The 110,245-nt window shown below is 51.8% G+C and carries 122 protein-coding genes, 2 pseudogenes and 3 riboswitches (2 of these 127 running past the window's edge); of the genes and pseudogenes, 68 read left to right on the plus strand and 56 right to left on the minus strand.

Going from position 1 to position 110,245, the window contains the following annotated elements:
* Nucleotides 1-497: the 3' portion of an IS3 family transposase gene (locus JNE38_RS04160; RefSeq protein WP_203354636.1), read on the plus strand. 388 nt of this gene lie to the left of the window's left edge; only the last 497 of its 885 coding nucleotides appear in the window; the start codon falls outside the window, past its left edge; its stop codon occupies nucleotides 495-497.
* An 80-nt stretch (nucleotides 498-577) separates the two neighbouring features.
* Here the strand turns inward: JNE38_RS04160 and solA are convergent, their stop codons facing one another.
* On the minus strand, nucleotides 578-1,708 hold the full coding sequence (gene solA, locus JNE38_RS04165; RefSeq protein WP_203355379.1) for an N-methyl-L-tryptophan oxidase: 1,131 nt from the start codon (nucleotides 1,706-1,708) through the stop codon (nucleotides 578-580).
* A 188-nt stretch (nucleotides 1,709-1,896) separates the two neighbouring features.
* Between solA and JNE38_RS04170 the strand changes: the two genes are divergently transcribed.
* From JNE38_RS04170 to motB, 4 genes are all read left to right on the plus strand, one after another.
* Nucleotides 1,897-2,499 (plus strand): flavin reductase family protein, encoded by a 603-nt coding sequence (locus tag JNE38_RS04170; RefSeq protein WP_203355380.1) that lies wholly within the window; start codon nucleotides 1,897-1,899, stop codon nucleotides 2,497-2,499.
* Between the two features lie 146 nt (nucleotides 2,500-2,645).
* Complete coding sequence (locus tag JNE38_RS04175; RefSeq protein WP_203355381.1) at nucleotides 2,646-3,377, plus strand: ZIP family metal transporter; 732 nt, start codon at nucleotides 2,646-2,648, stop codon at nucleotides 3,375-3,377.
* Between the two features lie 134 nt (nucleotides 3,378-3,511).
* Nucleotides 3,512-4,315 (plus strand): flagellar motor stator protein MotA, encoded by an 804-nt coding sequence (motA, locus tag JNE38_RS04180; protein WP_203355382.1) that lies wholly within the window; start codon nucleotides 3,512-3,514, stop codon nucleotides 4,313-4,315.
* Complete coding sequence (gene motB, locus JNE38_RS04185; protein WP_203355383.1) at nucleotides 4,308-5,117, plus strand: flagellar motor protein MotB; 810 nt, start codon at nucleotides 4,308-4,310, stop codon at nucleotides 5,115-5,117. The genes motA and motB overlap by 8 nt, the downstream gene beginning before the upstream one ends.
* 27 nt (nucleotides 5,118-5,144) lie before the next feature.
* On the opposite strand, the gene JNE38_RS04190 is transcribed toward motB, so the two are convergent.
* A complete protein-coding gene (locus tag JNE38_RS04190) occupies nucleotides 5,145-5,558 on the minus strand; it encodes a winged helix-turn-helix transcriptional regulator (protein WP_203355384.1) in 414 nt (137 codons plus the stop codon).
* Between the two features lie 148 nt (nucleotides 5,559-5,706).
* Between JNE38_RS04190 and JNE38_RS04195 the strand changes: the two genes are divergently transcribed.
* The 3 genes from JNE38_RS04195 (at nucleotide 5,707) to JNE38_RS04205 (ending at nucleotide 9,149) form a co-directional block, all read left to right on the plus strand.
* Nucleotides 5,707-6,267 carry a DJ-1/PfpI family protein gene (locus JNE38_RS04195; RefSeq protein ID WP_203355385.1) on the plus strand — a complete coding sequence of 187 codons (561 nt, stop codon included), beginning with the start codon at nucleotides 5,707-5,709 and terminating at the stop codon, nucleotides 6,265-6,267.
* A 166-nt stretch (nucleotides 6,268-6,433) separates the two neighbouring features.
* Nucleotides 6,434-7,180, plus strand: a complete 747-nt coding sequence (locus tag JNE38_RS04200) for a class I SAM-dependent methyltransferase (protein WP_203355386.1) — start codon at nucleotides 6,434-6,436, stop codon at nucleotides 7,178-7,180.
* A gap of 1,159 nt (nucleotides 7,181-8,339) precedes the next feature.
* A complete protein-coding gene (locus tag JNE38_RS04205; protein WP_203355387.1) occupies nucleotides 8,340-9,149 on the plus strand; it encodes an alpha/beta hydrolase in 810 nt (269 codons plus the stop codon).
* 40 nt (nucleotides 9,150-9,189) lie between these two features.
* Here the strand turns inward: JNE38_RS04205 and JNE38_RS04210 are convergent, their stop codons facing one another.
* Nucleotides 9,190-9,651 (minus strand): low molecular weight protein-tyrosine-phosphatase, encoded by a 462-nt coding sequence (locus JNE38_RS04210; RefSeq protein ID WP_203355388.1) that lies wholly within the window; start codon nucleotides 9,649-9,651, stop codon nucleotides 9,190-9,192.
* Between the two features lie 87 nt (nucleotides 9,652-9,738).
* Here JNE38_RS04210 and atoS point away from each other — a divergent pair, with 87 nt between their 5' ends.
* The 6 genes from atoS to JNE38_RS04240 all read left to right on the plus strand — a co-directional run bounded on the left by atoS (nucleotide 9,739) and on the right by JNE38_RS04240 (nucleotide 16,548).
* A complete protein-coding gene (gene atoS, locus JNE38_RS04215; RefSeq protein WP_203355389.1) occupies nucleotides 9,739-11,565 on the plus strand; it encodes a two-component system sensor histidine kinase AtoS in 1,827 nt (608 codons plus the stop codon).
* On the plus strand, nucleotides 11,562-12,950 hold the full coding sequence (locus tag JNE38_RS04220) for a sigma-54-dependent transcriptional regulator (protein WP_203355390.1): 1,389 nt from the start codon (nucleotides 11,562-11,564) through the stop codon (nucleotides 12,948-12,950). Before atoS ends, JNE38_RS04220 begins: the two co-directional genes overlap by 4 nt.
* 168 nt (nucleotides 12,951-13,118) lie before the next feature.
* The gene (locus tag JNE38_RS04225; RefSeq protein ID WP_203355391.1) at nucleotides 13,119-14,447 is read left to right on the plus strand and encodes a TIGR00366 family protein; all 1,329 of its coding nucleotides are present in this window, start codon (nucleotides 13,119-13,121) and stop codon (nucleotides 14,445-14,447) included.
* A gap of 83 nt (nucleotides 14,448-14,530) precedes the next feature.
* A riboswitch (guanidine-I (ykkC/yxkD leader) is annotated at nucleotides 14,531-14,634 on the plus strand.
* 114 nt (nucleotides 14,635-14,748) lie between these two features.
* Complete coding sequence (locus JNE38_RS04230; RefSeq protein ID WP_203355392.1) at nucleotides 14,749-15,102, plus strand: DMT family transporter; 354 nt, start codon at nucleotides 14,749-14,751, stop codon at nucleotides 15,100-15,102.
* The gene (locus JNE38_RS04235) at nucleotides 15,099-15,413 is read left to right on the plus strand and encodes a DMT family transporter (RefSeq protein ID WP_203355393.1); all 315 of its coding nucleotides are present in this window, start codon (nucleotides 15,099-15,101) and stop codon (nucleotides 15,411-15,413) included. The genes JNE38_RS04230 and JNE38_RS04235 overlap by 4 nt, the downstream gene beginning before the upstream one ends.
* A gap of 157 nt (nucleotides 15,414-15,570) precedes the next feature.
* Nucleotides 15,571-16,548 carry a cation diffusion facilitator family transporter gene (locus JNE38_RS04240; RefSeq protein ID WP_203355394.1) on the plus strand — a complete coding sequence of 326 codons (978 nt, stop codon included), beginning with the start codon at nucleotides 15,571-15,573 and terminating at the stop codon, nucleotides 16,546-16,548.
* A 66-nt stretch (nucleotides 16,549-16,614) separates the two neighbouring features.
* On the opposite strand, the gene JNE38_RS04245 is transcribed toward JNE38_RS04240, so the two are convergent.
* From JNE38_RS04245 to JNE38_RS04260, 4 genes are all read right to left on the minus strand, one after another.
* Nucleotides 16,615-17,955: a hemolysin family protein gene (locus JNE38_RS04245; RefSeq protein WP_203355395.1), complete on the minus strand. Its 1,341-nt coding sequence runs from the start codon at nucleotides 17,953-17,955 to the stop codon at nucleotides 16,615-16,617.
* A 227-nt stretch (nucleotides 17,956-18,182) separates the two neighbouring features.
* Nucleotides 18,183-19,298: a site-2 protease family protein gene (locus JNE38_RS04250; RefSeq protein ID WP_203355396.1), complete on the minus strand. Its 1,116-nt coding sequence runs from the start codon at nucleotides 19,296-19,298 to the stop codon at nucleotides 18,183-18,185.
* 93 nt (nucleotides 19,299-19,391) lie between these two features.
* The gene (locus JNE38_RS04255; protein WP_203355397.1) at nucleotides 19,392-19,691 is read right to left on the minus strand and encodes an iron-sulfur cluster biosynthesis family protein; all 300 of its coding nucleotides are present in this window, start codon (nucleotides 19,689-19,691) and stop codon (nucleotides 19,392-19,394) included.
* A 103-nt stretch (nucleotides 19,692-19,794) separates the two neighbouring features.
* A complete protein-coding gene (locus JNE38_RS04260; RefSeq protein WP_203355398.1) occupies nucleotides 19,795-20,148 on the minus strand; it encodes a DUF3905 domain-containing protein in 354 nt (117 codons plus the stop codon).
* 123 nt (nucleotides 20,149-20,271) lie between these two features.
* On the opposite strand from JNE38_RS04260, the gene JNE38_RS04265 reads away from it, so the two are divergent.
* Nucleotides 20,272-21,108 carry a glycosyltransferase family 2 protein gene (locus tag JNE38_RS04265; protein ID WP_203355399.1) on the plus strand — a complete coding sequence of 279 codons (837 nt, stop codon included), beginning with the start codon at nucleotides 20,272-20,274 and terminating at the stop codon, nucleotides 21,106-21,108.
* A gap of 29 nt (nucleotides 21,109-21,137) precedes the next feature.
* Here JNE38_RS04265 and sspK read toward each other — a convergent pair whose 3' ends face one another.
* Nucleotides 21,138-21,269, minus strand: coding sequence for a small acid-soluble spore protein K (sspK, locus tag JNE38_RS04270; RefSeq protein ID WP_003391014.1), 132 nt, complete (start codon nucleotides 21,267-21,269; stop codon nucleotides 21,138-21,140).
* Between the two features lie 102 nt (nucleotides 21,270-21,371).
* On the opposite strand from sspK, the gene JNE38_RS04275 reads away from it, so the two are divergent.
* From JNE38_RS04275 to JNE38_RS04285, 3 genes are read left to right on the plus strand one after another with little or no spacing between them, the layout of a single operon-like run.
* Nucleotides 21,372-21,647 (plus strand): YqkE family protein, encoded by a 276-nt coding sequence (locus tag JNE38_RS04275; protein WP_203355400.1) that lies wholly within the window; start codon nucleotides 21,372-21,374, stop codon nucleotides 21,645-21,647.
* Nucleotides 21,647-21,796, plus strand: a complete 150-nt coding sequence (locus JNE38_RS04280; RefSeq protein ID WP_203355401.1) for a hypothetical protein — start codon at nucleotides 21,647-21,649, stop codon at nucleotides 21,794-21,796. Before JNE38_RS04275 ends, JNE38_RS04280 begins: the two co-directional genes overlap by 1 nt.
* A 50-nt stretch (nucleotides 21,797-21,846) precedes the next feature.
* On the plus strand, nucleotides 21,847-22,023 hold the full coding sequence (locus JNE38_RS04285; RefSeq protein ID WP_203355402.1) for a hypothetical protein: 177 nt from the start codon (nucleotides 21,847-21,849) through the stop codon (nucleotides 22,021-22,023).
* Nucleotides 22,024-22,074: 51 nt separating this feature from the next.
* On the opposite strand, the gene JNE38_RS04290 is transcribed toward JNE38_RS04285, so the two are convergent.
* The 3 genes from JNE38_RS04290 to JNE38_RS04300 are packed head-to-tail and all read right to left on the minus strand — an operon-like array spanning nucleotide 22,075 to nucleotide 25,290.
* Nucleotides 22,075-23,265 (minus strand): ABC transporter permease, encoded by a 1,191-nt coding sequence (locus JNE38_RS04290; RefSeq protein ID WP_203355403.1) that lies wholly within the window; start codon nucleotides 23,263-23,265, stop codon nucleotides 22,075-22,077.
* Complete coding sequence (locus JNE38_RS04295) at nucleotides 23,262-23,981, minus strand: ABC transporter ATP-binding protein (RefSeq protein ID WP_203355404.1); 720 nt, start codon at nucleotides 23,979-23,981, stop codon at nucleotides 23,262-23,264. Before JNE38_RS04295 ends, JNE38_RS04290 begins: the two co-directional genes overlap by 4 nt.
* Nucleotides 23,982-24,012: 31 nt before the next feature.
* Nucleotides 24,013-25,290: an efflux RND transporter periplasmic adaptor subunit gene (locus JNE38_RS04300; protein ID WP_203355405.1), complete on the minus strand. Its 1,278-nt coding sequence runs from the start codon at nucleotides 25,288-25,290 to the stop codon at nucleotides 24,013-24,015.
* Nucleotides 25,291-25,487: 197 nt separating this feature from the next.
* On the opposite strand from JNE38_RS04300, the pseudogene JNE38_RS04305 reads away from it, so the two are divergent.
* The 9 genes and pseudogenes from JNE38_RS04305 to JNE38_RS04340 all read left to right on the plus strand — a co-directional run.
* Nucleotides 25,488-26,837, plus strand: a pseudogene (locus JNE38_RS04305) (glucose-6-phosphate isomerase); the annotation flags it as partial.
* A gap of 15 nt (nucleotides 26,838-26,852) precedes the next feature.
* Nucleotides 26,853-27,077 carry an excisionase family DNA-binding protein gene (locus tag JNE38_RS31050; RefSeq protein ID WP_343071686.1) on the plus strand — a complete coding sequence of 75 codons (225 nt, stop codon included), beginning with the start codon at nucleotides 26,853-26,855 and terminating at the stop codon, nucleotides 27,075-27,077.
* A 74-nt stretch (nucleotides 27,078-27,151) separates the two neighbouring features.
* Nucleotides 27,152-27,264, plus strand: a riboswitch (TPP riboswitch).
* Nucleotides 27,265-27,396: 132 nt separating this feature from the next.
* Nucleotides 27,397-28,500 carry a glycine oxidase ThiO gene (gene thiO, locus JNE38_RS04310; RefSeq protein ID WP_203355407.1) on the plus strand — a complete coding sequence of 368 codons (1,104 nt, stop codon included), beginning with the start codon at nucleotides 27,397-27,399 and terminating at the stop codon, nucleotides 28,498-28,500.
* A gap of 115 nt (nucleotides 28,501-28,615) precedes the next feature.
* Entirely contained in the window at nucleotides 28,616-29,602 is a 987-nt protein-coding gene (locus tag JNE38_RS04315) for a hypothetical protein (RefSeq protein ID WP_203355408.1), read from the plus strand.
* Nucleotides 29,603-29,790: 188 nt separating this feature from the next.
* Entirely contained in the window at nucleotides 29,791-30,189 is a 399-nt protein-coding gene (locus JNE38_RS04320) for a YugN family protein (protein WP_203355409.1), read from the plus strand.
* Nucleotides 30,190-30,342: 153 nt separating this feature from the next.
* A complete protein-coding gene (locus tag JNE38_RS04325) occupies nucleotides 30,343-30,795 on the plus strand; it encodes an NUDIX domain-containing protein (protein WP_203355410.1) in 453 nt (150 codons plus the stop codon).
* Between the two features lie 100 nt (nucleotides 30,796-30,895).
* Entirely contained in the window at nucleotides 30,896-31,687 is a 792-nt protein-coding gene (locus tag JNE38_RS04330) for an NAD kinase (protein WP_203355411.1), read from the plus strand.
* Nucleotides 31,688-31,713: 26 nt separating this feature from the next.
* On the plus strand, nucleotides 31,714-32,433 hold the full coding sequence (locus JNE38_RS04335) for an MOSC domain-containing protein (RefSeq protein WP_203355412.1): 720 nt from the start codon (nucleotides 31,714-31,716) through the stop codon (nucleotides 32,431-32,433).
* Between the two features lie 69 nt (nucleotides 32,434-32,502).
* Nucleotides 32,503-32,979: a YbaK/EbsC family protein gene (locus JNE38_RS04340; RefSeq protein ID WP_203355413.1), complete on the plus strand. Its 477-nt coding sequence runs from the start codon at nucleotides 32,503-32,505 to the stop codon at nucleotides 32,977-32,979.
* Between the two features lie 21 nt (nucleotides 32,980-33,000).
* Here the strand turns inward: JNE38_RS04340 and JNE38_RS04345 are convergent, their stop codons facing one another.
* The 9 genes from JNE38_RS04345 to JNE38_RS04385 form a co-directional block, all read right to left on the minus strand.
* On the minus strand, nucleotides 33,001-34,014 hold the full coding sequence (locus tag JNE38_RS04345; RefSeq protein WP_203355414.1) for a GNAT family N-acetyltransferase: 1,014 nt from the start codon (nucleotides 34,012-34,014) through the stop codon (nucleotides 33,001-33,003).
* Between the two features lie 110 nt (nucleotides 34,015-34,124).
* Complete coding sequence (locus tag JNE38_RS04350; RefSeq protein ID WP_203355415.1) at nucleotides 34,125-34,631, minus strand: GNAT family N-acetyltransferase; 507 nt, start codon at nucleotides 34,629-34,631, stop codon at nucleotides 34,125-34,127.
* Nucleotides 34,632-34,668: 37 nt separating this feature from the next.
* Nucleotides 34,669-35,403, minus strand: a complete 735-nt coding sequence (locus tag JNE38_RS04355) for an exonuclease domain-containing protein (RefSeq protein ID WP_203355416.1) — start codon at nucleotides 35,401-35,403, stop codon at nucleotides 34,669-34,671.
* A 12-nt stretch (nucleotides 35,404-35,415) separates the two neighbouring features.
* A complete protein-coding gene (locus tag JNE38_RS04360; RefSeq protein WP_238933552.1) occupies nucleotides 35,416-36,585 on the minus strand; it encodes a DUF294 nucleotidyltransferase-like domain-containing protein in 1,170 nt (389 codons plus the stop codon).
* The gene (locus tag JNE38_RS04365; protein WP_203355417.1) at nucleotides 36,479-37,813 is read right to left on the minus strand and encodes an ammonium transporter; all 1,335 of its coding nucleotides are present in this window, start codon (nucleotides 37,811-37,813) and stop codon (nucleotides 36,479-36,481) included. Before JNE38_RS04365 ends, JNE38_RS04360 begins: the two co-directional genes overlap by 107 nt.
* 132 nt (nucleotides 37,814-37,945) lie before the next feature.
* On the minus strand, nucleotides 37,946-39,187 hold the full coding sequence (locus JNE38_RS04370) for an MFS transporter (protein WP_238933553.1): 1,242 nt from the start codon (nucleotides 39,185-39,187) through the stop codon (nucleotides 37,946-37,948).
* 80 nt (nucleotides 39,188-39,267) lie between these two features.
* Nucleotides 39,268-40,452, minus strand: coding sequence for an MFS transporter (locus tag JNE38_RS04375; RefSeq protein WP_203355418.1), 1,185 nt, complete (start codon nucleotides 40,450-40,452; stop codon nucleotides 39,268-39,270).
* An 82-nt stretch (nucleotides 40,453-40,534) separates the two neighbouring features.
* Entirely contained in the window at nucleotides 40,535-40,834 is a 300-nt protein-coding gene (locus JNE38_RS04380) for an ArsR/SmtB family transcription factor (RefSeq protein ID WP_203355419.1), read from the minus strand.
* A gap of 90 nt (nucleotides 40,835-40,924) precedes the next feature.
* Nucleotides 40,925-41,086: a hypothetical protein gene (locus tag JNE38_RS04385; protein ID WP_203355420.1), complete on the minus strand. Its 162-nt coding sequence runs from the start codon at nucleotides 41,084-41,086 to the stop codon at nucleotides 40,925-40,927.
* Nucleotides 41,087-41,225: 139 nt separating this feature from the next.
* Here JNE38_RS04385 and JNE38_RS04390 point away from each other — a divergent pair, with 139 nt between their 5' ends.
* Nucleotides 41,226-41,573 carry a toprim domain-containing protein gene (locus JNE38_RS04390; RefSeq protein ID WP_203355421.1) on the plus strand — a complete coding sequence of 116 codons (348 nt, stop codon included), beginning with the start codon at nucleotides 41,226-41,228 and terminating at the stop codon, nucleotides 41,571-41,573.
* Between the two features lie 59 nt (nucleotides 41,574-41,632).
* Nucleotides 41,633-41,851, plus strand: a complete 219-nt coding sequence (locus tag JNE38_RS04395) for a hypothetical protein (RefSeq protein WP_238933554.1) — start codon at nucleotides 41,633-41,635, stop codon at nucleotides 41,849-41,851.
* Between the two features lie 40 nt (nucleotides 41,852-41,891).
* Here the strand turns inward: JNE38_RS04395 and JNE38_RS04400 are convergent, their stop codons facing one another.
* Nucleotides 41,892-42,671: an undecaprenyl-diphosphate phosphatase gene (locus tag JNE38_RS04400; RefSeq protein ID WP_203355422.1), complete on the minus strand. Its 780-nt coding sequence runs from the start codon at nucleotides 42,669-42,671 to the stop codon at nucleotides 41,892-41,894.
* A gap of 210 nt (nucleotides 42,672-42,881) precedes the next feature.
* Here JNE38_RS04400 and JNE38_RS04405 point away from each other — a divergent pair, with 210 nt between their 5' ends.
* The gene (locus tag JNE38_RS04405; protein WP_203355423.1) at nucleotides 42,882-43,784 is read left to right on the plus strand and encodes a CvfB family protein; all 903 of its coding nucleotides are present in this window, start codon (nucleotides 42,882-42,884) and stop codon (nucleotides 43,782-43,784) included.
* Nucleotides 43,785-43,860: 76 nt separating this feature from the next.
* Here the strand turns inward: JNE38_RS04405 and JNE38_RS04410 are convergent, their stop codons facing one another.
* From JNE38_RS04410 to JNE38_RS04420, 3 genes are read right to left on the minus strand one after another with little or no spacing between them, the layout of a single operon-like run.
* Entirely contained in the window at nucleotides 43,861-45,813 is a 1,953-nt protein-coding gene (locus tag JNE38_RS04410) for a TRAP transporter permease (protein WP_203355424.1), read from the minus strand.
* Nucleotides 45,814-46,335 (minus strand): DUF1850 domain-containing protein, encoded by a 522-nt coding sequence (locus tag JNE38_RS04415; RefSeq protein WP_203355425.1) that lies wholly within the window; start codon nucleotides 46,333-46,335, stop codon nucleotides 45,814-45,816.
* Between the two features lie 5 nt (nucleotides 46,336-46,340).
* Entirely contained in the window at nucleotides 46,341-47,339 is a 999-nt protein-coding gene (locus tag JNE38_RS04420; protein WP_203355426.1) for a TAXI family TRAP transporter solute-binding subunit, read from the minus strand.
* A gap of 219 nt (nucleotides 47,340-47,558) precedes the next feature.
* Here JNE38_RS04420 and JNE38_RS04425 point away from each other — a divergent pair, with 219 nt between their 5' ends.
* The 3 genes from JNE38_RS04425 (at nucleotide 47,559) to JNE38_RS04435 (ending at nucleotide 50,888) form a co-directional block, all read left to right on the plus strand.
* Nucleotides 47,559-48,839: an ATP-binding protein gene (locus JNE38_RS04425; protein WP_203355427.1), complete on the plus strand. Its 1,281-nt coding sequence runs from the start codon at nucleotides 47,559-47,561 to the stop codon at nucleotides 48,837-48,839.
* A gap of 4 nt (nucleotides 48,840-48,843) precedes the next feature.
* A complete protein-coding gene (locus tag JNE38_RS04430; protein WP_203355428.1) occupies nucleotides 48,844-49,761 on the plus strand; it encodes a response regulator in 918 nt (305 codons plus the stop codon).
* A gap of 71 nt (nucleotides 49,762-49,832) precedes the next feature.
* Nucleotides 49,833-50,888: a tetraprenyl-beta-curcumene synthase family protein gene (locus tag JNE38_RS04435; RefSeq protein WP_203355429.1), complete on the plus strand. Its 1,056-nt coding sequence runs from the start codon at nucleotides 49,833-49,835 to the stop codon at nucleotides 50,886-50,888.
* 11 nt (nucleotides 50,889-50,899) lie between these two features.
* Here JNE38_RS04435 and JNE38_RS04440 read toward each other — a convergent pair whose 3' ends face one another.
* On the minus strand, nucleotides 50,900-51,073 hold the full coding sequence (locus JNE38_RS04440; protein WP_203355430.1) for a DUF5325 family protein: 174 nt from the start codon (nucleotides 51,071-51,073) through the stop codon (nucleotides 50,900-50,902).
* A gap of 117 nt (nucleotides 51,074-51,190) precedes the next feature.
* On the opposite strand from JNE38_RS04440, the gene JNE38_RS04445 reads away from it, so the two are divergent.
* From JNE38_RS04445 to JNE38_RS04460, 4 genes are all read left to right on the plus strand, one after another.
* Nucleotides 51,191-51,811 (plus strand): PilZ domain-containing protein, encoded by a 621-nt coding sequence (locus JNE38_RS04445; RefSeq protein ID WP_203355431.1) that lies wholly within the window; start codon nucleotides 51,191-51,193, stop codon nucleotides 51,809-51,811.
* Between the two features lie 123 nt (nucleotides 51,812-51,934).
* A complete protein-coding gene (locus JNE38_RS04450) occupies nucleotides 51,935-52,822 on the plus strand; it encodes an AEC family transporter (protein ID WP_203355432.1) in 888 nt (295 codons plus the stop codon).
* Nucleotides 52,823-52,865: 43 nt separating this feature from the next.
* Nucleotides 52,866-53,705, plus strand: a complete 840-nt coding sequence (locus JNE38_RS04455; protein WP_203355433.1) for a TrmB family transcriptional regulator — start codon at nucleotides 52,866-52,868, stop codon at nucleotides 53,703-53,705.
* A complete protein-coding gene (locus JNE38_RS04460; protein ID WP_203355434.1) occupies nucleotides 53,706-54,818 on the plus strand; it encodes a PQQ-dependent sugar dehydrogenase in 1,113 nt (370 codons plus the stop codon). It abuts the gene before it with no gap.
* On the opposite strand, the gene JNE38_RS04465 is transcribed toward JNE38_RS04460, so the two are convergent.
* The 3 genes from JNE38_RS04465 to JNE38_RS04475 are packed head-to-tail and all read right to left on the minus strand — an operon-like array spanning nucleotide 54,790 to nucleotide 58,939.
* The gene (locus JNE38_RS04465; RefSeq protein ID WP_203355435.1) at nucleotides 54,790-56,037 is read right to left on the minus strand and encodes an MFS transporter; all 1,248 of its coding nucleotides are present in this window, start codon (nucleotides 56,035-56,037) and stop codon (nucleotides 54,790-54,792) included. The two genes, JNE38_RS04460 and JNE38_RS04465, sit on opposite strands and share 29 nt — an antisense overlap.
* 59 nt (nucleotides 56,038-56,096) lie before the next feature.
* On the minus strand, nucleotides 56,097-57,239 hold the full coding sequence (locus JNE38_RS04470; protein WP_203355436.1) for a winged helix-turn-helix domain-containing protein: 1,143 nt from the start codon (nucleotides 57,237-57,239) through the stop codon (nucleotides 56,097-56,099).
* Nucleotides 57,230-58,939, minus strand: a complete 1,710-nt coding sequence (locus JNE38_RS04475; RefSeq protein WP_203355437.1) for a sigma 54-interacting transcriptional regulator — start codon at nucleotides 58,937-58,939, stop codon at nucleotides 57,230-57,232. Before JNE38_RS04475 ends, JNE38_RS04470 begins: the two co-directional genes overlap by 10 nt.
* A gap of 226 nt (nucleotides 58,940-59,165) precedes the next feature.
* Here JNE38_RS04475 and JNE38_RS04480 point away from each other — a divergent pair, with 226 nt between their 5' ends.
* From JNE38_RS04480 to JNE38_RS04505, 6 genes are all read left to right on the plus strand, one after another.
* Nucleotides 59,166-60,086: a proline dehydrogenase family protein gene (locus JNE38_RS04480; RefSeq protein ID WP_203355438.1), complete on the plus strand. Its 921-nt coding sequence runs from the start codon at nucleotides 59,166-59,168 to the stop codon at nucleotides 60,084-60,086.
* 117 nt (nucleotides 60,087-60,203) lie between these two features.
* Nucleotides 60,204-61,130 carry a DNA-3-methyladenine glycosylase family protein gene (locus tag JNE38_RS04485; protein ID WP_203355439.1) on the plus strand — a complete coding sequence of 309 codons (927 nt, stop codon included), beginning with the start codon at nucleotides 60,204-60,206 and terminating at the stop codon, nucleotides 61,128-61,130.
* Between the two features lie 319 nt (nucleotides 61,131-61,449).
* On the plus strand, nucleotides 61,450-62,805 hold the full coding sequence (brnQ, locus tag JNE38_RS04490; protein ID WP_203355440.1) for a branched-chain amino acid transport system II carrier protein: 1,356 nt from the start codon (nucleotides 61,450-61,452) through the stop codon (nucleotides 62,803-62,805).
* 178 nt (nucleotides 62,806-62,983) lie between these two features.
* The gene (locus JNE38_RS04495) at nucleotides 62,984-63,679 is read left to right on the plus strand and encodes a response regulator transcription factor (RefSeq protein ID WP_203355441.1); all 696 of its coding nucleotides are present in this window, start codon (nucleotides 62,984-62,986) and stop codon (nucleotides 63,677-63,679) included.
* Nucleotides 63,679-65,124, plus strand: a complete 1,446-nt coding sequence (locus JNE38_RS04500; RefSeq protein WP_203355442.1) for a sensor histidine kinase — start codon at nucleotides 63,679-63,681, stop codon at nucleotides 65,122-65,124. Before JNE38_RS04495 ends, JNE38_RS04500 begins: the two co-directional genes overlap by 1 nt.
* A 142-nt stretch (nucleotides 65,125-65,266) precedes the next feature.
* A complete protein-coding gene (locus JNE38_RS04505; protein WP_203355443.1) occupies nucleotides 65,267-65,674 on the plus strand; it encodes a hypothetical protein in 408 nt (135 codons plus the stop codon).
* Nucleotides 65,675-65,899: 225 nt separating this feature from the next.
* Here JNE38_RS04505 and JNE38_RS04510 read toward each other — a convergent pair whose 3' ends face one another.
* The 9 genes from JNE38_RS04510 to JNE38_RS04550 all read right to left on the minus strand — a co-directional run bounded on the left by JNE38_RS04510 (nucleotide 65,900) and on the right by JNE38_RS04550 (nucleotide 73,746).
* Entirely contained in the window at nucleotides 65,900-66,367 is a 468-nt protein-coding gene (locus JNE38_RS04510; protein ID WP_203355444.1) for a GNAT family N-acetyltransferase, read from the minus strand.
* Nucleotides 66,368-66,551: 184 nt separating this feature from the next.
* Nucleotides 66,552-67,343 carry an ABC transporter ATP-binding protein gene (locus JNE38_RS04515; protein ID WP_203355445.1) on the minus strand — a complete coding sequence of 264 codons (792 nt, stop codon included), beginning with the start codon at nucleotides 67,341-67,343 and terminating at the stop codon, nucleotides 66,552-66,554.
* A 1-nt stretch (nucleotide 67,344) separates the two neighbouring features.
* Entirely contained in the window at nucleotides 67,345-68,142 is a 798-nt protein-coding gene (locus JNE38_RS04520) for an ABC transporter permease (RefSeq protein ID WP_203355446.1), read from the minus strand.
* A gap of 84 nt (nucleotides 68,143-68,226) precedes the next feature.
* A complete protein-coding gene (locus tag JNE38_RS04525) occupies nucleotides 68,227-69,249 on the minus strand; it encodes an ABC transporter substrate-binding protein (protein ID WP_203355447.1) in 1,023 nt (340 codons plus the stop codon).
* A gap of 23 nt (nucleotides 69,250-69,272) precedes the next feature.
* A complete protein-coding gene (hisC, locus tag JNE38_RS04530; RefSeq protein WP_203355448.1) occupies nucleotides 69,273-70,382 on the minus strand; it encodes a histidinol-phosphate transaminase in 1,110 nt (369 codons plus the stop codon).
* Nucleotides 70,379-71,473, minus strand: coding sequence for an iron-containing alcohol dehydrogenase family protein (locus JNE38_RS04535; RefSeq protein ID WP_203355449.1), 1,095 nt, complete (start codon nucleotides 71,471-71,473; stop codon nucleotides 70,379-70,381). Before JNE38_RS04535 ends, hisC begins: the two co-directional genes overlap by 4 nt.
* Nucleotides 71,474-71,711: 238 nt before the next feature.
* Entirely contained in the window at nucleotides 71,712-72,629 is a 918-nt protein-coding gene (locus JNE38_RS04540) for a DMT family transporter (protein WP_203355450.1), read from the minus strand.
* Between the two features lie 146 nt (nucleotides 72,630-72,775).
* On the minus strand, nucleotides 72,776-73,294 hold the full coding sequence (locus JNE38_RS04545; protein WP_203355451.1) for a GNAT family N-acetyltransferase: 519 nt from the start codon (nucleotides 73,292-73,294) through the stop codon (nucleotides 72,776-72,778).
* The gene (locus JNE38_RS04550) at nucleotides 73,291-73,746 is read right to left on the minus strand and encodes a DinB family protein (RefSeq protein WP_203355452.1); all 456 of its coding nucleotides are present in this window, start codon (nucleotides 73,744-73,746) and stop codon (nucleotides 73,291-73,293) included. Before JNE38_RS04550 ends, JNE38_RS04545 begins: the two co-directional genes overlap by 4 nt.
* Before the next feature lie 155 nt (nucleotides 73,747-73,901).
* Between JNE38_RS04550 and JNE38_RS04555 the strand changes: the two genes are divergently transcribed.
* Together JNE38_RS04555 and JNE38_RS04560 are read left to right on the plus strand one after the other, a co-directional pair.
* A complete protein-coding gene (locus tag JNE38_RS04555) occupies nucleotides 73,902-74,312 on the plus strand; it encodes an acyl-CoA thioesterase (RefSeq protein ID WP_203355453.1) in 411 nt (136 codons plus the stop codon).
* A gap of 82 nt (nucleotides 74,313-74,394) precedes the next feature.
* Nucleotides 74,395-75,099, plus strand: coding sequence for an HAD family hydrolase (locus tag JNE38_RS04560; protein WP_203355454.1), 705 nt, complete (start codon nucleotides 74,395-74,397; stop codon nucleotides 75,097-75,099).
* A 43-nt stretch (nucleotides 75,100-75,142) separates the two neighbouring features.
* Here JNE38_RS04560 and JNE38_RS04565 read toward each other — a convergent pair whose 3' ends face one another.
* A complete protein-coding gene (locus JNE38_RS04565; protein ID WP_203355455.1) occupies nucleotides 75,143-76,024 on the minus strand; it encodes a YitT family protein in 882 nt (293 codons plus the stop codon).
* A gap of 203 nt (nucleotides 76,025-76,227) precedes the next feature.
* Between JNE38_RS04565 and JNE38_RS04570 the strand changes: the two genes are divergently transcribed.
* Nucleotides 76,228-76,710, plus strand: coding sequence for an SRPBCC family protein (locus JNE38_RS04570; RefSeq protein ID WP_203355456.1), 483 nt, complete (start codon nucleotides 76,228-76,230; stop codon nucleotides 76,708-76,710).
* A 191-nt stretch (nucleotides 76,711-76,901) separates the two neighbouring features.
* On the opposite strand, the gene eutH is transcribed toward JNE38_RS04570, so the two are convergent.
* Both eutH and JNE38_RS04580 read right to left on the minus strand, forming a co-directional pair.
* Nucleotides 76,902-78,176, minus strand: coding sequence for an ethanolamine utilization protein EutH (gene eutH, locus JNE38_RS04575; protein ID WP_203355457.1), 1,275 nt, complete (start codon nucleotides 78,174-78,176; stop codon nucleotides 76,902-76,904).
* Between the two features lie 367 nt (nucleotides 78,177-78,543).
* Nucleotides 78,544-78,744 carry a cold-shock protein gene (locus tag JNE38_RS04580; protein ID WP_023556290.1) on the minus strand — a complete coding sequence of 67 codons (201 nt, stop codon included), beginning with the start codon at nucleotides 78,742-78,744 and terminating at the stop codon, nucleotides 78,544-78,546.
* 367 nt (nucleotides 78,745-79,111) lie between these two features.
* Between JNE38_RS04580 and JNE38_RS04585 the strand changes: the two genes are divergently transcribed.
* The 3 genes from JNE38_RS04585 (at nucleotide 79,112) to JNE38_RS04595 (ending at nucleotide 81,176) form a co-directional block, all read left to right on the plus strand.
* Nucleotides 79,112-79,474 carry a VOC family protein gene (locus JNE38_RS04585; protein WP_203355458.1) on the plus strand — a complete coding sequence of 121 codons (363 nt, stop codon included), beginning with the start codon at nucleotides 79,112-79,114 and terminating at the stop codon, nucleotides 79,472-79,474.
* 209 nt (nucleotides 79,475-79,683) lie between these two features.
* Nucleotides 79,684-80,349, plus strand: a complete 666-nt coding sequence (locus JNE38_RS04590; RefSeq protein ID WP_203355459.1) for a futalosine hydrolase — start codon at nucleotides 79,684-79,686, stop codon at nucleotides 80,347-80,349.
* A complete protein-coding gene (locus JNE38_RS04595) occupies nucleotides 80,346-81,176 on the plus strand; it encodes a 1,4-dihydroxy-6-naphtoate synthase (protein ID WP_203355460.1) in 831 nt (276 codons plus the stop codon). Before JNE38_RS04590 ends, JNE38_RS04595 begins: the two co-directional genes overlap by 4 nt.
* A gap of 59 nt (nucleotides 81,177-81,235) precedes the next feature.
* Here JNE38_RS04595 and JNE38_RS04600 read toward each other — a convergent pair whose 3' ends face one another.
* Together JNE38_RS04600 and JNE38_RS04605 are read right to left on the minus strand one after the other, a co-directional pair.
* Nucleotides 81,236-81,760, minus strand: coding sequence for a superoxide dismutase family protein (locus JNE38_RS04600; protein ID WP_203355461.1), 525 nt, complete (start codon nucleotides 81,758-81,760; stop codon nucleotides 81,236-81,238).
* Nucleotides 81,761-81,834: 74 nt separating this feature from the next.
* Nucleotides 81,835-83,205, minus strand: a complete 1,371-nt coding sequence (locus JNE38_RS04605; RefSeq protein WP_203355462.1) for an MDR family MFS transporter — start codon at nucleotides 83,203-83,205, stop codon at nucleotides 81,835-81,837.
* Between the two features lie 277 nt (nucleotides 83,206-83,482).
* On the opposite strand from JNE38_RS04605, the gene JNE38_RS04610 reads away from it, so the two are divergent.
* The 3 genes from JNE38_RS04610 (at nucleotide 83,483) to JNE38_RS30905 (ending at nucleotide 85,211) form a co-directional block, all read left to right on the plus strand.
* Nucleotides 83,483-84,679 carry a serine hydrolase domain-containing protein gene (locus JNE38_RS04610; protein ID WP_203355463.1) on the plus strand — a complete coding sequence of 399 codons (1,197 nt, stop codon included), beginning with the start codon at nucleotides 83,483-83,485 and terminating at the stop codon, nucleotides 84,677-84,679.
* 85 nt (nucleotides 84,680-84,764) lie between these two features.
* A complete protein-coding gene (locus JNE38_RS04615; RefSeq protein WP_203355464.1) occupies nucleotides 84,765-85,094 on the plus strand; it encodes an antibiotic biosynthesis monooxygenase family protein in 330 nt (109 codons plus the stop codon).
* On the plus strand, nucleotides 85,095-85,211 hold the full coding sequence (locus tag JNE38_RS30905) for a DUF2992 family protein (RefSeq protein ID WP_275296680.1): 117 nt from the start codon (nucleotides 85,095-85,097) through the stop codon (nucleotides 85,209-85,211).
* Nucleotides 85,212-85,303: 92 nt separating this feature from the next.
* Here JNE38_RS30905 and JNE38_RS04620 read toward each other — a convergent pair whose 3' ends face one another.
* Nucleotides 85,304-85,618, minus strand: a complete 315-nt coding sequence (locus tag JNE38_RS04620; RefSeq protein ID WP_203355465.1) for a DUF2834 domain-containing protein — start codon at nucleotides 85,616-85,618, stop codon at nucleotides 85,304-85,306.
* 335 nt (nucleotides 85,619-85,953) lie between these two features.
* Here JNE38_RS04620 and ppsA point away from each other — a divergent pair, with 335 nt between their 5' ends.
* Entirely contained in the window at nucleotides 85,954-88,554 is a 2,601-nt protein-coding gene (ppsA, locus tag JNE38_RS04625) for a phosphoenolpyruvate synthase (protein WP_203355466.1), read from the plus strand.
* A gap of 174 nt (nucleotides 88,555-88,728) precedes the next feature.
* Nucleotides 88,729-89,112 carry a VOC family protein gene (locus JNE38_RS04630; RefSeq protein WP_203355467.1) on the plus strand — a complete coding sequence of 128 codons (384 nt, stop codon included), beginning with the start codon at nucleotides 88,729-88,731 and terminating at the stop codon, nucleotides 89,110-89,112.
* Nucleotides 89,113-89,266: 154 nt separating this feature from the next.
* On the opposite strand, the gene JNE38_RS04635 is transcribed toward JNE38_RS04630, so the two are convergent.
* The 7 genes and pseudogenes from JNE38_RS04635 to JNE38_RS04660 form a co-directional block, all read right to left on the minus strand.
* Complete coding sequence (locus JNE38_RS04635) at nucleotides 89,267-89,809, minus strand: histidine phosphatase family protein (protein WP_203355468.1); 543 nt, start codon at nucleotides 89,807-89,809, stop codon at nucleotides 89,267-89,269.
* 62 nt (nucleotides 89,810-89,871) lie between these two features.
* Complete coding sequence (locus JNE38_RS04640) at nucleotides 89,872-90,381, minus strand: SDR family NAD(P)-dependent oxidoreductase (RefSeq protein WP_238933555.1); 510 nt, start codon at nucleotides 90,379-90,381, stop codon at nucleotides 89,872-89,874.
* 70 nt (nucleotides 90,382-90,451) lie between these two features.
* Nucleotides 90,452-90,601, minus strand: a pseudogene (locus JNE38_RS30515) (SDR family NAD(P)-dependent oxidoreductase); the annotation flags it as partial.
* Nucleotides 90,591-90,998: a MerR family transcriptional regulator gene (locus JNE38_RS04645; protein WP_343071519.1), complete on the minus strand. Its 408-nt coding sequence runs from the start codon at nucleotides 90,996-90,998 to the stop codon at nucleotides 90,591-90,593. The pseudogene JNE38_RS30515 and the gene JNE38_RS04645, both read right to left, overlap by 11 nt.
* Nucleotides 90,999-91,109: 111 nt before the next feature.
* Nucleotides 91,110-91,766 carry a bacillithiol biosynthesis deacetylase BshB2 gene (bshB2, locus tag JNE38_RS04650; protein WP_203357416.1) on the minus strand — a complete coding sequence of 219 codons (657 nt, stop codon included), beginning with the start codon at nucleotides 91,764-91,766 and terminating at the stop codon, nucleotides 91,110-91,112.
* Nucleotides 91,767-91,789: 23 nt separating this feature from the next.
* Entirely contained in the window at nucleotides 91,790-92,134 is a 345-nt protein-coding gene (locus tag JNE38_RS04655; protein ID WP_203355469.1) for a YojF family protein, read from the minus strand.
* Between the two features lie 52 nt (nucleotides 92,135-92,186).
* Nucleotides 92,187-93,125 carry a LysR family transcriptional regulator gene (locus tag JNE38_RS04660; RefSeq protein WP_203355470.1) on the minus strand — a complete coding sequence of 313 codons (939 nt, stop codon included), beginning with the start codon at nucleotides 93,123-93,125 and terminating at the stop codon, nucleotides 92,187-92,189.
* A gap of 144 nt (nucleotides 93,126-93,269) precedes the next feature.
* Between JNE38_RS04660 and JNE38_RS04665 the strand changes: the two genes are divergently transcribed.
* The gene (locus JNE38_RS04665; RefSeq protein WP_203355471.1) at nucleotides 93,270-93,827 is read left to right on the plus strand and encodes a flavodoxin family protein; all 558 of its coding nucleotides are present in this window, start codon (nucleotides 93,270-93,272) and stop codon (nucleotides 93,825-93,827) included.
* Nucleotides 93,811-94,029 carry a hypothetical protein gene (locus JNE38_RS04670; RefSeq protein ID WP_203355472.1) on the plus strand — a complete coding sequence of 73 codons (219 nt, stop codon included), beginning with the start codon at nucleotides 93,811-93,813 and terminating at the stop codon, nucleotides 94,027-94,029. The genes JNE38_RS04665 and JNE38_RS04670 overlap by 17 nt, the downstream gene beginning before the upstream one ends.
* A gap of 166 nt (nucleotides 94,030-94,195) precedes the next feature.
* Here the strand turns inward: JNE38_RS04670 and JNE38_RS04675 are convergent, their stop codons facing one another.
* Nucleotides 94,196-95,218, minus strand: a complete 1,023-nt coding sequence (locus JNE38_RS04675; protein WP_203355473.1) for a DUF3231 family protein — start codon at nucleotides 95,216-95,218, stop codon at nucleotides 94,196-94,198.
* 183 nt (nucleotides 95,219-95,401) lie between these two features.
* On the opposite strand from JNE38_RS04675, the gene JNE38_RS04680 reads away from it, so the two are divergent.
* A complete protein-coding gene (locus tag JNE38_RS04680) occupies nucleotides 95,402-95,983 on the plus strand; it encodes a type 1 glutamine amidotransferase family protein (protein ID WP_203355474.1) in 582 nt (193 codons plus the stop codon).
* A 67-nt stretch (nucleotides 95,984-96,050) separates the two neighbouring features.
* Here the strand turns inward: JNE38_RS04680 and rlmD are convergent, their stop codons facing one another.
* A complete protein-coding gene (gene rlmD, locus JNE38_RS04685) occupies nucleotides 96,051-97,433 on the minus strand; it encodes a 23S rRNA (uracil(1939)-C(5))-methyltransferase RlmD (protein ID WP_203355475.1) in 1,383 nt (460 codons plus the stop codon).
* Between the two features lie 171 nt (nucleotides 97,434-97,604).
* On the opposite strand from rlmD, the gene JNE38_RS04690 reads away from it, so the two are divergent.
* The 5 genes from JNE38_RS04690 to JNE38_RS04710 all read left to right on the plus strand — a co-directional run bounded on the left by JNE38_RS04690 (nucleotide 97,605) and on the right by JNE38_RS04710 (nucleotide 101,787).
* Nucleotides 97,605-97,946, plus strand: a complete 342-nt coding sequence (locus JNE38_RS04690) for a KH domain-containing protein (RefSeq protein ID WP_203355476.1) — start codon at nucleotides 97,605-97,607, stop codon at nucleotides 97,944-97,946.
* Nucleotides 97,947-98,489: 543 nt separating this feature from the next.
* Nucleotides 98,490-99,746, plus strand: a complete 1,257-nt coding sequence (ilvA, locus tag JNE38_RS04695; protein WP_203355477.1) for a threonine ammonia-lyase IlvA — start codon at nucleotides 98,490-98,492, stop codon at nucleotides 99,744-99,746.
* Between the two features lie 183 nt (nucleotides 99,747-99,929).
* On the plus strand, nucleotides 99,930-100,091 hold the full coding sequence (yhfH, locus tag JNE38_RS04700; protein ID WP_203355478.1) for a protein YhfH: 162 nt from the start codon (nucleotides 99,930-99,932) through the stop codon (nucleotides 100,089-100,091).
* 150 nt (nucleotides 100,092-100,241) lie between these two features.
* Nucleotides 100,242-101,240 (plus strand): GNAT family N-acetyltransferase, encoded by a 999-nt coding sequence (locus JNE38_RS04705; RefSeq protein ID WP_203355479.1) that lies wholly within the window; start codon nucleotides 100,242-100,244, stop codon nucleotides 101,238-101,240.
* A 37-nt stretch (nucleotides 101,241-101,277) separates the two neighbouring features.
* On the plus strand, nucleotides 101,278-101,787 hold the full coding sequence (locus JNE38_RS04710) for an ankyrin repeat domain-containing protein (protein WP_343071520.1): 510 nt from the start codon (nucleotides 101,278-101,280) through the stop codon (nucleotides 101,785-101,787).
* Between the two features lie 65 nt (nucleotides 101,788-101,852).
* Here the strand turns inward: JNE38_RS04710 and JNE38_RS04715 are convergent, their stop codons facing one another.
* A complete protein-coding gene (locus JNE38_RS04715; protein WP_203355481.1) occupies nucleotides 101,853-102,164 on the minus strand; it encodes a hypothetical protein in 312 nt (103 codons plus the stop codon).
* Nucleotides 102,165-102,301: 137 nt separating this feature from the next.
* On the opposite strand from JNE38_RS04715, the gene JNE38_RS04720 reads away from it, so the two are divergent.
* The 3 genes from JNE38_RS04720 to JNE38_RS04730 all read left to right on the plus strand — a co-directional run bounded on the left by JNE38_RS04720 (nucleotide 102,302) and on the right by JNE38_RS04730 (nucleotide 104,974).
* The gene (locus JNE38_RS04720; RefSeq protein WP_203355482.1) at nucleotides 102,302-102,862 is read left to right on the plus strand and encodes a hypothetical protein; all 561 of its coding nucleotides are present in this window, start codon (nucleotides 102,302-102,304) and stop codon (nucleotides 102,860-102,862) included.
* Nucleotides 102,863-102,960: 98 nt separating this feature from the next.
* On the plus strand, nucleotides 102,961-103,527 hold the full coding sequence (locus tag JNE38_RS04725; RefSeq protein ID WP_203355483.1) for a biotin transporter BioY: 567 nt from the start codon (nucleotides 102,961-102,963) through the stop codon (nucleotides 103,525-103,527).
* A gap of 106 nt (nucleotides 103,528-103,633) precedes the next feature.
* Complete coding sequence (locus JNE38_RS04730) at nucleotides 103,634-104,974, plus strand: cytochrome P450 (RefSeq protein ID WP_203355484.1); 1,341 nt, start codon at nucleotides 103,634-103,636, stop codon at nucleotides 104,972-104,974.
* A gap of 164 nt (nucleotides 104,975-105,138) precedes the next feature.
* On the opposite strand, the gene JNE38_RS04735 is transcribed toward JNE38_RS04730, so the two are convergent.
* The 3 genes from JNE38_RS04735 to JNE38_RS04745 form a co-directional block, all read right to left on the minus strand.
* Nucleotides 105,139-106,521, minus strand: a complete 1,383-nt coding sequence (locus tag JNE38_RS04735) for a sensor histidine kinase (RefSeq protein WP_203355485.1) — start codon at nucleotides 106,519-106,521, stop codon at nucleotides 105,139-105,141.
* Nucleotides 106,522-107,244, minus strand: a complete 723-nt coding sequence (locus JNE38_RS04740; protein WP_203355486.1) for a response regulator transcription factor — start codon at nucleotides 107,242-107,244, stop codon at nucleotides 106,522-106,524.
* A gap of 233 nt (nucleotides 107,245-107,477) precedes the next feature.
* Nucleotides 107,478-108,005, minus strand: coding sequence for a C40 family peptidase (locus tag JNE38_RS04745; RefSeq protein WP_203355487.1), 528 nt, complete (start codon nucleotides 108,003-108,005; stop codon nucleotides 107,478-107,480).
* A 5-nt stretch (nucleotides 108,006-108,010) separates the two neighbouring features.
* A riboswitch (cyclic di-AMP (ydaO/yuaA leader) is annotated at nucleotides 108,011-108,151 on the minus strand.
* A gap of 304 nt (nucleotides 108,152-108,455) precedes the next feature.
* Here JNE38_RS04745 and JNE38_RS04750 point away from each other — a divergent pair.
* The 3 genes from JNE38_RS04750 to JNE38_RS04760 form a co-directional block, all read left to right on the plus strand.
* Complete coding sequence (locus tag JNE38_RS04750; protein ID WP_203355488.1) at nucleotides 108,456-108,860, plus strand: LiaF transmembrane domain-containing protein; 405 nt, start codon at nucleotides 108,456-108,458, stop codon at nucleotides 108,858-108,860.
* Nucleotides 108,861-108,926: 66 nt separating this feature from the next.
* Nucleotides 108,927-109,622: a PspA/IM30 family protein gene (locus JNE38_RS04755; protein ID WP_203355489.1), complete on the plus strand. Its 696-nt coding sequence runs from the start codon at nucleotides 108,927-108,929 to the stop codon at nucleotides 109,620-109,622.
* Nucleotides 109,623-109,715: 93 nt separating this feature from the next.
* Nucleotides 109,716-110,245 carry the 5' portion of a class I SAM-dependent methyltransferase gene (locus JNE38_RS04760; protein ID WP_203355490.1) on the plus strand. Its footprint extends 28 nt past the window's final position, so 530 of the gene's 558 nt are visible here — the first part of the coding sequence; its start codon is at nucleotides 109,716-109,718; the stop codon falls past the right edge of the window.

Genomic DNA, 110,245 nt, shown 5'->3' on the forward strand with positions numbered 1-110,245 from the left:
TCAAAGCATGTGCACCGAATCAAAAATGGGTAACGGATATCACACAATATCGTGTTGCGGATACTTGGCTCTACCTATCTGCTATTAAGGATTTGTTTAATAACGAGATTGTAGCCTACCACATGGGAGTTCGTAACGACAATGAACTGGTCCTGCGGACCTTTGAGAAAGCTTTTGAAAAAACGAAAGACGTGACTGGACTGATCGTTCACAGCGATCAAGGATTCCAGTACACGTCCTACGCTTACCACGACATGCTGCCGAAGGTTGGCGCCCAAATCAGCATGTCTCGGAGAGGCAATTGTTATGATAACGCCTCGATGGAGAGCTTCTTCTCGCATCTCAAAACGGAAGGGCTCTACCCCTATGATATCCGAAGTGTAGATGAGGCACAAAGGCGAATTGAAGAATATATTCAATTCTACAATCAAAGTCGACCACAACGAAGATTAAAAAAGCTGACGCCTGTTGAATTCAGACGTCAGCTGTCGGCCTAGCGACCGGGGTTTTTCATACTGTCCACTAAATGGGGTCTTGACCACAGCGATGTGGGAACGAGGCTGATTTATTTTTCCTCTTAAAAACGTCCAAGGGAAAACACGGAGAGGTCGTGAGTGGAGGTGCCTGTCGTGAGCAGCTCGCTGGCGGCCTCTCCGACAGCGCTCGAAAACTTGAAGCCATGGCCAGAGAAGCCGGCTGCAATCACGATCTGTGCGTGCTCTGGATGGCGGTCGATCACGAAATGCTCATCAGGGGTCATCGTGTAGATGCACACGCGTCCTTGGCGCAATGGTCCAGCGGCCTGCGGCATGTACGTCTCCAGAAAGCAGCGCACATCTCCTTCATCCGAGAGGAAAGCGCCGAACGTCCGCTCCAGCCGATCAGGGTCGATCGCCAGTCCGCCATCGTGCCGGCCGATTTTGACCCCAGCCTGACCGATGCTCGGGAATCCGTAATACATGGAATCCTCCAGATTGAAGATGAACGCGGGGAAGTGCTCTGCCCCGTACAGCTTCTCGTCCGCTCCGAACCAGGCCACGGTCTTACGGGTCGGGACAAGCGGCAGGTTCAATCCGAGAGATGTGATCAGGGAAGGGTTCCAGGCTCCTGCGCTGAGCAGCACTTTGTCTGCCCGATACGCCTGCGCCCCTGTATGAACGATGACGCCATCGCCATCCGGCAGCAGACCCGTGACGGGTGTATGGGTCAGAAGCGTGGCACCTGCGGCAATTGCCAGCTCGCGATAGGCCCTGATGCATTCCTCCGCATACAAAACGCCGGAGGTAGGCTCCAGGCACGCGTAGTAATCGTTTGGCAAAAGAATGCCGGGCCAACGGGTGTGTACCTCTTCGGCCTTCATGACCGTAAGCGGGAGGGAATAGGTCTCGGCACTTTCGCGAAGCTCTTTCAAGAACCTGCAGTCCTCTCTTCCCGCGCTGAGGACACCTGTCTGCTCAAACAGCTTTTTCCCGGATGCCTCCTCCAGCGCGAGCCACAGCTGCTGCGCGCGTAAGGCGAATGGAACGTACTCTTTGCCTTCCCCGTAGGCATGCCGAATGATGCGCGTATCCCCATGATGGCTGCCCATCGTGTGCGGTGGGTCGTAAGCATCCAAGAGCAGCGTGCGTACGCCTTGCTTTGCCAAATAATAACCGGCCGCCATCCCCATGGAGCCTGCCCCGACAATGATCACTTCGTAGTTTTCCATCCGGATCCCCCTAACATCGTCTATGGTATACACGTCCGCAAATCATACCTTCATTATCCTACAAGGATGGTTGGAAATCGAGATGCAGGTCAGCAAAATTTCGAACATCCATACTTCGAGCCAGATGGAACTAACGGCGGGGTAAAATGAGCGGGAAAAGTTCATTAATGACAAAAGGAGACTTGAATATGAGCTCACACGTTACCATTCAGCCCAAAATCCTGTATTACGGAGCGCCTGTTGTCCTGCTGACAACAGAGAATCCAGACGGCACCACGAACATTAGCCCGATCTCCTCCTCCTGGGCGCTAGGTGAATATATCATTCTCGGGTTGGGGACAGGCTCTCAGGGACTGGAGAATCTCAGAGAACGCCCTGGATGCGTCATCAATCTCCCCGATGCAGGCATGTGGCGCCAGGTGGAGGCACTGGCATCCTTGACGGGAAAGGATCCCGTACCACCCAATAAACAGGCGATCGGCTTTCGCTATGAAAAAGATAAGTTCGCAGCAGGAGCGTTGACCCGCTTGGCATCGGAAACGGTGAGACCAGAGCGCATTGCAGAATGTCCTCTCCAGCTGGAGGCAGAAGTCCGCCAGATTCGGACTCCGGAGTACGCAGAGGGATTTGCCATTGTCGAGACACATGTGCGACGGGTGCATGCCGAAGAGCATATGGTCGTCAGGGAACGGTATGTAAATCCCCAGGCCTGGAATCCGCTCATTTACAACTTTCGTCATTACTTTGGCTTGAGTGAAGAATTGGGTAAAACTTATCGGTCTGAGACATAAGATAAACGTAAGGCACGCCATGACATATGGCGTTTTTTCTTTTCGTCCGGAAAGGAGATGAAGCCAAGTTCACACGCGATGCAATATATTCCATACACGCAAAATGATATGATGGAAGAAGTGCATGCACGAGGTGGAGGGACCATATGGAGCAACTATTGATGGGTAGTTTTCTCTCGGCGATGGCCACAGGAGCTGGCGCGCTGCCGATTTTATTTTTCAAGACCGTGACGCATCGCTGGCGTGACATTTTGCTCGCATTTACAGCCGGGATCATGGTGGCTGCAGCTACCTTCAGTCTGATTCCGCAAGCGATGGCGAACGCCCCTTTCTACGTCATCTGCATGGGCGTATTGACGGGGACGCTGGCGCTTACCGTGCTGGAGAGCTTCATCCCGCATATTGATCTGGAGCATAAGCGGGTCAATATTTCCATGGATTCACAAGCGATACTCATCCTGGCGGCCATTACTTTGCACAACATCCCGGAAGGCCTGTCTGTAGGGGTAAGCTATTCCAGCGAACAGCCGGGCCTGGGTGGTCTGATCGCCTTTGCCATCGGCCTGCAGAATGCGCCGGAGGGCTTTCTGGTGGCTCTGTTTCTGATCAATCAGCAAGTGAGCCGATTCAAGGCGTTTCTTTTGGCGACCATGACTGGAGCGGTCGAAATTGTGTCTGCCATCATCGGGTACTATTTAACGGCATTCGTAGAAGGGCTGGTCCCCTACGGACTCTCGTTTGCGGCAGGGGCCATGCTGTTCATCGTCTACAAGGAGCTGATCCCGGAGAGCCACGGTGACGGGCATGCGCGATCGGCCACGTTTTCGTTCATCGTCGGCTTGCTGGTGATGATCGGAATGGTGCAGCAGTTTGGATAACACGATTTTTCTTGTTCTTTTTTCGTTTTTCACAAAAGTGTTCCTTTTTTCGGCAACTTTCACTCACAATCAAGGCGAATTTTACCGAAACCATATATAGATAGATTTCGATTATGGAAGTAGGGAGTGTCACGATGGAAAAGTCGACCTTGATAGGTTTAGTACTAGGAGTTGTCGCAGTAGTCGTGGGGATGATCTTGAAGCACGCCAGCCCTTCTGCATTACTGAATCCAGCAGCATTCATGATCATCATGGTGGGGACGGCTGCAGCGATATTCAACGCATTTCCCATGTCGGAAGTCAAAAAGATTCCCGCCCTTTTCAAGGTTCTTTTTAAAGAGCAAAAACTCCCTGCCAAACGGGAACTGATTGGTCAATTTATGAACTGGGCGTCCATCGCTCGTCGTGAAGGATTGCTGGCCCTGGAAAATACGTCGGATGAAATCGAGGATCCTTTCCTGCGAAACGGTATGAAGATGATCATCGATGGCGGAGAGCCAGATTTTGTCCGCGATGTGCTGAACGAAGAGATTCATGCTATCGAAGAGCGTCACCAAATGGGTGCGCTGATTTTCAGCCAGGCCGGCAGCTATGCGCCAACGCTGGGGGTGTTGGGTGCGGTGGTTGGCTTGATCGCGGCACTTGGCAACCTGAGCGATATCGATGCGCTGGGAATATCGATTGCCGCCGCGTTCGTTGCGACATTGCTCGGGATTTTTACCGGCTACGTTTTGTGGAATCCATTTTCCAACAAGCTGAAGCGCAAGTCGAAGCAGGAAATTGAAATCAAAAAGATCATGGTAGAAGGTCTTCTGTCCATTCAGGCAGGGGTTTCGCCAGCTGCGATCGAACAAAAGCTGCTCGTGTACATTCCGTACAAGGACCGTGCCGAGGTGAAGGAAGAGAAGAAGGAGGAAGGAGCTGCGGTAAATGGCTAAGCGACCGAAAAGACATGCTCACCATGAAGAGCATATGGACGAGACTTGGCTCATTCCGTACGCAGACCTGCTCACGCTTTTGCTTGCCTTGTTTATCGTGCTGTTTGCATCCAGCGAGATGGATGCGAAAAAGTTCGACCAGCTGGTGAAGTCCTTCAATGTTGCGCTCAATGGAGGAGTGGGGGTTCTGAACCAGCCGAGCCCGGTGCCGCTTGATCCAAACATGGCTCAGCAAACGATCCATAAAGGGGCGCAGGAGTCGGAAAAGCCAAAGACGGAAGAGGAGAAAAAGCTGGAGGAAGCGGTGCGGAAAGAGACCGAGGACCTGAAAAAGCTGCAGTCACAGCTGGAAGGCTACATTCAGCAAAACAAGCTGCAGGACAAGCTGCAGACCAAGCTGACCGAAGAAGGCCTGCTCATTACCATCCTCGACAACGCGCTGTTTGATTCCGGCAGAGCGGACCTCAAACCGGAGGCTCGCAAGCTCGCGGCCGAGATGGCTTCGATGCTGGTGCCGCATCCGAAAAAAGTCACGGTGACGGGACATACGGACAACGTACCGATTCACCGCGCCGAATTCCCGTCCAACTGGGACTTGAGCGCAAAGCGTTCGGTTAACTTCCTCAAGGTATTGCTGGAAAACCCGAATCTGGACCCGACCAAATTCAGCGCGACAGGCATGGGTGAGTACCATCCGGTTGCATCGAATTCTACAGCAGAAGGTCGTGCCAAGAATCGCCGGGTAGAAGTCGCGATTCTGCGCGATCTGGCTGCACCCCCGAAAAATACGATGACACCGTAATAGAGAAAAAGGATAGCACATGGGGTGCTATCCTTTTTCATTAGCTTCTTCCGCTTCACTGTCGCTGGCTTTCGGGTGGATAGTCAGCTTGAGCTGCGCCATGCGCTTTTCGCCCCAGTCGTACATCATCTCAACGATCGGCAGCAGTGTCATCCCGAGCTCGGTCATGGAGTACTCGACCCGTGGCGGCACCTCGGGATAGACTTCACGGTGCACGATGCCATCCTCGATCAGCTCTTTTAGCTGGCTCGTCAACATTTTATGCGTGATCTTCGGGAAGAGCCGTTGCAGCTCGCTGAATCGATGAGGTCCCTCCACACCCAGATGCCAGAGGATGACCACCTTCCACTTCCCGCTAAACATGGAGAGGGTCAGTTCCTTGGAGCATGTAAAGTCACCATTGCGGATCTTTTCCAGCGTTTCTTTGCGAATATCAGACATCTATGATTTCTCCTTACGATTCATTTCCAATAGTACCTTTTTGGTAACCTCCGCACAAAAAAGTGCATTCTTATGCTGCTGGCCTATCCTTTTTATAATAGACCTTGTCAGATCACGATGTACTTAATTGTAAAGGAGAGAGGGCACCATGTCTAAAAAAGTATTGATTCTAACCGGCGATGCCGTTGAAGCTTTGGAAGCTTATTATCCGTATTACCGTTGTTTGGAGGAAGGGTATGACGTGACGATCGCTTCCCCGACGGACAAGAAAGTGCTGCACACCGTCGTGCACGATTTCGAAGACTGGCAGACATTTACCGAGAAACGCGGTTACCAGATTGAGGCCCACGCTTCTTTTGAAGAAATTGACCCTGCGCAGTTCGACGCCCTGATCATCCCGGGTGGACGTGCTCCCGAACATATTCGCCTGCACAAGGATTTCGGCAAAATCGCCAGCCACTTCTTCCAGCAAGATAAGCCGATCATGATCCTGTGCCACGCGAGCGTAGCGCTGACCGTCATCGCAGAAGACATCAAAGGACGCGAAATGACTGCATACTTTGCGTGCCGTCCAGAGGTAGAAGCCGCGGGAGCGAAATACATGGAGACCCGCTTCCACGTAGACCGCAACCTCATCTCCGGCCACGCATGGAACGACCTGCCCGTCCAGATGAAGGAATTCGTCAAACAAGTAAACGCACAGGCGTAATAAGAGAATCGACAGAGGGATAGCGTAAATGCGCTGTCCCTTTTTGCGTTATTCATAGGTACTGGAAGTTATAACCAATTGCCCTGATCCTTGCAAATGTCAAGTAGGTAAAAAATGGATGGGGAGCGAAGTTACGTCCTGACAAAAGTTTGGGGGGCGTGAAAACGTGAATGCAGAAACCTTGAAGATGAACAAGAACAGCTGGAACGAGGCAGCACCGCGGTTTTTTGGGAGAAACCCTCTGCCGGAGTACGGACCTCTCGCGCCGAGAGAGGACGAGTTGAACCTGTTTGGGGATGTTGCGCAGGCAAAGGTTTTGGAGATCGGTTGTGGAAGCGGTCATTCCCTGCTCTATCTGCATCAGAAAAAGGCAGGAGAGCTGTGGGGAGTAGACCTGTCTTCCGTGCAAATCGAGACGGCACGATCCGTCTTAAAAGACATCCAGCCGGAAGCGCGGCTATTCGAATCCCCCATGGAGCTCGATCCCGGCTTGCCCCATGGCTATTTCGATATCGTGTTCTCCATTTTTGCCATCGGTTGGACGACTGATCTGGAAAAGACGCTATCCAATGTCCATCGCTATCTGAAGCAGGGGGGAATATTTCTCTTCAGTTGGGAGCATCCCCTGTACAACCGAATCAAGGCTGCGGAGGGGAGATGCACGGTGGTAAAATCGTACCTCGAAGAAGGCCCGTATGTACACGAAGCCTGGCGAGAGCCCGCCATCATGCAGCAGTACAAGCTCAGCACCTACATCAATACGCTGATCCAAACCGGCTTCCAAATCGAGAAGATCATCGAAGACGTCTGCACGGACGAGGCTATCCTTCATCAACACGTAAACGGCTGGTACTCGCTAGAAAAAGCAAAGCTTGTCCCGACAACCATGATCATCAAGTGCCGGAAAGGGTAAGCGCCTCAGGCAATAGATGAAAGACCTCGGACTCCCGAGGTTTTTTGCTACGCAAACGCAGTAAAAGCCCCCCCCCAACCAAACCAGCCGTCCAGGAAAAAGGAGAAAAAAGCGAAGGTATTAGGGACACAGCCCAGGCGCAGTGGAAAAAGCGGAACCTGCCATTAGCGTCCACCTAAGAAAATGCTCCCGGAAGCCGCCACTTGGACGCGGGTTCCGCTTTTGGAACGGAGCCGTGCAGGAATGCCCCAAGCAGTGTCCCTACGAACTGGAGCGTTTTCTCCTTTTTCCGCTCAACCAAACCAGCTGTTCCAGGAAAAAGGAGAAAAAAGCGAAGGTATTAGGGACACAGCCCAGGCGCAGTGGAAAAAGCGGGACCTGCCTTTAGCGTCCACCTAAGAAAATGCTCCCGGAAGCCGCTACTTGGACGCGGGTTCCGCTTTTGGAGCGGAGCCGAACAGGGATGCCCCCCCAAGCAGTGTCCCTACGAACTGGAGCGTTTTCTCCTTTTTCCGCCCCGCCACAAGAGTTGGCCAGAGCGGCAGTTCCACGAAGCATTCCTCGCATAAACGCTCTCAAAAAGAAATCGGTAAAAGCCCGCCCAACCAAACCAGCTGTCCAGGAAAAAGGAGAAAAAAGCGAAGGTATTAGGGACACAGCCCAGGCGCAGTCTCCTTTTTCCGCCCCGCCACGAGAGTTGGCCAGAAAGGCAGTTCCACAGAGCATTCCCCGATAAACGCTCTTAAATAGAATTCAGTAAAAGCCAGCCCAACCAAACCAGCTGTTCCAGGAAAAAGGAGAAAAAAGCGAAGGTATTAGGGACACAGCCCAGGCGCAGTGGAAAAAGCGGAACCTGCCTTTAGCGTCCACCTAAGAAAATGCTCCCGGAAGCCGCTACTCGGACGCGGGTTCCGCTTTTGGAGCGGAGCCGTGCAGGGATGACCCCCAAGCAGTGTCCCTACTAACCGGAGCGTTTTCTCCTTTTTCCGCCCCGCCACGAGAGTTGGCCAGAAAGGCAGTTCCACAGAGCATTCCCCGCACTAACTGTGGTATATAGTCATCCTGGCAATCTTCCTTGACATTCCCCCAGATAAAGGAGATAATGCATATAACAAAGTAAACAACTCGGATTACTGAAAATAAATGAGGTGAATGTTCAATGGAACGGACTTTACGAATACCTAGCGGGGACATCTTCTTGGCAGCTACCCTTCACGAACCTGTGGGAAATGCGCTTCAAACAAGTGAAAAGCATCCACTCGTCATCATCTGCCACGGATTCATCGGCAGCCGCATCGGGGTCGACCGCTTGTTCGTCAAAGCTGCCAGAGAACTGACTGAAAACGGCTTTGCCGTCTTGCGCTTCGACTACGGGGGATGCGGGGAGAGCGATGGCGATTACGGAGCCGGAGGATTGGATGTCCTCCTCAGCCAGACCCGCGACGTCCTCGACTACGCATTTGCCCTGGAAAGCATCGACCCGAATCGCGTCAGCCTGATCGGCCACAGCCTTGGCGGAGCTGTATCCATGCTGACCGCAAGCCAGGATAAACGCATTTCCTCGCTCGTGCTATGGGCGGCTGTGGCTAGGCCTTACGATGATATCGTGCGAATCGTAGGCGAAAAGGAGTACCAGGAAGCCTTGCTGACCGGAAAAACCGATCACCACGGCTACTTGCTTCAGGATCGCTTTTTCCAGTCCCTGAACGGGTCTCTCCCTTTGCGTCAAACCAAGCAGTTTGAGGGAGACGTCCTGCTGCTGCACGGCAATCGGGACGACGTCATCTCCGTGGATGCCATGTTCCATTATGAAAGAGAGCTGCGCTTGCGCAGACGCGGCCGCTCTGAGACCGAGATCGTCATCGGCGGCGACCATACCTTTTCGGCAGCAGACAGCTATCAGCGTCTGATCGGCAGTACGGTAAAATGGCTGAGAAATCAAACCGAACAAGAAACAGTCGCGGTTTGACCGCCTGGTAAAAAAGCAAAAGGGATAGCCCACTCTGCGGCTATCCCTTGTTTGTTTGGATGTGATTCAGCAGCCCTTTGCAGCCGTTTTCCACGAGATCGTAGACGTAGCCGAAGCGCCCGGTATAATACGGATCCTCCACGTTTTGCTCGGCGATGCCAGCGGCAAAGTCAAGCAGGCGATACACCTTCTTGCCCGAGGGAGCCATCCGCTGCAAGGCGGACAGATTTTCTTCGTCCATGCATACGACGTAATCGTAGGAGGTGAAGTCGTCAGGGGAGATTTGGCGCGCCCGCAGCGTATCGTGGGCAATGCCCTTCTCGTCTAACACCTTCTGGGTGCCCGCATGGGGGCGTTCTCCGGCATGCCAGCCGCCGATTCCTGCCGAATCTATCGAGATTTGTTCAGACAAGCCCTTTTGAATGACGAGATTACGAAAAACTGCTTCAGCCATAGGAGACCGACAAATATTCCCTAAACAAACAAATAAGACACGGGTCATACGTACGCTCCTTTTTCCAATCCAAAATAAGTGGGTTCTCTATGTTAGAATAACATAGAAGAGGAAGCGAAGAGCGAGGAATGACGAGTGAAAGCATATTTTTATCGGATACGTCTGGTGGCTTCCGTGGTCGCGGTGACGATCCTGCCCATCTTGCTTACGGGAATGGTCCTGCTGCATGCGGCAGAACAAGCGCTATTGGAAGAAAAGAAGCAAAAGCTGATTGCCATCACACAGCAGCTGGACTTTGCGCTGCCCAAAGACTATGACGATCTGACCAAAAGACTCGGAGTAGTGGAAGCAACGCGGGAACAAAAGATCGAGTTTATTAACCAAGCCTTGCAACCGCTTACAGATCGGATCGCCGCCGAGCATCCGGGCATCGGTGTCGGGTATTACGCAGCCGATCTGGATGCGATCGTTACATACGGACCAAGCCAAGAGATGAAATTTCATGTGGGGGAGTCGATTTCTCCGACGCATTTCGGGCGCATGGTCATGGAGAGCGGGAAGCCGGAGATCGCCATTGGCGAACAGGTCAGAGGCAATATCATGAACGCCATGTACCCGCTGAAAAGAGACGGAAAGACGATCGGCTATACGTGGGCGAACGAGCTGATGAGCAATATCGATGTGCAGCTGGCCGGAATGCGCAGAAGCATCTATGCGATTTCTGGACTCGGCTGCCTGATCGCTGCCGTGGCGAGTGGATTGATGGTTCATCGGCTGGAAGCGGTCCTGGAAGAGATCAAGGCCGGGCTGCGCAGGCTCAGTCTGGATTTATCGTTTCGAATGAGGAGGTTGGCAGGAGAGCCTGGTGAAATATCGGAGGCGATCAACAAAATGGCGGGAGAGCTGCAGGCCAGTCGCACGCGTACGGAGACGATCATGCAAAGCATGGACAGCGGAGTATTCGCGCTGGATGGCGGCGGGAAAATCACATCATGGAATGAAGCTGCGACGAAAGTAACCGGACTGTCTGCCGAGCAGGTCATGGAAAGAGCGTACACGGATGTATTCGCCGATAGCCAGCCGTTCGTGGAGATGCTGTCAGAGACGCTCGCGCATGGAAAAACGATCCGGGATGCGGAGTGGGAATATCAGCACGCCGAGCTGGGACTCCGCTACGTGAAGGTAGGAACCTCCATCTGGATCAGTCCGATGGAGCAGGTGCTGGGGGCCATTGTGGTGCTGGATGAACGGACAGAGTGGAAGCGGATGGAGAGTCGGTTGGCCCAAGCGGAGCGTCTGGCTGTCATCGGGGAATGGGCGGCGAGCATCGCTCACGAGGTGCGCAACCCGCTGACATCCATCAAAGCCTTTGCCCAAATCATCGAGGAAGAATTGCCGGAAGATCACGACAATAGAGAGTATACGGAAATAATCGTCGAGGAGGTGGAGAGGCTCAATCGTTTCGCTGACGAGCTGCTGCTCTTTTCCAAGCCGAACGAGGAGGCCAATGTCTACATCCATGTATGGGATGTGATCAACCAGACTGTCATGCTGATGGAACGCAGCGCTGCTGACAAAGGCATTCAGGTGGAGCGGTGCTTTGGGGATCACGCGCCCTTCGTCCTGGCTTCCCCCGACTTATTGAAGCAGGTGTTCCTGAACATCCTGATCAATGCGATCCAGGCGATGCCGAATGGGGGAACGGTCGAGATTCGGACGGAAAAGGATGGAGAGCATGCCTGTGTCCACGTAACCAATGATGGCCAGCATATCGCAGAAGAGCATTTGCTCTCCGTGTTCGAGCCTTTCTATTCCACAAAAACTTCCGGCACCGGTCTGGGGCTGGCAATCTCCCAGCGAATTGTCCACGCGTATGGAGGTCACATCATAGCACAAAACGTACCGAGCGGTGTCCGGTTTACCGTGGCGCTGCCTGGAAGATGGGAGGAGGCAGACAGATGAAAAGACGTATTCTGTTGGTCGACGATGAGGCAAACGTGAGAAAAGCGCTCTCCACAAGCTTGCGGAAGGCAGGGTACGAAACGAAGGAAGCAGCGAGCGGGGAAGAAGCATTGGCACAGCTGGAAGAATACCAGCCACAGGTCATGCTGCTGGACCTGCGGATGCCCCAGCTCGACGGCATGGAGACGCTTCGCCGATTGAAGCAGAGAAAGGGTCCGGCTCCCAGCGTCGTCATGATGACTGCCTACGGATCCGCGAACGATGTGATGGAAGCGATGCGCTTGGGTGCCTTTGATTACGTGCAAAAGCCGTTTGACCTCACGCAGGTGAAGCAGGTGGTCGCCAAAGCCATGCAACAGCCCGACTCAGGAGAAGAGGATGGAAGCATGCACCCGTCACCAGAGGAAAAGACCGATCGCCCGGGGTTTCTGGTGGGATTGAGCCCCGCCATGCAGGAAGTGTACAAGCTGGTAGGCAAAGTCAGCATGTCCAGAGCGACCGTATTGATTCAAGGGGAAAGCGGGACAGGCAAGGAGCTGATTGCGCGAGCGATTCACACGAATAGTCCGCGAGCAGAGCAGCCTTTGATCCCCGTCAATTGCGGAGCGATTCCGGAGAAACTTTTGGAGAGCGAGCTGTTCGGGTACGAGAAGGGGGCTTTTACTGGAGCAGTCGCACGCAAGCAAGGTCTGTTTGAAGCGGCAGACGGAGGTACCTTGTTCCTCGATGAAGTGGGGGAGCTGACGCCTTCGCTGCAAGTAAAGCTGCTGCGTGTCTTGCAGGAGAGAACGATTGTCAGGCTGGGAGGAGTAGATCCCATACCGGTGGATGTTCGCATCATCGCAGCCACCAACCGCGATCTGCGGGAGCGGATCCGGCAGGAGCTGTTTCGCGAGGATCTGTACTATCGTCTCAACGTCGTTCCGATCCAGATGCCGCCGCTGCGGGAGAGAAAAGAGGATATCCCGCTGTTGATTCGCCACTTCCTCGCCAAGTACGGGCGCGAGACGGGAAAGGAGGGCTGCTACCTGTCCCCTGCTTCTGTAGAAATCCTGCATGCCTATGACTGGCCAGGGAATGTGAGGCAACTGGAAAATACGATCGAACGGGCAGTTGTCTTAGCCAGCGGCCCTGCCATTCTTCCCGAGCACGTTCAGGCGTTTCTGGAGGAGCTGCAAGCAGAGCCAGAGGCAGAAAAGAGCGGCATCCGCTTTGAGGATCGTCCCATGAAAGACATCATTCAGGAAGTGGAAAAGGAGGCGATCACCCGGGCATTGCAGCGGGAAAAGGGAAACCGGCTGCGGACTGCCAAACGGCTGGGCATCTCTCGCAGTGCACTGCTGTACAAAATGGACATGTACGAGATCGATGTGTCTGAAGAATAAGCAAAGTGTGTAAAAAGTAGGCAAAGGGTTTACTTTTTACACACTTTTTTTGTTTCCTAATTGGGCTAAACACCAGAAGAAAGCCATTTTGCCACGAAAAAAACAGTTGGCATGATTCTTGAATTAGAAGGAAGTGATGGAAAGCAAAGCATCGTAAGGAGGACTTTCATGAAAGCGTTGTCACGTTTTTTCTCGACTCTGGTTCAGAAGTACTTGCCAGATCCGTTTGTTTTCGCCCTCATTCTCACCATCATTTTGTTTGCAAGCGGCCTTATCTTTACGGATCATGGTCCCATCGAGATGGTTCAATTCTGGGGAAGTGGCTTCTGGAACCTGCTCGCCTTTGCCATGCAAATGGCTCTCGTCCTGGTAACCGGTCACGCGCTGGCCAGTTCGCCGCTCGTCAGCAGAAGTCTGACACGACTGGCAGGCATCGCTAAAACACCCGTGCAAGGGGTGATTCTCGTCACGCTTGGCTCTGCCATTGCCTGTCTGATCAACTGGGGCTTCGGCTTGATCGTAGGCGCGCTGTTTGCCAAAGAAGTGGCGAAACGAGTTCCTGGTTCTGATTATCGCTTTTTGATCGCTTGTGCGTACATCGGCTTTTTGACTTGGCATGGAGGACTCTCCGGCTCGGTTCCGTTGACGGCTGCGACGCCAGGCAATCCAATGGAAAAATCAGCTGGACTGATCCCGCTGACGGATACGATCTTTACGGGCTACAATCTGTTCATCACGATCGCCCTCTTGATCGCATTGCCGATCATGACCCGACTGATGATGCCGACAGGGAAAGAAGTCGTGGAGATCGATCCGCACCTGTTCGCAAAAGAAGAAGTGGCTGCAACAGCAGAAGTTTCTGCCCCATCGGAAAGAACGTTTGCCACCATCATGGAGAACAGCCGGATTTTGACTGTTATCATTTGCGCGTTGGGCTTCTCGTACCTGATCTATTACTTTGCAAACAAAGGGTTTAAAGTAGACATTAATACGGTCAATCTGCTCTTCTTCATTACAGGATTGCTTCTGCATGGAACACCGCTTTCCTACATGAAGGCTGTTGGCAACGCGGCGAAAGGGACAGCGGGCATTTTGATTCAATTCCCGTTTTATGCAGGAATCCAGGGCATGATGGAACAATCTGGGCTTGGTGGAATGATGACGAATGCCTTCATCTCCATCTCCACACCGGAGACTTTCCCGTTCCTCGCGTTTCTGAGCTCCGGCTTCGTCAACTTCTTCGTCCCATCCGGGGGCGGACACTGGGTGGTCCAAGGGCCATTCATCATGCCAGCGGCCCAGCAGCTCGGCGTGGACTCCGGCATTGCCGCCATGGCTATCGCCTATGGAGAAGCATGGATGAACATGGCACAGCCGTTTTGGGCTTTGCCTGCGCTGGCCATCGCAGGGCTCGGCGTGCGGGACATCATGGGCTACTGCGTCACCACGCTGCTAGTCTCCGGCATCATCTTCGCCGTCGGATTGTCTTTTTTCTAGAAATCATCCAGCAACAGCCATTGAGCCAGTGAATGTTTTGTGATAAAGTATAGGGAATCAAAACAAAGACACCTACTATCATACCCAAAGTTTTCTAGGGTTCCGCGGATGCAATAGAGCACCGGTCTGGTCCGAGAGAAAACACACGGCTTGGCCGTGTACACGGAGGGATAAAAGCCCGGGAGAATATCGAATGGTATTCGACCGCGGCTTTTTTTGCGTGGAAAAAAAGCCGCTGCCCGATTCGATGATCCAAACGAGTAGGGGAATGATACGGGTAAAGAGAGGAGAGCATGTCGCTATGGGAAAAAATTGGCTTCTTGTCGTCATCGCTGGTATGTTTGAGGTGGGTTGGGTAGCCGGGCTCAAGCATGCAGACAGCATCTTGACGTGGGCCTTTACCGTTATCGCTCTGGTGGTCAGCTTTGCTGTCCTGATCTATTCTGGGAAGAAATTGCCGACCAGTACGGTCTATGCCGTGTTCGTGGGATTGGGGACGGCTGGTACGGTCATCAGTGAGATGGTCTTTTTCGGCGAGCCGTTCAGCTGGGCAAAGATCGGGCTGATTGCACTCCTGCTGATCGGCATTATCGGCTTGAAACTGGTGACGCATGATCACGAAGATCATCCAAGAAAGGAAGGGGAAGCAGCATGACATGGGTAGCCTTGATTTTGGCAGGGTGTTTTGAGGTGGTAGGAGTCATGGGGATTACCATGGTCAACCAAAAACCATCGCTTCGCTCCTATCTGGTGCTCATCGGTGGCTTTGCACTGAGCTTTATCCTGTTGACCTTTGCGATGAAAGAAATCGCGATGGGAACGGCCTATGCCGTATGGACTGGGATCGGGACCGTAGGCAGTGCCCTGGTGGGGATGCTGGTGTACGGGGAGCCCAGGGACAAGGTGCGCATCACCTGCATTGCCCTTGTCATCGTGTCGGTAGCCGGACTGAAATTGATCGCATAAGAATAGGAACATCGAGGAGACAGTCGTTTTTTGCACTGTCTCTTTTTCAATTATTTTCCTTTTGTGTAAAAAGCACCATCCGCAACCGCACAGGGAATAGTATAATGAAACGTGCATAATCAGAACTTGATCTGTCATGAGGAGGATACATAAAAGGATGGGCTCTCTTTGGGCAACGTTAAAAAAGGGTAACATGTCTTCGGCTACCGCAGCCTTGGGCAATACGGGGCTCGCGATCGTCAAAGGATTGGCAGCAGCTTACAGCGGCAGTGGGGCCATGTTTGCCTCAGCGATGCACTCCGTTGCAGATGCTGTCAATCAAGGCTTTGTTTTCGTGGGCAGTGTTTTGGCCGAGAAAAAGCCGACACCGCGGTTTCCCACCGGTTTTGGCCGCGTCATCAATCTCTTTTGCATGATCGCAGTCATCGTCGTCACCGTGATGGCATATGAGACGATCATGGAAGGGATACACCTCATCAAGGAGCCGGCTCACGCGAGTCATTTCTGGATCAACTTTTGGATTTTGTTTCTGGCGATCGTCGTCGACGGCTATGTCTTAATCAAAGCGATGAAGGAGATTGTCCATGAGACGCGGGTCGACGCCAAAGGATGGGCGATCGTTCCGGCTGCTTTCCGCAATGTCGGACGTGCGGCACCTCCGACACGCCTGGTGTTTTACGAGGATATTGTAGCGACGTCGGGAGCACTGCTGGCTTTGATTGCGGTTGTTGTGACCCAATTTTCCACCTTTGCCCTGCTGGATGGAATCGCTACGATGCTGATCGGCGTGCTGATGATCGGTGTAGCGTTCAAGGTAGGCTACGATAACATGGTCGGCCTGATCGGTGTGGCAGCCCCCAAAGAAATCGAGGATCGCGTCGCCAAGATCATTTTCGCCGATCCGGATGTGACCGATATCAATCGTCTGCGGATTGTTCAGGAAGGCCGTTTTTACCATGTCGAGTGCTACGTGGAGCTGCGGCCAGGGATGACGCTTGCTGTGGCTGACGATATCAAGTACCGGATACGCGACAGTGTGCTGACAGACCCGGACATAAGCGACGTGACGATGGGAATTCTCGAAGACAACGGCATTCGCGATTGGGAGCCGACCCAAGCAATCGAGGGAACCTGATAAAAAGCGCCCCACTCCGAAGCCATGGCGGCTGGAATGGGGCGCTGCTGTTTATTCAGATAGGGATCAGGAAACGGTCTGCAGCTCTTCGGCAGCCACTTCTTCTGCCTGTGGCAGCTCCGTGATCAAGACGCGCGTCACGCGGTGATTGTCCATCTGTTTGACGGTGAACAAGTGATTCTCCCACTCGACAGAAGCTCCGACGGCGATTTCTTCTTCCAACTGGCTGTACAACCAGCCGCCAATCGTGTCCACATCCTCGGATTCGAGCTCGAACGGGATATGGTCATTCAGGTCGGCGAGGGTGAGCATGCCGGAGACAGAGAGGCCGTTCTCGGCTTTTTCGATCTCAGGTCGTTCTTCGTCAAATTCGTCCTGAATATCGCCGACGATTTCCTCCAGGATGTCTTCCATCGTCACCAGACCGGCAGTACCGCCATACTCGTCGATGACGATTGCCAGCTGCGAACGCTTTTTCTGCATGAGGCGCAATACCGTACTGATCTCCATGGTTTCCGGAACAGTCAGTACCGGACGGAGCAGCTCAGCCAATTCGACTCGGCCGTCTTGCAGGGCGGACAGGTAGAAATCGGTAGCGTGGACAAAACCGATGATATTGTCTTTGTCCTCATCCGCTACAGGGAAGCGAGTGTGCTTTTGAGTGCGGATGATCTCCAGATTCTCTTCAAACGTGTTCGAGGTATATAAGCAAACCATGTCGATGCGCGGGATCATTGTCTCCCGTGCCAAGGTTTCGGAGAAGTCAAAAACGTGTTCCACCAGCGACAGCTCGGTTTGGTCGATATGGCCGCTTTGATGGCTTTGGTTTACGAGAATGCGAATTTCTTCTTCCGTATGCGCGGCTTCATGTTCGGACACGGGTTCCATACCCAGTCGCTTCATGAGCGCGTTGGCCGTCCCGTTCAAGAACCAGATAGCCGGATAAAGCAATTTGTAGAAGAACATTAATGGCGCAGCAACCCACAGCGAAGTCGCTTCCGCTTTCTGAATCGCCATTGACTTTGGTGCCAGCTCACCCAGTACGATGTGCAAGAACGTGATGATCGCAAATGCTACACCGAACGAGATGGCAGAGATCGCGTAATCAGGAAGTCCTGTCGAGCCAAGCAAAGGTTCCACAATCATGTGAGCGATGGCCGGTTCCCCGACCCAACCGAGACCCAGTGAGGCAAGCGTAATACCTACCTGGCAGGCGGACAAGTATCCGTCCAGCTTTTGGGTAACCTTTTGGGCGTAGGTAGCTCGTTTGTTTCCTTCATTGACTAACTGCGTCAGGCGCGTTTGCCGCACCTTAACGAGAGCAAACTCTGCGGCTACGAAAAAGCCGTTCAGAAAGACTAGAAAAATGACAAGCAGTAGGTTGAGCACTATCGGAACGCTATCCAAGCAAATAGTCATCCTCTCTGGAATTTTGTGAAAGTACACTTTCTATTTTACAAATTAATCGATGACCCGACAAAGCCGATAAACCTCCGTACTGGGCGCTGGGGACCTGTTGACTCACAAGAGCGACGGTCAGATAACCGTATCGCACGTTTTTGCGCTCAGAGAAGGTCATAGATAGTCAAACGTCCGGTTGCAATAACCGGACGTTTTTGTACATGTATGCGACTTTAGCGCCCCAGCAAATGCTGACCGTATACGAAGAATCCGGACAGGACGGCTGCGAGAGCGAGATAGGCAATCAAGACTTTCCATTTGGTAGAAGCAGGAGCGGTGTAGTACGTGGTCAGCCGGTGCATCTGTTCGTCGACCTCCCCCAGTCGCTGAACAGCTTTGTGTTCGGCTTCCTGCAAGGCAGCGGAAGGAGCTGGTTGGAAGGGGTCTCCGTCAATAAACATGACGGGCTCGCGCTCCCATTGCTTGAACAGCTCCCATTTTCGGTACAGATATACCTTATCTAACCGCAGCTGATCGCGCTTGAAACGTTTTTCATCCTGCAAAAAAGGAATAAGGAAGCCTTTTGGCGGTTCTTTCTTTTCCAGGAAGTCGATTTCCTGGCCGAGCTCCACGCGTTTGTTCCAGGACGATTCGAGGTGCGGCCATTGCTCAATTTCATTCAGGAAGCCATTCAGGTGCTCCCTTTCGTAATGGAGGACTTGATGCAGGTAGCCTTCACGCAATCGGCTCCACCAGGTAATCAGCCCGATGATGAAGATGAAGACCATCAACGGTCCGGGATTCGCAAACAGCATCACGCCCAGGCCGACCAGTCCGATGAACCAGATCTTGGTGGAGAGGACGGAGACAATGCGTCCGCCATCCAGAGGCGATATCGGCATGAGATTAAACAGGTTGAGCAAGGCGCCGAGATAAATCACCAGGGCCCAGTACGGATCGTGTGTCCACCAATAGAGGGGCAGAGCAGGCAAAAAGGCAATCATTCCGGCAAGCGGACCGCCATAGGCGAGATACGCCTCTGTGCTGGCATCACGGGGAGTATCCTTCATGGAGATAAACGCGCCAGCAAACGGAATAAAGACCGCTGGGGACGTGGCGATCCCTTTTCGTTTGGCAGCGATCACATGCCCCATTTCATGAACAAAAATGAGATAGACCAGTGCAACAGCAAATTTCCATCCGTAAAAAACAGCATAAGCCCACAAGCTGATGATCATGGACAGCAGGGTTGTGCCGAATTTGGAAAACTTCAGAATTCCAAGCAGCCATTTTAAATTGGTCAATAAAAAGGCACCGATGGCCAAGAGGACCGAACGGCTTTTTTTCATCAGTGTGTTCCTCCCATACGTCATCGCAGTCACTGATGTATACGATTATCTCGCGGAATAGTTTCTTTGGTGAGTTCGCGTCGAGGTCAGAAGCTAGTCTTCCAAGCGAGGATTGGAAAAGGAAAAGCCGTATTCGCCATACGAGGGGTTATAGCTGAGCTTGCCTCCGTCGAAGTACCAAAAATCGGTCGAGCGGATGACAAATCGCAATCCCTCCACTTCAAAAACGGCATCGTCCTGCATGACTTCATCTTTTTCAATGGCATAAAACATGCCCCCAGTTCCAGGGCCACTCGTTCGAACGTACAGACGCAAAACGTCACCTGGCTGAAATTCGGCGTAGCGCCTATAGGCGAGAGCGAATGCCGGCTCGATAGTAAGTGTGATACTCATGGGTATGCTCCTCTCATCTCGTTATCGCCCATTGTATCACAAACGAATAACCCATCCGGCAATGGGACTGCACGGGATGGGTTATTTCCATAGGAAGGACAGGTCAGTCTTTGCCCTTGCTCACGTCGAGTGTCGGGTGCATGAAACGGGCTCTGTTTGGCGGCTTGTCCTCCAGCAGCTCTCTATTTTCAATCGTGTTCCAGCCAATATCGTTGGTAGGATGTACCCACTGATCCCCAGCCATGATGTTGGGATCCGTTTCGGTGCTCCAGTTGTTGAGGGGAGACTCCTGCGAATCGTACAAACTGTCCCCGATCACGACGCCAAATTCGTTGACGAACGGCTTTTGGATCGAGCGGCTCGAGTTTTTGAAATCAGGGGCGCTGATTTGATGCGGCAGCGTACCGTCGATGGCGATATTTTCGGTTTCTTTGGATTCCCGCTTGTCTTTGTCCATCAGTAGGACCTCCTTTGGGGGAAGGCTTCTTTCAATAAGATGCATCAAGGGCAATCCCCTTATACCTGAGAGCCCAGCCCAAATGCGGTTCTTCGGCATACGTTATAAAAAGGGGGAGATCCGATGCTCACCAGTGTCGTCATTCCAATCAGAGACGCAGCTGATCAGCTCCTGTACACCTTGTTTAGCCTGAATCTGCAATTCACGGCATTTGAAGAATTCGAAGTGATTGTGCTCGACAATGCTTCCTGCGACGGGGTAGCGGAGCGAGTCGAGCGCTTTGACGCCCACTATCCGGTGCGAGTCATCCGATTTCGCAGAAGAATGCCGTACTACCACTTGATCAATGCCGGGATCGCCCGTGCTAGCGGAGATCTGGTCATCCTGCTGTCCTGCAACATGATGGTTCCACGCGAGTTTATCGGTGTACATCGGCATGCCCATGAGCTCTCGGATAAGCTGGTGCTGCTTGGGCTTGGGACCACACGCATTTATTCCGTCTACGAACCCGATTTCAGCCCGATCCAGCAGCAGGAGTGCAGGGAGTGGCTGGAACTGTATCCACATATCAAACGGCCTCATACGATGCATAGCACGGTACCTCTGCTGGAGGAGAGCCAGATTGTCAGTGGACAGCTCTTTCACATCGGGTTGCCGTGCCCGGAGGCTGAGAAACGCCAAGCGATCCGACAAAAATATGGTCCGCGGCTGGAGCAGCACCGATCGCCATGGACGTTATTTCAGACACAGCATGTCTCCGTTCTTCGCGAAAATCTTTTGCGTGCAGGAGGCTGCAAGGAGTTGCCAAAGCTCGAGATGGAACGGGATCTCGCCAAGCGGCTGCTTCGCAAAGGGTGTCAGTTCCAATTTGCCGACAAGCTAACTTTGATCAAGCAGGAACGAGCGATCAGGAAGGTAAGGGCACAGAGCGTGTCCAAGAAAAACCGCCGAGCCCAGTAGGAACGGCGGTTTGGTCTGTTTCACCAGGATCAACGGTTTTCTTTTAACCTCTCTTGTGGTTCACTATTAATGGAGCCGTCCGAACGAACAGCTTCCGATTGGGCTTTTGGCCCGCGAATTTCAGCGGTTTTGCCAAAGTCCTTCGCTTTGTTGCGTACCATTGTCATGACCTCCTCTTTCATGTCGGAATAACAGATAGTATGACCAGACCCATGGCATTGAATGAGGGCATTATAAGGATAGAAGAAGGGAAGGGGAAGAAGATGGCAAAAAAACAGCAAAAAAGACCGCAGCGTCCATCTCAGGAAGCGGCAGCAGTCAAAGAGGAAAAAAATGGATTGAACCTGAAAGAAATGCTGAGTGAAGCTGCGCTTGGCAAATTGAAGCAGCTGGAAAAAGATATGAAAGCCGAAACCGAGCGACAAGCACAGGAAGCGGCCGAAAAAAAGCGCCGCGAGCAGGAAGAGCGCGAAAAGAACAAGAGCTTTGGCGAGCTGCTGGATGAGTACGAGAAAAAAGGCAAAGGCAAGTACAGCTGATGCGTCAGGAGCGCCGAAACGACCGACCGGATACTTCCAAAAACGGCATGATGAAAAAGCGCGAGCTCACCGTATCGGACGAGTCGATCAAACAAAGAGGACGAGCTGTCCTGAACCGTCTGGGAAAAAAGGATGTGCCGAAAGAGTGATTTTTTTCCCCGCCCTCCCATATAGCTAGGAGAGGGAAGGGAGGGAGATCATGGGGACAATCCTGCTCCTGATCAGTCTCCTCTGTGTGGCCGTGGGCACCTGGAAGCTGATCGGCATTTACAAGACGGGTAACATGGATAGCAAACCGCTTTGGTGGACGGTGGCAGTCGCGGGGATTGCGCTGTTTTTTCTTTTGAAGCTGATGACGGATACATTCCCGACATAAACAAGCACCTGCAGCGCTTTCTCAGCAGGTGCTTGTTTTTGTTGGATCTGTTTACTCGTAACGCAATGCTTCAATCGGATCGAGCTTGGCAGCTTTATTCGCCGGATAGAGGCCGAAGAAGATGCCGATCGCGCTGGAAAAGGCGAAGGCGATGATGACGCTGTTCCAGGACAGGAGAGGCGGCAAATTCGCAAAGTGGGAAATCAGGGCGGCGATCCCCAGGCCGAACAGGACGCCGATCAGTCCCCCGATGAGACAGACGATGACGGATTCGATCAAGAACTGGATGAGGATATCCTGCCTTCGCGCCCCCAATGCCTTGCGAATCCCTATCTCCCGGGTCCGCTCGGTGACAGAGACAAGCATGATGTTCATGACACCCACTCCGCCGACCACGAGCGAGATTCCGGCAATGACGCTGAAGATCATCGTCAGTGTGCCTGTCAGCTGGTTGAACTGATCCATGGACTCCTGCATGCTGTTTGCCCGGTAGTGATCCTGCTTCTGGTGCTTGCGTGCCAGATACTGTGTCGTCTGCTGCATGGCAGGCTGGATGGACGCTTTGTCCTTGGCTTTCCCCATGAACATTTGCACGGACGGCTCTTCCATCAGGCTCAAATGATAGCGAATGGGTACAAAGGCACCAAAGGATTGCTGGCCCATGTCAAATTTGAATTTTTCTTCCGTATACGTGCCGATGACGACGAGAGAGTGGTTCCCCCAGCGCACACGCTGACCGATCGGATTCATTTGCCCGAACAGCTTTTGGCCCAGTGCTTCCTCGAGGATGATGACGGCGCGCTGTTCTTTGTCGTCTGTAGCATTGAAAAAGCGTCCCTTGGCTACCTTCATCGTTGTTTGCATGGCAAAGTAATCAGGCGTAGTAGCCGTCAGATTGACCCGTTCTTCCTTTTTGGGACCCTTCATCTCAATGGTGCTGGAGTTGTACGGGACGATATAGTCGATGGCAGGGCTGATTTTGCCAAGCACCTCGGCATCTTCTACCGTCAGGTCATCAGGGGAGTATTCCTCCTTGCTCTCCCAGCTCGTATAGACGTTGAAGGTGAATTGGCCAAACTTCTCCATTTCTTGATTAATGGCCCTCTGGCCGCCTTCCCCGAGAGTGGTGACGGCAATCACGGAGGTAATCCCGATGATAATGCCGAGCATGGTCAGGCCGGATCGCATCTTGTTGGCCCAAATGCCTTCGATCGCGGTGTAAAAGCTCTCCAGTAGATTCATGTCACAATCACCTCGTCTGACGGCGTGGCAAACAACCGATCCGTTACCTTCTCGTCCCGGATGATGACACCGTCTTTAAAGGTCACGATCCGCTGGGCGTGCTGCGCGATGTCCAGCTCGTGCGTGACCAGGATGATCGTGACCCCTTGCTCATGCAGCTCCTGAAACATCGCCATGATCTCTGTACCGGAGCGGCTGTCGAGGTTCCCGGTCGGTTCGTCTGCCAGCAAGATAGCCGGACGATTAACGAGAGCGCGCGCGATCGCGACCCGCTGCTTTTGTCCCCCCGAGAGCTGAGTGGGCTTGTGGTGAATGCGCTCCGCCAGTCCGACCCGTTTCAGTGCCTCCATCGCACGGTTGCGCCGCTCAGAACGGCTGATGTTCGCGTACATCATCGGAAGCTCTACGTTGTGCAGAGAGGTGGAGCGAGCCAATAAATTGAAGGATTGAAAGACGAAGCCGATCTTCTGATTGCGCACGTGCGCCAATTGCTTGTCCTTGAGACTGCTGATTTCGATTCCATCGAGTGCATACGTCCCGCTATCCGGGCGATCCAGACAGCCGAGCATGTTCATGAACGTCGATTTTCCCGAACCGGATGGTCCCATGATGGCGACGAACTCCCCTTTTTCCACCAGCAAGGAGACGCCTTTTAAGATGGGCAGCGTCGAATCCCCCGTCATGTATGATTTCGTCAAGCCTTCTACGAGTAGCATAATCGGCTGACCTCCTTTCCTCGCAAAGTGGTTACAAGCCCATCGAAGCGGAGCCTGACAACGGCATGACAGGGGTTCCTTCTGCCATTCCTTCGACCGGGCTCAGGATGATTTGCTCGTCGCCGTTCAGACCGCTGCGAATATGGGAAAAGAGTTCGTTTTCCATGCCGGTTTCGACTTTCTGCTTTTTGGCCAGGCCATTTGCAGCCACCCAAACAAAGGTGCTGCCATCCGTGTCCTGCTGGATAGATTCGATCGGGACCTGCAGTGCGTTATCGATTTTCTCTACGGTGATGTTGATGTCTACGTGAAAGCCCGGCTTCAGGGCAGCGATATCAGTCGAGGTAGGCTCCAGTGTCACTTTGACACGTGTTTTTTCTCCCTGACCGGAGCCGCTTTGCGTCGTCGTCGCGATCGGTGCGATGCGGGAGACCTTCGCGCCCAGCTTATGCTTGCCCAGGGTGGTTCCTTCGATGACCGCGCTCTGTCCGAGCCCCAGCTTGCTTACATCCGATTCATTAATATCCGCTTCGATCAACAAATGGTCCAAATTGGCGAGCGTGAGGATTTCCGTTCCCTTATTGACGTATTGGCCGTTGTCTGCAGCCCGTGCGATCACCGTGCCGTCTGTTGGAGCCACAACGACGCTTTGGATGCGTTCTTTATCGAGCTGTCCCTTTTCCACCAGCAGCTTGTTGATTTGCGCCTGCTGGGAAGCGATCTCTTCCTTGCGAGGTCCCTTTTGCCGAAGCGCAAGCTGTTGTTTGGCGACATTCAAGGTCGAGAGGGACGAATCTACTGCCGATTTGGCTTTGTCCAATTCCTGCTCCGTGGCGGCACCCGAGACGTGCAGTTGGCTGATCCGGTCGTACTCTCGTTTGTTCATATCGTACTCCCGTTCGGCTTGCGACAGGCGTTCTCGCTCCTGCGCCACTTCTTCCGGTTCGTTTCCTGCCTGGACTTTGGCGAGGTTGGCCCTAGCCAGCTCCAGCTGCGCTTCCAGATCCAGAATCCTGCTTTCGACATCGGAGGTATCTATTTTTCCGATGATCTGTCCCTTTTTGACCTTGTCGCCTTCCTTGACGGAAAATTCGTGCAAGGTACCCGTGACGTTTGCGAACAGCTTTTGCTTGTCCTCTACAGCGACGACCCCCGACGTCAGGATTTTGCTTTCCAATGCTGATTTGGTCGCGGATCCGATGGTCACTGGCAAACCCATTGCCTGTTTGGAGCCCATCAGGTTCATCAGGGCGACTCCCGCGACCAAAACCACAGCGGCGGAACCGATGATCCACCAACGTTTTTTCATAGTCATTCTCCTTGGGTGTTTTTTCAATTTCTGGTTATTTCGTTTCCCGAAGGTTTTACGGAATCGCAGGCGAAAGGTAACGGACATGCCGAAACGTTCACATTCCAGTCACATTTTGTTATGTTTTGGCGGAATGTACTTTCTGCCGATTTTGCGTGATAAGATAGGAAATAGATGACGTTCCTGGGAGGGGAGCCATGAACCAAGCGATTCGTTTTGACTATTCCAACGCTCTTGCTTTTGTCAGACCACATGAATGGGAGCTGCTCGCTCCAGCGATTGGACAAGCGCATGAGATGCTGCACAAAAAGACAGGACCAGGCAGAGATTTTCTAGGGTGGGTAGATTTACCCGAACAGTACGACCGCATCGAATTCAACCGGATTCGGCAAGCGGCAGCACGCATTCAGTCTGATTCAGATGTGCTTTTGGTGATAGGAATCGGTGGTTCTTACTTGGGGGCCAAGGCGGTGCTGGATATTTTGGGACACAGCTTTTACAATCTGCTGCCCAAGTCCAAGCGGCGCGCCCCGGAAATATATTTTGTCGGAAACAACATCAGTCCCGTCTACATTTCCCACTTGATGGACGTCCTGGAAGACAAGCAAGTCTCGATCAACGTCATTTCCAAATCAGGCACGACGACAGAGCCTGCAATCGCTTTTCGCCTGCTGCGCGACTGGCTGGTCGGGAAGTACGGACGGGACGAAGCGAAAAAGCGGATCTACATCACCACGGATAAGGCAAAGGGTGCCTTGAAAAAGCTGGCCGACGAAGAAGGGTATGAGAGCTTTGTGATCCCGGACGACGTCGGAGGCAGGTATTCCGTGCTGACGGCTGTGGGCTTGCTCCCCATCGCTGTGAGTGGAGCCGACCTGGATGCGCTCATGCAAGGAGCTGCGGATGCGAGGGCGCAGTACATGGTGAACGATCTGCTGGAAAATCCATGCTATCAGTATGCGGCGATACGCAACGCCCTGTATCGAAAAGGGAAGACGGTGGAGCTGTTGGTCAGCTACGAGCCGCAATTCCGCTATTTCTCCGAGTGGTGGAAACAGCTTTTCGGAGAGTCCGAGGGCAAGGACGGGAAGGGGATTTTTCCTGCTTCTGCGGAATTCTCAACGGACCTTCATTCGATGGGCCAGTACATACAGGATGGCATGCGGCAATTGTTTGAAACAGTCATTTCCGTAACGACGCCATCTGTCGATGTAACCGTGCAGGAAGATCCCGCGGATGCCGATGGACTTAACTTCCTGACGGGCAAACAGATGGGGTATGTCAATAAAAAGGCTTTCGAAGGTACAGTATTGGCACACGTGGATGGAGGCGTGCCCAACCTTTTGGTGGAAATACCGAAAGCGACGGCGTACTATCTGGGCGCTCTGATCTACTTTTTTGAAAAAGCGTGCGGGATCAGTGGCTATTTACTGGGCGTCAATCCGTTCGACCAACCCGGGGTGGAGGCTTACAAGGCCAACATGTTTGCTTTGCTAGGCAAGCCGGGCTACGAACGGCAGAAAGCGGAACTGGAGGCTAGATTGAAAGAGAACAAGACGTATTTGACCGTATCCGAAACGGCGGAATATCTGGAGCTGCCGGAGGCGTTCATTCAGGAAAAAATCAAGGAAGGCCGGATTCGGACGGTTCATGACGGGAATGAATATTTGATCAACAAAGAACAGTTCAGGCATCATCTGGAGGAGCTGCGCCGCTTGCGGGAGTGGGAGGAAGCATCTCGCCACGAGCCGATTCCGGAAAGCTATGATGTCAAGGACGAGGATTAACGGACTTTCAGACCGATTTTTACTTGTCAGATCAGTAGATAGAAGTCTATACTGGTCAGTGAAAATGACATAACGAAAGCAACTTGGGGAGTCCTTCACGCGGGGCTGAGAGGATGGCAGCGACGACCATCGACCCATTGCACCTGATCCGGATCATGCCGGCGCAGGGATGTGGTTGCGAGCGAACAACGCTATTGTATTTTTTGTATTGCGTATGAGCCCACCTTTTCCTGCGAGGAAAATCGGTGGGCTTTTTCACTTTCGGGATGTTTAGGTTCACATTCGGCGATAGGGCAGCAAGAGAGAAGGGGAGAGGAATATGAGTGATTGTCTGGTAGTGGGCGGAGGAATTATTGGGCTGAGCGTCGCGTATGAGCTGTCGAAACGGGGGCTGTCGGTCACGCTGGTCGAGCAGGGAGAGTGGGGCGGTCAGGCTTCTTCAGCTGCAGCTGGCATGCTGGCCCCATTAAAAGAATTTGCATCCATGGGCCCGATGCTCGATCTCGGGATGGAGTCTTTGCGGCTGTATCCGCAGTGGGCGCAGGAGCTGGAGGAGCGGGCAGCAGGAGATGTGCAGCTGAGTTTGGAGGGGCTCGTCACCGTTGCTTTGAATGATGCGGAGAGTGAACAGCTAAAGGCCAAGTTTCACTGGCAAAAGGAAGCGGGTCATGATGTCCGCTGGCTGGATGGCAAAGAGCTGCGAGAAGTCGAACCGCTTTTGAGCGAGCAAGTCGTGGCGGGGATCCACTCTCCAGGGGAAGGCCACATCAACAACCGCCTTTTGTTGCGTTCGCTGGTGACTGCCTGCCGGATCCAGGGCGTGCAGCTTTTATCGGGATGCGTCGTCAGTGGGATCGCGGTAAAAGCCGGTCGTGTCATCGGGGTAGAGACGACCTCTGGACCTATTCGGGCAGAGCATACCATCATCGCCTCTGGAGCTTGGGCGGGAATCATGATGCAGATGCTCGACCTTGCCATTCCGGTCAGACCCGTACGAGGACAGATTGCGGCTGTCTCTTCTGTAGGAATTCCTCTGCGAACCGTGATCTTTGGCACATCCGGCTACATCACGCCGAAAAAGGACGGAAAGATCGTCATCGGGGCGACGGAGGATGAGAGCGGCTTCCAACGAGAAGTGACACTGGCAGGGCTCGCGAGTGTTCTAAATGGCGTCATGCCTTATGTGCCAGCCTTGCATGCAGCGGCGTTCCTGGAGGCGTGGGGAGGCTTGCGTCCAGCTACTGCTGACGGAAAACCGCTGCTCGGCCCTGTACCTGGCTGGGAAGGACTCTCGCTCGCCGGGGGCCATTTCCGCAATGGCATTTTGCTCTCCCCTATCACCGCCAAGCGAATGGCCGATTACGTCGAGAGCGGACGAGTGGATCGATTGGAAGCTTTCTTGCCCAGTCGCTTCCTCCCTTGATCCTTCCTTCAGCCCGGCATTCATAAAATGGGCTGGTCTGCATTCGAAAACGGAACACCTCCCCATGGGCACTTGTATATGGTAATAAAGAAACACCAGAAGGGGAGGAGTTTCCATGCAGTCTGAGGACGACAAAAACCTTTATCAGATTGACTTTCAGACAGTCAGCATGATAAAGGATATACGCCATAATGTGCACAACATCGTCAAAGAACACTTGGAGCAAAAAGTGCGCATTGAAGCGATCGACGGACAAATATTTGAAGGCGTGATCGTAGATTTTGACGACCAGAACGTCTATGTCGAAGTGGATGATCCAGACTACGATCCAGACGCAGACTTCATAGATGACGATCAGGTAGAGGAAGTCGCCGGCCGAGAAAGCTACCCGGAGCAGTATCCGTATATGGATGTAGGCATGACGTTCCCGGGCACTCCCTACCAAGGATTCGGTGGATTCGGCAGCAGCAGCAATCCTTACGGCGGCATGGGACCGTTCGGGGGGATGGGGTCTTTTGGGCCGATGGGACCCTATGGACAGATGGGCCCCTATGGACAGATGGGTCCCTATGGACAGATGGGCCCCTACGGACAGATGGGACCCTATGGGCCGATGAGCCCGTTCGGCAGCAGCAGTAATCCATATGGACAGGTCAGTCCTTACGGCAGCAGCAGCTACCCAGGCTATCCCTATGGGAATGAAAATGCGCCCTTTAGTCAAGTCAGTCCATACCATGCAGAGAATGCGCCATTTGGCCAAGTCAGTCCATACCATGCAGAGAATGCCCCATTTGGCCAGGTCAGTCCATACCATTCGGATAAAGGTCAAGTCAGCCCGTACACCGATCATAACTATCCATATGGTCCGGTGAGCCCTTACAGTCAGGTGAGTCCGTTTGGCGGTCCAAATCCCTTTCTCTCTCCGTATGGGCCATTCCCGCAGCCGATGCCATGCTTCCCCGTGGTACCTCCACCACCTCCACCGCCCCCGCCACGGGCAGCCGTCGTAGTTACACCGAAAAGAAGAAGACGCGCGTGTGGAAACGGACGCAAGATCATTCCGCTTGCGCTGTTCACGCTGCTTACCATCGCCCTGCTCTAAAAACTCAAGCGACCTAACAAGTCTCTGCCCATCGATTTGGGTTCAGGGACTTGTTGATTTTTCGGCAATAAACATATCCAACATCTTCAGCACCCGGTGTCATTTCGTTTCGGCTGCTTGATTGGGTGAGTACAACCGCGTGCTTTGTCACACACTACAATCAGAATCTGGAAAGGCAGGGATGGGTGATGAGACCGATTCAAAGCAGCTTGCCGGGAACCAAGGGGACATTTGGCTATTTTCGCGAAACACTCCAGCCAAACTTTACTCTGTCCAATTGGGACTATGAGCAAGGTTATTTTGACCGAGCGTTGGATGATCAAAATATGGTCTATCTGCGCTTGCCGATCAAAGTTCTGCAGGGCGAGCTCGACAGTGCAGATGCGTGGATTGAGCTGGGGAATCCCTTTGTGCTCAAGCATGTCTATCAAACGGGCGTGGAGCAGGATATTGGCTATTACGAGCCGATAGCTTCTTCGGCCATGAACCAGTTTCAGGAGCCGCTGGACAAGGATGCAGACGTGGACTCCCGATGGGTCCGTAAGGCAGAGGCTATCGTCAAAGAGCTGGAAAATCGCCTGGCGTAAAGGGCGGGCCTTATGATAGGCCCGTCTTTCTCTTTTTACCTGGCAGGGATGCAGGATGGCCATCTGACTCTGGCGCGGGATCGTGCATCCGTGCTTATATTATCAATCAGAGAGACTTTCATACAAAAAAAGAAACACAGGAGACGAGAAAACATGGCATGGTACCATTCCTTGCAGAGATGGTATTGGAAAATTCGCAAGCCAATCACCCTCGGAGTCAGGGTGATCGTGACGGATGAGCAAAAGGGCGTCCTGTTAATTCGCCACACCTACGTGAATGGATGGTATCTGCCAGGCGGAGGGGTGGAGAAGGGCGAGTCGTTCTTTGACGCGGCACGCCGGGAGGTGCAGGAGGAATGCGGGCTTCTGGGTGGACAAATCCGGTTGTGCCATCTCTTTTACAGTGAACGGGAAGGCAAGCGTGACCATATCGCACTCTTTCATGTCACGGATGGACGCATGGACGAGAAGTGGTCGCGAAATGATGGGGAAGTGGCGGAAAAGATGTTTTTTCAGTGGGATCAGCTCCCTGAGGACCTGTCTCCGGCCACGCACCGACGGCTGGAAGAGTTTAGGGAACGCACCTTTCTGGATGATCGATGGTAGAAAAAGGGAGTTTCCATGCAACTGGCAATTTCCTGTGGTATAGTGAGAAAAAAGAAAAGCGGTTTTGGAGCTGCAAGGAGTAAAGTGAGGGCAGATCGGCATGAAGATTGCGACTGTACTGCGAAATGACGATTATACGAGGGAAGTGGAACAAGCTTTGAAAGATAAGCTGGCTTCCACCCCATGCGAATTTGTGGAAGGCCCGGATGACCATCCCGACATGGTGCTCTCGATTGGCGGTGACGGGACACTGCTGGAAGCTGTTCATCAATATGGTGTCGAGCCTTCCTACGTCGGCGTTCATACCGGCCATTTGGGATTTTATGCAGACTGGAGACCAGAGGAGCTCGATGAATTCGTACAGCGGTTGCAGCAAGACCGGCCGGCCATCGTGGAATACCCGATCGTGGATTGCCGTATCACGATGCGGGATGGTGCGGTCCATCGCAAGTGGGCATTGAATGAGCTCGTTCTGCGAAATGCATCGTTATCTACACTGGTGACATGCGTCTACATAAACGGGGACGAACTGGAGACGTTTCGCGGAGATGGATTGATCGTCTCCTCCCCATCTGGCAGCACGGCATACAACAAGGCGGTAGATGGAGCCATCGTGCACCCGTCGATCGAAGCGATACAGCTATCCGAAATCGCCTCCATCAACAATCAGGCGTATCGGACCATCAACAGCTCACTGGTTTTGCCAAAGCATCATGAGGTCGAGCTCATCGTCATGAACCCGGAGATTATGATCGGGCTGGATCGTGAGCAGGACATCTGGAGGGATGTTCGCTCCATCTCCTGCAGGGTCGGGCAGGAAAAGGTGAAATTCGCCCGGTACAAGCGACTTACCTTTTGGAGCCGCGTACGCAATTCGTTCATCAAAGGATAAAGAAAGCGAAAAGGGGAGAGGTACCCGTGAAGCAAGTGGGGAGACTGCAAAGCATTTTCCGGCATCCGGTCAAGGCGATGCGTGGGGAGCAGCTGACGCATTGTCAGGTGGATGCCTTCGGACTGTACGGAGACCGCGGCTATTATTTTCTGGATGAATCCCGCAATGGAAAATACCTCAGCGCCGACGTGGTACCGGCTCTACTCGGTTACGCTGCGACTTTTACGGAGCAGTCAGCAGACGAGCAATATCCGGAGATACGCGTCGTGGCAAAAGACGGGAGCGTACATACGTGGGGCGATTCGCTGTTTGATCACGTGGCTCAGACAGCCAAGCGGCCCATTTTGCCAAAGAGAAGTACCCCGCTGGAAGGCGGCAAGAACTGGGAGGACCATATTCTGCTGGTGACCGATGCATCTTTGCGGGAGATCGCTCGCTTGATCGGGGAAGAGCAGCTGGATCCGAGAAGATTCCGGGGAAATCTGGTCGTGGTGCTGGAGGAGGATGAGCCGTTCGCAGAGGATCGTTGGATGGGCAAGCAGATCCGCATAGGCGATGTCGTCTTGCAAGTGAACCGCCATTGCGAGCGCTGCATGTACGTGAACATTGATCCGGATACGCTGGAGATGAATCCGGCGGTGTTGAAGGCTTGTGTGAAGAGACACGACAATCACTTTGGCGTGTATGCTTCGGTCATCACCCCTGGTGAAGTGGCAGAAGGGGACGCCGTGTTCGTATCGGAGTAAGGAAGCGGGTTGTCCTATAATGGGGCAACCCGTTATTTTAGTGGATCAAATAGATGTGGAGGATCTCCAATGAATACGAGTCCGTTAGAGAGAGTCGAGCGTTTTGTACAGGAATTCGATCCCGCCATCGTGCCGCTGCTTTATCCAGAGCCGATGAAAACCTCGGAGGCAGCAGCGACGGCATTGGGGGTAGAAATCGGCCAAATAGCCAAATCCATCTTGTTTCGTTCGGGCGATGAGTACGCCATGTTTGTAGCTGCTGGCGATGTGCGTATCCACGCCAAGCAGGTCAAGGCAGCCTTCCATGGGGCAAAGGCGAAAATGGCTACGCCAGAGGAGGTAGAGGCTGTAACCGGATTTCAGGTGGGAGCGGTATGCCCGTTTGCACTGCTTCGGGAAGTGCCGATCTATGTGGATTCATCCCTGCAGCGCTTTCCCCTCGTGTATACTGCGGCTGGGCTAGCAGAATCACTGCTGCCAGTTTCCTATGAACAGCTGCTGCAAATGACGAACGGTCGAGTGATAGACGCGGCCTCTGACCAGTAAAGAAGCCTGAGCGGGGCTGCCTTAAGAGCGAGTGTCTCTTGTTGCGTGTAAATGTTTGACGACACGATAATGCCCTTTGCCCGGCACGTAGCCGAGTTTTCGGTTGACGGCCTGCATTGGGCTGTTTTTCGCTTCTGTCTCGGTGGATAAGGTATGGGCTCCCCGCTTTTTGGCGGATTGTATGGAGAGCAGCTTGAGTGCTGTGGCGATGCCCTGTCCCCGATAGTTCTGATCGACGCCTGTATAATCGGTGTATTTGATACCGGGCTGATCCGTGTGAAAGACCGTTGTTACGCCTACAAATCGCTCACCGTCTGCTGCGATAAACACGAGCTCGGGATCGAAGGCATGGGAGGGAAAGGCTTCACGCCGCCACTCGTCCAAGTCAGGCAGTTCACCGACATGGCCAGGATTGTCTCGCAGGGTCTGAGCGTACAAGCGGTACAGCTTTTCCTCGGCTTGCTCCCGGGCGGCAGCGATGTCTCCGAGTGTGCAAAACGTAATGCCGCGCTGTTTCAGAGAGGAGAGCGCAGCTTCCCCTGCCGATTCATCAAACGCATTCACGTCCAAATGCAGCTCAAAGATATGCGCATCCAACGCAAAGCCTTGTTTGAGCGCAAAATCCAGCGAGTGGGGGACCCAGTCCTTGAGCTCGGACATGACGGTATCTGCCTGCTTTTGCTTCGCCCATGCGAGGAGGTGAGTGAGAAGGGCAGTACCGACTCCCTGTCCCCGATGTGCGGGGGCGACATAAAACAAGGTCGCAAGGCACCCGGGAGGAGTCCAGGGAGCTCTCCAGATTTGGGCGTAGCCGATACTCTCACCAGTGTCGGCAGATTCGGCTACGATGCGCTCTCTGCCAAAGCCGCCTAGCTGCTGGTTCTCATCCAGAAAGAGGCGTGACTGGGCGGGGATTTGCTTGTCCTTTGCAGCTAGGTCTTCTGGCGAAGAAGATCCGGGTTGGAGCTGGTTGTAAAAGGCTGAGAGAGCGACGTAGTCGTTTGGTTCCTGAAACGGTCGCAATTGAAAGGGCATGGAGACACTCCTTGTTGGGTGGATGAGTGATTTTTCCATATTGTAGCAAAAGAAAAAAGAGATTGAATACAAAAAATCCGTCCAGCAGCCTTGCGGACGGATTTTGCTTGTTACGAAATGTGCTCTTCCCCGACCATCCATTCATAGTAATGGACGTCATGCCATTCCCCGAATTTGTAACCGACCTCCCGCAGCTTCCCGACGAGGGTGAACCCAAACTTCTCGTGGAGTCGGACACTCGCTTCGTTTCCTCCTGTGATCCCGCTGATTACGACGTGAAACCCCAGCTCTCGCGTGCGCTTCTGGATGTCTCGCATCAGGGCAGAGCCAACACTCTTCCCGCGCTGATTCTCTGCGATGTAGATGGATAGCTCTGCGGTGTTTCCGTACGCTGGTTTTTCACGAAAAGCAGAAAGACAGCAGTAGCCGATGACTTCATCACCGTCTTCTGCGACGATCAGTGGATAGCGGCCTCCGTGCTTGTGAAACCAGACTTCCCGTTGCTCCAGAGTCTGCTCTTCCAGATCAAAGGTGGCGACAAGCGTGTTCACTGCGTGATTGTAAATGGCCAGCATGGCCGGCAAATCGCTTATTTGTGCGTCTCGGATGCTTACCATACCATTATTCCCTCGTTCTCCAGTTGATTTCCTTGCTCTACCTCAGGGCTTCATAAACCTGACGCAAGTCTTTGTAGCCGGCTTCTTGCGCCTTGAGAAGGTACATTCCCCACAAGGTGCCCGCGGCAACGGCATCGCAATAGGCATGATGGCGGCGAGAAATCGGGATGTCATGCTGGGCGCATAGCGCGTCCAACGAACCGTTACCGATTGGATTGCTCAGCAGCCGGATCAATAGCATCGTATCGAGCATGCGATGCGTCAGGGGACGGCGACTGGTCTTCCACAGCCCTGCCCGAAAAAACTCGCGTTCATGGCGAGAGTGGTGAGCCACCAGCGGACGATCGCCCACAAAACGGAAGAACCGTGACATGGCCGGCAATAGGTCAGGGGCAGTGGCGACCATCTCGTTGGATATTCCCGTGAGCGAGCTGACATGGGGCGGGATGGAGCGGCTGGGATTGACCAGCGTATAAAAGGAATCTCCCAATAACAGCTTATCACCTTTCATCGCCACTGCCCCAATCGAGATGATGGCATCGCCATGGTCTGGGTAAAAGCCAGTCGTCTCGATATCCACGACGACCACCTCGAGGTCTTCCAGCGGCATGTCCGCTCCGGAATCAGCCTGCCGCCTTTCTTTATTCAATGAACGAAGATAGGCGGCGTGATGCTTGTCACCTTCGTTGTGTCCGAAATTCCATTCACCTTGGGCTCCTGCGATCTCGCGGTTCATATGCCACAATCGTCCAAATAAATCCCATTTTGCCAAAGATGTTCCCTCCTACCCTTTGGAGACGGAAGGGAGCTTTGCTGTCATTCGCTGCAGGCGAATGGCGAGCTTCATAGCCCCACGTGCCATGACGGTGGTGTCGGATGACAGTTCCCTTAGTTTGATGTAGCTGTTGCTGGTGTATTGTCCGTCCTCCCAGTGGAGGGGAGCAACCAGGCGCAAGCCGAGTACTTGTCGGAAATGATTTTCCAAGTCATCGCAAAAGCTTTTCTCCCAGATGCCCTTCTCACGCAGCAGCGACAGTCGTTCGAGTGTCGAGCTGCAGAAGATTCCATTGGCGAGGGCAAAGTGGCGAATGCAATTGACGATGGGCAAATAGACGCCGTATTTCAGGTTAATGGCTCCCCGAAAGCGGCCGTTGACCTCCGGCAGGATGCGGCCAAACAAGCCGAGAGGGACGCGGTAATGCAAAGTATTGCTCGCCAGGCGGCTCATCAAAAAGGCATTGTCCGCAAGCAGGCGTCGGAAGTGATCCAGCACGGGCTGGAAAATAGCCGACTCGCCCCAAAGGACGCGGGCGTCGCTGGCGAGCAGCAGGTAGCGGGCGTTTTCCCAAATGGGGTGGGAGGCAAGGCCGTCCAGACGGTCGATCCATTGCTCGACACTGCCGCGCCATCTTTGGGAAACGCAAGTCACATTTCCTTGGCAAGGAGGATAGCCTGCCTCCTCCAAACCTTGTACGATCGTCGCCCCCAGCAGATGAAAATAGCTGTGCACTTTTTCTGCCTGGGCCTGATCCAGATGATCGGGGAGCTGATAGACGAGACCGTTGTCCTGATCGCTGATGAGTGCCTGTTCGTGGCGTCCGCCGCTCCCAAACTGGAGAAACGCAAAAGGGACGGGAGGTGTTCCCACTCCCCTTTTCGCCAGTTCGCCTACGGATAGGAGCACGCTATGCCGAATGATGCTGTCATGAATCAAATTCACCACGATCGCAAAGGGAGCCAGCTCCCCTGCGCGGGTCAAGGTGCGCAGAGGAGTGGCGTCCAGCAATTCCTGACGGATGGAAGACAGCTCGCGAAAGGACTCCGCTCGGCTGATCCGCTCCAGCTGCTCAGGAGAGAGTGTGAGAGGCACTTGCTTTGACTGCTGCTGCGGGTTGTACGCGTTCAGGTTGGAGAAGTTCGGGATAGCCGTATCCCCCATGTTCGCTAAGGTCAAGACCAACCACCTCTTCTTCTTCAGTTACTCGCAGACCGATCGTTGCCTTCAGGGCAGACAGAATGATGTACGAAACGACGAATACGTAGACAATCGCTCCCACCAATCCCAGCGCCTGCACCCCGAGCTGGTGGAAGCCGCCGCCGTAGAACAATCCAGGTGCGCCCACCCCTACTTTTTCCGTGAGCTCTGGAGTCGCGAACAGACCGGTGGACAATGTACCCCAGATCCCGGCCACACCGTGGACAGAGAAGGCAAAGATCGGGTCGTCGATGCCGATGCGGTCAAACCAGATGGAAGTGTAGAATGTTAAAATACCTGACACTGCACCGATCACGACAGCTGCCCAAGGATCGACGAATGCGCAAGAAGCAGTGATGGCTACCAGTGCGGCCAATACGCCATTCAGCATGCTTGGAATGTCAGCTTTGCCCATGACGATCCAGGAAATCGCCAGAGCGGCGACTGCACCGGCTGCTGTTGCGAGGTTGGTCGTCATCGCGATGTAACCGAAAAATCCAGAGGTGCTGCCGAGGGTGGAGCCTGCGTTGAAACCGAACCAGCCGATCCACAGGAACAGCACGCCGAGAACGGAATACACCTGGTTGTGCCCGGGAATCAGGTTGGAACTGCCATCACGATTGTATTTGCCGAGACGTGGCTTCAAGAGGATGGTAGCGACCAGAGCTACGATGGCACCTTGCAAGTGGACGACCGTCGAACCGGCGAAATCTTGCATGCCGAGCTGGGCGAGCCAACCGCCGCCCCAGACCCAGTGACCGACAACAGGGTAGATGAGGACCGTAAACAATACGCTGAAGATGAAATAAATAGACAGCTTGGCACGCTCTGCAAAACCGCCCCAGGCGATGGCGAGAGAAACGGCGCAAAAGGCTAACTGGAACAAAAAGAGAATCGAGATAGGGATTGTTGCTGCGGAAAAAGCGGAGAAAGAATCGGTAGAAGTGCCGTCAAAGAAAAATCCGGATAGACCGAGGAAGGAGTTTCCGTCTCCAAAGGTCAGCCCGAAGCCGAACGCCCAAAATGCGATGGAGCAGATCCCGAAAGTGAGCACGGTCTTGCCGGCAACGTGACCTGCGTTTTTCATGCGGGTCGATCCAGCCTCTAAGAGTGCGAAGCCTACTTGCATGAGGATGACCAGAATCGCGGATACCATGACCCACGTGGCATCAATGGCAGAAGAGAGTTGCGCTAGAGTCGGTTCCATTCAATCCACTCCTTTTTGTGTTAGGTATCCTAACACTTCATTTATTTATGTCAGATTATATGACATGAAAAATGGCATTGCAATTCTTTTTTTCAAGTTTTCGCACAGATAATAAAACACCAATCCTTCCGACTACGCGTCAAAGGATTGGTGCTTCATGGTTCGATTTCGTTTTTCCACCATCAGTCCGGTGATTGTCAGAGCGGTTAAAAACAAGCCGCTAATCAGGAAGAGCTGCTCAACCGGAAGCTTTCCGAGCCAAATGGCCCCCAGACTGCTCGAGAGCATGCCGAAAAATGTAAACATCAGCATGTTGATGGCGTACACTTTTCCGACGTTTGCGTCCGTCGCTTTGACCTGGATAGCGGTAACGGTCGGAATCCCGATGAGTGGACCCCCGACTCCGGCAAGTGCAGCCCCCAGAAAGGCAATCCAGTGAAGCGAAGCGCCAGCGGTCAAAAGCAAAAATCCGCATGCCTGCATCAGCCAGCCGATCAAGATCACGAGCAAATATCTCGTGTAGTAAGCACGCGACATATAGAGACTGCCCAGCAGATTGCCGATGCCGTAGAAGCCCATCAGCATGGCGAGCGTACTGCCGTTGCCTTGCTCCATACTCTCCGCAAGAAAAGGGAAACCGACGTTGTAGGTGACCAGCCATACGAGATAACCCAGATTGCCGAAAAGCAAAACTTGGAACAGGTAGCGATTGGCGCGGAGCTCTTTCACGCCTGTCCCGATATCACGCCTGTATTGCGCAGCGGTCAGCTTGCTGGTCGAATCGTTCGTTTGCCTCTGCATGGAGTGACGAATCGTGAAGAGGAACAAGACCGAGATCAGATAGCTGCCCGCATTGACGAAAAAGAGCGTAGACAGCGGGACGGCTGCAGCCAGTAAACCGATCGTCATCGGGGCCAAGATTCGGACTGTCCGAAAGGTTGTGTCCAGGATTCCGTTGGCTCTGCTCAGCTGCTCCATGGGAAGGATGCTTTTGAGTGCCACTGTTCGAGCAGGCTGAAAAAGGCTGGAAAAGACGCCGAGAAAAAATTGGGCAGCCAAAAAGAAAGCGAATTGTTCGATCCCCCACACAGCCATGACGCCGACAAAAATGACCACGGCGATGCGAGCGATATCCGCACCCACCATCAAGAGCCGGGGGCTGTATCTGTCAGCAAGCACACCCCCGATTAAGTAGAACAGCAATCCTGCCACCATTTCCGGAATGGCGAGCAAGCTGAGGGCGGTTCCTGATTTCGTCGCCTGCAGCAAGTACCAGAGCAGGGCGAAGCTGTAGCATTGATCTCCGATATTGGCTGTCATTTGCGCCAGCCACAGCTTCAGGAACGAGCTGTTCTTCCATAAAGACGCTTCCACACTTGATCTCCCCGTCCTGCAAATTTTCGAAAAAATTATTTTTATCTAGCGTAGCAAGGGTGACGGGGAAAGTAAAGCCATCATACGGAAGCGCCGATGCGTTTTTTCTCCAGTCTAGGAACGTACATGAAATAGGCAGCGAGCATACCTGCGCTGGTAATAAGGGTAATGGCGATGAAACCAAAGGAGTGGTACAGCATTCCTGAAAGAGCGGAGCCAGTCAAGGTGCCCGCGTACATGCAGGCATTCGCCAAACTGGAGATCGTGCCGCGTGAGCTGGTGGAAAGTGTTTGCAATAGTCCCATCACGATGGGGACGAGCATACCGCCAAAGAAGAACGTAAAGGAGATCACTACTTGTACAAAGCCAAGCGACGGCACGTGTGGCAACGCGGAGAAAAGAAGAGCATTTGCCATAAATCCTACCGTGAGCACATTTCTTCTCCCCCACTTCTCCAGCAGCCAGCCGCTGATCAGGCTGCCCACGGTGTTTCCGAGGCCCGCATAAACGGTCGTGATCCCGATCTGGGAAACGGATTGAGCGTATTGATCGGCAAGCCACATGCCAAAGAAGGAAAAGAAAGCGTAGAAACCTGTCATGAAGCAAAAATAGGCAAGAAAATAGCGGGCTGCGCCAGGCAGTGTCAGCAGGTCGCGATAACGTGGCCAGATAGATCCCAGACGATTTTTTGTGCCTGTGTCAGAGGGGGGGGCAGCCGGCTTCAAATCAGGCATGCAGCAGAGGATCAAACCCCAAGCGAGGAGAGAGGCGGCTCCGACTGCAAGAAAAGGAAAGGAAATATCGACTGCTGCGAGAAAGCTGCCGAGAGGAACCCCTACGAACTGAGAGACTGTAAGACCGGTCATCACAATGCCCATAGCCTTGCCGATCCGGACGGGAGGGAACAAGGCAGGGATGGCAGCCCATATTTGAGGGCCGATGAAGGCGGAGCAAATCCCCGCAAGAAAACGAAAGACGAGCATCGTGGCGTAATGCTCAGCAAACCCGCAAGCCATCGTGCTCAGGGCAAAGCCCAGCATTCCCAGAGACATCACCCGTTTGCGGTTCCAGCCGTCGGAGAGTGGACCGACGAATAGGGCAAACAAGGCGTAGCCCAGCGCATAGGAACCTACCAGCCAACCGGTTTGTGTCGGATCGGTATGGTACAGCTCGCGCAAGGTGGGCAGCAGCGGACTGATGATAAACGTATCCGTTCCAATCAAAAACATGGTGTAAAAAAAGATGGCGAGATATCGGCGTTCCATTCGTTGACTCTCCTTTTTCAATGATTATATATTTGTATAGTTAAATAACTTTTGAAATAAAAGACAAAAAAGATGATACCGCTCACAGGGTATCCAAGAAGCCAGGCAAGAATTGCTGGAACGTATCTGTCTGGATGCACATAAAACGAATTTGTCCCTCCTTCCTCACTTTGATCAATCCCGCCTCGCGCAGTGTGCGGAAGTGATAAGAGGCGTTTGACTTGGAAGCCTCACAGATGTCTCCCACTTCTCCGCAGTTCATTTCCCTGCCCGATTGGTACAGCGTTTTGACGATGGCAAGTCTCGTTTCATCAGCTAGGGCTTTGAAAATTTTGATCCGTTGCTCGTTGAGAAGCTGCTGGTTTTGTTGTTCAATAATCATGGAAATATATTACTAACTCTCTTCACAGATGGCAATACCGAAATGTGCAAAGAGCAAGCGAAAGAGAAAAGAAGCCGGAAGCCGGCTTCTTTAAGAGTTCGTGGAAGAAGTCTGGTTTTGCCTGTTTTGCTGCTGCTGGGACGATCCCTGGTTGTTTTCCGTTTGGGTATCATCCGCAACCGTGCTGCTAGTCAAACCGGCCACTGCCAGCCCTTTTTGGTTCAAGTTTTTCGCACTTTTGAATTTGGACATGTTCATCGCTCCTTTTTGGCGGGTCTCCCTTTACCATGCCATACTACGAACAGCGCTACTCATCCACTTCTTGCCCGGGATGTAAAGGGGGGAGTGGAAAGGTATACTAAAGAGAACAGCAAAAGCAGGGGGATGGAGAATGGATGGATGCGTGATCATCGTGGAAGGAAAAACGGACAGGGAGCGGCTGCTGCGGGTTTTGGCAGAGCCTGTCACGATTCTTTGCACGTGGGGGACGTACAGCCCTGAAAAGGGAGAGGAGCTCGCCATGCAGACACAAGATGCAGACGAGGTCTATCTGTTCACGGATGAAGACGACAGCGGAAAAAAACTGCGCGCACACTTGATGGAGGATTTGCCGCATGCTGCCCATTTGCACACCCAGAAAATGTACGGAGAAGTTGCCAATACTCCCCTGAACGTATTGGCGGATATCCTCGAGCGGGCAGGCTTTGCGATCGATCCATCCCACCTCGAACTTGGCTGATCGCGAGGGGGATAAAACACCAGTTCATCGGCTATAACATAGATAGATGGATGGTGGAGGTGCAAGTCGAATTGCGTAGTCTGATGAGCTTTTTCAATCGAATGAATGTCCTTGCGTGGCTGGCGGGAATTTGGATCGCCCACGCCTTGTTGTATTTGGCTTTGGGAACAGCCACGTGGCTAGGAACCTCTATACTGGCAGCCGCGTTTTACGGACTTTTGATTTTGGTCGGAAAACTCGTGGCGAGCCGCTACCCGGATAAGGAAGAAAGCAAATGAAAAAGCCGGCTCTTTGAAGCCGGCTTTATCTATATCAGCCCTACCAGCCCCACCATTGAAGGGCGAGGATGGCGAGCCCCAAGATCCACACATAGATGGCAAAGCCTTTCATCGAACCGGTGCTGATGATTTTCAGCATCCAGCGAATGGCGAAATAGCCGGCGATGGCGGAAAACATCGTCCCGACGATCATCGGGATCAGCAGGGAGGTCTCCATGGGGGCATCGGCGAGCTTGGCCGTTTGCAGGACGCAGGCCCCAAGAATCGCGGGCAATGAGAGCAGAAACGAGAAGCGGGCCGCATCCCCTCGTTCGATCCCGCGCATGAGCGACCCGGCTATGGTCAGTCCAGAGCGGGAAATGGCTGGCAGGATAGCTGCGCCCTGCAAGGTTCCGATGATCAGAGCGTCGGTATAAGTGATTTGGTCAAAGGTACGTCTGCCGCGACGCATGGATTCCACGCCCCAGAGAATGACGCCTGTCGCGAGAAATTCCCACCCGATCGTGATGCCCGTCCGTGAGATTTCTTCAAAGTAATCCTCAAAGGCGATGCCGATCACAGCTGTCGGAATCGTACCGACAATCAGCAATCTTGTGAGCTTGCTGAAGGGATGCGTGAGGATGTACTGAATCTGCGGCCAAAAGACGATGACCACCGCGATGAGCGTCCCCAGGTGCAGCATGGTGTCGAATAGCAGGCCAGCTTCCTGCAGGCCAAACAGCTTGCGAAACAGGACGAGATGACCTGTGCTGGAAATCGGTAAAAATTCGGTCAAGCCTTGCACGATTCCCAGAAAAATATGTTCGAGCAAAAGCAGCATACAGTCCATTCAACTCCTAACATCAAAAGGTTAGAAAAGGATAAAGCTCCCATGCCATTCGCTTACTGTCATATGTATGTCCGCTTGTACGAGACTTGCCTGTTTTGCGATCTTTGCATAGTGAAGCATGGAAAAAAGTTGTGGTATTTTCCCCTGCGGGATGGGTATATTTAGTGTGCATGATTGGACGAGAGTGAGGAATTAGCAGGAATGTACAAACAGAAAAAACAAGTACGGACGTATAAGCAGCCCAGCCAATTAGACTCGGGAATGACCCTTTTGATGACGGTGTCCCGAAAAACCGACATTGGTTACTTTTTGCAATCAGGCAAGGACGAAGTGTTTCTGCATAAGAATGAAGCGCATGGACCATTGGATGTGGACGAAGAGGTAGAAGTGTTTTTGTACCACGACCACGAGAATCGTCTGGCTGCCACCATGGACCTCCCTTATGTAGCGATGGGGGAATATGGCTGGCTGGAGGTGGTCGACCTCTCGTCGCGTATGGGCGTATTTTTGGACAACGGGATCAACAAGCACCTGCTCGTATTCATCGATGACCTGCCAAAGCTCAGAGACGAATGGCCGCGTCCAGGGGATCGCTTGCTGGTGACCTTGAAGAAGGACAAGCAGGGCAGGCTTTTGGCGCAGCCGGTGACGGAGCAGGAAGTGCTGCAGTTCTCGGTCCAGGCGGATGCTGGCATGAAAAACAAAAACGTAGAAGCCACCGTGTACAAGGTCATCGCAGCTGGCGCGTTTTTGCTGACAGAGGATGAGCATGTCATGTTCATTCACCGCGATGAGATGACTGAACGGATGAGACTCGGTCAAACGGTGCGCTGCCGTGTAAGCTTTGTGCGTGAGGATGGCAGACTGAACGGCTCCATGCGTGAACGCAAGGAAGTCCAGTACGGCGAAGATGCCGAAAAGCTGCTTCGCTATCTGAACAACCGGGATGGCGCGATGCCGTATACGGACAAGACCGATGCGGATGTCATCCAGGAAAAATTCCAGATGAGCAAGTTCAGCTTCAAGCGGGCGCTGGGCAAGCTGATGAAGGAACGAAGAGTCGAGCAAGTCGATGGCTGGACAAAAGTCATCAAACAAGAGTAGCCGAAACAAAAAGAATCCCTCCTGTAACGCTGTTCGCAAAGGAACGAGCGTACGGGAGGGATTTTTCGTGTTTGCATTAGGCAGAGGCTTGGAGTTGTTGCTTTTGCTTGCGTGCTTTGTACAAGGACAGACCGAATGTGAGTGCAAGCAGAGCAATACCGGCGATATCTGTCTCGATTCCCGGGATTACTGCCAGAATACCCCCGGCTATTGCGAGAATGCGCTCCAGCGGATTGAGTTTTGCCATCCAGAAGCCAATCAAACCGGCGCCAACCCCGATCATTCCCAGGATGGAAGTGAACATGACCCAGATCGATTCCATAAAAGTCGTGTTGATCAAAAGCAAAGCAGGTGAGACGACAAAGATGTAAGGAGCCATGAAGGCTGCGATCGATAGCCTGGTTGACTCCACTCCCGTTCGCATCGGCTTCGACTTGGCTATACCGGCTGCGGCAAATGCGGCGAGAGCAACCGGTGGCGTAATGTCAGCGACGATACCGAAGTAGAACGTGAACATGTGTGCAGCAATCTCTGGCACACCCAGCTGGACTAAGGCAGGAGCAGCGATCGTGGACGTAATGATGTAGTTCGCCGTGGTTGGCGTACCCATTCCCAGGATCAGAGAAGCGATCATCGTGAAGAACAGAGTCAGGAACAGCTGTCCACCTGCCAGGTCAATCAGACCGTTAGCGAGCTTCAGACCAATTCCAGTCAAGGTAATCGTACCTACGATGATACCTGCGCATGCTGTCGCGGCTACGACGCCAAGGGCCATTTTGGCACCGGAAGCGAGCGCTTCGAGAATGTCAGCCAAAGACATGCGTGTTTCTTTACGGAACGCACCCACGACGATGGTAGACAGAATCCCGATGATGGCTGAGCGTTCAGCGGAGATATTCATCATCAGAGCCGTGATGATAATGACGATAGGCAAAAGCAGGTACATCTTCTTCAGTACTTCTTTCTTGTCTGGCAGCTCCTCTTTGGTCAGACCACGAAGACCGAGTCGTTTGGCTTCAAAGTGCGTCATGATCCAGATCCCGACAAAGAACAGGATGGCAGGCAATGTAGCAGACTTGGCGATATCCAGATAAGGCACGCCGATGAATTCAGCCATCAGGAAGGCAGCCGCTCCCATTACCGGTGGCATGATCTGTCCACCCGTAGAGGAAGAAGCTTCTACGGCTGCAGCGAACTCAGGGCGGTAGCCGAGGCGCTTCATCATGGGAATAGTGAAGGCTCCGGAGGTAACGACGTTGGCAACGGAGCTTCCGCTGATGGTTCCTTGCAGGGCACTGGAGAAGACCGCTACTTTGGCCGGTCCGCCAATGCGGCGCCCAGCAATGACCAAAGACAGGTCGTTAAAATATTCGCCAACACCCGTTTTTTCCAGAAACGCACCAAACAGGACAAACAAAAAGATAAAGGTCGAAGAAACACCAAGTGGAGTTCCAAGAATCCCTTCCAGCGTGTAGTAGCTGTGTCCGATAATCCGGTCTACATCACTGCCTCGATGCTCCAGGAATCCTGGCATGTATGGTCCGAAATAAGTGTAAAGCAGGAACAGGGTGGCAATCAGGGTGATAGGGACGCCTACTACGCGGCGAGCTGCCTCCAGAACGAGCAGGATGGCGACTCCGCCGACAACCATATCCAGCGTCGTGTAGTTTCCTGTACGTGTGACCAGTCCTTCGTAATCAAAAACCCAGTACATACAGACGCTGACACCGAACAATGCGAGGATAATGTTCACAATCCCTACTTTGTTTTTGTTGCCTTTGCTGCTTCCTGCGTAAAGCAGGTAGACCAGGCCGAGCCCGAATGCCAAGTGAATAGGCCGATGGATTTGCGGGGGCAGAGTGAGAAAGAGCGTACTTGAAAGCTGATAAAGGGAAAAGAGGACGAGAAGGATGAAAGAGATCCATTTCATCGGTCCTGTGAATTGGCGGACAGCAGATTCTTTGTCGTATTGGGCAATCAGTTGATCCATCTCTTGCTGACTCATGTTCGTTGTGTTGGTTGTGCTCATCTAATAGCCTCCTATCTCGCTCAATATGGATCGCTTTTCGGCCTGAATGGTAATGGCAGCGCCCGGCTTGTCGATCGTGCTGAGCGGAATCTCATTACCGGCAAAAAGCAGCGTATGGTTAGCCCTGACCTGTCCGATAAACAGGTGGAGGGCGGGAAAGACACGGTTCATGTGACGAATGCGGAATACTCCATCCGAGATGACCAACTCTTCACCAGGGGACAACTCGTTTTCCATGCCGATACCGTAGTCATGGAAGGACATTTCCGACAAAATGATCTGTCCGCCCTGGATGCGGTATTGCTCTTCGATTAAGGAGCGATGAATGGAATGAGTCCAACGAATGCCAAATGCAGTATCATCAGTAATCTTGCTGCTCCACATGAGCTCATGGGACAGCGTATCGCGAATCACTAAAGAAGGAACCAAGGGGATCGAGCAAAAAACGGTGACCGCCGCCAGCAGGAGCAGTAAGGAGAAAAGGCGGAACGCGGTCCGCCCTTTCTGTGTTCTCACAAACATGAAGCTTACTTCACGCCTTTTTCATCAAAGAACTTTTTCGCTCCTGGGTGTATAGGGAGGCTCACACCAGCCAGTACGCTTTCCAGCTTGATTTCTTTTGCTTTCGCGTGACCCAGTTTGTCTGTGTTTTCGAAGATGGCTTTCGTGATTTTATATACGAGGTCCTCGCTCAGATCAGCACGAACCACCAGCATGGATTTTACAGAAACAGTGGTAACCTCTTCTGGAACGGTTTGATAGGTGTTAGCTGGAACGGTTGTTTTTACATAGAAAGGATATTTGGCGATGATCGCGTCAATTTTGTCTGCATCGATCGGGATGATTTTTACGCCTTTGGTAGCCGCGAGTTCAGTGATTGCTGCAGTAGGTGTACCTGCTGTTTGGAAAGCAGCGTCCAGCTGACCGTCTTGGATTGCTTTAGCAGAGTCTGCAAAGGAGAGGCGTTGCAGCTGCGTGTCTTCGAATTTCAGGCCGTACGCTTCCATGATTTGCTGCGCATTTACTTCAGTACCGCTGCCCGGAGCCCCGACAGATACGCGCTTGCCTTTCAGATCCGCTACGCTCTTGATGTTGCTGTCAGCGGAAACGACGATTTGGATGGTCTCATCATAAAGGGCACCCAATGCTTGGAAGGCTTCGATTTTTCCGTCTTGTTGGAACATGTTTGTGCCTTTTGCTGCGTATTCGGCGATGTCGTTTTGTGTAAAGGCGATATCGGCTTTTTTGTCGCGCAGCAGGCGGATATTCTCAGCAGAAGCCCCAGTCGCTTGTGCAGTCGCGGTGATGCCAGCGTTTTTGGTGATGTGATCGGCCATACCGCCGCCCAGCGGATAATAGGTTCCGCCAGTACCACCCGTTGCGATGATCAATTGAGAAGGATCGTTGCTGCCGCCTCCGGAGCCGCTTTGGCCACCTGGAGCTGCGGTTCCGCCACCGCCACATGCCGTTACGAGCGACATGGTCAAGAGCAGGGACAGAGAGAAAAGAAGACTGCGTTTTTTCATGTGAATTCCCCCTTATCTAATTGTTTACCGTATAAATATAGTGCCGAGATTGAATAATCAGACGCATTACTGCAGGCGATTGGACACTATACTCTGGAATTGTAAGCGCATACCTATAAAAAACTACAAAAAACTATATGAGAATATAGTAAAATAGGTGTCGAAACTTGTATGGGAAAAAAGACTAGTCTGGGGTGTTGAAAGATCGCTCAGTCATCAATGAGAGAAAACCTCTATATTTTGCTGGTCATGCTGCTCACCGTGCCGATCGCGGGAGAATTGAAGTTTCATCCCTTCCAGGACGATTTTCGCATCAGCTTCGGTACTACTGCCTTTTTCTTTTTGCTGCTCTGGCTCAGACCGTCCTTTATGGCAGGTCTGCTGACGGGTGCGACGGTTGTCTTGTTTCGCATCATGCTCGATTGGATGTCAAAAGACCTGTTTGATTTCGTTCTATCCTTTCATATGCATTTGCCGGCTTTCTTTTTCTACGCCACCTTTGCTGGATTGTTTTCCCTCTTCCGCGTCAATCGGTTTCATCATTTGCCCCTATGGGTAGGCTTGCTTGGCACGGCCGCTGAGATTGGAGCCAATCTGGTCGAGCTGTCTTTTCGTTCTCCTTCGTGGGAGAATGTCCTGCACCTTTCCGTCATCGGTCCCATCACAGCCATCGCACTGATCCGCAGTTTTTTTGTCCTCAGCTTCTTTAACATCATTCAGCTCAGGCAGGCGAATTGGATGGAGAAACAACAGCGCAGCAGAAATGAGCGAATGCTCATGCTGATTTCCAATCTGTATGAAGAATCCATTCATTTGAAAAAGACGTTGCAGCAGGTCGAGGATATCACGCGAGCGTGCTACGATCTCTACCGGAACATGAAAGAACAGGGAGCGGACGTTTGGAGGGACCGCTACTCCAAACAGGCTCTGTCTATCGCAGGGCAAGTGCATGAGGTGAAAAAGGACAATCAGCGCATTTACGCCGGCCTCTCCAAGCTGATCTCTGACCAGAATGAACGAGACTACATGCCGATGGGGGAGTTAGTCTCCATCATCGTCCGTGCGCATGAAAAGTACGCGCGCCTGCTGGAGAAAAGCATCCGATTTCAAACGGATGTAACAGCTCCGTATCTGGCTTGCCATATTTATACGACCTTGTCCCTCATCAACAATCTGGTCGCAAATGCAGTAGAGGCTATACAAGACAAAGGAACGGTGACCATCTCGGCATCATTATCAGAATCGCGTCAATGGATACAATTTTCTGTGGAGGATGATGGGCCAGGGATTCAAGTGAAGGACAAACAGCTGTTATTCATGCCTGGATTTACCACCAAATACGACGTTTCCGGCAAACCATCAACAGGCATCGGTCTCTGCTATGTAAAGGAAGTCATCGACAACTTGCAGGGACAAATCGAAATCTCGGAAGAGCGGGATGCAGAAGGTACTCGATTTATCATTAGATTACCGATCGCCAGTCTTGTACAGAAAGGGTGAAAATATGCGTTATTTCATTACGGACGATGATCCGGCTATCCGCTCCATGCTCACCCATATAATAGAAGATGCCGATTTGGGGGAAGTTTGTGGAGAAGCGGAAGATGGTTCGCTGATTGACACCGATTATCTGATGTGGAAACGCGCCGATATTCTCCTGATTGATCTGTTGATGCCAAACCGTGACGGGATTGAGACGGTGCGCCAGCTGCAAAACTACCAAGGAAAGATCGTCATGATTTCTCAGATCGAATCCAAGGAGATGATCGCAGAAGCCTATTCGCTGGGGATCGAGTATTACATCACCAAGCCTATCAATCGCTTGGAAGTGATCAGTGTGCTGCAAAAGGTGCGGGAGCGAATCCTGCTTCAGCAGTCGATTGAGGGCATCCAGCGCTCGCTCAGCGTCCTTTCAGGCAATGCTGGGCAGGTCAAAAAAGAACAAGTGTATTCGGAGCAAAGCATCACGTCATCGGCGCGCTTTTTGCTTACGGAGCTCGGGATGATCAGTGAATCCGGGACGAGAGACTTGATCGACATGCTCGAATATTTGCATCGGTGGGAAAAAGAGAAGTCGGGTGATGAAAATTTCCCCTCCCTGAAAGAGATTTATTGGAGAGTAGCGGTAAACAAGCTGGGGACGGATGAAGCCTCCCTCGTGCAAAAAGAGATAAAGGCAGCCGAGCAGCGAATTCGCCGGGCGATCTATCAGGCGCTGACGCATCTTGCCTCGCTCGGGCTGACGGACTACACCAATCCCAGGTTTGAATCGTACGCCTCTACCTTCTTCGATTTTACCGAGGTTCGCAAGCGAATGAGAGAGCTGGAATCCCATAGGGAAACAGTCATGTCGTCCACCAAGATCAACACGAAGAAATTCATGTTCGTGCTGTATATGGAGTCCAAGCGGAGGATCGGATAGTACAGTTGCTTTTTGGTGCGAGACAGCAAATGTGGTAAGATATCACTATTGTTGTGTTGGGAGGGAAGCAAGTGAGCGAACTGCGTAATCCATGGCAGCTACTATATAGAGTCTATCGCCATGTTCAACCTGTTCTGGAACGGGAGTTTGCGGCTTGGCGTGAGCGGGCGCAGAGCATTCCCAATCCGGAATTGAGAAAACAGGCATTAGATAGCATGAACACGAAGAAATTTCATTGCCAGGGAGGATCGGTGTACGCTGCCCAGGTGATTCCTTATGTAGATACGGTCGTGCCGCTGATTGTCGCGTACCAAACCATCAGTGATTATTTGGACAACCTGTGCGATCGCAGCACATCGTTGGATCCTGAGGATTTTCGGCAGCTTCACGTTTCCATGCAGGATGCACTCACACCGGGTGCAGCACTCCGGGACTACTATCTCTATCGGGAAGATAAAGACGATGGCGGGTATTTGGCCTCACTGGTTCAGACCTGTCAGCGATACGCAGCGCAATTGCCTGCTTATGGAAAAATACAGAGACAGGTCGTGGAACTCTCCAGCCTGTACAGCGACCTTCAGGTGTATAAGCACATCGCTCCGCATTTGCGGGAAGCTGAGCTTTTGAAGTGGTGGGGAAAATATGAGGGAACATACAGGGATCTTTACTGGCAGGAGTTTGCGGCGGTAACAGGATCGACGATCGGGATTTTTGCCCTGTTCTGCCTGGCGACAGAAGAGGACGTACCTGATGAGCAAATCCATGCAGTGACGGAGGCTTACTTCCCGTGGCTGTGCGGCTTACATATTCTGCTCGACTATTTGATAGACCTGGAAGAAGACAGATTGGGCGGGGATTTGAACTTCGTCAGTTATTACGACTCGGAGCAGGACGCAACGGATCGATTGCAATACTTCATCAAACAAGCAAAGGCAAGCGTTAGACGCTTGCCAAATCCTTCATTTCACCGTATGATCGTGGACGGGCTCATCGCATTTTATCTGGCAGATCGAAAAGTAAATCGAAGCCAGCCACGGATTTACACCATTGCCAAACAGCTGTTAAAGCAGGCGAAAGGCTTGCCGTCGCTGCTGTTTTATGTGAATAGCTTGCTTGTAAGAAGGTAACGGAGAAGGGGTTAGCGCATGTTCTTGCGCTTGTACGAAAAGCCAAATCCCATCAACGAGAAGGCAACGACGATACAGCCAAGGATACCAAGGGGGCTTTTTTCCCCGATGGAAATGCCAACTCCGATGAGACAGGCGGTTACGCAAAATGCCAAAGCTAATGTTACCATTTGATAACGATTCATCGGACTGTAACCTCCTATCTGTCAATGTTCCCATTATACCTTATTTTCCGCGAAATACATCCAGGTAAAGAATATGAAAACCCGGTAAAATATTGTGCGAAGTGGTGGAGACCGCAGATGGAAAGCATATTACAAATTAAAAAAGGCAATCGGATGCTGGAAGGCAGCGTGACCTATGAAGAGGGGGATCTGATCGAGGCCGTCTTTTCCAGTCAGGTGGATGTGACGGTCGGGGATCAGCTCCCTTGCCTGCTGACGATTGACTATGAATCGGTGCATACCTTTGAGGCTGTGGTCGTGGCCAAGGAAAGCAATCGGCTCTTTCTGTTCCATTCGCCGACCGCTGTTGAATTTCGTGAGCAGCGACGCCGCTATCCTCGGTTCGACATGGACCTGAAAGGGTGGATTCAATACCCCTCAAAAGAGCCAGACTCGCTTTTTTCCGTCCATAGTCAAATGGTGGATTTAGTCAATCTGAGTCTGGGAGGGTTGGCCTTCCGAACAGACAAGCCGCTGCCTGAAGAACAGCCTATCCTGTTTTCGGCAGAGCTGCATGGGCGAAATCGACCAGACGGGGTCATCAAAGCCGAACTGATGGTCATCCACGAGCGGATCGAGGGACCCCATCATTTGTTTGGCTGTACGATCAAAGGGATCAATGCTCGTCACTTTCATAATCTGCGCAAGTATATTTTGCAACGACAAATCGAGGAGCGCAGAAAGGTCAAAATTGAATAGAACATGTAGAGGAATTGGTTCGTACTGGGCCAATTTTTTTGTTTGCCAAAATCGAGTATTTCTCATTGTCAAATCACACGTTGATTAGTTACTATCAAAGTAGTGACTAAAGAGAGTGGTTGTATGCTACAGGCAATGGTAGTCGTTTTCGGCTTTATGGCTTTGGGATATTTCGCGCAGCGCAAAGAGGAACAAAATCGTTCGCTGGCGAAGCTTTGTCTTTATTACCTCATTCCGATTCTGATCTTTCAGTCTTTTGTGCATACGGGTGTATCTGTGCAGTCGCTCGCGATCATCGTGTTGCATTTCTTTGCGACGACGATATTGGTCTACTTCTTGCTGATGTACATGGTAGGGCGTCTGTTTGGCTGGCAGCAGGATACGTTAAAGTGGAATGCACTGGCAGCGACGCTGGCAAACGTGGGTTACTTTGGTTTGGCTGTCATCCGGTATGCTGTCGGTGAGCATGCGGTGCCCTATGCCGTGGCGGTTTCATTGGCTTTTAATCTGTACATGGCCCTGTTCGGCTTTTCGCAGGTAGGGGACGAGCGGGAATGGAGTGGGCGGATTCGACGCGTATTTCAAAATCCGTACCTGTACGCTGTCTTGGCAGGCCTATCGTGGCAGTGGATGGGATGGACCATGCCGGGGACGGTCGATGCCTTTTTAAATCTCGCGGCAAGTGCCACGCTGCCTTTGACCCTGCTCTTGACAGGAGCGGAAATGCGCAAAAACAAATACGCACGCACAGGACTTTGGGAGGCTGCAAAAGTGAGCGTGCTCAAGCTGGTGCTGCCTGTTCTGATCGCATGGCCACTGGCGTTCCTGATGACCGAGGATCCCGTGGAGAGAAGCGTCATGATTCTCATGTTCGGGATGCCCACCTCCTTAAACCTGCTTTTGCTGGCCAAGGACCAGGAGCGCGATACGTCCGCACTTGCCATGGTGATTCTGCTGACGACCGTGTTGAGCCCTTTTAGCTTGATGGTCGTGATGAATCAACTGCCCTGATGGACGGGGAAGAAATCATTTTTGGAGCAGAAGGAGAATTGACGTGAGTACACTTTGGGAGCAATTGCAGCTGTTTGGATTTAATCAGTACGAAGCCAAGGCTTATACGGCGCTGGTCAGCCTGGGCAAATCCAATGCGTATCAGATCAGCAAAGAGTCCGGGATTCCCCGAGCCAGAATTTACGACACTTTGGAGACGCTTGTCTCGCGTGGGCTCGTCATGCTCGAAGAGGCGGGGGATGGGGCAAAGAGCTACTCGCCTTTGCCAGTCGAGGTGTTTCTCGAGCAAGCCAAGCGATCCTTTGAGGAATCGTGGAGTCAGGTCGGTGATGAGCTGCGCACGCTGGAGAAGCGGGAGCCAAAGACGGACGTCTCGCTCACGACTGTGCGGGGAGAAGAAAGCATCCTTTCCTTTTGCAGAATCATGATGCGCCGGTCAAAGGAACAGGTCCTTTTGTCCATGTGGCAGCCGATGTACGACAAGCTGCTGCCGGAGCTTCAGGAAAAGGCGGAGCAAGGCTGTCCGATCAAGGGTATCCTGTTTGATGTCGACCAGCCGATGGAAGGGCTGCACAAGCATCGAATCAATGAATATATCAACAAATGGACCGAGGAGAGGTGGTTTGTCCTATCCGTGGATGGCAAAGAATTGTTATATGGACATTCTGCCGAAAGAGGCGGCAATGCTTACTACACGGATGATCCTGTGCATATCTTTTTGCTGGAGGATTACATCTGGCACGATATTTTGGTGAACAAGCTGGTGGAAGCGGGCAGCCAGGAGCAGCTGGACAGCTGGATTCTCCCGGAAATGGAACGTTTTTTCGGACGCAAAATGCTGCCTGAATCGTACTGGGAAAAACTCGAGGGGAGGAAGGAATAGGTGTGGAAAAAATGGGGCATCAGTCTGCTGGCGCTTGCACTCCTGGTTCCCGCCGCTGCATGTGAAGCGACAGACACGGAAGGAGCCGCTGCGCAGGAGCTTCCGTATGTCACGGAAGTGGTGGCGGATCATCTGGACGTTCCATGGGCCATCGATATCGCTGCGGATGGCCGCATCTTTTTTACGGAAAGACCGGGGAGAGTGCGAGTGATCCAAGAGGGGAAGCTTCAAGCTGAACCGTTGATTGCCTTTCCTGCTCCGTTTGCCGCTGAAGGAGAAGGAGGGCTGCTGGGTCTGGTTCTCGATCCGAAATTTGCGGAAAACCACTACTTGTACGTTTATCACACGTACAGGGAGGGAGAAAAAGTATTCAATCGGGTCCTGCGTATGCATGAAGAAAACAACCGGGCGCAAGTCGACAAGGTGCTCCTGGATCAGGTACCTGGAAGCGGGATCCACAATGGCGGTCGCTTGAAAATCGGTCCCGACCAGCTGCTCTACATCACGGCGGGAGATGCCCGGATACCGGAGCTTGCCCAAGACCGAGAGAGCCTCGCAGGAAAGATCTTGCGGATCCATTTGGATGGCTCGCTCCCCGCAGACAATCCGTATCCCGGCTCTCCGGTGTACAGCTTTGGACACCGGAATCCGCAGGGTATCGCATGGCATCCGGCGAATGGCTTGTTGTACAGCTCGGAGCACGGCCAGTCTGCGCATGACGAGATCAACCGAATCCAAAAAGGGGAGAACTACGGCTGGCCTCTCATCCAAGGAGACCAGCAAAAGGAAGGGATGATCCCTCCCATTTTGCACAGTGGAGACACGACGTGGGCGCCGTCAGGAATGAGCTTCGTGACGAGTGGTCCATGGGCCGGACAGCTGCTTGTTGCCAATCTCCGGGGAATGCAGCTGCAAAAAGTGAAGCTGGATCCGCAGAAGCCGGACAGCGTGCTGGAAGCGACAGCCCTTCTGCAAGGCGAATACGGGCGACTGCGCGATGTGTTTGCAGCGAGGGACGGTTCCCTCTATGTGTTGACAAACAACCGGGATGGCAGAGGAACGCCGCAAGAGAATGACGATCGCATTATCCGGCTTGCTCCGAGACAACCGTAGCTTCCACCTTTCGTTTTCCCCAGACCACACGCTGGAGGAAGAGCGCCCCGAGACCTATCGCCGCAATCCCTGCTCCGACCCGCAAAAAGGCGAGGCTGGGTCCCCAGACCGTCATGAGCCAGCCTCCCAAAAGAGGGGCGATGATAAACGTGGCGCTGGTGAGCGAGTCGATGATTCCCCGCACTCTGCCCAGTGCTTCGCGCGGAGTTTCCTTTTGGACGAGGTAGTTGGTTCCCACGGTCGTAAGTCCAGTACCGACCCCTGCGAACAGAGCGGCAGCGAGCAGCCAGTAGCGATTGCTCTCGGGCTGGTGCAGGGCGATCCAGGAAAAGCAGATCCCGATCAGGAAAACGCCTCCGCCCAGAATCCATCCATACGAGCGGATTTCCTTTTGACGATGCAGCCAGGTCACTGTAAGCAAGGCCCCCAGTCCGATCGCACTGACGACGTAGCCGACCATTTCCGGATGAAGCGGGACCTTTTCCCGAAAGATGATCGTCAGCTGTGCATCGGCCAGCTGAATGGCCATCATGGCCAAGAGAGAGAAGATGGTGCTGAACAGCAGGATACGGTTTTGCAAAAAGATGCCCCAGCCTTCCCGCCACGCCAGGTGAAGCGGCACGGATTTTTTCTGAGAGCGGACGGGAGAAGAAGCGATGCTCTTCTCGGCATGGCGAATGGACAGGAGCAGCAGAGCGGACAAGAAAAAGCTGCATGCATTGACGATAAGACAGATAGCCGGGGCCACAAAAGCGGCGACGGCCCCGCCGATCAAAGGTCCGATCAGCTTCCCCATCTGAAAGACAGCCCCGTTGAGCGAGGTTGCCTGCAAGAGCTGATGCTCAGGCACGATCTGACGCGTCAGTGTTTGCTGAGCGGGATCGTTGAATACAGATGCGCATGAACGCAGCGCAATGACGAGCAAGAATGACAAGGGATCTGGCATGGCCAGGAGCAAAAACGTCGCTCCTGCTTGAATGACAGCCATGATCATCATCATCCTGACCTTGTTCACACGGTCAGCGAGAACCCCCGCAAATTGACCCAGTGCGATGCCGGGTGCTGCATAGGCGATCGGGAGCAAAGCCATCGTCATCGGATCGGCCTTCCACACAAACGCCAGCATGATCGACACCGCTATAAAATCAAACCAGTCTCCCAGCGTTGACAGTCCATAGGAAAAGAACAGAATGCGAAACGTCTTGTTTTCTCGTAGCAAGCCAATCCCTCCATCTAAACAATTCCCTATGATCGTAAGCGAGAAATGTCAGAGGCGTATCAGACGATTCTGGAAAGAATGGAGAGGATCGATTTTTTCAGCTTGTCTAATTCGTATTCAGTCGCCAGCTCCTCCCCCAGCCTGTTGTATTTCCGCAGCCACTCTGGATCGCAGTCGAAGGTCCTGAGGAAAAACTGAATGCAGTGCACGGCATAGAACAAATGCGGAATAAATTTAGTCGAGCGAACCACTTCGACGCCCTCATCGACCAGTTGACGGGCTTTTGTCCGTTCGCCGCGCAGGTACAGCCCAATCCCGCGGCAAATCGTGACACTCCCCAACTCTCGCTGCATGGGAACCGTTTGCAGGATTTCAGCCGATTGACGAAGGATCTCCTCCGCCTCGTCCAGGCGATTGCGCAAGAAGGCGAGCATCATTTTCTGCGTGTTCAGGAACAGAGTAAAGCTCTTGGAGTCCATGCCATCGACGATCTGCTGCGCCTTTGACAGCTGCTGCTCCGCCTCGGCCATCAGACCCGCAGTCGCATGCATCCCGACAGCGGCTATCTGCAAATCATCTTGAAACGTCTGCGGCATCTGAGCTTGAAGCGACTTTAGCTGATGAAACAGATGCACGGTTTTTCGGTGGTCGGTCTCCGCCATATAGTAGATGTGAAAGAGATAAAACAGCTTTTCCGGCAACGGGTAGGAGGTCGTCTCTAAAAACCAGGCAAAATCACCGCGGATGAAGTGCAGGTACATATTGTAAAAAGGATCCATGGAGAATCCGAGGACTTCTTGATGGGTGGATAAGGTCTGCATGGCCGCTCCCATTCCCATCCCATGATACGTTTCCATCAGATTGCGGATCGAATCGGAAAAGTCGCGGTTGAGCACGGATGGCTTTGGCGGTTGATGCTGTTTCCACGTCAGTCGGTAGCCGACACCCCGCACCGTGTCGATGGTAAAGAGATGCGACCACCTTTGCAGCTTGCGTCGCAGCCGGTAGATGTGGTCGTCGACAGTCCGATCAGTGGGATCTTCCAGCGGCCACACTCGATCGAGCAGCTCCTCGCGGCTGAAGGTCCGATTTCTCCATGTAAACAAATATTGAAAGAGGGCAAATTCCTTGGGCAAAAGCGTGACGGTCTCATCGGCGTAATGAACCTGGAACTGCTCATCTGACCATGAAATCATTCCCATCTAAATGACTCCTCGTCTAAGCCGTATTTTTTCATTTTGTTGTACAGCGTCCCTCGGGAAATGCCGAGCAGCTCGGCGGCTGCCTTTTTATTGCCGTAAGTCCGCGCCAAAGCTGCAACGATCCTCTCCCGTTCCGTACCTGCGGGACTGGCAGCTGGCGAGAACATGACTTGCGGGGCAGGACGAGAGAGAACGGGTGGCGCATAGCTGCTCACAGGCTCTATCGCATGCTGCGAACGAATCGCCGAGGGCAGATGCTCGGGCGAGATGACGCCATTTTCCTGCAGAATGGACAAGCGCTCGATGACATTGCGGAGCTGCCGGATGTTGCCTGGCCAGCTGTAATCGAACAACGATTGCATGACCTCAGGGGCGATGCGGGGCACAGGCTGTTCATGAACAACCGAGTATTCCTGAATGAAAATCTGCACCAGCTCGGGCAGATCCTCCCGGCGCTCCCTGAGGGGCGGAATTTCGAGAGAGAATACATTCAGTCGGTAGTACAAGTCTTCACGGAACCGCCCATCCGCCACCATCTGCTCCAGCTGGCGATTGGTTGCCGCCACGATCCGGGTGTTGACGGTAATGGGCTCTGTCCCGCCGACTCGATAAAACTGTCGCTCCTGCAGAGCGCGCAGCAGCTTGACCTGCAGCTCGAGCGGAAGCTCTCCGATTTCATCCAGGAAAAGCGTCCCGCCGTGCGCCAATTCCAGTTTGCCGGGTTTCCCTTTTTTTTCAGCTCCTGTAAAAGCTCCTCCTTGGTATCCGAACAGCTCGCTTTCAAACAAGGCTGCCGGGATGGCTCCGCAGTTGATCGCGATGAACGGCTTCTCCCGGCGGCGGCTCGCCTGGTGGATGGCTTTGGCGAACAGCTCCTTGCCCACGCCGCTCTCGCCATAGATCAGGACGGTAGCATCTGTTTGGGCGACCTTTTGCGCAGAGGTAATTGCCGACTGGATCGAAGCGGAATGCCCCTTGATGGCATAAAAAGGATCATCTGCGCCATGGAATCGGCTCATCTCTTGCTGCAGCGTGTGCAGATGGGCAGTCGTGTGTGCGAGCTCTTCATTCAGGCGAACGAGCTCAGTGATATCCTGCTCGATGGAGATGGCTCCGATAATGTCCCCCTCGAGTCTGATGGGAGCGGCGTTGATGAGCACATGGCTATCCGGACGAGGAATGTGATACACCCGCTGGACTGAGGTTCCCTGGCGAAGGGCATCCAGCAGCCGAATCGACTCGCTGGCAAAGTGTTCATCCAAAGACGTGCCGATCACTTGCGCCCGGTCGATTTCATAAATATTTTCAGCCGCGCGATTCCAGTACTGTACGACATTGCGGGAATCTACGATGGTCGTCGCTTCACTCATCGTGTCCATCAAGGTTCGCAGCAGCACAGACTGATTCTGGATCAAGGTGAGATAAGAGACGAGCAATTGGCTGGGCGAGATGAGGCCGGTTGGCGTTCCCTCGTCATCGACCGTGACCAGTGCGGGCAGAGTGGTTTCGCAGAGTACAGCACGGAGCAGCTTGGTGACTTCCTCCAAGGAGTCCGTTTCTTTTACCGTCAGGACGGGAATGCCGTGCTCTCCGTTCTGCCATACACCTTCTTTTTCGCCAGCGCGTATTCTGATGTCGTCAGGATTGACAGGAGCGGCTAGAGACAAAATAGCACTATCCAGTGAGAATAACGGTTTCAAATCATCACATCCTAGATTTTTCTTGTCGCGTACGAAACAATGTCTAATCAAAAGTGTACAAGAATAGACACAACTTGTACATATGTGTCGAAAAAAGTGTGCGCTAATCCGTATCCCAGCCATACACATTTCCGAAACCTGAGCAAGGTTCGTGGGAGGTTTATTGTTTGGCATGATTCGTGCTAAGAACAGTAGGCAGAGTACGTTGAGGAGGAGACAGTCAACGATGGAACAAGCAATGAAGGACTTTTTTCTATTTTTATCCAAAAATAAAACGATGAACGCAGCCGCGAAAAAATGGGGTTTGCGCTTTGGAGCAAGCCGCTTCGTATCGGGTCAAACCATTGCAGAAGCAATCAAAGCCGTTCGCGAATTGAATCAAAAAGGTCTCGTTTGCACACTCGACCACTTGGGTGAATTCGTTTTCAGTGTGGAAGAAGCAAACGAATCCGCCGACTACTGCATCAAAACCATTGAGGCCATTCATCAGTCCGGCGTAGATTGCAACCTGTCGCTGAAGATGACGTCGCTCGGCCTCGACATCAGCTGCGAGCTGTGCATGAGCAACATGCGCCGCATTTTGGATGCTGCCAAGAAGAACGGCAACATTTTCGTGCGCATCGACATGGAGGACTACGCTCACAACCATGTCACCATGGAAATCTTGAATGAGCTGCTGGAAGAGTACAGCAACGTGGGTACGGTTATTCAAGCTTACCTGTACAAGGCTGCTGATGACATCGACAGCCTCAAGGACAAAAAAGTGAACTTCCGCCTGGTGAAAGGCGCTTACAAGGAATCCCCTGAAGTCGCTTATCCGAACAAGCCGGATGTGGATGAAAACTACAAAAAAATCATCAAGCAGCACCTTCTGAATGGCGGATATGCAGCTGTAGCGACACACGATGATGCGATTATCGATTATGTGAAGAAGCTGGAGAAGGAATACAACATTCCGCGCACTCAGTTTGAGTTTCAAATGCTGTACGGCATCCGCACACAATCCCAGATCGACCTGGCGCGCGAAGGGTACAAGATGCGTGTCTACGTACCATACGGAAATGACTGGTACGGCTACTTCATGCGCCGTTTGGCAGAGAGCCCGGCAAACGTGAAGTTCGTCCTCAAAGGAATGTTCACCAAGTAAAAGAGCAAGATTTCAAAATGATAGCAGGCACCTCCGGATGAGTTCCGGAGGTGTTTTGTGTTATCGTATAGGAAAAGTGCATCGCGGTAAAAATTTCCACAAAGAAGGTGAGCGGAATTGTATACATCAGAGATTTCATTAGCCCCGCCGTATTCGTTTGAGAGGCTGCTGCGCCGCCTGGAGACCCATCCGGACCCGCAGCTGCTGGTGGATGTCCAGGAGGGTACGTTACGTCGCGTGTTCCGTGTAGGGTCCCGGCCTATCCTGGTGAGTCTCCAGTTTCAAGGATCGATGGAAGAACCGGTGATCCGGCTGCGTGCGGAGTCGACTCTTTCCGAGACGGAGCAGCAGCTCCTGGAGAAAACGGTGCGTCATATGTTTAGCGCCGATCTCGATCTGGCTCCCATTTACGATCATATGCGCGGGCAGCAGCCGCTCGTGATCCTGACGGAGCGTTTTCGTGGTCTGCGGCCCTTTTTGGATTCCGATTTATTTCAATGCATGGTGAAGACGATCATTGGTCAGCAAATCAATCTGGTGTTTGCGGCATCGCTTACCGAGCGCTTGCTGGAGCTGGCAGGCGATACGCTGCAAGATGAGGAGGGCCGCGTATTCATGGCTTTCCCGACGGAGGAAGCCGTCGCCAGGCTGGAGCCGGATGATTTACGTCCTCTGCAGTTCAGTCAGCGCAAAGCGGAATACATCATCGATTACGCTCGCGCCATCGTAAACGGAACGGTCGATCTGGATCGGGTATGGCAGATGGAGGATGAAGAGATCATTTCCTATTTGACTTCCTTGAGGGGAATCGGCAGATGGACCGTGGAGTGCCTGATGATGTTCGGGATGGGCCGACCTGACTTGCTGCCGGCTGCGGATATCGGATTGCGCAACGGCATCCATATGGTCTACGGCTTGGCGGAGAAGCCGGATGAAAAGGAAATTCGCCGCATCGGTGAAGACTGGGCGCCATGGCGGAGTGTGTGCTCGCTGTATATATGGGAGGCAGTGGGCGCCGTCAGAAGAAAAGAAGTCTGGGAGTAAGGGGAGTGTGGCACATGAAGAGATGGGCAGCTTTCTATTGACAAAAGAACCCAAGCTACGGCAAAATGGGAAGCCGTTCTATATAAGCAGGATAACAGGGTACAAGATGTATCACAGGGTACCCTTCTTTTTATTTTGGAGAGAATCTCGTGGCGAGAATGGAAAATGACTAAAGTTGAAATACTAAGCCCCATACCGGACAAATAATTTTTACTGCTTATTCCAAGAAATTTGAAAAAAAAGAAGGTTGTTGTTTCAATAATAATTCAGCTATAATAAATGAAAATTTATTATTATTAAAAATATAAAGGGGAGCAACATGAGAGAATTATCAACGAGAGAAACCATAACCGTGGGACTCATGCTGTTTGCCCTGTTCTTCGGAGCGGGCAATATGATTTTTCCACCTGCTTTGGGACAAGCTGCAGGGACTGATGTGTGGACGGCCATGCTTGGCTTTATCATCACCGGCGTAGGCTTGCCATTGCTGGGTGTGATCGCAGTGGGTCTTGGTGGAGGTAACTTGCAGACGCTGGCAGGAAGGGTGCACCCTGTCTTTGCCATGGTGTTTACGTTTATTGTCTATTTGGCAATCGGGCCATTTTTGGCTATTCCACGTACAGGTACGGTTACATTTGAGATGGCGATCTTGCCATTCCTGCCAGAATCGGCAAAGGGAAGCTGGATTCCGTTGTTCATCACGACGATTGCCTACTTTGCCCTGACGTATTGGCTGAGTATGAATCCGTCCAAGCTCGTGGACCGGATTGGGAAAGTTTTGACACCGGCTTTGTTGATTATCATTGCGATCATGTTCATCGCGACATGGCTGAATCCGATTGGCGGGATGGGACAGCCGACAGGAGCATACGAAACGTCCCCGTTCATCAAGGGCTTCCTGGAAGGGTATTTGACGCTTGATGCTTTGGCTGCCATGGTGTTTGGGATCGTTGTGACGGCTTCCGTCCAGGCGGTAGGAGTGACGGACAAGAAAAAAATTACGACATCGACGATCAAGGCCGCTGTCATCGCGGCAGTGGGTCTCGGTCTGGTCTATCTGGCCCTCGGCTATATGGGCGCTACCAGCATTGCTTTGGGGGTATCTGAAAACGGGGGACAAATCCTGACGGCTGTTGTCCAGCATTTGTTTGGACCGTTCGGATCGATGCTGCTGGGTCTGGCTGTCATGCTGGCCTGCCTTACCACATCGGTAGGTCTGGTAACGGCGTGCGGACGCTTTTTCTCCGATCAGATCCCGGCCATTTCGTACAAGAACATGGCGGCGATCCTGTGCATCTTCAGTGCGGCGGTGGCGAATGTCGGTCTGACGCAATTGATTGCATTCTCGGTACCAGTCTTGATGGCAATCTATCCGATCGGGATCGTCTTGATGTTCTTGTCGTTCTTCCACAAGCTGTTCAAGGGCCACTCTGCTGTGTACATCGGCGCGATCGTGGTCACTGCTGCGATCAGCTTGGTCGACGGAGCAGCTTTGATCGGATTGCCGGTCAGCGGTATTACGGATGTGTATGCGCACTTGCCTCTTTATAAGGAAGGCATCGGCTGGCTGCTCCCGGCAATCGCAGGGGCACTGCTCGGATTCCTGTGGGGCAGCTTGCGTCCAAAGCGAAAAGGCGAGCAAGAGGTCTATCGGGAGAAACCGAGCAATACGTAAAGGTATGGAGCATAGAGGGGAAAGTCGGGAGTGGATCCCGGCTTTTTTCTATTCTTTCCTACTAGTTCCAGCCAGCTAGGACTTCCATCCGTCCACATTCCCCTGTATCTGTGTTACCATAGGTAGAAGCCAAGATGCCAAGACATGTGCTTTTCTCATGGAAGGGAGGTTGTTTGCTTTGGCACAAACGAAGGTTTTAGTAGCTGACGATGATCCAAATGTACGGGAAATTATACGACTATACTTTTCAAAGCAACAGATAGATCTGGTCGTTGCAAGCGACGGGCAACAAGCCATTGAGCTGATGGAAAAAGAGACGCCGGATATGGTGATCCTGGATGTCATGATGCCGCAGATGGATGGCTTCGAGGCGTGCCGGGAGATCCGCAAAAAGTGGGATACTCCCATTATCATGCTGACGGCCAAAGATGAAGAATTTGATCGCGTCCTCGGGTTGGAGCTGGGTGCCGACGATTACGTGACAAAACCATTTAGTCCGCGCGAGCTGGTGGCGCGGATTCGCGCTATTTTACGCAGAATGCAGCCGAAAGCGAAGGCAGTGGAAGAGGAAACCAAGGCGCTTACGTTTGACCAGCTCACGATAGATGTAGAGAAACGGGAAGTCGTGGCGGCCGGCGAGAAAATCAACTTCCGTCCCAAGGAGTTTGATCTGCTGGTACAGATGGCAAAATCGCCGGGCAGCGTTTTCTCTCGCGAACAGCTGCTGGAGCTGGTTTGGGGCTTTGATTACTTTGGGGACGTGCGCACGATTGACGTGCATATCAAAAAGATCCGGCAGCGGCTGGAAAAGCTCCCGTATGAGTGTGTTCATACCGTCTGGGGGATCGGTTACAAATTCGGGGTGGAAAGCTGATGCTGGGCACATCGAAAAGCATCTTCCGTCGCCTGCTCTTCAGCTTTTTGGCCACCGTTGTCATCGGACTCGGGATTTCCGGTCTGCTCATTTCTTTGTTTGCGCGGGAATACATTTACGATTCCAAAGAAGAAGAAATGCTGCGCATGGCCAAGAAAGTGAATGTCGCGATTCAGGGCTACGACCGGGTGAGCAAGAGGCTGATCGATCAGCTGGTCATGCTGGATGAGGCTTTCGATACGCGAATCTGGTTGTTCGATAAAAATGGGAAGATCGTAGCGACCTCCACGAAGGACGAAGTGTTTACCGGCAAAGCGGTGGCTGTCTCGATCGCCAGCAATGTGCTGAAAGGAAAGAATGCCGTAACCGAGCTCCAGATCGAGGGGCTCGAAGACCCGATGCTGTCTGTCTCCGTACCATGGGGAGAGGGAGAGAAGGTCTACGGTGGGATTATTTTGCATGCCCCTATTGAAGGCATCGAGAAGACCTTTGGCCAAATGCGCGAGACGATCCTGTGGGCGACGCTGTTCGGTGTTCTTCTCTCGACAGCCATGGTTTCTTATTTGTCTTGGTCCATCTCCAGACCGCTGCGGACCATTGAGCGGACTGCTGCCGAGATCGGGAGGGGCAACTACGCCGAGCGTGTCAGCGTCGATACGTCTGATGAAATCGGCGATGTCGCACATACGATCAATACGATGGCAGAGAAGCTGGAGCGGGTCGAACAGGAACGCCATCATCTCGAGCAGGTCCGCAACGATTTTCTGGCCAATGTATCGCATGAGCTGCGAACGCCGCTTACAGCCATGCAGGGCTTTTTAGAAGCGTTGCAGGACGGCTTGGTAGAAGATGAGGAAGCCCGGCAAAAATACTACGCGGTGATGTATACCGAAACGATGCAGGTCAATCGGTTGGTCGATGACCTGATGGATTTGATGAAGCTGGAGAACAATGAAGTCAACCTGGCTAAATTTCCTGTAGATGTGGCCGAAATCATGAACAAAGTGGCATTCTCTTTCCGTGCGGAAGCCGAAGAGAAAGGATTGGCACTTGTCGTGGACGTAGAAAACGACCTGCCGAAAATCTATGCAGATCGAGATCGGGTCGCTCAAATCTTGAAGAACTTTGTGAAAAATGCAGTGAAATTTACTGAACATGGAGAAATCCGCCTGAGTGCTGCGGCAGAGGAGCAGTACATCAAGATTCAAGTGGCGGATACCGGGATGGGCATTTCGCAGGACGATATCCACCGTATCTGGGAGCGCTTCTTTAAAGTGGATCGAGGGCGCTCGAAAAACAATAAAGGTACAGGCTTGGGACTGGCGATCGTCAAAGAATTGGTGGAGCGGCATGAAGGGAAATGGAAGGTGGAGAGCGAGCCCGGCGTAGGAAGTACGTTTACGGTCTGGCTGCCAACTATGGGTTTCTATCGGCAATCGACCTGAGCCTGAGGGGGAAGGTCATATTTTTTTCATATTTTGATCATGGTTTTTTCCCATCTTCCTCACAGAATGATTATCTTTGCCCGTTACGATATAAGTGTGACGGAGAGAGAGTCACAAGCCAAGGAATGAAAGGGGAATGAACATGAATAAAAGATGGGTTTCCATCGCAGCTGTCGCATTGCTCCTGTCAGGTAGCTTGGTTGCCTGCTCCAGCAACACAGGAGGTACACCAGAACCAGCGACGCAACAAGAAGGAGGAAGCGCGACCACACCGGATAGCTCCTCCACTACGAACAGTCAATCGACCGATAGCTCGGTTTCTAAAGATCAATCGACACCTGATGTTGCAACAGGCGGATCGTCCGACTCCAGCGCCACTACTGGCTCGTCTGACAGCTCCAGCACGTCGACTGATTCCAGCACTTCGAGCGACAGCAGCAGTACAGACAGCAAGTCTGATGCAGGCTCTGCTGGCACTTCAGGAACATCCGGCACAGAGAACAGCGGTTCTTCTGTCCAGTCTGGATCCACCAGTACAACGAAGCAGTAACCAGTAAGTGTAGTAAGGGCAGTAAGCAGTAACATGAAGTGGAAAGCGAAAGCAGTAATCTAGCAGTAACGACAAGAAGCCAACTTGTTCGTTTGTACTCCTCTACTTCCCTCCCCGGGTTTACCATATACATTTTGTAAGGGCGGCTTGATGCCGCCCTCTTTTTTTGTGTTGGGAAGAATGGTTCTTGGACAGATTGCCGAAACGGTTGAGTAGCGGAATCGCTCAATCGTTGATGGTAAGACAGTAGAGCGGTTCTTTTTCATCGCCGAACTCAATATCTCGACCGGTAAAACGGAAGCCGATACTGGTATACAGCTTTTTGGCGCCCTCGTTTGAAGGTACAAAGCTGGTGTAAATCTCCTTTAGCCCCAAGCTTTTGAGTTCGTCAATCACAAGTAACATAGCTGCTTTCCCATATCCTTTTCCTTGGAATCTGTAATCGATCATCAATCTGGTAATGAAATAAAAATGATTCTTCATTTCCAAACCATACATGGTGAAACCAACCAATTGATCGTCTATGTAAATGGCTTTCGGGATCCATTCAGGTTCAACTTTTGCCTGTGCAAGGGAAAATGCATTGGAGGTGACATGCTCTTCAAAAAGGTGCAGACCTTTGTAGTCCATGGATTTCAGTAAAATACATGGCCAAAAATTCTCTCGTGTAACTTCTCGTAGACTGATATTCATTTTTTCACCACTCCAAATTTTACAAATAAGTGCATCATTAACCAGTATAGCGCGACCATTCTTTCTTTCACAATCATGAAGAAAGGAATAGGGGAACAAACTGGTACAAAAAAGCAGCGGGAGTTCCAGGACTTCTCATTTAAGTCCGTAACTGCCGCTGCTTCTTTTTGTGATTCCTGCACGATCACTCTCTAATACTGGCTGCCTTCAGGCTTTCCTCCCGAATCAGCTCCAACAGCTCCAGCTTCAGAGCGAAAAACTCTTCGCTGTTCTTGTTGTGGTAGTCGCGTGGACGTGGGAGCGGCACCTTGATGTTCTTCTTGAGCCGTCCCGGTCTTGCTGTCATGACATAGATGGAATCGCCCAGGAAAATGGATTCCTCGACATCATGGGTGATGAACAGGATGGTCTTTTTTGATTCTTCCCATACCTTCAAGAGAATTTCCTGCATGATCGTCCGCGTCTGCGCGTCCAATGCACCGAAGGGCTCGTCCATCAGCAGGATCTCGGGGTCGTTTGCAAGCGCTCTGGCAATCGCCACACGCTGCTTCATCCCGCCGGACAGCTGGATCGGATAATGCTTGTCAAAGCCCGTAAGGCCAATCAAATCGAGGTAGTGGAAGGCAACCTCGTCCTGCTGCTTTTTAGGGATGCCCTTCAGATCCAAGCCAAACGTGATGTTTTCTTTTACCGTCAGCCATGGATAGAGGGTGTACGATTGAAAGACCATTCCACGGTCAGGGCCCGGTCCCTTGATTTCTTTTCCATCCAGATACACATGGCCGGAAGTCGGCTCTTCCAATCCTGCCACCACACGGAGGATGGTGGATTTGCCGCAGCCGGAAGGACCCAGAATCGTGACGAACTCTCCATCAGCCACGGAGAAGGAGGTCTGATCCAGCGCGACGACTTGCCCGCTCTTGGTCGAAAAAACTTTGCCTACATGATCAATCACTAGCTTTGGTGTTGTCGTCATCTTAAGATCCTTCCTTTCTCATCCAGGAGAAGGATGCGCGATAGATCGCTTTGAAAATCAAGTCCATGATCAGTCCCAGCACCCCGATGATCAAAATCCCTACGATAATCTTGTCCGGCTTCAGGAAGCGGGATGCCTGCATAATCATGTATCCCAGTCCGTCCGAAGCGCCCACAAGCTCCGCTACCACCAGGTAGGTCCATGCCCATCCAAACGTGATGCGCAGCGTATCGACAATGCCGGGCAGAGAGGCTGGGAGGATGACGCGCTTAAACAGCTGGAAGCTTTTCGCACCGAGGGTATAGGACACCTCGATCAGTTCATTCTGGATATTCTTCGTCACATCCATCACCATGAGTGTCAGCTGGAAGAAGGTGCCGAGGAAGATGACAGCCATTTTTTCCCCTTCACCGAGTCCGATCCATAAGATCAACAATGGAATAAAGGCAGAGGCGGGCATATAGCGAATAAAGCCGATGATCGGTTCAAATGCACCCTGCATGATGCGCAGAGAGCCCATCAGCATCCCTAGCGGAACACCAATGAGAGCAGCAATGATGAAACCGAGTGCTACCCGCGAAAAGCTGATGCCGATATCGCCCCAAATTTCTCCGCTCTGAAACATGGAGATGGCGGTTTTCACGATCTTGTCAGGGGAAGGGAGGAACAGCGGATTGACGAAACCTCCGTAGCTGAGTACAGACCAGACAAGAAGCAAAAGCAGGAAGGTCGCAACCCCGACTCCTGAGTAGAGAGGTTTGGCGATATCCTTATTCGGGGTAAAGACATTTTTCCACATCGTCATCCCTCATCTTTAATCGAGTATAGTGTGTGTGCATGTTTGAGGTCCAGCAAGAGAAAAGGAGGCCCAAAAGGGCACTCCTTATAGTCCTCCAACAAATGTCGGGTTCAAAACGTCTTCTGGCTTAGGAGCGGTATCGATCAATTTTTGTTCCATGTAGAAGTCGATTGCGTTTTTGGTGGAGACGTAAATATCTCCTTTTCCATCACCAAACAACTTTTTGTTGTCTTCTTTGTGCAGGAATTTCAGTCCAGGAACGGTGCCAGTGAACTCAGCCAGGTCAATCTTCAGACCTTTCGCCATGATTTGATTGGATTCATCGGCGTTTTGCTTCCAATAATCCATCGCTTCGGACATGGCAGCCACGAATGCTTTGATATCGTCAGGGCGTTGTTCGATCACGTCTTTTTTGAAGCCTACTGTATCTACGATGATACCGGACAGTTCTTTGGTAGAGAGGAGAACCTTGCCGTTTGCTTGGGAAGCCTTGCTCAGCCATGGCTCCCACGTCACAGCCGCGTCAACTTTACCGGCTACGAAGGCAGCACCCGCGTCACCTGCAGACATCTGCACCATTTCTACGTCCTTGTCTGTGAGGCCCGCTTGCTTCAAAGCGGTGAGGATCAGCATGTGGCTGGTAGAGCCTTGCTCAAAAGCAACTTTCTTGCCTTTCAGATCCGCCACAGAGGCAATATCGTTTTTGGCGATAATCCCGTCGCCGCCGTATGAGTCGTCGAGAAGCCAAACGACTTGCATCGGTACGCCAGCAGCAGCCAATGTCACTTGTACGTCGAGTGCAGTCGCCATGCCGTCCACCTGTCCGCCAGCCAACGCTTGCTTGCGCTCTGCAAGACCTTCAATGATGGAGAGCTCCACATCGAGGCCATGTTTTTCAAACAGACCTTTCTCTTTCGCCAGGAACAATGGGCCGTAGCCTGTCCAGGTAGGCAGAGTGACTTTGAGCGGTGTTTTGGAGGCAGGTGCCGGAGCAGCAGCGTTGGTCCCTTCAGCTGGCTTTGCTCCGCCCGCTTGATTGGAGGATCCGCAACCAGCCGCAGTGAGGGCAACCATTACGGACAACAGCAAAAACAGAAACTTTTTCATGTGAAAATCCCCTTTTGTGTCGTTTAGTTTTGCATGACTTCTTTAAAGGCTTGGACGAATGCTTCCATTTCCTCAGGGCGCCCGATCGAGATGCGCAGCGAGGATTTGAGCCCGTAGCCTGCGAGCGTACGCACGATAAATCCGCGCTCGGCCAGGCGATCGAATACCTCTTTGCCGTCCCGTTTCGTATCGACGCAAACAAAGTTGGTCTGACTCTTCAGATAAGGCAGCCCCAGTGCGTCCAAGGTCTTGCACAACAGCTCTTTTCCGATTCGGTTGCTCTGTCTGGATGCGGCCACATGCTCGGCGTCATCCAGACTGGCCAGTGCACCTGCCTGAGCGATGCTGTTTACGTTGAACGGAGGCCTCACGTGATTGACAGCATCCACGAGAGCGGCTTGTCCGATTCCGTATCCGATCCGCGCGGCAGCAAGCGAATAGATTTTGGAGAACGTGCGGATGACGAACACATTGGCGTAGTCTTTGACGAGCTCGACGGAGGAGGCGTAGCCGTCCCCATCCGCAAATTCGTGGTAGGCCTCGTCAATGACGACCAGTACGTTTTCCGGAACCCGCGCAATAAATGCCTTCAGATCTTCTTCCGGAATGGCGGTACCGGTCGGGTTGTTCGGATTGCAGAGGAAGATGACCTTCGTTTTCTCGGTGATCTTTTGCAGCGCCCCTTCCAGATCAATGCCGAGATCTTCCTTCATTGGAGAGAAGACCGGCGTGGCCCCCATCAAGTGAGTCGAAGCCAGATACTGCACGAAGCAGATTTCCGGAATGATCGCCTCGTCGTCAGGCTCCAAAAACGTCTGTGCGACAAGGATGATCATTTCATCAGCGCCGTTGGACAAAATCACGTTTTCAGGACGTACGCCTTCTTTTGCCGCGATTTTGTTCAATACGGCTTCGCCTGCCGAGCTCGGGTACAGATTCAGCTGCTGGAGGGACTTCTGCATCGCCTCGATCGCTTTCGGAGAAGGCCCCAGCGGATTCTCATTAAAGGACAGCTTGTACACCTGATCTCTTCCCAGCGCCTGTTTCATTTCCTCGACAGGCAAATCGGCGAGCGAGCAAGTATACGGCATCAGGTTGGGATAGACGTTGCGAACCATTTGGTCTAGCTTCATGGCTGGTTAACCTTCCTTCCGATTTCATCTGCTCCCTGGATCGCTTTGACCACCATCTCAGGAGTCACGGCAAAAGGCATGTTGTCCATGTCTTCGATCCCGACGGTCACGACACCCAGTCGGTCCCAATCTTCCGGCGACAGCTCCGTAATCGCCATATCAGCGAGGGTGTAAGGAAGCTCCACTTTTTGATAGTAAGCGATCAGCTCGCGGATGGTTTCTTCACTTTTGCCTTCCAGAACGAGCTGGGACAAGATGCCGAATGCGACGATCTCTCCGTGGTAGGTGTTATGTACTTCGGGGAAGATGGTCAATCCTGAGTAAATCGCATGCGCTGCAGCCGTACGGCAATCGTCGCCGCCATATCCGCTCACGCTTCCGCTGATCAGGATGATGCTGTCGATGACGTCGTTCACCGCTTGATCGACGTTTCCTTGCTTGATGGTCTCTATCGCAGATGGACCTTTTTCCAGCAGCAGCTGGTAGAGGCCCTCTGCCAGACGAACTGCGCTTTGATTGAGCGCCGTCGGTTGGCTTTTTTGGACGGATGCAGAAGACTCAAACCATTTCGCCAATGTGTCGCCGATCCCGGCTGCCAGGAAGCGATAAGGCGCTGCACTGATCACTTTTGTATCGACGAGCACTACATTGGGAGCTTTTGAGCGATGGCTGATTTCAATGAATGTTCCCTCATCGTCATACATGATCGCAATAGGAGTGGCCGGCGCGCAGGTGGCCGCGATCGTCGGTACTGCCAGCAGAGGCAGGTTTTCGGCAAAGGCAACCGCCTTTACGGTATCAATGGCCTTGCCGCCACCGACTGCAACGAGCACCTCGGGTTTTCGATCCTGTACGATGGTGCGGAGCTCTTCAACCTTGGACCACGAGCATTCACCGCCATACCAGACGAAGCCTTGATTCTCGATTCCCTCTTTTTCCAAGCTGGCTGTAATGGTAGATTCTACGACTGATAAAGCTGTCTTTCCGCCGATCATGAGCGCGCTGTTTCCGAAGCTGCGAACGTAGGCGCCGATTTCTTTTACTAGCTCTACTTCTCGTACATATTTTCCAGGGCCTGGAATAGTGAACATGACGACAACTCCTGTAGTTTTATTCATGATGATGAATGAATATACAAAATGATATTTTATGATTTTACCAAATGTTTGTCAACTTGTTACGGAACTAAATTTTTATTTATTTTAATTTATATTTATCGATTTGAAAACAGTAATCTCTACCAAATGAGTCATTTCATTTATAAAAAAAAGACGGCCGCCCGAAAAGTGCCGAGAAACCGTCTTTTTGCTTTGTATCCAGTTGTTTAATTTACGTCTGATGCTGCTGTTCAGTTGCTTTGGTTGGCTGCAGATTCGAGAGGGCAACGCCGAGAAAGATAAAGGCAGCCCCGGCGAAAAAGCCCCAGCCCAGATGCTCATGCAGCAAGAGCCAGCCCAGAGCGGCGCCGACGATCGGCTGGACGAAGAAAAATCCGGCACCGCTTCCCGCATGCATCAGCTCGAAGCCTTTGTTCCACAGATAAAACGCCCCTGCGGTGGAAATGATCCCGATATACAGGACGCCGGCCCAAATCTCCCAGCCAAACGACCAGGAAATCGGAGTGACAGACATCTCCCAAACCATGACAGGGCTGGTGAAGATCAAACCAAACAAGGCGACGTACGTGGTGACCGCGAGTGATGAATACGTCTGCGTGGCTCTCTTGCATAGGACCGTATAAAGCCCCCAGCTGACGGCGGCGACGAGCAGAATCAGGTTGCCGGTCAGGGATGATTGTGCATCTGCCTTGTCAGGAACGCCGATGACGATGAGAACGCCGATCGTTGCCAGCAGGATTCCCGCGAGCTGCTTCCAATTTACGCTCTCCTTCAGCAGCCAGACGGCAAAGATGGCGATAAAAGCAGGCGATGCGGAGGTGATCAAAGCTCCCATGTGAGCGGTGGACAGCTTGGTACCGACAAACTGTGCGGCAATGGAGATGGTGACGCCCACGAATGCGATGAGCATCATCATGGGAAAGTCCTTTTTGGCGATGTACTCTTTTCGGGCGACGACAAAAGCACCGAGGACGATCAGCGCGATCGCAAAGCGCAGGATCAGCAGGGTAAAAGGCGGGATGACATCCAGCACGACCTTGCTCACGACGTAGACGCCGCCCCAGATGGCAGCTGCGAGCGTCAGGCAGATCGCTCCGAAAAACTGTTGTTTCCATTGTGATTGGTTCATGCAAAAAGCCCCTCTCGGAATGGTCATAAAAAAGGTGGGATCGTAAGTAGCCGAGGGGGAAGCGCGCAATATCGTTCCCTCACGACTAGGAGAGGGCCGCAGGTACATCACATTCAAACAGGATGCGTGTCATTCGATTCACCTCCTCATTGTGATGGTGTCAGCCATTTGGCTACGAGCAAGACAGGCTGCTCCAGCCGACCTACTGGCGCAAGGACCTGACGATACTGTTCATATCCGAGCCTTCCCCAGAAAAGCAGCGCAGGCTCATTTCGGGCGATCACTCCATGGTGAACGTGCGCAGATCCGGCAGAGGCGAAATGCTGCTCGGCCAACTGGACGGCTTCCCTGCCGTAGCCATTGCGCTGGCAGTCGGCATGGAGGAGGAGAAGGCTGATCCAGCTTTTCTGATCTGCAGGATTCATGATGACAAGATGCATCACGCCAATGATCTGCCCATCAGCCAAGAGCGTCAGCCACTGCCCCGTGGGAATGCTGAGCGTCGAGTCGTATTCCGACGCTACTTCGGCGAACGTGACTTTCTCTGTGCCGTTGCGCAAAAGATTGTAGCCGGGATTGCTGTTGTAAATGTCCAGGTGTGCGGGGAGATCGTCGCGTATGGTTTCCCGCAGGATGATCCTCTCTCCCGATAAAGCAAGACTCATGCATTTCCTCCGTATTTGCGAATCAAGCCGATTTGGCCTGCATGATATCCGTTGTGGTAGATCAAGCGACCGAGCGCCTGGCGAGGAGTGAGGGTCGCAATCGGCGCCACACAAGGCGCGTCCCATGCCTCTTCAGGCAGTGACGCTAACGATTCGAGCAGATAGGCAAACGATGCCTCGCGAAAAGAATGGAGAGCGCTCAGGTCCGTATAGATTCCTTCGTCTTTAACATTTCCGATCGTAGCCAGCTCCACGCCATCTGGCACAGGACGCCCAAAAAACATGGAACAAAAACGATACTCGACTTCAGCAATATGGCGGATCAAAAAGCCGATCGAATTGGAGCCGGGAGCCAACTTCCAGACAAGCTCCTTTTCCTCCAGATTGGCCAGCACATCTGCGTAGCGGGAACGTGCCGTTTGCAGAGAGGGCAGCAGGGTCTGCTCAAACATCGCGTTCATCCTTCCTGTTCATGTGAAAAGTGAGATCTTCCTTTTATTATAGGAGAAACGGAAAAAAGTAACAGACGAATCTTTTGGAATATTGCGAATGAATGTTCACTCAGTTCTGCGAATTCGTTATACTGGAGTAAAAAGGAGTGTTTGGGATGCCCCATCAAATCGAATTTTCCGTGAGGTCCACGGATCTGGACTTTATTGGACACGTAAACAATGCAAAATATTTGGAGTACATGGAGTGGGCGCGCTTTGACTGGATCTGGCAGACCGGACTGACACTCGACGAGCTGCAGCGCCGCGCGATCATGCCTGTCGTCGCCAATATCAATATCAATTACCGAAAAGAGCTGCGGATCCGGGAGCAAGTCATCGCCAAAACATCAGCGGTAAAAGTAGGGGAAAAAAGCTTTGTCATCAGACACGAGCTCTATAACCAAAAGGAGCAGCTGGTCGCAGATGCCGATGTCACGATGGTGATGATCGACGCAAACTCGAGGCGCTCTACGGAAATCCCAGCCGAGCTGCGGGATGCGTTGATGGCGGAGCTGGCGCTTCCTTAGATCGTGCATGGAGACAAGTGCTGGAAGGCTCCCTTTGGAGGGCCTTTTTCCGTTACAATGTACGTGAGAGGAGTGACGGAGCATGTCTGCTTTAACTACGATCTTATTTGACTTGGACGACACGCTTTTTGATTTTTCTGCCTGCTGGGAAAAGGGGATGCAGCAAACGGTTGCCACCCATCCGTTGACAGCCGATCTGGATGGAGCCGCACTATTGGAAGCTCTGCGCCGCCACGGTGATGACTTGTGGGTCGACGTGATAGCGAAACGTTACGACTTTACCCAATATCGGCAGCTGCGGCTGCAGCGTGCGATGGCTGATTTCAATCGCCAGATCAGCGCCGAAGAGGTCGATGGCTTTCAGCAAGCCTATGCTGCGGCTTGCATGAATGCCGTCACGGGGGACTCGGCTGTGCAGCAGTTGATCTCGGAATTGGCGGAGCGATATACGTTGGGGATTGTCACCAATGGGCCTGTCGATATGGCCTTCATCAAGCTAAGCCGTCTCGGTTTATCGGACTATTTCCCGAAAGAACGCGTTTTTCTCTCGGAGCTGATTGGCTATCACAAGCCCGATCCGCGCATTTATGCAACAGTCTTGCAGGAGCTCGGCGCAGAGCCTGCTCAGGTCCTGTTCGTGGGAGACACGTGGGATGCCGATGTCGCAGGAGCGATGGATGCGGGAATGTCAGCAGTCTGGATCAACCCGAAAGGAAAGAAGCCTGCGACAAGCCATCAGCCTTTGGCTACCATCGAGCGGTTGGAGCAATTGCGGGCGTATGTATAAAGAAAAAGCGCCATCCCAATAAAAGGGAGGCGCTTTTCGTATGTCAGTGAATCGCATTCTTTTTGAACTGCCCTCCGCGTACATCGTGAATGTTGCCGACTGCCAAAAAGGCGCTCGGGTCGATATCCTCGACGATCAGCTTCAGCTTTGCTTCTTCCAGACGGGTAATGATGCAGAAGACGACCTTCTTCTCATCGCCTGTATAGCCCCCTTCACCTATCAGGTAGGTGACGCCGCGGCCCAGACGAGCAACGATCGCATCTCCTACTTCCTTGTGATATTCGCTAATAATCCAAACCGATTTGGATTCCTGGAAGCCTTCGATGGTCAGATCGATCATTTTGAAAGCAATGTAATAGGCGATCAGCGAGTACATCGCACGATCCCAACCGAAGACGAATCCGGCGCTGCCCAAAATGAAAAAGTTGAAAAACATGACGATCTCACCAACGGAGAAAGGGGTTTTCTTATTAAACAGGACGGCAATGATCTCAGTGCCATCCAAAGATCCTCCATAGCGAAGGACGAGCCCAACACCGATTCCCAAGATGATTCCGCCAAATACAGCAGCAAGCAGCGGGTCATCCGTCAGTCCCGGAACCGGATGCAGCAGCGTGGTTCCAACGGACATGATCGTTACACCAAATAGCGTAGAGATGGCAAACGTCTTTCCAATCTGCCTGTAGCCAACAATCAGGAACGGTAAATTGAGTAAAAATAGAAAAATGCCAAGAGACCATCCAGTCAAATGAGACGCGATAATCGAAATGCCTACAATACCACCGTCAATGATTTGATTCGGAACCAGAAAGATTTCCAAACCTACAGAGACGAGAGAAGCACCGATCAGGATGAAGAAGATTCTTTTCAGCAATTTTCCCAACGGCAATTTTTGGTGAGTCGACTTGGTGATTGATTGATCCATCGTTCCCCTCCCAAATATTGATTGTTTACAAACTCATTATAACATTCCTTGTTGTTTGGCTAGGGTTTTAATGTGCAATCTTGCAAAAAAGTACATTCATATATGAATATACGCGTATAAAAGGATTGGATTGGATATTGACTGGAAAGGATTGGATTGCTATTTTCAAAGGGTTGGGACTATGAGGAGGAGGAAGGTTGCCGATGAGTGCCTTTCAAGTAGAAACGCAGATTGAGTCATCCGTAGAGCAAGTATGGTGGGCTTGGACTCAAACCGATCGGATCGCTCAATGGTTCGCGCCAGAAGCAAATGTAGAACCTTGGCTAGGTGGGGCGTTTGAGCTGTTCTTTATCCCAGGCAATCGCGAGCAAATGGGAACGAAGGGCTGCATTTTCACGCTTTTTGAACCAAAAGAAAGACTTGGCTTCACGTGGAAGGGTCCCGACCAGTTCGCGGACCTGATGAATCAAGAGAATTCTCTGACTTACGTGCTCGTTACCTTGTCAGAGGACGAGGGGAAAACCCGAGTGGTCCTCGAGCATTTCGGCTGGCAGGAAGGCGAGGCGTGGGAGCGTGCCCGCTCCTGGCATGAAATGGCTTGGACTTCGGCTTTGGAAAGTCTGCGAGGTGCGATTGAATCAGGGAAAGGAGATCTGTGCTGCGCTCCCCAGGCAAATGGAAAGTAAGGTGCAGGTCAATCTAAAAACACACTACAAGGTATGAACGCCCGGTCGTTTTCAGACGCGTTTTCTTAGGAGTGAGAGAGAAATGATAGCATCGCTTATCTTGTTGCCCCGCGACACTGAGAGTTGGGCGCGAGAATCTGATGACGCAGAAAAGGAGCCCGGACGGCTCCTTTTATTTTTTGGATCTGCCATTATTCTTTCGTAGCGGCTACTTCTTGAGCGACGGATGATTTTTCTTCGAGGTATTCATCCGGCCCGATGATGCCCGCTGCGCGGTCTTGCTTTTCCAGCTCGAGAGCCTTTGGCACGGACAGCCAATAGGAGAGGCCGATTGCAATCACACCGGCACCCAGCTTACCGAGCATCACAGGGAGGATGATGTTCGGCTGGAAGTTTGCGGAGAAGGACAGGTGGTCGCCCAACAGGAATGCTGCACAGACAGCAAAGGAGATGTTGACGACTTTATCCTTCGGCGGCATGGAACGAACGAGTCGGAACATAGCGAGAATGTTGGCAATCGTAGCGAGCAGACCCGCACTTCCGGTAGAGCTCAGGCCGAGCTTGCTTCCCAAGGCTTCCAGAGGCTTAGCCGCATATTTGCGCAGCAAGTATACCATCGGGAATGCACCTGCCAGCATAATTCCGATATATCCGGCTGTTTCCAGTGCGCGATACTGATCTTTCGGATCGGCGATAATCGGATCAAAGCCCCACGCGCCAAACAAGGTGGAGAAAAGTCCCGTAAAGTGCTGCACGATGGAAAAGACGAGAACGAGTTTGATACCGGCGTCCATGGTTTTCCCGAAGAGCATGAATCCGCGAATCATCAAGTCAGGCATGAAGCGCAGTCCGGCAGCAATCGCCACCACAAAGATCAGGATCGGGGAAAGATTCAAGAGGACTTGCCCAATGCCAATCGCAAAAGCGTAGGTGGAATCGGCGTTGGTGGAAATCTCAGCGCGTACCTGCGCATTGGTCAAGGAAAGAATCGCGCTGGTGATGAAGGCTCCGATCGGAACGGTCAGAATGCCGGACATGACGCCCAATGCCATGTATTTATGGTCGCGCTTGTCGAGCATGGCCAGTCCCATCGGAATCGAAAATACGATAGTAGCACCAGCCATGAGACCGACAACCATCGCCATGACCCAGCCTTCTGTTGAGCTTTTCAAGATATTGGCCAGCTGGTAACCACCCATGTCCGAGGCGAGAATGGCGGTGGCAGCCAGCGCCGGGTCAGCTCCGATGGCATGGAAAATAGGGGATACGGCCTTTTCGACGAACCAGGAAATATAAGGAAGAGAGGCCATGATACCGGCAGCAGGAACGAAAATATAACCGGTCGAATGCAAGCCTTCCATGAATTCCTTGCCAAGTCCTTCATCGCTGTTGCGGATGGCTGCGACAGCCCCGATGACGGCACACAGCATGATAATGTAAATAATGACACTTCCAATGTGTTCCATGTCAACCCCACCTTATTTAGGATGTTAAACAATAAAGGCGCTTAGGTTCTCAAAACCGAGAACTTCCTAAGCGCCTTTGCTTATTTGTATGGACTTGTGTATAACCACCGGGCAAAACATACTGGAACCGCTTACAATCGATAGAAAAAAATAAAAGCTGAAGCCGCACGTCCCACTGAAGATTTACCCTAGTCGGACAATTCATGCTGAAAAAGCGCCGTTGCTTTCCTCTGCATTATATCGTGATTATATGGTTACAAGTCCATCATGTCAACAGCCTCTTTAGGAAGAAAGTACGAGATCGTGCAAGAAGGGGTATAAAAAAGCTGCCCCTCCGTTCAGAAGGGCAGCTTTTTTTAAAAGCCGATTACAGTTTTACAACGTTCTCAGCTTGTGGTCCACGGTTGCCTTCTACTACGTTGAACTCAACGCGTTGGCCTTCTTCGAGGGATTTGAAACCTTCGCCTTGGATTGCGCTGAAGTGAACGAATACATCGTTGCCGCCTTCAACTGCGATGAAGCCATAACCTTTTTCAGCGTTGAACCATTTAACTGTACCTGTTTGCATGGGTGTTACCTCCAAAAAAATAAAATGAATATGCAACTTTTATTTGTGGGTAAAATAAAAATTCACACATTGGAAAAGGTTCAAACATACATGTAAACCCTTTACAATATGTGAACGCTTAAGGAAATCTTTTGTTTAAGGTAATATTACCACAGCACGCCGGGGAAAGCAATCAAATTAAAGACGGCTAAACGGGTCGTTTTGCCGTCTTTTTTTGACAATTTATGAGAGGCTCATCCTTTTTGAAAGCGTAATCCATTCACAAACGGCAGGAAGTTGCGAAATCGATGTCGTAGATTGGAGAAGGGAGTCGAGGGAAGTCTAAGCAACAGGAAGCACATCAGGAGATCAGGTAAGGAGGACAACCATGATTCGCAAAATCGCGACGGTGGCTGTTTATGTAGAAGACCAGCAAAAGGCAAAGACATTTTGGACGGAAAAAGTAGGCTTCGAGATTAAGCAGGAGCATCCCATGGGACCGGACAGCAGCTGGCTGGAGGTCGGACCGGCTGGGGCCCAGACAGCTCTCGTGATTTATCCGAAGCGCATGATGAAGAACTGGGAAGAAATGAAGGCTTCTATCGTGTTTGAGTGCGAGGATGTGCAGGGCATCTATGAAGCGATGAAGGCAAAGGGTGTAGTGTTTGAAGGCGAGCCGAACAAGATGCAGTGGGGGACGTTTGTATCCTTCATGGATGAGGACGGCAATCGCTTTTTGTTAAAAGAATAGGGCAAGAAAAAGAATAGGCGAAGAATCCGTGGGCAGACAGCATCTGTGAAGCGGGTTCTTTTTTATGGCAATCGATATTGGCATATTCTCCCTGTATTCTGACAAACTGCGTAAACAACTTTACACCAAGCAAAAGTAGCGATAACGTTGGAGATGGAATGAAAGTCAAGCTAGCTACAGACAAGAGGATGAAGGGAGGCAGAATGTGGATGGAAGATGTTCAGAAAGCGCAGCGCATACTGGTCGTGACATCGGTCGAACCAGAGCGTGAAGCGGTTTTGCGCGGAATTGGCGACGATGATCGGTTTACCGTCCGAATCGGAGGAGTAGGTCCGATCGCAGCAGCGGCGAGTACGGCGAGAATATTGGCAGTGGAAGAGTCCTTTGATTTGGTCGTTTGCGCCGGGATCAGCGGCGGCTTTGTCGGTCAAGCTGAAGTGGGCTCACTGGTTGTAGCCAGCGAAATCGTGTGCGCCGATCTGGGAGCAGAGACGGCAGAAGGCTTTTCCAGTCTGGACGAGCTCGGATTCGGGTCGGCCAGCGTCCCAGTCGATCAACGGATGGTTGATCGGGTGACAGATGCTTTCATGAAAGCAGGCTTGCCAGCGAGAAAAGGACCTGTCCTTACTTTGTCTACCGTAACCGGCACAGCTGAAACGGCACTGGAGCTGTCCAGGAGAATGCCGGGTGCTGCGGCCGAGGCGATGGAGGGCTATGGCGTGGCGGTTGCCGCACAGGATGCGGGAGTGCCTGTTTTGGAGATCCGAGCCGTATCCAATGCGATCGGCCCGCGTGACAAGTCTGCCTGGCGAATCAAAGACGCACTTGCTGCCTTGGAAGCAGCCAGTTCCGTACTACGGGAGGTATTACGATGAAGATCGCTTTTTCCCCATGTCCGAATGACACGTTTGTATTCCACGCTTGGGCGCACGGACTCATCCCCGGTGCACCTGAGCTGGATATCATGTATGCGGACATCGACATTACGAACCATTTGGCCATCAATACGGAAGGCCCGGAAGTCATGAAAATTTCCTATGCGGCTTTGCCGTGGGTCTTGCAAGATTACGCACTGATTCCGTGCGGTGGTGCGCTCGGCAGAGGATGCGGTCCTCTCGTATTGACCCAAGACAGCAATGATCCAGCCCAGCTTTCGGGAAAACGGGTGGCGGTCCCTAGCGAAAGGTCTACGGCATACCTGTTGTTCCGTCTGTGGGCAGCGCAAAACGTGCCTGGCGGAGTGGGAGAAATCGTGGTGATGCCTTTCCACGAAATCATGCCAGCGGTGCGTGACGGGAAGATTGATGCGGGTCTGGTGATTCACGAGGCGCGTTTCACTTATCAAAATTATGGCTTGGCGCTGATGACGGACTTGGGCAACTGGTGGGAGTCAGACACAGGTCTGCCCATTCCTTTGGGAGCCATCATCGCACGCCGTTCCATGGATATCGAGTCCTTGACCAAATGGACGCGCGCATCCGTCGAATACGCGTGGGCACATCCAGAGGCTTCCAAGGAATATGTCGCGTGCCATGCCCAAGAGATGGCGCCAGAGGTCACGCAAGCCCATATCGATTTGTATGTAAATGAATTTACGCGGGATCTGGGCGAGGATGGATTTGCGGCGATCACGGCATTGCTCTCCCGTGCTGCCGACGAGGGGCTCGTCCCGAAATTCGATTTGGCTCTCTTGCGTTCCTGATACGTGAAAAGACTCCGCAGCTATGCCCGCTGCGGAGTCTTTTTTGTATTGCAGATGATTTACCCTGCTTGGATGACGCCACAAGCCAAGCGCTTTCCGGAGTTGCCGGCAGGCTGTGAGCGGAAATCGTCGGGGTTTTGATGGATAATGACGGTTTTGCCGATAACGTCAGCCGCCTGAAATTTATTCGTAAAGAAATTCATGCGAGCGTACCCATCATTGGAAAAGAGAGGGGGAAAGTCCCCTGCGTGATTGCCATGGGGTTGATTCGTCGGGTTCCAGTGTGAGCCTGCCGACTGGAAAGGATCTTTTGGATCTCCTACGATGCAGGCTCCTTTATCATGCAAATGAAAGCCGAAGGGACCGATCGGCTGCTGGCTGCCGCTAGCTGGCTGATAAGGCGGGAGACCGCTGACCTCTACATAAACGTCAGTGCCGTAGGGGACGTCAGTAAATACAATGTATCCCTGAAGCTCCGGAGCCAAAGGTCCGCCTTGAATTTCTGCTATAGCTTGCGTTGGCCTGTACTGCTGCTGGGAGGAAACCGATTGAGGGTGGTACCCGTTGGGGTGATACATGCTCATGCGATCCTTCATCCTCACTATATCTGGATTTTTCTGGTTTAGCATATGTGGTTGATGGGCGCTGGGTTCCTCTCCTACAAGCGTTTCCTAGATAGCAATCGTGCCTTCCCCAGAAAGAATGAGGAGAGCAAGCTGACACAGACGAAGAACAATCCAGCGAGAAACACTGCCCGATGGGAATAGCTGAGGAGACTCCCCATCACACTGACTCCTATCGTTCCCCCAATCGAACGGAAAAATTGAGAGGAGGAGGTCGCTACCCCGCGATGAACAGGGTCGACCGCTCGCACCGCTGCAGTGCCGAGGGTAGGATAGATCGCGCCCATTCCCAGTCCGATGACGATCAGATTCAGCACGATGGCGGACGTAGTCGTAGCAGGTTCCATTTGCTGCAAAAGGTAGAATCCGACGGCCATCACAGCCAGGCTCGGAATAAGAATGGACCGATAGGAGACTTTGCTCATCAAGCGTCCGCCGATCGTTGACGTCACGATGGTCGCCAGCATGAGAGGCGATAAGAGATAGCCTGCTTGGGAAGGGCTCATCCCGATCTCGCTTTGAACGAACAACGGAATGCAGGCGATCGCACTGAACAGCGCAGCGCTGACAAAAAAACCGCAGATGTTCCCGAAAGCGATGGCAGGGAGCCTGAACAGATGGAGCGGGAGAATCGGCTCTTTGGCTTTTGTCTCGATCCATAGGAAGAGTGCAATCAAAATGGCGCTAGAACCAAGCAATCCGATCGTACGCGGAGACTGCCAGTCACTCGGCGTTCCTCCTGCGTGCTCATTTCCTGCCAGCACCATTGCCAGCAGCAGGGATATCACTGCGCCGCATAGCGTAACGGCGCCAAGCCAGTCGATTGATCGCTTGGCGGTTCCCTTTTTTTCTGTCAAAGAGACGGCTAACAGGATGAAAGCTGGGATCCCGATCGGCAGGTTGATGAAGAAAATCCACCCCCAATCCCACTGCTCGACAATCATTCCCCCGACAGCGGGGCCGAGAACGCTGGATACGGCGAATACGGCGCTGAACAAGCCTTGGAATTTCCCGATTTTTTCGGGAGGATAGACATCAGCTATGATCGTAAAGGCAATCGGCATCAAAGCCCCGGCTCCCAATCCTTGAATGCCTCTATACACAATGAGCTCGCTCATCGTTTGAGCAAAACCACACAAGAGAGAACCGGTCAGAAAGAAAAACAGACCGATCAGATACATCTTCTTGCGCCCAAACAGGTCTGCCATTTTCCCGTAAATCGGCATGGAGGTGGTGGATGTCAACATGTAGATCGCAAACACCCAGCTGTACAGGGAGAGTCCGCCCAGCTCCTTGCTGACACTGGGCATGGCGGTCGAAACAATGGTTTGATCGATGGAAGACAAAATCAACCCCAACAAAAGAGCGGTCGTGATCAGTCGTACGTTACGTGCTTCATTGGACATCGTGCAAAAACGCTTCCTTTCCTTTGCATGCCGGACATGCTTATTTTGCTGGCCCGCGGAAGCAGCGTATAAAATATATCGAGAAATGCCAAAAAAGAGTAGACTTATTCTTTTCTTGAAGTTATCCTATAGCTAGAGAACGCCCCGGATGGGGTGTTCTTTTTTTTGTCTGTACATACTCGTGAGCAGAATAGATCGCAAATCATAAGAAACGTTCCCGCCCTCCATTCGGTACAATTAAAACAGTCTTGCAGATCCTGGAGGGAGGAACGGAAAGATGACCAAGGCAGGTTTTTCAAAAGACCGATTGAGCCGCTTGCACCACGCCATGGCAGGCTATGTCGAGCGTGGTGAAATGCCAGGTGTCGTCGCGCTCGTATGGAGAAATGGGGAGACTCACGTAGACGCAGTGGGCAAGCTGGCATTTGAAGCACATGAGCCGATGAGACGCGACACGCTATTTCGCATTGCCTCCATGACCAAGCCCATTATCGCAGCGGCAGCCATGATCCTGGTGGAGGAATGCGTCCTGCGACTGGATGAGCCGGTCGATCGTTTTTTGCCGGAGCTGGCCAATCGCCGAGTACTGAAACAAATCGATGGACCACTGGAGGACACTGTCCCTGCCAAGCGGGGGATTACGCTGCGGGATCTCCTGACATTCCGCCTAGGCATCGGCGCGGTGATGGCACCTCCGGACAGCTTTCCCATCCAGACGGCTATGAAAGAGGCCGGGTTCGCACCAGGACCCAATCCGCCCGCCCATGTGCCGGATGACTGGATGAAAAACCTCTCCAGCCTGCCGCTCGTCCACCATCCGGGAGAGACATGGATGTACCACATAGGCTCCGATATCTTGGGCGTGCTCATTGCCCGTGCATCTGGAATGACATTGGGGCGTTTTTTGAAGGAGCGTATTTTCGATCCCCTGGGGATGAAGGACACTGGGTTTTCTGTATCGATTGAACAGGCAAAAAGGTTGGCGACGAGCTATATGCTCAACCCCGGGACCGGAGAGCTCGTGGTCCATGATTCACCCCTGGACAGCAGATGGTCCAACCCAGCTTTTGAATCCGGCGGCGGCGGTCTTGTCTCGACGGTGGATGACTATCTGGCTTTTTGTTTGATGATGCTGGGGAAGGGCAGCTACGGCAGCACTCGCATCCTGTCCAGGCCGTCTGTCGAGCTGATGACCTCAGACCAACTGACGCAGGAGCAAAAAGGGAAGGCACGTATCTTTTTTGCGGATCATAGCAGCTGGGGATTCGGCATGGGAGTCAATATACGCCGAGATCAGCTGTGGTCTACTCCGGGGCGGTTCGGCTGGGATGGCGGAGTAGGCACATCCGGCTATTCGGATCCAGCGGAGAATATGGTCGGGATCCTCATGACCCAGCGAATGATGCAATCTCCTGAACCTCCGCGGGTATTTGTCGACTTCTGGACTTCTGCTTATCAAGCGATTGACGAGTAAGAAAGCAAGAGTTCCATCCGCCTCCGTACTATGCCATCTGTTTGATTCATAAATTGATGCATGGCGAGAAAAGGAGGGAGCCTCTATGTTTGCACGGATGGTCTTTTTCAAGCTGGAGCCAGGCAGCAGACGATTAGCCGAAAAGGTGGTTCAGGAATTGAACCTTCTTGCCCGAAAGCAAAAAGGCTTTCGCGGGAATTCGTATTTCTTTGAAGATCACAAGGGGGAATACGCCGCCCTGAATTATTGGGAATCGAAGAAAGACGCGGAATCGGCAAATGCGATCATGTTTCCGCATTTTCGTGAAGCGGTCAAGGACGCGATGAAAGAAGAGCCTGATCTGCGGATATTCGAGGTGTATGACCCTATGGAAAAAGTGCCGCTCGATACGTCAGTGAGCCTCTACGATTATTGAGTGGTCCTGTGTTTATGGAAAAAGCAGGTCTTCTCCCGGCAGCAAAGGGAGGAGATGAAGGACCGAAAGCGGGAACTCAAAAGGCAAAAAGCGAAGGCCAAGCATCGAGGCAAATGACATCAAGCGCAAGAAGCCCCTTACGACGTTCAAAGCCGTAAGGGGCTTTTCTTTATATAGACTTGCAGCGGGCAGGATCGGCTAGCCGAATATTAAGTGCGTTCGAATGCTTTTCGTCTGAAGTACAGAAAAAGAGGAAACGCAAAAGACAAGCCTATCGTTAAAGTTGCAACAATGTATAGCCACCAATGCTTCATTTGATGTTTTCTGGCTTCATGATAGGAAAACACCCAGAAAGTGAGGCAGCAGATGAGAAAATCAGTGGCGAAGAACGATGAAATGTTGTTTGCGAACAGCTCTGATACAAAGAGATTCACATCTAATCCATGTGAGCGTAAAAACGGAATGAAATGACTGTAAGGCAAAATGGCTCCAGCAATCGTTAGGAACAAATAAAAGGATTTCATTTCCAAACCCCCCTTTTGGAGGATATTATACAAATGGCCAGGGCTCCCTTTCAATTAGCAGCAAGTTATTTATTTGACAATTTCGAGACACTTCTTGCGGAGGCTTGAACGAGGTCTTTTGATGGGACGAATGGTAGTGGAAAATCAAAAAAGAACCTGGACAGGCTTACCAGGTTCCTCAAAATTGCACAGAAACAGAATCGATGATATAATCAGTTTACGACTGTTCATATTATGTATGACATAGTTAATGCATCTTACATCTTAATCGTACCATGGCGGTGAACTCCTGTCAAATGTTTTTTTCTCAATTTCATGGTTAGGAGAGATGTTGAATGAGTTCTTTGGTTCTCGGCTTTCAGGAAATGGAAAAAAACCAGCTTTTTCTCGTTGGCGGAAAAGGGTTACATTTAGGGGAATTAGCAAAAATTCAAGGAATACAAGTACCAGAAGGATTTTGTGTGACAACGGTGGGATATCGAAAAGCGTTCGAACAAAACGAAACGTATCAAGCTTTGCTGGATCGGCTAACCATGCTTAAAGTAGACGAACGAGATCAAATTGGGGAAATCAGCAGGAAGATTCGACAATTGATTATGGATGTGGAAATTCCTTCCGATGTTGCGAAAGCAGTTACTCACTATCTCTCCCAGTTTGGAGAGGAACATGCTTATGCCGTACGTTCCAGTGCGACTGCTGAAGATTTGCCTCATGCCTCTTTTGCTGGTCAACAAGACACCTATTTGAATATCATCGGCATCGATTCCATCCTGCAGCATATCAGCAAATGCTGGGCTTCCCTATTTACGGATCGCGCGGTAATCTACCGCATGCAAAATGGATTTGACCACAGGCAAGTATATTTATCCGTTATCGTTCAAAGGATGGTTTTCCCGCAGGCTTCAGGGATTTTATTTACTGCCGATCCCATTACATCCAACCGGAAGCTGCTATCCATCGATGCCAGTTATGGACTTGGAGAAGCGCTGGTCTCTGGCTTGGTATCTGCCGACTGCTATAAAGTTAAGGAAGGACAAATCGTCGATATGAGGATAGCAACCAAAACATTGGCTATCTACGGACGAAAAGAAGGCGGAACGAAAACACAGCAGATCGATCCTGATCTGCAAAAGACGCAAACTCTTACTGAAACGCAAATTTTACAACTGGAGCGCATCGGAAGACAGATCGAAGCACATTTTGGCTGCCCCCAGGATATCGAATGGTGTTTGGCTGATGATGCTTTTTATATCGTCCAGAGTCGTCCAATCACGACTTTATACCCCATTCCTGAAGCGAATGATCAAGAAAATCACGTCTATGTATCTGTCGGTCATCAACAAATGATGACTGACCCCATCAAACCATTGGGCCTGTCTTTTTTCTTGTTAACGACTCCTGCTCCCATGCGCAGAGCTGGTGGAAGGCTGTTTGTCGATGTCACACATCAATTGGCTTCACCTGCCAGTAGAAACGCTTTATTAAATGCCATGGGGCAGCACGATCCGCTCATGAGAGATGCGCTTATGAGGACACTTGAGAGAGGAGATTTTATCAAATCGCTGCCAAATGATAATAAAGCACCGAGTCCCACTAGAGGCAATATAGATACGCTGGAAAAATTTGAAAACAATCCATCAATCGTTTCTGATTTGATTAAGCGTAGTCAAACATCCATTGAAGAGTTAAAACAAAACATCCAAACGAAATCAGGATCAGATTTACTTGATTTTATTCTCGAAGATATTCAGGAATTAAAGAAGATTTTATTTGACCCGCAAAGTTCAGCTGTATTTATGGCGGCAATGAATGCTTCATCATGGATCAATGAAAAAATGAACGAATGGTTAGGTGAAAAAAACGCAGCAGACACGCTATCTCAATCTGTGCCAAACAATATTACTTCGGAGATGGGTCTGGCGTTAATGGATGTTGCAGATGTGATTCGTCCTTATCCAGAAGTGATTGAGTATTTGCAGCATGTAAAAGAGGATAACTTTTTGGATGAGCTGGCTGCGTTTGAAGGCGGGCAGGAAACCCGGGACGCCATCCATGCTTATCTCGACAAATATGGAATGCGATGCGCAGGTGAAATCGATATGACGAGAACACGTTGGCGTGAAAAACCAATAACACTCGTCCCCCTGATCCTAGGTAACATCAAAAACTTTGAGCCTCATGCTGGCAATCGCAAATTTGAGCAAGGGCGACAGGAAGCTTTGGAAAAAGAACAAGAGTTAGTAGAGCGATTGAAGCAATTACCGGATGGCGAACAAAAAGCCAAAGAGACAAAACGAATGATCGCCCTCATCCGGAATTTCATCGGCTACCGTGAATATCCAAAATACGGCATGATTCATCGCTACTTCGTTTATAAGCAGGCTTTGCTGAAAGAAGCCGAACAACTCGTTAAAGCTAACGTCATTCAAAAAATAGAGGATATATACTATCTCACTTTTGAAGAGCTTCACGAAGTCGTCCGCACAAACAAACTGGATGATCAGATCATCAGCAAACGAAAAGACGATTACAAATTTTTTGAGAAGCTTACACCTCCACGTGTCATCACGTCTGACGGTGAAATCATTGCAGGTGAGTACAAACGGGAGCATTTGCCAGAAGGCGCGATTGCAGGTCTACCTGTTTCTTCAGGAGTGATAGAGGGCCGAGCGCGTGTCATCTTGAACATGGAAGATGCTGATCTGGAAGAGGGAGATATATTAGTCACCGCCTTTACTGACCCTGGCTGGACTCCATTGTTTGTATCCATAAAAGGTCTAGTCACCGAAGTTGGTGGACTGATGACTCATGGAGCAGTGATCGCGCGTGAATACGGCTTACCAGCAGTTGTCGGGGTGGAAAATGCCACCAACCTGATAAAAGACGGGCAACGAATTCGCGTGCATGGAACAGAAGGGTATATTGAAATATTGTAATCGCCTATCAAAAACATCAGAGGCTGCTGGAGATGATCCGGCCGCCTCGATTACTATTTGGCAGGAGCGTTCAATAAGAATTCATGCAGATGCTTATACTCAATATATGAATAGGGACAAAACGCGATATTCAATTGAAGGATGGTTGAAAATATCATAGGAGGTAAAAATATTATGAAAATCATTGTTACAAGCATATTCGTACAAGATCAAGACAAGGCATTGGCGTTTTATACAAAAACGCTGGGCTTTGTAAAAAAGCATGACGTTCCCGTCGGAGAATTTAGATGGATCACCCTTGTATCTCCCGATGATCAAGACGGTACCGAGCTTTTGCTCGAACCGAATAACAATCCGGCAGCAAAAGAGTACCAACAGAAGATATTTGCCGGGGGCATCCCAGCAACCATGTTCGGTGTTGCAAACGTTCGCGAAGAGTATGAACGATTAATGGAACACGGAGTGAAGTTTACGATGGCGCCGACAAAAATGGGCGAAATCACTTTGGCTGTTTTCGATGATACATGCGGCAACCTTATTCAGATCATGCAAAAGTAACGTTATGACGAAAATGAAAAGGATCGGCCACTGATTCACAATCGTAAAGCTTCGGCATTTTCGAGTGTGGTTTCCGTCAAATGACAACGATAATGGAAAAGAGGCTGTCTCGCACGAGATGCCTCTTTTTTACGGAATACGGCCGCATCAGGGATCAATCCATCCAAATGCGCTGAATGTTCGCTGAATCGTCTTCAAACGTAAGCAAGTACACATCCGGATTGGAGAGGGCCTCCCACTCCTTGAAACCGATCCGGTCGTCAAAGTGCTTGAGAAGCAGGGAGATCAGGTTGCCGTGCGATACGATAACCGTACGCTGCTGAGGTCCGTTCAAAACGTCGGCGACCACGCTGCTCACGCGATTCATGGCAAAGCGACTGGATTCTCCGCCAGCGTAGCTCAAGTCGAGATCATCAAAAGTCTTGCGAAGCATCTCGTACCAGTCGGGAAGGTCTTGATCCGACAATACTCTTTCGGTCAATCTGTCATCTCGTACAATATCCAGACCCTGCTTATCGGCGAAAGGCTTGATGGTACGGACAGCTCTTTCAAATGGGCTGGAGATGATGGAATCGATCGCTTTGTCGGAGAGGAATGATGCGAGCTGATCCGCCTGCTGTACGCCAAGCTCGGTCAAGGGAGCGTCAGGCGCTTGCCCGGCTGCTTTGCAATGACGAACGAGATAGATGTGCTTCATGTGGAGGAACTCCTTTGCTCAGTTAGTAATGGAACATGGGCAAAAAACTCCGCATTCGGGAATTACCAGTCAATCTGCTGGCGATCACGAAAGTAGCCGCCATTGGGCCCCTCGTCACCGATCGTCGCTAACCAGACAGCCGTATCCGCACCTTGCTCGACAGTTTGTGGCGCGTCTGCTCCGCCCATGTCTGTCTGCACTCTGCCTGGACAGACCGCGTTCACTTTGATGCCGAAATCAGCGACTTCTTGGGCGACCAGACAGGTCATGGCATTGAGCATGGTTTTTGACATGCGGTAGGCGGAGGACGAGCCTTTCAGACCCAGCATGCCCTGCAGAATCTCAAAGGAACCCAGGCCCGATGAAAGATTGACGATGCGTCCATAGCGGTTGGCTTTCATCAGAGGGACAGCGGCTTGAATCAGGCGCAAAGCACCGAAAAAATTGGTCTCAAACGTTTCCTTCATGACAGATTCTTCTACGTCCAGTACGGATATTCCCCTGTCGAGAATAATTCCCGCATTGTTCACGAGCACATCCAGCCGACCGTACGCTTTTTTTACTCGCGCCATCACTTGATGGACACTCTTTGCATCGGTTCACATCGAGTACGTACAGCTCAGCAGTCAGCCCTTCTTTTTGCAGCTCAGTGATGGTTTGGCGTCCACGCCGTTCATCCCGACAGCCGATCAACACCCGATGCTCTCCTGCAGCCAATTGTCGGGCAATTTCACGTCCGATCCCCCGGTTAGCGCCTGAGACGAGGGCGACTGGTTTGCTTTCATGACTCATTTAAACCGTCTCCTTCGTGCATGATTTTTCTCCAGCTCGCCAGATTTTCCTCCAACAGCGATTCGGCTTTGCGCAAGGTTTCGATTTGCTGCTTGATTTCTTCCAGCTTCCTTTCACCCACGCGGATGGCATTGGGCAGGCATTCCTGCTTGATCTCCTCACCGAATGCACAATCAAAAAAGGAGAGGATATCCGAAGTCTTAAGACCAAGACTGAAGTAAAGCTGGATGATACGTACCCGTTCGATATCAGATTCGTCGAAGTCACGGTAGCCGTTTTCCTGACGGCTTGGCCTCAGCAGCTCTTTTTCCTCGTAGTAGCGCAGAGAACGAAGACTCACTCCCGTTCTGCGAGACAACTCGCTAATATGGATAGGAATCACTCCTTGCTGGATCATAATCAGAATGGTAAACCATCACATCATGTGAAGGTCAAGAAAGAAAAAAGGATAGAGCATCAGTGGTTCACTCTGATGGCTCTATCCCATACAGGCATTGGCTGCAAGATCTTACTCAAAGGAATACGTCCAGAAACGCTCGGTTCCAAAACGGTCCTGAATTTCTTTGGACATGTAATCGTTGGTATTCAATAACTCCGCAAGCTGGAATTGAGAGCGGTGAGCGAGTATGGACTGGACCTTCTGCGGCAAAAATTCCTTCACATCAGTCAGCACATCGGGTTTGCCTATTCCCTGCTCCAGGTTCTTGGCAAACGCCAAGCAGAGCACGCGGGGTCTTTCTTCTTTCGGAAGTCTACCTACTGTGCGAACGACAGCGGCACCCGTTGCATCATGGTCCGGGTGAACACTGTAGCCTGGGTAGAAGGTAAAGATCAGCGAAGGGCGCACTTCCTGGATGATCGCGTTGATCTTGGCGTCCAGCAGATCCTGATCCTCGAATTCGATCGTTTTATCGTGAAAACCGAGCATGCGCAGATCCTGGATGCCGATTGCGCGGCACGATTCTTCCAGCTCTTTTTTGCGAATGGACGGGAGCGTCACCCTTGTGGCAAAAGGCGGAATTCCCATGTTTCGCCCCATCTCCCCCAGCGTCAGGCATGCATAGGTGACACGAGTGCCGTTCTTTATATGCTTGGCTAACGTCCCTGATAAACCGAACGCCTCGTCATCCGGATGAGGCAGCACAACCAAAATATGTCGTTCCATCAAAACATTCATCTCCTCTTCCCTTAAAAAGGCTCCCGGCTAAGCTGCAAGGATACGATCAATTTGCCCTGGCTGTCATGACCAGCCATGATCAATCGCTCTGGCTCGGTCTCTTCGAAATGGGTCAAACCTTCGGAGTAAATCCAGCCCTGTTCCATTTTCAGACCGACGCGGTAGGGTCCGCTTCCGGAAATGGAGCCATGAGAATAACGTATGATGGCATTGGTGATGAAGTTTGCTGCTGGATGCTTGGAGCTATCGAAATGGGCGGCATAGGCTCCCGTTGTCATCTCGAGGTGGATATACAGATCTTGATCTTTCAGGTTGTCAATCCTACGCTGTACTTCCGAGTGATTGATAAGCTGCATCTTGGTGCCCCCTTATCTGTGAGTGTGGAACAGCGACCTACTGCCTCTAACATTAGAAAACCTCATCTCTGATGTCAAGATGACGAGAGGGGGCTAAGTGTTCTGCTCGAAAAACTTCCCGTGTGCATTCCATAAAGGCAAGAAGCGGGGGAGTCAGCCACTTATCCTTGTGCCAGGCGAGCTGGGTATAGAGATCGCCCTCCGACCACTGCCAAGGGAGCTCCATTAGCTGCCCCGCTTTCAGTTCCTTTCCTACCGCCATCGCAGGCAGCAGAGCGATGCCAATGCCGGCAATGACGCATTGCTTGATGGCTTCAATGCTGACAAATTCAAATTTCGTGGACGGGTAGACACCTGCCTTTTGAAAGGATTCCTCCAGCAAGGTTCGATACGAGCAGCCCGTCTCCGTGAGCAAAAGCGTTTCCTGCTCCAGGTCACTGGGGAGCACTTTCGTCAAGCGCAGCAATGGGTGGTCGTGGGAACAGACCATGATCATCCGTTCTTTGACGAGAGGCTCCACCGTGACGGCATGATCCGGCCTTGGCACATCCATGATAAAAGCGATGTCGAGCGTGCCATTCAAGAGCCGTTCTCTCGTTTGCTGATCGGAGTGAGCGGGTTGAAAGACCAGCTTCACGTGGGGAAACTGCGACTTGAATTTGCGCAGTATCGGCGGGAGACGATAGGTGCACTGGCTTTCCTGAGCGCCGATCACGATGGTCCCGCCCTGCTCCTCCGAGCTTTTGACAGCAGTGGCCGCCTCGTCTGCAAGTGCGATCATTTTATCTGCATAGAGCTTGAACTTTCGCCCTTCCTCCGTCAATACCAGACGCTTTCCCAGACGTTCAAACAAGCGGGTTCCCAGCTCTTCCTCCAGCGTTTTGATCTGCGCGGTGACACTCGATTGAGCGAAATTGAGCATCTTTGCGGTTTGGGTGAAGTTCAGATTTTCTGCCGCCATTTTAAAGGTGAGGAGCTGCTTGATCTCCATCTGCGTCTCCTTCCTAAATCGTTTTTATGAATGGATTTCATCGAATTAATCAGCTGTATCTATTGAATGATGCCATTTTATAATAGGAATCACCAAGCGGCAATCTGCCAAGCGTACTTTTACACACGAGGGAGAGAATGATTCATGTCCATAGCTGTCATCTACGGGGGAACCCGCGCGAATGGAAATACAGAGCTTTTGACGGAAAGAGCGATCGAGGGCCTGACGGTTGATCGCATTCATTTGAAGGAGTATACGATTCGTCCCATTGAAGATATGCGCCATGACGAAAAAGGCTTTACAGAGCTGGACGACGATTACACGGCTGTTTTAGATCGCATGCTGGAGCACGACATCCTGCTGTTTGCTACACCGATCTACTGGTACAGCATGTCAGGGCAGATGAAAAACTTCATCGATCGCTGGTCACAGACACTGAGAGATAAGAAGCGACCGCACTTTCGCGAGAGCATGAAAACCAAAACCGGGTACGTGATCGCTGTTGGCGGGGACGAGCCGAATTTGAAGGGGCTGGCCCTCGTGCAGCAATTCCAGCATATCTTTGGGTTTATGGGCACGCGGTACGGCGGCTATGTTTTAGGAGAAGGGAACCGCCCTGGTGATATCCTGAACGATCAGGTAGCCTTGCATGCCGCCGATCAGCTGCGGAGCAAGCTCCTGCAGCATGGCGAAAAGTTATAAAAGTCTGTGCACAGGCATTGGATCGAAGCTGACGGCAGGCACGACGCTCCCGCGCTTCAATGAGTACGAAGGCGCAGAGATGATCGCCAATCGAAGCCAGATGATCATACTCAAGACCACGGATCACGCTTCGGATCTACTGCTGCAAACAATGCGGGCAGAAGGTAGAGGTCGGCATGCAGAGCGAGGTTCCCACCATTGAACACCTCAAAAACCAGGGGTGCCAAAGCTGTGGCAGCGATACGTTTGACATGGTGAAGCGCACTCAACGGGAGAATTGATCATATGGCCACGCTGAAAGTCTTTGTCTCAACAAAAAAAACCCTTGATCGCAAGGGTTTTTCTTGTTTGCTTCTGAGCTATTTTCCTTAGGATTTCATCAGCTGCTCTCGATTCGTCGTAAGAGGCGGTTGTTCCAGCCATTTTCGTTCCACCATAATATCATACGTATCTTTGGCGTACGCCATCACATCAGTGATGATTTTAGCGTAGTGAGCGGAGAGGTCGGCTCGCATCGTCACCGAAAGGGCATGTGAAATCAAGAGGATGTCCACCGAGTTCAATACATTGATCATCGACATGATAAACTTATCGGAAAAGGGAGAAACAGTGGATGCTGTCACTTCCATGCTGATGGGTACCGTACCAAGCAGCTCCTCCTGCAACAGTAGACTGTTAAATAACTCGATTTGCTGTTGGCTGATGTTTTTGCCTCTGATAATGATATTTTTCAATTCTTTATCTTCCATTACCTGTGCAAACCCGAGCATGAGAATAACGGAAAAATAGTTACGCTCAATATTGAAGAATATTTCGGATAACTCTATGGCATTTAGAGGTCGTTTCGCGCCAATGATCCCGTCTATGAATGAGACTTTCTGGACGTACTCGATTTTATTCGGGTAGTTCATTTTCGGCGGGCGGTCATAAATGCCTTTCTCCAGCATCAAGCGCACCGCTTTGCCGAACATCTCGGTAGACGTATGTATGCATTCATTGAAAAAATCCAGCACATCGAGCCGAACGTTATTGGAAGCAGTGAATGCGAAGTTAATCATACCCAACCGATTCATCATGTAGATGAAACTCAGGGTAAACGTGTCGTGGAAAAGCGGAGGGGCAGCTAAATTCACATCCCCTTCTGAAAAACCCGCTGGTACCGGGAAATTTTCAGCAACAAAAAAATCTTTGATTTTTTCTATTCGTCCTTGCGAAATCTTCAGCGCCTCTTCCGCCAACGGAACAATCTCCCCATCTTGAAGATGATGCAGTAAGTAGGTGAGGAAACATACCGCCATGCCTTCTTGGAAATAAACGCCCCAGAGTCCCCCGATTTCCGTACAGCTTAATTCGATATTTGTTGGCTTCACCTGAGGTTTCTGAAACGACATATACTCCCTCCAATCTCCGATGCACTCTTCAAGAGTTAGTATCTGGGTTGTTTCATTTCTTATTCACATAAGGCTTTGTTTCCTTGGTCACTATTTAGAGGAAAAGTTTCTTTACTGACCATATTTGTCAGTGAAGCTGGTTTAGAATTCAGTTGTACATAACATTACAAGGAGGGAATCACTTTGAAGGAAGTGCTCATTTTTATAACGGATGGTTTTGCTGATTGGGAGGCGAGTTACGTCAGTTCAGAGCTGAACAAGCCAGGAACCGGATATCGCGTAAAGACGATCGCAATTGATCGTGAGCCGAAGAGTTCGATGGGGGGGTTAACCGTCCTTCCAGATTATAGCGTGCAAGAATTCAATCCGAATTCCGATATCGCCATGTTAATCATACCTGGCGGAACGGAATGGAGAGAAGCAAAGAATCAGCAAGCAAAAGAAATGGTTGACTATTGTGTGAGCAAGGACATTCCTGTCGCAGCCATCTGTGATGCTACCACTTTTTTGGGAAACCACGGATATTTGGATCATCACAAACATACAGGCAATACGTTGCCTTATTTGAAGCAAGGAGCTCCGAATTACAGAGGAGATCAACATTATGTAGATGCCCAGTCTGTCCGTGACGAGAATCTGATCACGGCGAATGGAAGCGGTGCATTGGAGTTTTCAAGACATATCCTGGAGAGATTGGGTGTATTGAAAGGCGAAGAATTGAACGAATGGTACGAAATATTTAAAAAGGGCTACTTTCCCTCATAACCTTTTCGTGTGATAGGAAAGCACCCGAGCATACACGCTTGGGTGCTTTCCTCATTTGTTCAGACACTCAAATTCGATCAAGCCTTACAACGGCCTCCACATGACTCGTATGCGGAAACATATCCACCGGCTGCACGCTCACCAGCTTGTATTTCGCCAGCAGCTTGGAAATGTCTTTCGCCAACGTGGACGGATTACAGGACACGTAAACGATCTTCTCGGGCGTCACATCCAGCAGAGAACGAATCAACGCGTCATCGAGCCCTGTCCGCGGCGGGTCGACCACGACGACATCCGGGCGCACGCCTTGCTTGGCCCATTTCGGCATGAGCTGCTCGGCGCGTCCCACGTGGAAGCTGGCATTCCCGATCTGGTTGTGCTCGGCATTGCGCTTCGCATCGTCCACTGCTTCCGGAATGAGCTCGATCCCGCGCACCTCACGCGCGTATGGCGCCAGCCACAGCCCGATCGTGCCTGTCCCGCAGTACAGGTCCAGCACGAGCTCCTTGCCTGTAAGGCCTGCCGCGTCTTTCACCTGGTCGTACAGCTTTTTCGTCTGCTCGGGGTTGAGCTGAAAAAAGGCACGGGCAGACAGGGCGAAGGAAAGATCACCCAGCTTCTCCGCGATGGTTGGCTTGCCCCACAGCGAAGTGGTTTTGTCCCCAAAGACGAGCGAGGTTTTCTGCGCATTGACGTTTTGGGTGATGCCGACGAGCTGGGGGAGTCGGGTGCGGAGCTCCAGGATGAGCTCCTTCACACGAGGAATGTCCGGTGTAGCTGTGACGAGTGTCAGCTGTGTCTCGCCGGTCCCAAAAGCCACCCGCGCCACGATTGTCCGAATGACGCCTGTTCGTTTGCGCTCATCGTAGACAGGGATGCCCAGCTCCTCGAGAACCTGCTTGGCTGTCTGCACAATCTGACTCGTGGCATCGTGCTGCACCTGACAGCCTTCCAGATTGACCAGCTTGTGGCTGCCCGTCTGGTACAGACCTGCGATGAGCTTGCCTTCCTGTTTTCCGACCTGGAATTGGGCTTTGTTGCGATAGCCCCACGGATTGTCCATTCCGATCGTGTCCGCGACAGGTGGATTTTCCATGCGAGCGTACTTGCGCAGCGATTCGACCAGGATCTCGCGCTTGCTCGCGAGCTGCGCCTGATAGTCCATGTGCTGCAAGCTGCAGCCCCCGCATTCCTCATAGACCGGACAAGGGGGGACGGTCCGGGATTTCGATTTTTCTACGACCCGCAGCAAACGGGCGAGCGCATACTTTTCTTTGACCTCGGTGACCTCGGCATGCACGACTTCTCCCGGCAATGATTTATCGACAAACACGATTTTTCGTTTGAAATAGCCGATCCCTTCGCCGTTGATACCCAGACTTTTGATGGTCAAGGTCATTTGCTGGCCGATTCGGATGCTGGCATCTTGTTCCTTTTGATTCGGTTTCATCTAGTACCGTTCTCCTCAAGCGATGGATTGTCCCCCTATTATAGAGGAAATCATCCGCGGATGCATGCCGGTAGTCTGCCATAGCAAGCCTCACAGATAATGGCAACTTCCTCCCAAGCTTTGTTTTTGTTATAATGATCCGGAGAATGTAAGAGGGAGCTGTGGCGCTAGATGCAAGATCTATTTGACAAAATGAAAGAATATCTCAACATGGATACTGAGATTTCCTTTGACGAGTTTGACGGTTATTATAAAAAGGTGGTTGCGTTCCTGAACGACAACTGGGAAAAATTGAACGAGGACGACACCATGCACATGCTGTTCGTACTCGACAATCTCAAGTCCAACGGAGAAGACCGTGCGAAGCGCAAAACCAAAGAAGCGAAGAAATACGCGAAAATGGCACAGCGCACAGAGATCTGGGCAAACGCTCTGATTGGTCGCCTGCGTGAAGCTGGCTTGAACGACGAAGAGATCGGCAAGCGTTACGAAGCGATCTACGAAGCGGTTTAAGAAACGCGTACAAACGATGAAAACGTAAGAGGGATGTAGCTGTCATGAGCAGTTGCATCCTTTTTTCTATACTCAGGTTGGGCGGTGCACTGACTCTCCGCTCAGCACATTCTCTTTGACAACCGTTCCTTTCACCAGATATAATGTGAAAAAATTTGAATGTTCGATCGTCTTTGCGTTGATAAGGAAGAGTAGGAGCAGTGAGCAGCGACCAGAGAGCCGTCCCCCGTGCTGAAAGGATGGCCGCCAGCCTGCTATCGAAAATCACCTTGGAGCGGTGTCCTGGAAAAAAAGGGAGGGTTACCTGCTACCTTTTAAGTAGAGGACAACGGATTCGTCCACGTTACCGGACGAAAGTTCCTCGTTGAACTTCTAGAGTCTGTTTTTCGTGAGGAAAGCAGAACAGCTGAGTGGTACCGCGATGCTCTCGCCTCAGCCAGCCGTGCGTGAATAACGCTGCTGGCAGGGCGGGAGCTTTTTGTTTGCCAGAAACCCAAAACCGGATAAATACAAATCGTAACAGAAGAGAGGAGCTTCACCTATATGCAGACAGTCACGACAGTCCGAGTAGAAGATATCGTAGTTGCCAATCATGCGTTGAAAGACGTGGTAGAAAAAACACCTCTGCAAAAGAACAAGGTGCTTTCCGAACGCTACGGCTGCAATGTGTATTTGAAAAGGGAAGATCTGCAGGTCGTGAGGTCGTTCAAAATTCGCGGCGCTTACCATTTTATCCGCAGCTTGTCGGCACAGGAGCGAGAGAGAGGCGTCGTCTGCGCAAGCGCGGGCAACCATGCGCAGGGAGTCGCGTTTTCCTGCCAGCAGCTGCAAATTCAAGGAACGATCTTCATGCCTACGACGACCCCTCGGCAAAAGGTGTCGCAGGTCAAGCTCTTCGGAGGCTCGTACGTGGAGGTCGTGCTGGTCGGTGATACCTTCGACGATTCCTTTGCCGAAGCCATGAAGTATTGCCTGCAGGAGGAGCGCACCTTTGTCCATCCTTTTGACGATCCGCTAGTCGTAGCGGGTCAAGGGACGGTCGGTCTGGAGATTTTGAATGACATGGAAGAGCCGGTCGATTTCGTTTTCGCGAGCATCGGAGGCGGAGGTTTGGTGGCAGGTGTCGGAAGCTACGTAAAAGGAGTGTGTCCCTCTACGCGTGTCATCGGTGTGGAGCCAGCAGGGGCGCCGTCGATGAAAGCGGCATTGGAACAGGGCGATGTGGTGACGCTGGACGAGATCGACAAGTTCGTGGATGGAGCAGCGGTGAAACAGGTTGGCAAGCTGACGCTGAGCATTTGCAAGGATGTGCTGGATGACATCGTGCTCGTGCCAGAGGGCAAGGTGTGCACGACCATCCTGGAGTTGTATAACAGCAGCGCTATCGTGGTGGAGCCGGCAGGTGCGCTCTCGATCGCCGCTCTCGATCTGTATCGTGATCAGATTGCAGGCAAAAACGTCGTTTGCGTGGTCAGCGGGGGAAACAACGATATCGACCGGATGCAGGAGATCAAGGAGCGCTCGCTGTTGCATGAAGGACTGAAACACTACTTCGTCATCAACTTCCCGCAGCGTGCAGGGGCATTGCGCGAGTTCATGGAAAAGGTGCTGGGGCCGCATGACGACATCACCCGCTTTGAATACACGAAAAAGAACAACAAGGAAAACGGTCCAGCCCTCGTCGGCATTGAGCTGAAGTGTCAGGACGATTACGGTCCGCTCGTGACGCGTATGAGGCAGCACGGCATCCGCTGCGTGGAAATCACCAACGATCCGTACCTGTTCAATCTGTTGATCTGAGTCGATTGTGTTAGAACAGATTAAGAAAATGCAAAAATGTATGAATACAGCGAAAATAAGAGCAAGCGGGAGGAATCAGGAGCGAGGAAAAGATAATGCGGCGTAATGTATTATAACAAACTTTTATAAAACAGCCACTGTTGTAATACAATACAGATAATAACACAACAGGGGGTTTTATCGATGACGCCGATCACCACTTTCTTTCGCAACCTGGAAGCAAAATGCTGTGCTGCTTGCGGCGAGACCATCCATGAGCAGGCAGAATCGTATGCAACCGAATGCTCCTCTTGCCAGGAGAAAATGAGCTACGATGCTTACAAGTACTACCACCAAAAGAAATAATGACGAGAGCCGATAGATGAGGTGTACCAGATGGCGTTGGGCCAGCGGGTGCACCTCTTTTGTTTTTCTCGGACGGAGACAGCGGGAAGGAATAGATGGAAATTTCCAGAAAGAGTATAGGCATATCAAGCGGATCGGAGGAGGAGGCATTTGATCATCGTTCCATTTACCAACGATCTAATCGAAGATGCTGCAAAGCTCTTGGCATTACGCCATCAAAAAGATCGATTGGCTATGCCTGTGCTGCCAACTCGCTTTGAAAGCGAAAGGGATGCGGCACAAGCCATTCACGCGGAATGGGAAAAGGCGGGAGCACAAGGAGTCGCTGCGATGGAAAAAGGCTCCCTCATCGGGTATTTGTTTGGGACACGAGGAGAAAATCCAGCACGCGGAAGGCATGTCTGGATGAGGATGGCTGGGCATAGCATCGCCGAAGGGCAACCGGTTGATTTGTACAGAGACCTATATGCAGCGGCCGCGCAGCTCTGGGTGGATGAGGGGTACTTTGCCCATTATTCACTCCTTCCCGCACATGACGCAGCGCTGGCGAATGAGTGGTTCCGCCTTGGCTTTGGACATGAGCAAGTCCACGGCTGTCTGTCCCTTGATGCATTCGAGGAAGGACCGGCACGGGAATGGCAGGTGCTAGGTGCACAGCTTCGGCTGGCAACCCCAAAGGACCGCCAAGCGCTCTCTGACGTCTCGCAGTGGATTCGGACCTATCAGGCACAGTCACCGATTTTTGGCGTGGCTCTGCCAGAGGATGCTCAAACGATTCGGGACGGGTATGCGCGCCTGGGTGAGGATCCTGACGTGGATGTATGGATCGTTGAAAAAGAAAGACGGATCCTGTCCTTTCAAGCCTATTTCCCAGCGGAGGAGGAGCCTGCAGCCATGCTGGTGCCATCAAATGGGGTGGAGCTCGGCGTTGCGGCAACGCAGCCGGAGTTTCGCGGGCTTGGCATCAATCACGCTCTCACACAGCACGGCCTAGCGCAGGCAAAGGCAAAAGGCAAACAGTACGTTTTGACTGATTGGAGAATGACCAATCTGCAGTCTTCTCGTTATTGGCCGCGGCAAGGTTTTTTGCCAATCGCATACCGCTTGTCCCGATACATTGATCCGAGAATCGCTTGGGCGAGAGGATAACGATCAAAAGCAAAGATTCCTGATGGAGGTAGCAACAATGATCAAGGAACTGTTTCGAGCTGCTCAGACAGGGGACAGTCAGAGAGTAAAGGAATTGCTGGAAGAGGATGCTTCTTATGCGAATGCCGAAAACGAGGAAGGACTGACCGTGCTGGGATACGCTGCGCATTTTGGACATGCGGATGTCGTCGCACTCCTCTTGGACAACGGGGCAGACCTGCAAGCCCTGTCGCATTCAAAAGTCTCCTATATCCCGTCGAACACGGCCCTGCATGCAGCCATCGCAGGGGAAGGGAGTATGGAAGTGATCCGGCATTTGCTTGAGCGAGGTGCCCAGACCGATATTTGTGACAGCAATGGCCACACCTGCCTGCATACCGCTGCTTTTCATGACGATCGCGTGGAGGTGATTCGCATGCTGATTGCGTATGGGGCACAGGTGAATGAACGAGCTAAAAACGAGGGGCAGCTCACCCCGCTGAAGCTCGCGCTGGAAAAGGGAAATGCAAATGTCGCCGAGCTGCTGCGTCAACATGGCGCCGTCTAACTTGTTGCAAAAGGGGACAGAAAAAAGCCGCTGAGGATGAACTGCAGCGGCTTTTGCTTTCCTCCCTAGCGACGACTGGAGGAGCCCGAAATGGTCTGGGCTTGTTTTTTGACATAGTCGATCAGACCGAGCTGAAAACCCTCCTGGGTAAGCAGGCGATTGGCCTCATAAGTACCCGAGTAATAGGCAAGGACATGTGGATCGTTTTCCAGTATGTGCCGGCAAGCATCATCTTTGGAAAGCTCCTGGTACCAGTCAGCCTGTTTGATCTGAGCGACCAGGTCGTCATAAGCAGGCTCCGGCTTTTTCCATGGGTTCAGCCTGTGAAGGATTTCTCCAAAGATCGCAACTACAATCAAGATGCCGATAAGAAACATGGCTGTCACCTCAACGTTTGGTTCTCCCCCATGTTACCATTACGTAGGTAAGTTGTGCTATGGGGAAGTCTGTGAGCTTGCAAAAGGGAGGAAAAGCGGGCATTCTAGTGAGGGATATGAGGAAAAGGAGAGAGAGCATGTTTCATCCTCTGGTATTTGATAACATTCGAGTCGTTCTGGAGGGGGCTGTGTATGATCGTGACTTTGACGGAGCGATCACGATTACGGGCCGATCCGATGTCATGGATATGGCGACCTTCCACCGCCAGTTTCAAATCGAATTCAAGCTGGCCACAGCCAATGAAAATAAACCGTTCGTACTCGCTCAAATGCAGCTTCGGACCACGCTTGCGGACATCGCCGCCGAGCAGCTGGAGCAGCCATTGACCGACCAGATCGGCTGTACCATTTGCATTCATTTTCATTTGCCGATGAATGTGAGAAAAGAGATCCCGGAAGAAGCGAGAGCAATCACAGCCCTGCTGGATGACATCTGGGGGCAGCGGCCGTACATCACGCATACGCTAAAGGCTCGTCTGGAGGAAAAAAGGTACGAGTGGCCGCCGCAGCGAGTAGACAACCAGATTACGCTTGATTTCTATCGGAAAATCGACGAAGGAAACATTGATGACCTGCGAGATTTGATTGACCACACGATCCAGTCGCTGCTTCAGCTGCAAGCGTACGTGGAGCGATAAGCTCAAATTATCGATCAAGCATTTACATTTGCCTCCATGCGTATTATTATTTTGTTAACCTTATTATCATTTTAGTTAACAAACGGAGGCTGCTTGTCATGCGAAACGAAAGATTGAGATGGTTGGTTTTATCTGCTATCTTTGCTGCCATTATGGCTGTGTTATCCCAATTGACCATTCCGCTGCCGCTGATCCCGATTACCGGGCAGACGCTGGCGGTAGGTCTGACCGCGACGATCCTTGGAAGCCGCTACGGCACCTTGGCGATGGTGATCTATACCTTGCTTGGCGCAATCGGATTGCCCGTTTTCACGGAGGCGAGCGGTGGTTTGCAAATCCTGTTTGGAAAAACCGGAGGCTACATTTTCGGGTTTATCCTGACGGTTTACGTGACAGGCTTGATTCTGGAAAAAACTCGATTTACCTTGGTCAACGCGATTATTGCCAATGTGGTCGGAATGGTTGTCACACTTGTTTGCGGTTCGATTCAGTTGAAATACGTTCTGGACATTCCTTGGGACAAAGCCATTGCTTTCGGGGCGACTCCCTTCATCGCGGTAGGAGTCATCAAGGCGGTATTGGCTTCCCTGATCGGAATCAAGGTGCGGGAGCGTTTGATCTCTTCTCGCCTGCTCCACGTAGAAACGCCGTCTCTTCGATCATAATCCCAAAGCATGTCCTGTGCCACCCTGCCCATGGGTGGCTTTTTTCGCATAAACTCCTTTTTGTGCCGGATACTATCAGCATGGACCGAAGCACAAGGAGGAAGAAATGAACGAGACCATTACTGGCCCAAAAGGCCTTCCGATTACAGGAAACCTGCTGGCTTTCCGCCGGAATCCGCTTGAATTTATTCAGAGCTCAGCCAAGACGCACGGCGATGTCGCGTTACTTCGGTTTGGCCCCAAACGAAACGTTTATTTGCTAACCAATCCGGATCAGATCAAGGAGGTTCTCGTCACCAAGCAAGGGCATTTTCGCAAAGGGAAAGGCCTTCAGGTCGCCAGAGCAGTGGTCGGGGATGGGATTCTGACCAGCGAAGGGAAGAAGCATCTGCGTCAGCGCAGATTGATGCAGCCAGCTTTTCACAGGGAGCGTATCGCTACATACGGGAATGTCATGGTCCAGCAGGGCGTCGAGCTCATGCAGGAGTGGAAGGATGGAGAAGTGCGCGACATCCATCACGACATGATGAAGGTCACTTTGGCCATCATCACGGCAACGATGTTTGGGAAAAGCGTAAAGGAAGGCGCTGACGAGATCGGCCATGCGATCGACATCGGTCTCAAATATGTCGCGAACAAAGCCTCCTCGTTTATCGACATCCCGCTATCGGTGCCGACACGAAGCAACAGGCAGTTTCTCGAATCCAATGAGACGCTGGATAAAACCATTTACTCGCTGATCGAAGAAAGGCGCAGCAGCGGCGAGACGGGGGCCGACCTGTTGGGAATGCTCCTCGCTGCAAGAGATGAGGACGATGGACAAGGAATGACGGATGAGCAGGTGCGCGACGAAGTAATGACGATCTTTGTGGCCGGTCATGAGACGACGGCCAATACGATGTCATGGATTTTCTACCTGCTGGCCACCCATCCAGAAGTGGAGAAAAAGCTTCATGACGAGCTGGCTACCGTACTGGGAGGCAAGCTTCCTACGGTGGAGGACCTCCCTCAGCTGACGTACACCAGCCTCATTGTCCAGGAAACCTTGCGACTGTATCCGGCTGCGTGGACAATCAATCGCGAAGTGGTAGAGGAAGTGGAGATCGGGGGACGTATGTATCAGCCGGGCGAGACATTGATGATGAGCCAATACGTGATGCATCGCGACGAGCGTTTTTATGAAAATCCGAACGAGTTCATACCGGAGAGGTTTGCAGGAGATTTATTGAAGCAAATACCGGCGTATGCCTACTTTCCGTTTGGCGGGGGACCCCGTGTCTGCATCGGCAACAACTTCGCGCTGATGGAGGCGGCATTGCTGCTTGCGACGATCGCGCAGCGCTATCGGATGCGTCTCGCGCAGGCCAATCAGGTCGTAGAACCGGAGCCCTTGGTTACCTTGCGTCCGAAAAATGGGCTGCCAATGCGTCTGGAGAAGCGGGGGTAAGGCCATTTGGGCAAAAAAAAGAGGCATCTTTTCACGAACGGATGTGCCGCATTGTGTCAGATACCGAACTGGGGGTTATTTATCACTGAAAGCAACATGCTTACGAGTTACACTATATCAAACAAAAATAAAGAATATGTTAACTGCTTATAAATCTAAATAAACTACGCGTGATAGAAGGGGATGGTGAAGGAGAAACTGCTTCCTATCCCCAATTCACTGTTCACAATCATTTCGCCGCCATGGCGTTTGACAATGCTCTGGCAGATGGTGAGGCCGAGACCTGTTCCACCGCTGTTGCGATTGCGGGATTTTTCCGCCCGGTAGAATTTGGTGAAAACCTTTGGCAGGTCCTCGGGTGAAATGCCTTCCCCTTTGTCGATCACGGAGAAGAGGACGTGTCCTTCCCGTTGGTCGCACGTAATCAGAATGGAGCCGTTTGGCTTGTTGTAGTATATGGCGTTGTTGATCAAATTTTCCATGACCCGGCGCAGACGTGTCTCATCGGCATCGATGTGCAGCTCATTGGATACACGCAATTTCCACTGTAGCGACAGTCCTGCCTCCTGGATGCGGACCAAGTAATCCTCGATGATCCCCTTCATGAAATTCTTCACGTGGATCCGGCTGATGTTGAGCCGTACCTCAATGCTTTGCTGCGTGTAATCCTGCAGCTCGTCGAGAAGATGCTCCAGGTCGGATGTCTTCAGCTCGATTTTGTTCATCTGCTTTTGAATGCGATTGATATCCGTCACACGCCCGGAACCGATGTAGGAAGCATACCCTTTGATGGTCGTGAGGGGTGTCCGGAAATCGTGGGCGATGGCTGCGATCAGCTCGGACTGGCGCTCCTCGGAAAAGCGCAGCTCGTCCACCATGTCCCCAAAATAGCGGAAGAGCTGACCGAATTCGTCGTGCGAGCGATAGCTGAAGGAGAGGAGCCGCTTGCCTCCCCGAATTTCCTGGGTGACACGGGACAGCTCGCTGACAGGCCGCAGGATCCAGCGAACAAACAGGGCGAGCAAAACGAGCCCGACGAGCAGGATGCTGCCGTAAATGTACCACAGCATCATCGAGACGCCTTTGGTCGCCATGATGTCGTAGTCATCCGTATAGAAGTAGATGATCGTCTCTCCTTTGCGAGGAGGCTCCTGCTGAAAGTGATATTCCGCGACGACCTTCAGATCGCTGCGTTTCGATGAGCGTTGGTTCTGCGGTAAGGACGGGGGCACTTTCAGTTCGAATGCCTTTGAATCCTTGGAGAAGATGGTGTTGCCATATGCATCTTTGACAACCATCCGGTACATGATGTCCTCCGGCAGCTGCTTTTCCAGCTCCGCTCGTTCAGTCGGGTCCTTGAAATTGCTGGTTCGGAGCAGCTGATTGAGCCGCACCTTCTCTGCCGCTTCCTTTTCGTACTGGTATTGGGTGTGCCGATCTGTTTTCAGTTGTTCGACGATGATGTCCTGGAAGACAAACTTGAACAAGAGAATATTCAGCGCGAGCAAGCCGATGAAGGAGAGAAACAGTTTGTTGCGCAGACTCATTTACAGCTTCTCCCCGATGAATACGTAGCCTGTCCCCCATTGTGTTTTGATGAACTGGCGGTTCATCTCTAGCTTTTCACGCAAGTTTTTGATGTGCACGGTCACCGTATTGAGGGAGCCGTAGCCATATCCCCAGACGCGGTCGTAGATTTGCTCGCGAGTAAAGACAATGCCGGCATTTTCAGCAAGGAAAGTAAGCAATTGAAACTCCTTGGTCGACAGCTCGATCTTTTCGTTGCTGACATAGACGGAATACGTCTCTTTATGAATCTCCAGGTCCTTGAACTTCAGGACCGTAATCGGCGAATTGGACGATTCCTTCTCAGGCATCTCCTCGGTGTGCTTGCGGATGCGTTCATAGCGGCGCAGGTGTGCACGGATTCGAGCCAATAGCTCTTCGGTATCAAATGGCTTGGTGATGTAGTCGTCTGCCCCGATCTCAAACCCGACGACCTTGTCCACCGCTTTCCCTTTGGCGCTCAGAAACAGAATCGGCAAATCCCATTCCCGCCGGATCTGCGAGCACAGCTCATAGCCGCTCATGTTTGGCATCATGATATCCAGCAAAATGAGATTCGGCTTTCTTTCGCCATGCTTCAACAGCTCAAGCGCGTCCTCGCCGCTCTCGGCTTTAGACACCTCAAAGCCTTCGTTTTCCAAGATATCTTCAAGAAGCTCAATAATCTCGATGTTGTCATCGACAATTAATACGTGATCTTTCACCGGAACTACCCCCAGTTACTTCTATTAATAAAGTTCATTAATAAGCATTCAAAATAATTTTAATTACTATCGTCTATCATACCATGGTTCTAATGGATATGGGCAAGTAAACCATTCCATGATCATCAACAAACGCTTATCACAGTCACATCCTGACACCTGGTCCTAAATTTCGTCAGAAAAAGCCAGAGACCTGACGTCCCTGGCTTACTATTGCTTTTGCCGAACAACTGTTATTTAGCTTGATTTCCCGGCAACGATGCAGCTTGCACCGCGTTTTCCTTTTTCGGAGTTTCAGCCTTAGCTTCCAGAACAGGTACGTTCACACGCTTGGCGCCAACGTAACGCTTGCTCCAGTAGTATGGGTCGCTCAGCTTGGTGTTCACGACTCCACGACCAGATTCCGAGTGCACGAATGTGCCGTTTCCGATGTAGATGCCCACGTGGGAAATGCTGCGGCCATTGGTTTTGAAGAAGACCAGATCGCCTGGCTGCAAATCATCCTTGGCGACAGGAGCTCCCAATTGGTACTGGGCAGCAGAATTGTGTGGCAGGTCTACACCTAACGCATCAAATACGTAGCGCGTAAATCCGGAGCAGTCAAAGCCCTTCTTGGTGGTGCCGGAAGATTTGTAAGGGGTACCGTACAGATCGCTGACTACATCTGTCAGAGGAGATGTGGACTCCTCAGCAGCTTGTGCAGCGCCGGCTCCCATTGCAAGCAATCCAGCGATGAACAAAGATACTAACAACTTGCGCAAAAGAAACTGCTCCTTTCAAGAGCCTACGAGGTTAGCTGAAGGGTTCGGTCGAAAGGACGCCCTAGGCTGCCATGAAGCGCAACCATTCACCCCAGAAAAACATGGTTCCCCCGTTTCCGCCAAGCGGAACTCGGCTATATTCGATGTTTTTTTACACGCACTCCTATTGGAATTCTATACGAGCCCGGATTTTCCTTTTTTTTCAGCGTTTGTTCATATTTTTGACACAATATTTTGTCTGATCTTGTAACCGAAAAGCTCGAAAATGCAAGAAGCAGCGCTTCTATTGAAGAAACATGTGCTTGTCCGATTGAGGCAGGAAACAGCATCCGTCCAAGGTCGGAGACAAAAACCAACCGCACGCCCGTTATGGGTAGCCTATGCCCGGGGATACAATAAGGCCATAAGGTTAACACCTGCACCAACAAGGTGATTGGAGGGAAGCTGCGAATGAGCGAACGGTCTGGAAAGTTTCTACTCGGGCTGGTTCTGCTGCTAATCGGTGGGTTGGTTTTGCTGGATCAACTGGGAATCGATAGTGGAGATGTTTTGGGCCTTCTGGTTCCCGGGGTGATCATGCTTTACGGAGCCCGCAAAGTAATGGGACATGGCGGCTCTCGCTTCTGGGGAGTGCTGATCTTCCTCTTTGGACTTCTGATGCTGTTTGGGAAGCTGCACTTGCTGTTTCATAGCATTCTGGCGATCGGGATCATCTATCTGGGCTATCGCCTGATCCGACCGCAGCCAGCTCCCAAAGAAGGGCCAGCTGAGTGGGAAAGACAGTGGGCACAGCGAGTATTGAAAGAAGACGCACTGGACAAGTGGGAAAAAGGCATTCCAAGAAATCAGCAGTAAGTAGAAAAAGCAGAGTGATTTTTGGATGAAACTAGACGATGTGATATGATGAGGAGGAAATGACAAATGAGTATCTTTAGACGTTTACGTGACCTGACAGTAGCTTCGGTGAACGATGCATTGGATTCCATGGAAGATCCGGTGGTTATGCTCAATCAGTACATGCGTGATATGGAAGTAGAAATTGGGCAGGTTGAAGTGGCGGTTGCCCGTCAGGTAGCTTTGGAAAAGAAATTCCGTCAGCAGTGGGAGGAAGCTTTGGCATTGGTCGAAAAGCGCGACCGCCAAGTGAAACTCGCACTCACTGAGGGCGAGGACGAACTGGCGCGCCGGGCACTCGCGGACAAAAAGCAGTATGAGAGCCGTGCCTTGGAATATGAAAACCTCTTCCTGACCGCTTCGGAGGCTGCCGGCCAAATGCGTGAAAAACTGGCTGAGCTAAAAGAGGAATTTTACAAGATGCGGGCGAAGAAGTTTACGTTGATGGCTCGTGCACAGGTAGCTCGTACCCAAAAGCAAGTGAATCATGCTGTGGTAGGAATGGGCAATCAGACCGCCGGCCGCGGGTTTGCCCGCATGGAAGAGAAAGTCATGCGCATGGAAGCAGAAGCGCAAATGAGCGGTCAATGGCGCCAAACAAGCTTTGGTCTGGACAACGCATTGACTGACCTTGAAAAGGACGACCTCGATGCCGAACTGGCAAACATCAAGGCATCGATGAAGGAAAAAAAAGAGGCGGTTGCTCCAGCGGATCATTCCTGATCGGACAGGAACCGGGGCACCGGATGTAGAATAGATTGTGGCAATCAGGCAGCCTGTTTTGACAGGCTGCTTTTCCCCTAGGAGGTTCTATTCTTGGCAGATTTCTTGGTCTTTTTGCGAAGGTTTATCGCTGAGCCTGGACGCGTCGGCAGCATTGCTCCCAGCTCTCGTTTTTTGTGCGAGCGCATGTTGAGCAGTGTCGATTGGGACCGGGCCAATGTCATCATAGAATTGGGACCGGGGACAGGTGCTTTCACCCAATCGATCTATCAAAACATTAGTCCAGATACTCATTACGTGCTAGTGGAGCGCGATGCCCAATTTCGGACCATGCTGCAGTCCCGTTTTCCCGAAGTCACGATTCGGGAAGAAGCGACCATGTTGAGCCACTACTTGGAGGAGTTGAAAATTGGCAAGGCGGACGTCATCATTTCTGGTCTGCCGTTCGCCAACTTCCCTGAAGAGCTCCGTGCAGCCATCCTGGATGAAATTCAATCTGTGTTGGCTCCTGGCGGGCTATTCATCACATTTCAATATTCGCTACAACTCCAAGCTGAGCTGCAGAAGCGTTTTAGCTGGGTAGAAACCAACTTTACCCTGCTGAACATTCCGCCTGCATTCAT

The organism is Brevibacillus choshinensis (assembly GCF_016811915.1).
GTDB lineage: Bacteria > Bacillota > Bacilli > Brevibacillales > Brevibacillaceae > Brevibacillus > Brevibacillus choshinensis_A.

Bases quoted from the DNA above. Each gene is read 5' to 3' on its own strand.
- JNE38_RS04390 (WP_203355421.1), top strand. From the start codon at position 41,226: ATGGATGGATGCGTGATCATCGTGGAAGGAAAAACGGACAGGGAGCGG.
- JNE38_RS04450 (WP_203355432.1), top strand. From the start codon at position 51,935: ATGCTACAGGCAATGGTAGTCGTTTTCGGCTTTATGGCTTTGGGATAT.
- JNE38_RS04510 (WP_203355444.1), bottom strand. From the start codon at position 66,367: ATGAATATCAGTCTACGAGAAGTTACACGAGAGAATTTTTGGCCATGT.
- JNE38_RS04640 (WP_238933555.1), bottom strand. From the start codon at position 90,381: ATGGCGCGAGTAAAAAAAGCGTACGGTCGGCTGGATGTGCTCGTGAAC.
- JNE38_RS04385 (WP_203355420.1), bottom strand. From the start codon at position 41,086: ATGTCCAAATTCAAAAGTGCGAAAAACTTGAACCAAAAAGGGCTGGCA.
- JNE38_RS04525 (WP_203355447.1), bottom strand. From the start codon at position 69,249: ATGAAAAAGTTTCTGTTTTTGCTGTTGTCCGTAATGGTTGCCCTCACT.
- bshB2 (WP_203357416.1), bottom strand. From the start codon at position 91,766: ATGGAACGACATATTTTGGTTGTGCTGCCTCATCCGGATGACGAGGCG.
- JNE38_RS04365 (WP_203355417.1), bottom strand. From the start codon at position 37,813: ATGGAACCGACTCTAGCGCAACTCTCTTCTGCCATTGATGCCACGTGG.
- solA (WP_203355379.1), bottom strand. From the start codon at position 1,708: ATGGAAAACTACGAAGTGATCATTGTCGGGGCAGGCTCCATGGGGATG.
- JNE38_RS04555 (WP_203355453.1), top strand. From the start codon at position 73,902: ATGCCCCATCAAATCGAATTTTCCGTGAGGTCCACGGATCTGGACTTT.
- JNE38_RS04735 (WP_203355485.1), bottom strand. From the start codon at position 106,521: ATGAGTCTGCGCAACAAACTGTTTCTCTCCTTCATCGGCTTGCTCGCG.
- JNE38_RS04505 (WP_203355443.1), top strand. From the start codon at position 65,267: ATGAATAAAAGATGGGTTTCCATCGCAGCTGTCGCATTGCTCCTGTCA.
- JNE38_RS04535 (WP_203355449.1), bottom strand. From the start codon at position 71,473: ATGTTCACTATTCCAGGCCCTGGAAAATATGTACGAGAAGTAGAGCTA.
- JNE38_RS04750 (WP_203355488.1), top strand. From the start codon at position 108,456: ATGAGCGAACGGTCTGGAAAGTTTCTACTCGGGCTGGTTCTGCTGCTA.
- JNE38_RS04420 (WP_203355426.1), bottom strand. From the start codon at position 47,339: ATGAAAAAACGCAGTCTTCTTTTCTCTCTGTCCCTGCTCTTGACCATG.
- JNE38_RS04425 (WP_203355427.1), top strand. From the start codon at position 47,559: ATGAGAGAAAACCTCTATATTTTGCTGGTCATGCTGCTCACCGTGCCG.
- JNE38_RS04675 (WP_203355473.1), bottom strand. From the start codon at position 95,218: ATGTCGTTTCAGAAACCTCAGGTGAAGCCAACAAATATCGAATTAAGC.
- JNE38_RS04630 (WP_203355467.1), top strand. From the start codon at position 88,729: ATGAAAATCATTGTTACAAGCATATTCGTACAAGATCAAGACAAGGCA.
- JNE38_RS04565 (WP_203355455.1), bottom strand. From the start codon at position 76,024: ATGGATCAATCAATCACCAAGTCGACTCACCAAAAATTGCCGTTGGGA.
- JNE38_RS04755 (WP_203355489.1), top strand. From the start codon at position 108,927: ATGAGTATCTTTAGACGTTTACGTGACCTGACAGTAGCTTCGGTGAAC.
- brnQ (WP_203355440.1), top strand. From the start codon at position 61,450: ATGAGAGAATTATCAACGAGAGAAACCATAACCGTGGGACTCATGCTG.
- JNE38_RS04190 (WP_203355384.1), bottom strand. From the start codon at position 5,558: ATGTCTGATATTCGCAAAGAAACGCTGGAAAAGATCCGCAATGGTGAC.
- JNE38_RS04325 (WP_203355410.1), top strand. From the start codon at position 30,343: ATGGCATGGTACCATTCCTTGCAGAGATGGTATTGGAAAATTCGCAAG.
- JNE38_RS04580 (WP_023556290.1), bottom strand. From the start codon at position 78,744: ATGCAAACAGGTACAGTTAAATGGTTCAACGCTGAAAAAGGTTATGGC.
- JNE38_RS04470 (WP_203355436.1), bottom strand. From the start codon at position 57,239: ATGGGAATGATTTCATGGTCAGATGAGCAGTTCCAGGTTCATTACGCC.
- yhfH (WP_203355478.1), top strand. From the start codon at position 99,930: ATGACGCCGATCACCACTTTCTTTCGCAACCTGGAAGCAAAATGCTGT.
- hisC (WP_203355448.1), bottom strand. From the start codon at position 70,382: ATGAAGCTAGACCAAATGGTTCGCAACGTCTATCCCAACCTGATGCCG.
- JNE38_RS04255 (WP_203355397.1), bottom strand. From the start codon at position 19,691: ATGAGTATCACACTTACTATCGAGCCGGCATTCGCTCTCGCCTATAGG.
- ppsA (WP_203355466.1), top strand. From the start codon at position 85,954: ATGAGTTCTTTGGTTCTCGGCTTTCAGGAAATGGAAAAAAACCAGCTT.
- JNE38_RS04635 (WP_203355468.1), bottom strand. From the start codon at position 89,809: ATGAAGCACATCTATCTCGTTCGTCATTGCAAAGCAGCCGGGCAAGCG.
- motA (WP_203355382.1), top strand. From the start codon at position 3,512: ATGGAAAAGTCGACCTTGATAGGTTTAGTACTAGGAGTTGTCGCAGTA.
- JNE38_RS04515 (WP_203355445.1), bottom strand. From the start codon at position 67,343: ATGACGACAACACCAAAGCTAGTGATTGATCATGTAGGCAAAGTTTTT.
- JNE38_RS04660 (WP_203355470.1), bottom strand. From the start codon at position 93,125: ATGGAGATCAAGCAGCTCCTCACCTTTAAAATGGCGGCAGAAAATCTG.
- JNE38_RS04210 (WP_203355388.1), bottom strand. From the start codon at position 9,651: ATGACCCGTGTCTTATTTGTTTGTTTAGGGAATATTTGTCGGTCTCCT.
- JNE38_RS04265 (WP_203355399.1), top strand. From the start codon at position 20,272: ATGCTCACCAGTGTCGTCATTCCAATCAGAGACGCAGCTGATCAGCTC.
- JNE38_RS04620 (WP_203355465.1), bottom strand. From the start codon at position 85,618: ATGAAATCCTTTTATTTGTTCCTAACGATTGCTGGAGCCATTTTGCCT.
- JNE38_RS04730 (WP_203355484.1), top strand. From the start codon at position 103,634: ATGAACGAGACCATTACTGGCCCAAAAGGCCTTCCGATTACAGGAAAC.
- JNE38_RS04275 (WP_203355400.1), top strand. From the start codon at position 21,372: ATGGCAAAAAAACAGCAAAAAAGACCGCAGCGTCCATCTCAGGAAGCG.
- JNE38_RS04220 (WP_203355390.1), top strand. From the start codon at position 11,562: ATGAAAAGACGTATTCTGTTGGTCGACGATGAGGCAAACGTGAGAAAA.
- JNE38_RS04345 (WP_203355414.1), bottom strand. From the start codon at position 34,014: ATGCCCTTTCAATTGCGACCGTTTCAGGAACCAAACGACTACGTCGCT.
- JNE38_RS04480 (WP_203355438.1), top strand. From the start codon at position 59,166: ATGGAACAAGCAATGAAGGACTTTTTTCTATTTTTATCCAAAAATAAA.
- JNE38_RS04610 (WP_203355463.1), top strand. From the start codon at position 83,483: ATGACCAAGGCAGGTTTTTCAAAAGACCGATTGAGCCGCTTGCACCAC.
- JNE38_RS04445 (WP_203355431.1), top strand. From the start codon at position 51,191: ATGGAAAGCATATTACAAATTAAAAAAGGCAATCGGATGCTGGAAGGC.
- JNE38_RS04175 (WP_203355381.1), top strand. From the start codon at position 2,646: ATGGAGCAACTATTGATGGGTAGTTTTCTCTCGGCGATGGCCACAGGA.
- JNE38_RS04315 (WP_203355408.1), top strand. From the start codon at position 28,616: ATGCAGTCTGAGGACGACAAAAACCTTTATCAGATTGACTTTCAGACA.
- JNE38_RS04585 (WP_203355458.1), top strand. From the start codon at position 79,112: ATGATTCGCAAAATCGCGACGGTGGCTGTTTATGTAGAAGACCAGCAA.
- JNE38_RS04545 (WP_203355451.1), bottom strand. From the start codon at position 73,294: ATGAGTCTTGCTTTATCGGGAGAGAGGATCATCCTGCGGGAAACCATA.
- JNE38_RS04225 (WP_203355391.1), top strand. From the start codon at position 13,119: ATGAAAGCGTTGTCACGTTTTTTCTCGACTCTGGTTCAGAAGTACTTG.
- JNE38_RS04560 (WP_203355454.1), top strand. From the start codon at position 74,395: ATGTCTGCTTTAACTACGATCTTATTTGACTTGGACGACACGCTTTTT.
- JNE38_RS04320 (WP_203355409.1), top strand. From the start codon at position 29,791: ATGAGACCGATTCAAAGCAGCTTGCCGGGAACCAAGGGGACATTTGGC.
- JNE38_RS04720 (WP_203355482.1), top strand. From the start codon at position 102,302: ATGTTTCATCCTCTGGTATTTGATAACATTCGAGTCGTTCTGGAGGGG.
- JNE38_RS04690 (WP_203355476.1), top strand. From the start codon at position 97,605: ATGCAAGATCTATTTGACAAAATGAAAGAATATCTCAACATGGATACT.
- JNE38_RS04570 (WP_203355456.1), top strand. From the start codon at position 76,228: ATGAGTGCCTTTCAAGTAGAAACGCAGATTGAGTCATCCGTAGAGCAA.
- JNE38_RS04350 (WP_203355415.1), bottom strand. From the start codon at position 34,631: ATGGTAAGCATCCGAGACGCACAAATAAGCGATTTGCCGGCCATGCTG.
- JNE38_RS04520 (WP_203355446.1), bottom strand. From the start codon at position 68,142: ATGTGGAAAAATGTCTTTACCCCGAATAAGGATATCGCCAAACCTCTC.
- JNE38_RS04540 (WP_203355450.1), bottom strand. From the start codon at position 72,629: ATGAACCAATCACAATGGAAACAACAGTTTTTCGGAGCGATCTGCCTG.
- JNE38_RS04230 (WP_203355392.1), top strand. From the start codon at position 14,749: ATGGGAAAAAATTGGCTTCTTGTCGTCATCGCTGGTATGTTTGAGGTG.
- JNE38_RS04410 (WP_203355424.1), bottom strand. From the start codon at position 45,813: ATGAGCACAACCAACACAACGAACATGAGTCAGCAAGAGATGGATCAA.
- eutH (WP_203355457.1), bottom strand. From the start codon at position 78,176: ATGGAACACATTGGAAGTGTCATTATTTACATTATCATGCTGTGTGCC.
- JNE38_RS04170 (WP_203355380.1), top strand. From the start codon at position 1,897: ATGAGCTCACACGTTACCATTCAGCCCAAAATCCTGTATTACGGAGCG.
- JNE38_RS04330 (WP_203355411.1), top strand. From the start codon at position 30,896: ATGAAGATTGCGACTGTACTGCGAAATGACGATTATACGAGGGAAGTG.
- JNE38_RS04725 (WP_203355483.1), top strand. From the start codon at position 102,961: ATGCGAAACGAAAGATTGAGATGGTTGGTTTTATCTGCTATCTTTGCT.
- JNE38_RS04405 (WP_203355423.1), top strand. From the start codon at position 42,882: ATGTACAAACAGAAAAAACAAGTACGGACGTATAAGCAGCCCAGCCAA.
- JNE38_RS04715 (WP_203355481.1), bottom strand. From the start codon at position 102,164: ATGTTTCTTATCGGCATCTTGATTGTAGTTGCGATCTTTGGAGAAATC.
- JNE38_RS04670 (WP_203355472.1), top strand. From the start codon at position 93,811: ATGGCGAAAAGTTATAAAAGTCTGTGCACAGGCATTGGATCGAAGCTG.
- motB (WP_203355383.1), top strand. From the start codon at position 4,308: ATGGCTAAGCGACCGAAAAGACATGCTCACCATGAAGAGCATATGGAC.
- JNE38_RS04645 (WP_343071519.1), bottom strand. From the start codon at position 90,998: ATGATCCAGCAAGGAGTGATTCCTATCCATATTAGCGAGTTGTCTCGC.
- JNE38_RS04415 (WP_203355425.1), bottom strand. From the start codon at position 46,335: ATGTTTGTGAGAACACAGAAAGGGCGGACCGCGTTCCGCCTTTTCTCC.
- thiO (WP_203355407.1), top strand. From the start codon at position 27,397: ATGAGTGATTGTCTGGTAGTGGGCGGAGGAATTATTGGGCTGAGCGTC.
- JNE38_RS04400 (WP_203355422.1), bottom strand. From the start codon at position 42,671: ATGCTGCTTTTGCTCGAACATATTTTTCTGGGAATCGTGCAAGGCTTG.
- JNE38_RS04440 (WP_203355430.1), bottom strand. From the start codon at position 51,073: ATGAATCGTTATCAAATGGTAACATTAGCTTTGGCATTTTGCGTAACC.
- JNE38_RS04195 (WP_203355385.1), top strand. From the start codon at position 5,707: ATGTCTAAAAAAGTATTGATTCTAACCGGCGATGCCGTTGAAGCTTTG.
- JNE38_RS04595 (WP_203355460.1), top strand. From the start codon at position 80,346: ATGAAGATCGCTTTTTCCCCATGTCCGAATGACACGTTTGTATTCCAC.
- JNE38_RS04240 (WP_203355394.1), top strand. From the start codon at position 15,571: ATGGGCTCTCTTTGGGCAACGTTAAAAAAGGGTAACATGTCTTCGGCT.
- JNE38_RS04260 (WP_203355398.1), bottom strand. From the start codon at position 20,148: ATGGACAAAGACAAGCGGGAATCCAAAGAAACCGAAAATATCGCCATC.
- JNE38_RS04380 (WP_203355419.1), bottom strand. From the start codon at position 40,834: ATGATTATTGAACAACAAAACCAGCAGCTTCTCAACGAGCAACGGATC.
- JNE38_RS04295 (WP_203355404.1), bottom strand. From the start codon at position 23,981: ATGCTACTCGTAGAAGGCTTGACGAAATCATACATGACGGGGGATTCG.
- JNE38_RS04280 (WP_203355401.1), top strand. From the start codon at position 21,647: ATGCGTCAGGAGCGCCGAAACGACCGACCGGATACTTCCAAAAACGGC.
- JNE38_RS04665 (WP_203355471.1), top strand. From the start codon at position 93,270: ATGTCCATAGCTGTCATCTACGGGGGAACCCGCGCGAATGGAAATACA.
- ilvA (WP_203355477.1), top strand. From the start codon at position 98,490: ATGCAGACAGTCACGACAGTCCGAGTAGAAGATATCGTAGTTGCCAAT.
- JNE38_RS04205 (WP_203355387.1), top strand. From the start codon at position 8,340: ATGGAACGGACTTTACGAATACCTAGCGGGGACATCTTCTTGGCAGCT.
- JNE38_RS04375 (WP_203355418.1), bottom strand. From the start codon at position 40,452: ATGGAACGCCGATATCTCGCCATCTTTTTTTACACCATGTTTTTGATT.
- JNE38_RS04300 (WP_203355405.1), bottom strand. From the start codon at position 25,290: ATGAAAAAACGTTGGTGGATCATCGGTTCCGCCGCTGTGGTTTTGGTC.
- JNE38_RS04500 (WP_203355442.1), top strand. From the start codon at position 63,679: ATGCTGGGCACATCGAAAAGCATCTTCCGTCGCCTGCTCTTCAGCTTT.
- JNE38_RS04605 (WP_203355462.1), bottom strand. From the start codon at position 83,205: ATGTCCAATGAAGCACGTAACGTACGACTGATCACGACCGCTCTTTTG.
- JNE38_RS04285 (WP_203355402.1), top strand. From the start codon at position 21,847: ATGGGGACAATCCTGCTCCTGATCAGTCTCCTCTGTGTGGCCGTGGGC.
- JNE38_RS04590 (WP_203355459.1), top strand. From the start codon at position 79,684: ATGGAAGATGTTCAGAAAGCGCAGCGCATACTGGTCGTGACATCGGTC.
- JNE38_RS04250 (WP_203355396.1), bottom strand. From the start codon at position 19,298: ATGAAAAAAAGCCGTTCGGTCCTCTTGGCCATCGGTGCCTTTTTATTG.
- JNE38_RS04600 (WP_203355461.1), bottom strand. From the start codon at position 81,760: ATGAGCATGTATCACCCCAACGGGTACCACCCTCAATCGGTTTCCTCC.
- JNE38_RS04235 (WP_203355393.1), top strand. From the start codon at position 15,099: ATGACATGGGTAGCCTTGATTTTGGCAGGGTGTTTTGAGGTGGTAGGA.
- sspK (WP_003391014.1), bottom strand. From the start codon at position 21,269: ATGGTACGCAACAAAGCGAAGGACTTTGGCAAAACCGCTGAAATTCGC.
- rlmD (WP_203355475.1), bottom strand. From the start codon at position 97,433: ATGAAACCGAATCAAAAGGAACAAGATGCCAGCATCCGAATCGGCCAG.
- JNE38_RS04615 (WP_203355464.1), top strand. From the start codon at position 84,765: ATGTTTGCACGGATGGTCTTTTTCAAGCTGGAGCCAGGCAGCAGACGA.
- JNE38_RS04655 (WP_203355469.1), bottom strand. From the start codon at position 92,134: ATGCAGCTTATCAATCACTCGGAAGTACAGCGTAGGATTGACAACCTG.
- JNE38_RS04550 (WP_203355452.1), bottom strand. From the start codon at position 73,746: ATGTTTGAGCAGACCCTGCTGCCCTCTCTGCAAACGGCACGTTCCCGC.
- JNE38_RS04290 (WP_203355403.1), bottom strand. From the start codon at position 23,265: ATGAATCTACTGGAGAGCTTTTACACCGCGATCGAAGGCATTTGGGCC.
- JNE38_RS04430 (WP_203355428.1), top strand. From the start codon at position 48,844: ATGCGTTATTTCATTACGGACGATGATCCGGCTATCCGCTCCATGCTC.
- JNE38_RS04340 (WP_203355413.1), top strand. From the start codon at position 32,503: ATGAATACGAGTCCGTTAGAGAGAGTCGAGCGTTTTGTACAGGAATTC.
- JNE38_RS04710 (WP_343071520.1), top strand. From the start codon at position 101,278: ATGATCAAGGAACTGTTTCGAGCTGCTCAGACAGGGGACAGTCAGAGA.